This window comes from Demequina sp. TMPB413, from assembly GCF_020447105.2.
Taxonomy (GTDB): Bacteria; Actinomycetota; Actinomycetes; order Actinomycetales; family Demequinaceae; genus Demequina.
On the sequence record NZ_CP096184.1, the window covers coordinates 111,478 to 226,820 of the forward strand.

General features: G+C 66.4%; 99 protein-coding genes and 1 tRNA gene (1 of these 100 running past the window's edge). 60 read left to right on the forward strand and 40 right to left on the reverse strand.

What is annotated here, in order from left to right; genetic code table 11:
- The first annotated feature begins 8 nt into the window (after window positions 1-8).
- Window positions 9-569, forward strand: coding sequence for a helix-turn-helix domain-containing protein (locus LGT36_RS00570; protein WP_226095130.1), 561 nt, complete (start codon window positions 9-11; stop codon window positions 567-569).
- A 214-nt stretch (window positions 570-783) separates the two neighbouring features.
- Here the strand turns inward: LGT36_RS00570 and LGT36_RS00575 are convergent, their stop codons facing one another.
- Window positions 784-3,258, reverse strand: a complete 2,475-nt coding sequence (locus LGT36_RS00575; protein WP_370634272.1) for a phosphoketolase — start codon at window positions 3,256-3,258, stop codon at window positions 784-786.
- A 145-nt stretch (window positions 3,259-3,403) separates the two neighbouring features.
- Window positions 3,404-5,245: an ABC-F family ATP-binding cassette domain-containing protein gene (locus LGT36_RS00580; protein WP_226264497.1), complete on the reverse strand. Its 1,842-nt coding sequence runs from the start codon at window positions 5,243-5,245 to the stop codon at window positions 3,404-3,406.
- 90 nt (window positions 5,246-5,335) lie between these two features.
- On the opposite strand from LGT36_RS00580, the gene LGT36_RS00585 reads away from it, so the two are divergent.
- On the forward strand, window positions 5,336-6,040 hold the full coding sequence (locus LGT36_RS00585; protein WP_226095286.1) for a glutamine amidotransferase: 705 nt from the start codon (window positions 5,336-5,338) through the stop codon (window positions 6,038-6,040).
- Here the strand turns inward: LGT36_RS00585 and LGT36_RS00590 are convergent.
- From LGT36_RS00590 to pta, 4 genes are all read right to left on the reverse strand, one after another.
- Window positions 6,006-6,806 carry a hypothetical protein gene (locus LGT36_RS00590; RefSeq protein ID WP_226095287.1) on the reverse strand — a complete coding sequence of 267 codons (801 nt, stop codon included), beginning with the start codon at window positions 6,804-6,806 and terminating at the stop codon, window positions 6,006-6,008. The two genes, LGT36_RS00585 and LGT36_RS00590, sit on opposite strands and share 35 nt — an antisense overlap.
- A 64-nt stretch (window positions 6,807-6,870) precedes the next feature.
- Window positions 6,871-7,608, reverse strand: a complete 738-nt coding sequence (locus LGT36_RS00595; protein ID WP_226095288.1) for a hypothetical protein — start codon at window positions 7,606-7,608, stop codon at window positions 6,871-6,873.
- A gap of 220 nt (window positions 7,609-7,828) precedes the next feature.
- Window positions 7,829-8,959, reverse strand: coding sequence for an acetate/propionate family kinase (locus tag LGT36_RS00600; RefSeq protein ID WP_370634273.1), 1,131 nt, complete (start codon window positions 8,957-8,959; stop codon window positions 7,829-7,831).
- A gap of 10 nt (window positions 8,960-8,969) precedes the next feature.
- A complete protein-coding gene (gene pta, locus LGT36_RS00605) occupies window positions 8,970-11,051 on the reverse strand; it encodes a phosphate acetyltransferase (protein WP_226095289.1) in 2,082 nt (693 codons plus the stop codon).
- Between the two features lie 123 nt (window positions 11,052-11,174).
- Here pta and LGT36_RS00610 point away from each other — a divergent pair, with 123 nt between their 5' ends.
- The 4 genes from LGT36_RS00610 to guaA are packed head-to-tail and all read left to right on the forward strand — an operon-like array spanning window position 11,175 to window position 15,028.
- On the forward strand, window positions 11,175-12,377 hold the full coding sequence (locus LGT36_RS00610; RefSeq protein ID WP_226095290.1) for a GGDEF domain-containing protein: 1,203 nt from the start codon (window positions 11,175-11,177) through the stop codon (window positions 12,375-12,377).
- A 34-nt stretch (window positions 12,378-12,411) separates the two neighbouring features.
- Window positions 12,412-13,125, forward strand: coding sequence for an SURF1 family protein (locus tag LGT36_RS00615; RefSeq protein ID WP_248642133.1), 714 nt, complete (start codon window positions 12,412-12,414; stop codon window positions 13,123-13,125).
- Window positions 13,122-13,466: a DUF3817 domain-containing protein gene (locus LGT36_RS00620; protein WP_226096102.1), complete on the forward strand. Its 345-nt coding sequence runs from the start codon at window positions 13,122-13,124 to the stop codon at window positions 13,464-13,466. Before LGT36_RS00615 ends, LGT36_RS00620 begins: the two co-directional genes overlap by 4 nt.
- Window positions 13,463-15,028, forward strand: a complete 1,566-nt coding sequence (gene guaA / locus LGT36_RS00625) for a glutamine-hydrolyzing GMP synthase (RefSeq protein ID WP_226096100.1) — start codon at window positions 13,463-13,465, stop codon at window positions 15,026-15,028. Before LGT36_RS00620 ends, guaA begins: the two co-directional genes overlap by 4 nt.
- Window positions 15,029-15,062: 34 nt before the next feature.
- Here the strand turns inward: guaA and LGT36_RS00630 are convergent, their stop codons facing one another.
- Window positions 15,063-15,275: a hypothetical protein gene (locus LGT36_RS00630; protein ID WP_226096097.1), complete on the reverse strand. Its 213-nt coding sequence runs from the start codon at window positions 15,273-15,275 to the stop codon at window positions 15,063-15,065.
- Window positions 15,272-16,774: a PspC domain-containing protein gene (locus LGT36_RS00635; protein ID WP_226096096.1), complete on the reverse strand. Its 1,503-nt coding sequence runs from the start codon at window positions 16,772-16,774 to the stop codon at window positions 15,272-15,274. The genes LGT36_RS00630 and LGT36_RS00635 overlap by 4 nt, the downstream gene beginning before the upstream one ends.
- Before the next feature lie 162 nt (window positions 16,775-16,936).
- On the opposite strand from LGT36_RS00635, the gene LGT36_RS00640 reads away from it, so the two are divergent.
- The 5 genes from LGT36_RS00640 to LGT36_RS00660 all read left to right on the forward strand — a co-directional run bounded on the left by LGT36_RS00640 (window position 16,937) and on the right by LGT36_RS00660 (window position 23,476).
- Window positions 16,937-17,953: a sensor histidine kinase gene (locus LGT36_RS00640; protein WP_226096095.1), complete on the forward strand. Its 1,017-nt coding sequence runs from the start codon at window positions 16,937-16,939 to the stop codon at window positions 17,951-17,953.
- Window positions 17,950-18,600: a response regulator transcription factor gene (locus tag LGT36_RS00645; RefSeq protein WP_226096094.1), complete on the forward strand. Its 651-nt coding sequence runs from the start codon at window positions 17,950-17,952 to the stop codon at window positions 18,598-18,600. Before LGT36_RS00640 ends, LGT36_RS00645 begins: the two co-directional genes overlap by 4 nt.
- Before the next feature lie 175 nt (window positions 18,601-18,775).
- Window positions 18,776-20,020: a GGDEF domain-containing protein gene (locus LGT36_RS00650; protein WP_226096093.1), complete on the forward strand. Its 1,245-nt coding sequence runs from the start codon at window positions 18,776-18,778 to the stop codon at window positions 20,018-20,020.
- 54 nt (window positions 20,021-20,074) lie between these two features.
- On the forward strand, window positions 20,075-22,438 hold the full coding sequence (gene pcrA / locus LGT36_RS00655) for a DNA helicase PcrA (RefSeq protein WP_226096092.1): 2,364 nt from the start codon (window positions 20,075-20,077) through the stop codon (window positions 22,436-22,438).
- An 81-nt stretch (window positions 22,439-22,519) separates the two neighbouring features.
- On the forward strand, window positions 22,520-23,476 hold the full coding sequence (locus LGT36_RS00660) for an L-lactate dehydrogenase (RefSeq protein ID WP_226096091.1): 957 nt from the start codon (window positions 22,520-22,522) through the stop codon (window positions 23,474-23,476).
- Window positions 23,477-23,538: 62 nt separating this feature from the next.
- On the opposite strand, the gene LGT36_RS00665 is transcribed toward LGT36_RS00660, so the two are convergent.
- The gene (locus LGT36_RS00665) at window positions 23,539-25,731 is read right to left on the reverse strand and encodes an MMPL family transporter (protein WP_226264527.1); all 2,193 of its coding nucleotides are present in this window, start codon (window positions 25,729-25,731) and stop codon (window positions 23,539-23,541) included.
- A 242-nt stretch (window positions 25,732-25,973) separates the two neighbouring features.
- Here LGT36_RS00665 and LGT36_RS00670 point away from each other — a divergent pair, with 242 nt between their 5' ends.
- The 5 genes from LGT36_RS00670 to LGT36_RS00690 all read left to right on the forward strand — a co-directional run bounded on the left by LGT36_RS00670 (window position 25,974) and on the right by LGT36_RS00690 (window position 31,506).
- The gene (locus tag LGT36_RS00670) at window positions 25,974-27,353 is read left to right on the forward strand and encodes a sensor domain-containing protein (protein ID WP_226096087.1); all 1,380 of its coding nucleotides are present in this window, start codon (window positions 25,974-25,976) and stop codon (window positions 27,351-27,353) included.
- The gene (locus tag LGT36_RS00675) at window positions 27,350-28,009 is read left to right on the forward strand and encodes a response regulator transcription factor (RefSeq protein WP_226096085.1); all 660 of its coding nucleotides are present in this window, start codon (window positions 27,350-27,352) and stop codon (window positions 28,007-28,009) included. Before LGT36_RS00670 ends, LGT36_RS00675 begins: the two co-directional genes overlap by 4 nt.
- Window positions 28,010-28,119: 110 nt before the next feature.
- On the forward strand, window positions 28,120-29,286 hold the full coding sequence (gene sucC, locus LGT36_RS00680) for an ADP-forming succinate--CoA ligase subunit beta (RefSeq protein ID WP_226264528.1): 1,167 nt from the start codon (window positions 28,120-28,122) through the stop codon (window positions 29,284-29,286).
- A gap of 9 nt (window positions 29,287-29,295) precedes the next feature.
- Window positions 29,296-30,186 (forward strand): succinate--CoA ligase subunit alpha, encoded by an 891-nt coding sequence (sucD, locus tag LGT36_RS00685; RefSeq protein WP_226095276.1) that lies wholly within the window; start codon window positions 29,296-29,298, stop codon window positions 30,184-30,186.
- A 48-nt stretch (window positions 30,187-30,234) separates the two neighbouring features.
- Window positions 30,235-31,506: a DUF6350 family protein gene (locus tag LGT36_RS00690; protein ID WP_226095277.1), complete on the forward strand. Its 1,272-nt coding sequence runs from the start codon at window positions 30,235-30,237 to the stop codon at window positions 31,504-31,506.
- Here the strand turns inward: LGT36_RS00690 and LGT36_RS00695 are convergent.
- Window positions 31,427-31,831, reverse strand: coding sequence for a hypothetical protein (locus LGT36_RS00695; protein ID WP_226095278.1), 405 nt, complete (start codon window positions 31,829-31,831; stop codon window positions 31,427-31,429). The two genes, LGT36_RS00690 and LGT36_RS00695, sit on opposite strands and share 80 nt — an antisense overlap.
- A gap of 48 nt (window positions 31,832-31,879) precedes the next feature.
- Between LGT36_RS00695 and purN the strand changes: the two genes are divergently transcribed.
- The 5 genes from purN to LGT36_RS00720 all read left to right on the forward strand — a co-directional run bounded on the left by purN (window position 31,880) and on the right by LGT36_RS00720 (window position 35,978).
- Entirely contained in the window at window positions 31,880-32,518 is a 639-nt protein-coding gene (purN, locus tag LGT36_RS00700) for a phosphoribosylglycinamide formyltransferase (protein ID WP_226095279.1), read from the forward strand.
- The gene (gene purH / locus LGT36_RS00705; protein WP_226095280.1) at window positions 32,515-34,074 is read left to right on the forward strand and encodes a bifunctional phosphoribosylaminoimidazolecarboxamide formyltransferase/IMP cyclohydrolase; all 1,560 of its coding nucleotides are present in this window, start codon (window positions 32,515-32,517) and stop codon (window positions 34,072-34,074) included. Before purN ends, purH begins: the two co-directional genes overlap by 4 nt.
- A gap of 5 nt (window positions 34,075-34,079) precedes the next feature.
- Window positions 34,080-34,343 carry a hypothetical protein gene (locus LGT36_RS00710; RefSeq protein WP_226095281.1) on the forward strand — a complete coding sequence of 88 codons (264 nt, stop codon included), beginning with the start codon at window positions 34,080-34,082 and terminating at the stop codon, window positions 34,341-34,343.
- 172 nt (window positions 34,344-34,515) lie between these two features.
- The gene (locus tag LGT36_RS00715; RefSeq protein ID WP_226095282.1) at window positions 34,516-35,193 is read left to right on the forward strand and encodes an MFS transporter; all 678 of its coding nucleotides are present in this window, start codon (window positions 34,516-34,518) and stop codon (window positions 35,191-35,193) included.
- An 86-nt stretch (window positions 35,194-35,279) separates the two neighbouring features.
- On the forward strand, window positions 35,280-35,978 hold the full coding sequence (locus LGT36_RS00720; protein ID WP_248642135.1) for an MFS transporter: 699 nt from the start codon (window positions 35,280-35,282) through the stop codon (window positions 35,976-35,978).
- 64 nt (window positions 35,979-36,042) lie between these two features.
- Here the strand turns inward: LGT36_RS00720 and LGT36_RS00725 are convergent, their stop codons facing one another.
- The gene (locus LGT36_RS00725; RefSeq protein WP_226264529.1) at window positions 36,043-36,876 is read right to left on the reverse strand and encodes an MIP/aquaporin family protein; all 834 of its coding nucleotides are present in this window, start codon (window positions 36,874-36,876) and stop codon (window positions 36,043-36,045) included.
- 146 nt (window positions 36,877-37,022) lie between these two features.
- Here LGT36_RS00725 and LGT36_RS00730 point away from each other — a divergent pair, with 146 nt between their 5' ends.
- From LGT36_RS00730 to nagA, 10 genes are all read left to right on the forward strand, one after another.
- Window positions 37,023-38,240, forward strand: coding sequence for an NADP-dependent isocitrate dehydrogenase (locus LGT36_RS00730; protein WP_226095297.1), 1,218 nt, complete (start codon window positions 37,023-37,025; stop codon window positions 38,238-38,240).
- Between the two features lie 49 nt (window positions 38,241-38,289).
- Entirely contained in the window at window positions 38,290-39,276 is a 987-nt protein-coding gene (locus LGT36_RS00735) for a malate dehydrogenase (RefSeq protein WP_226095298.1), read from the forward strand.
- A gap of 132 nt (window positions 39,277-39,408) precedes the next feature.
- The gene (locus LGT36_RS00740; RefSeq protein WP_226095299.1) at window positions 39,409-40,602 is read left to right on the forward strand and encodes an ROK family transcriptional regulator; all 1,194 of its coding nucleotides are present in this window, start codon (window positions 39,409-39,411) and stop codon (window positions 40,600-40,602) included.
- Window positions 40,603-40,658: 56 nt separating this feature from the next.
- On the forward strand, window positions 40,659-41,972 hold the full coding sequence (locus LGT36_RS00745) for an extracellular solute-binding protein (RefSeq protein WP_226095300.1): 1,314 nt from the start codon (window positions 40,659-40,661) through the stop codon (window positions 41,970-41,972).
- A 130-nt stretch (window positions 41,973-42,102) separates the two neighbouring features.
- Window positions 42,103-43,062: a carbohydrate ABC transporter permease gene (locus tag LGT36_RS00750; RefSeq protein ID WP_226095301.1), complete on the forward strand. Its 960-nt coding sequence runs from the start codon at window positions 42,103-42,105 to the stop codon at window positions 43,060-43,062.
- Complete coding sequence (locus LGT36_RS00755) at window positions 43,059-43,901, forward strand: carbohydrate ABC transporter permease (RefSeq protein ID WP_226095302.1); 843 nt, start codon at window positions 43,059-43,061, stop codon at window positions 43,899-43,901. Before LGT36_RS00750 ends, LGT36_RS00755 begins: the two co-directional genes overlap by 4 nt.
- Window positions 43,898-45,340, forward strand: a complete 1,443-nt coding sequence (locus LGT36_RS00760) for a glycoside hydrolase family 3 protein (RefSeq protein ID WP_226264449.1) — start codon at window positions 43,898-43,900, stop codon at window positions 45,338-45,340. The genes LGT36_RS00755 and LGT36_RS00760 overlap by 4 nt, the downstream gene beginning before the upstream one ends.
- A gap of 2 nt (window positions 45,341-45,342) precedes the next feature.
- Complete coding sequence (locus LGT36_RS00765; RefSeq protein WP_226095140.1) at window positions 45,343-46,230, forward strand: ROK family protein; 888 nt, start codon at window positions 45,343-45,345, stop codon at window positions 46,228-46,230.
- Complete coding sequence (gene nagB, locus LGT36_RS00770; protein WP_226095141.1) at window positions 46,223-47,005, forward strand: glucosamine-6-phosphate deaminase; 783 nt, start codon at window positions 46,223-46,225, stop codon at window positions 47,003-47,005. Before LGT36_RS00765 ends, nagB begins: the two co-directional genes overlap by 8 nt.
- A 1-nt stretch (window position 47,006) precedes the next feature.
- Window positions 47,007-47,879, forward strand: coding sequence for an N-acetylglucosamine-6-phosphate deacetylase (gene nagA, locus LGT36_RS00775; RefSeq protein WP_226095142.1), 873 nt, complete (start codon window positions 47,007-47,009; stop codon window positions 47,877-47,879).
- 22 nt (window positions 47,880-47,901) lie between these two features.
- On the opposite strand, the gene purU is transcribed toward nagA, so the two are convergent.
- Window positions 47,902-48,756 carry a formyltetrahydrofolate deformylase gene (gene purU / locus LGT36_RS00780; protein ID WP_226095143.1) on the reverse strand — a complete coding sequence of 285 codons (855 nt, stop codon included), beginning with the start codon at window positions 48,754-48,756 and terminating at the stop codon, window positions 47,902-47,904.
- Between the two features lie 49 nt (window positions 48,757-48,805).
- On the opposite strand from purU, the gene LGT36_RS00785 reads away from it, so the two are divergent.
- Window positions 48,806-49,309 (forward strand): GNAT family N-acetyltransferase, encoded by a 504-nt coding sequence (locus LGT36_RS00785; RefSeq protein ID WP_226095144.1) that lies wholly within the window; start codon window positions 48,806-48,808, stop codon window positions 49,307-49,309.
- Between the two features lie 8 nt (window positions 49,310-49,317).
- On the opposite strand, the gene LGT36_RS00790 is transcribed toward LGT36_RS00785, so the two are convergent.
- Window positions 49,318-51,171: a methyl-accepting chemotaxis protein gene (locus LGT36_RS00790; protein ID WP_226095145.1), complete on the reverse strand. Its 1,854-nt coding sequence runs from the start codon at window positions 51,169-51,171 to the stop codon at window positions 49,318-49,320.
- A gap of 332 nt (window positions 51,172-51,503) precedes the next feature.
- On the opposite strand from LGT36_RS00790, the gene glyA reads away from it, so the two are divergent.
- The 3 genes from glyA to LGT36_RS00805 all read left to right on the forward strand — a co-directional run bounded on the left by glyA (window position 51,504) and on the right by LGT36_RS00805 (window position 54,583).
- Window positions 51,504-52,802 (forward strand): serine hydroxymethyltransferase, encoded by a 1,299-nt coding sequence (gene glyA, locus LGT36_RS00795; protein WP_304515555.1) that lies wholly within the window; start codon window positions 51,504-51,506, stop codon window positions 52,800-52,802.
- The gene (locus tag LGT36_RS00800) at window positions 52,803-53,678 is read left to right on the forward strand and encodes a bifunctional methylenetetrahydrofolate dehydrogenase/methenyltetrahydrofolate cyclohydrolase (protein WP_226096981.1); all 876 of its coding nucleotides are present in this window, start codon (window positions 52,803-52,805) and stop codon (window positions 53,676-53,678) included.
- A gap of 95 nt (window positions 53,679-53,773) precedes the next feature.
- Window positions 53,774-54,583: an exodeoxyribonuclease III gene (locus tag LGT36_RS00805; RefSeq protein WP_226096980.1), complete on the forward strand. Its 810-nt coding sequence runs from the start codon at window positions 53,774-53,776 to the stop codon at window positions 54,581-54,583.
- Window positions 54,584-54,593: 10 nt separating this feature from the next.
- Here the strand turns inward: LGT36_RS00805 and LGT36_RS00810 are convergent, their stop codons facing one another.
- Window positions 54,594-55,826: a galactokinase family protein gene (locus LGT36_RS00810; protein ID WP_226096979.1), complete on the reverse strand. Its 1,233-nt coding sequence runs from the start codon at window positions 55,824-55,826 to the stop codon at window positions 54,594-54,596.
- A 91-nt stretch (window positions 55,827-55,917) separates the two neighbouring features.
- Between LGT36_RS00810 and LGT36_RS00815 the strand changes: the two genes are divergently transcribed.
- Window positions 55,918-56,487 (forward strand): hypothetical protein, encoded by a 570-nt coding sequence (locus tag LGT36_RS00815; protein WP_226096978.1) that lies wholly within the window; start codon window positions 55,918-55,920, stop codon window positions 56,485-56,487.
- A 12-nt stretch (window positions 56,488-56,499) separates the two neighbouring features.
- Here the strand turns inward: LGT36_RS00815 and LGT36_RS00820 are convergent, their stop codons facing one another.
- Complete coding sequence (locus LGT36_RS00820; protein ID WP_226096977.1) at window positions 56,500-57,621, reverse strand: Mrp/NBP35 family ATP-binding protein; 1,122 nt, start codon at window positions 57,619-57,621, stop codon at window positions 56,500-56,502.
- A gap of 86 nt (window positions 57,622-57,707) precedes the next feature.
- On the opposite strand from LGT36_RS00820, the gene LGT36_RS00825 reads away from it, so the two are divergent.
- Complete coding sequence (locus tag LGT36_RS00825; RefSeq protein WP_226096976.1) at window positions 57,708-58,298, forward strand: hypothetical protein; 591 nt, start codon at window positions 57,708-57,710, stop codon at window positions 58,296-58,298.
- Window positions 58,299-58,318: 20 nt separating this feature from the next.
- Here LGT36_RS00825 and LGT36_RS00830 read toward each other — a convergent pair whose 3' ends face one another.
- The 4 genes from LGT36_RS00830 to LGT36_RS00845 form a co-directional block, all read right to left on the reverse strand.
- The gene (locus LGT36_RS00830; RefSeq protein ID WP_226096975.1) at window positions 58,319-58,846 is read right to left on the reverse strand and encodes a DUF1003 domain-containing protein; all 528 of its coding nucleotides are present in this window, start codon (window positions 58,844-58,846) and stop codon (window positions 58,319-58,321) included.
- On the reverse strand, window positions 58,839-60,137 hold the full coding sequence (locus LGT36_RS00835; protein ID WP_226096974.1) for a magnesium transporter MgtE N-terminal domain-containing protein: 1,299 nt from the start codon (window positions 60,135-60,137) through the stop codon (window positions 58,839-58,841). Before LGT36_RS00835 ends, LGT36_RS00830 begins: the two co-directional genes overlap by 8 nt.
- A 41-nt stretch (window positions 60,138-60,178) precedes the next feature.
- Window positions 60,179-61,069, reverse strand: coding sequence for a phosphotransferase (locus LGT36_RS00840; protein ID WP_226096973.1), 891 nt, complete (start codon window positions 61,067-61,069; stop codon window positions 60,179-60,181).
- 146 nt (window positions 61,070-61,215) lie between these two features.
- Window positions 61,216-62,658, reverse strand: a complete 1,443-nt coding sequence (locus tag LGT36_RS00845) for a pyridoxal-dependent decarboxylase (protein WP_226096972.1) — start codon at window positions 62,656-62,658, stop codon at window positions 61,216-61,218.
- A 97-nt stretch (window positions 62,659-62,755) separates the two neighbouring features.
- Between LGT36_RS00845 and LGT36_RS00850 the strand changes: the two genes are divergently transcribed.
- Window positions 62,756-64,156: a PLP-dependent aminotransferase family protein gene (locus tag LGT36_RS00850; RefSeq protein ID WP_226096971.1), complete on the forward strand. Its 1,401-nt coding sequence runs from the start codon at window positions 62,756-62,758 to the stop codon at window positions 64,154-64,156.
- 258 nt (window positions 64,157-64,414) lie between these two features.
- Here LGT36_RS00850 and LGT36_RS00855 read toward each other — a convergent pair whose 3' ends face one another.
- Together LGT36_RS00855 and LGT36_RS00860 are read right to left on the reverse strand one after the other, a co-directional pair.
- A complete protein-coding gene (locus LGT36_RS00855) occupies window positions 64,415-65,794 on the reverse strand; it encodes a hypothetical protein (RefSeq protein ID WP_226096970.1) in 1,380 nt (459 codons plus the stop codon).
- 121 nt (window positions 65,795-65,915) lie between these two features.
- Window positions 65,916-66,941 (reverse strand): LLM class flavin-dependent oxidoreductase, encoded by a 1,026-nt coding sequence (locus LGT36_RS00860; protein ID WP_226096969.1) that lies wholly within the window; start codon window positions 66,939-66,941, stop codon window positions 65,916-65,918.
- Between the two features lie 118 nt (window positions 66,942-67,059).
- Between LGT36_RS00860 and LGT36_RS00865 the strand changes: the two genes are divergently transcribed.
- The gene (locus LGT36_RS00865; RefSeq protein WP_226096968.1) at window positions 67,060-67,443 is read left to right on the forward strand and encodes a DUF1304 domain-containing protein; all 384 of its coding nucleotides are present in this window, start codon (window positions 67,060-67,062) and stop codon (window positions 67,441-67,443) included.
- Window positions 67,444-67,756: 313 nt separating this feature from the next.
- Here LGT36_RS00865 and LGT36_RS00870 read toward each other — a convergent pair whose 3' ends face one another.
- From LGT36_RS00870 to LGT36_RS00880, 3 genes are read right to left on the reverse strand one after another with little or no spacing between them, the layout of a single operon-like run.
- Window positions 67,757-67,963 carry a hypothetical protein gene (locus LGT36_RS00870; protein ID WP_226096967.1) on the reverse strand — a complete coding sequence of 69 codons (207 nt, stop codon included), beginning with the start codon at window positions 67,961-67,963 and terminating at the stop codon, window positions 67,757-67,759.
- Window positions 67,964-67,972: 9 nt separating this feature from the next.
- Window positions 67,973-69,373: an aminopeptidase P family protein gene (locus LGT36_RS00875; RefSeq protein ID WP_226096966.1), complete on the reverse strand. Its 1,401-nt coding sequence runs from the start codon at window positions 69,371-69,373 to the stop codon at window positions 67,973-67,975.
- A gap of 4 nt (window positions 69,374-69,377) precedes the next feature.
- Complete coding sequence (locus LGT36_RS00880) at window positions 69,378-69,983, reverse strand: GNAT family N-acetyltransferase (protein ID WP_226096965.1); 606 nt, start codon at window positions 69,981-69,983, stop codon at window positions 69,378-69,380.
- On the opposite strand from LGT36_RS00880, the gene LGT36_RS00885 reads away from it, so the two are divergent.
- Window positions 69,976-70,800 (forward strand): PHP domain-containing protein, encoded by an 825-nt coding sequence (locus LGT36_RS00885; RefSeq protein ID WP_226096964.1) that lies wholly within the window; start codon window positions 69,976-69,978, stop codon window positions 70,798-70,800. The genes LGT36_RS00880 and LGT36_RS00885 overlap by 8 nt on opposite strands.
- Window positions 70,801-70,829: 29 nt before the next feature.
- Here the strand turns inward: LGT36_RS00885 and LGT36_RS00890 are convergent, their stop codons facing one another.
- On the reverse strand, window positions 70,830-72,440 hold the full coding sequence (locus tag LGT36_RS00890; RefSeq protein WP_226096963.1) for a DEAD/DEAH box helicase: 1,611 nt from the start codon (window positions 72,438-72,440) through the stop codon (window positions 70,830-70,832).
- A 185-nt stretch (window positions 72,441-72,625) separates the two neighbouring features.
- Between LGT36_RS00890 and LGT36_RS00895 the strand changes: the two genes are divergently transcribed.
- On the forward strand, window positions 72,626-73,129 hold the full coding sequence (locus LGT36_RS00895; RefSeq protein ID WP_226096962.1) for a gluconokinase: 504 nt from the start codon (window positions 72,626-72,628) through the stop codon (window positions 73,127-73,129).
- Between the two features lie 15 nt (window positions 73,130-73,144).
- On the opposite strand, the gene LGT36_RS00900 is transcribed toward LGT36_RS00895, so the two are convergent.
- Complete coding sequence (locus LGT36_RS00900) at window positions 73,145-73,363, reverse strand: DUF3107 domain-containing protein (RefSeq protein ID WP_226096961.1); 219 nt, start codon at window positions 73,361-73,363, stop codon at window positions 73,145-73,147.
- Window positions 73,364-73,412: 49 nt separating this feature from the next.
- On the opposite strand from LGT36_RS00900, the gene LGT36_RS00905 reads away from it, so the two are divergent.
- The 4 genes from LGT36_RS00905 to LGT36_RS00920 all read left to right on the forward strand — a co-directional run bounded on the left by LGT36_RS00905 (window position 73,413) and on the right by LGT36_RS00920 (window position 82,627).
- A complete protein-coding gene (locus tag LGT36_RS00905; protein ID WP_226096960.1) occupies window positions 73,413-74,399 on the forward strand; it encodes a DUF3152 domain-containing protein in 987 nt (328 codons plus the stop codon).
- A gap of 72 nt (window positions 74,400-74,471) precedes the next feature.
- Entirely contained in the window at window positions 74,472-77,681 is a 3,210-nt protein-coding gene (locus tag LGT36_RS00910; protein WP_226096959.1) for a UrvD/REP family ATP-dependent DNA helicase, read from the forward strand.
- Window positions 77,681-80,941: an ATP-dependent DNA helicase gene (locus tag LGT36_RS00915; protein WP_226264507.1), complete on the forward strand. Its 3,261-nt coding sequence runs from the start codon at window positions 77,681-77,683 to the stop codon at window positions 80,939-80,941. The genes LGT36_RS00910 and LGT36_RS00915 overlap by 1 nt, the downstream gene beginning before the upstream one ends.
- Window positions 80,942-81,055: 114 nt before the next feature.
- Window positions 81,056-82,627 (forward strand): diguanylate cyclase, encoded by a 1,572-nt coding sequence (locus LGT36_RS00920; protein WP_226095267.1) that lies wholly within the window; start codon window positions 81,056-81,058, stop codon window positions 82,625-82,627.
- On the opposite strand, the gene LGT36_RS00925 is transcribed toward LGT36_RS00920, so the two are convergent.
- Window positions 82,606-83,550, reverse strand: coding sequence for a phosphotransferase (locus tag LGT36_RS00925; RefSeq protein WP_226095268.1), 945 nt, complete (start codon window positions 83,548-83,550; stop codon window positions 82,606-82,608). The genes LGT36_RS00920 and LGT36_RS00925 overlap by 22 nt on opposite strands.
- A 139-nt stretch (window positions 83,551-83,689) precedes the next feature.
- Here LGT36_RS00925 and nudC point away from each other — a divergent pair, with 139 nt between their 5' ends.
- Together nudC and LGT36_RS00935 are read left to right on the forward strand one after the other, a co-directional pair.
- Entirely contained in the window at window positions 83,690-84,610 is a 921-nt protein-coding gene (nudC, locus tag LGT36_RS00930; protein ID WP_226095269.1) for an NAD(+) diphosphatase, read from the forward strand.
- 57 nt (window positions 84,611-84,667) lie between these two features.
- The gene (locus LGT36_RS00935) at window positions 84,668-86,659 is read left to right on the forward strand and encodes an ATP-dependent helicase (RefSeq protein WP_226095270.1); all 1,992 of its coding nucleotides are present in this window, start codon (window positions 84,668-84,670) and stop codon (window positions 86,657-86,659) included.
- 26 nt (window positions 86,660-86,685) lie between these two features.
- Here the strand turns inward: LGT36_RS00935 and LGT36_RS00940 are convergent, their stop codons facing one another.
- The 3 genes from LGT36_RS00940 to LGT36_RS00950 all read right to left on the reverse strand — a co-directional run bounded on the left by LGT36_RS00940 (window position 86,686) and on the right by LGT36_RS00950 (window position 89,449).
- Entirely contained in the window at window positions 86,686-87,675 is a 990-nt protein-coding gene (locus tag LGT36_RS00940) for a hypothetical protein (protein WP_226264505.1), read from the reverse strand.
- Between the two features lie 140 nt (window positions 87,676-87,815).
- Window positions 87,816-87,974 carry a DUF5679 domain-containing protein gene (locus LGT36_RS00945; protein ID WP_226094589.1) on the reverse strand — a complete coding sequence of 53 codons (159 nt, stop codon included), beginning with the start codon at window positions 87,972-87,974 and terminating at the stop codon, window positions 87,816-87,818.
- A gap of 98 nt (window positions 87,975-88,072) precedes the next feature.
- Window positions 88,073-89,449 (reverse strand): zinc-dependent metalloprotease, encoded by a 1,377-nt coding sequence (locus LGT36_RS00950; RefSeq protein WP_226264506.1) that lies wholly within the window; start codon window positions 89,447-89,449, stop codon window positions 88,073-88,075.
- Between the two features lie 94 nt (window positions 89,450-89,543).
- On the opposite strand from LGT36_RS00950, the gene LGT36_RS00955 reads away from it, so the two are divergent.
- Both LGT36_RS00955 and LGT36_RS00960 read left to right on the forward strand, forming a co-directional pair.
- Complete coding sequence (locus tag LGT36_RS00955) at window positions 89,544-90,650, forward strand: PDZ domain-containing protein (RefSeq protein ID WP_226096791.1); 1,107 nt, start codon at window positions 89,544-89,546, stop codon at window positions 90,648-90,650.
- Window positions 90,651-90,728: 78 nt separating this feature from the next.
- On the forward strand, window positions 90,729-93,668 hold the full coding sequence (locus LGT36_RS00960) for a UPF0182 family protein (RefSeq protein WP_226096811.1): 2,940 nt from the start codon (window positions 90,729-90,731) through the stop codon (window positions 93,666-93,668).
- A gap of 64 nt (window positions 93,669-93,732) precedes the next feature.
- Here the strand turns inward: LGT36_RS00960 and LGT36_RS00965 are convergent, their stop codons facing one another.
- Window positions 93,733-94,491, reverse strand: coding sequence for a DUF4328 domain-containing protein (locus LGT36_RS00965; RefSeq protein WP_226096792.1), 759 nt, complete (start codon window positions 94,489-94,491; stop codon window positions 93,733-93,735).
- A gap of 144 nt (window positions 94,492-94,635) precedes the next feature.
- Between LGT36_RS00965 and LGT36_RS00970 the strand changes: the two genes are divergently transcribed.
- From LGT36_RS00970 to LGT36_RS00990, 5 genes are all read left to right on the forward strand, one after another.
- Window positions 94,636-94,709 (forward strand) — tRNA-Met (locus LGT36_RS00970).
- 154 nt (window positions 94,710-94,863) lie between these two features.
- A complete protein-coding gene (locus LGT36_RS00975; protein WP_226096793.1) occupies window positions 94,864-96,000 on the forward strand; it encodes an FIST signal transduction protein in 1,137 nt (378 codons plus the stop codon).
- A 3-nt stretch (window positions 96,001-96,003) separates the two neighbouring features.
- Window positions 96,004-98,166 (forward strand): bifunctional diguanylate cyclase/phosphodiesterase, encoded by a 2,163-nt coding sequence (locus LGT36_RS00980; RefSeq protein ID WP_226096794.1) that lies wholly within the window; start codon window positions 96,004-96,006, stop codon window positions 98,164-98,166.
- 67 nt (window positions 98,167-98,233) lie between these two features.
- Window positions 98,234-99,703: an amino acid permease gene (locus LGT36_RS00985; RefSeq protein ID WP_226096795.1), complete on the forward strand. Its 1,470-nt coding sequence runs from the start codon at window positions 98,234-98,236 to the stop codon at window positions 99,701-99,703.
- 9 nt (window positions 99,704-99,712) lie between these two features.
- Window positions 99,713-100,963: an APC family permease gene (locus tag LGT36_RS00990; RefSeq protein WP_226096796.1), complete on the forward strand. Its 1,251-nt coding sequence runs from the start codon at window positions 99,713-99,715 to the stop codon at window positions 100,961-100,963.
- Here the strand turns inward: LGT36_RS00990 and LGT36_RS00995 are convergent.
- The 3 genes from LGT36_RS00995 to LGT36_RS01005 are packed head-to-tail and all read right to left on the reverse strand — an operon-like array spanning window position 100,956 to window position 102,264.
- Complete coding sequence (locus tag LGT36_RS00995) at window positions 100,956-101,327, reverse strand: CrcB family protein (RefSeq protein ID WP_226096797.1); 372 nt, start codon at window positions 101,325-101,327, stop codon at window positions 100,956-100,958. The two genes, LGT36_RS00990 and LGT36_RS00995, sit on opposite strands and share 8 nt — an antisense overlap.
- The gene (locus tag LGT36_RS01000; RefSeq protein ID WP_226096798.1) at window positions 101,324-101,764 is read right to left on the reverse strand and encodes a CrcB family protein; all 441 of its coding nucleotides are present in this window, start codon (window positions 101,762-101,764) and stop codon (window positions 101,324-101,326) included. Before LGT36_RS01000 ends, LGT36_RS00995 begins: the two co-directional genes overlap by 4 nt.
- Window positions 101,761-102,264: a DUF2505 domain-containing protein gene (locus LGT36_RS01005; protein ID WP_226096799.1), complete on the reverse strand. Its 504-nt coding sequence runs from the start codon at window positions 102,262-102,264 to the stop codon at window positions 101,761-101,763. Before LGT36_RS01005 ends, LGT36_RS01000 begins: the two co-directional genes overlap by 4 nt.
- Window positions 102,265-102,333: 69 nt before the next feature.
- Between LGT36_RS01005 and LGT36_RS01010 the strand changes: the two genes are divergently transcribed.
- A complete protein-coding gene (locus tag LGT36_RS01010; protein ID WP_226096800.1) occupies window positions 102,334-103,779 on the forward strand; it encodes a sensor histidine kinase in 1,446 nt (481 codons plus the stop codon).
- A gap of 18 nt (window positions 103,780-103,797) precedes the next feature.
- Here the strand turns inward: LGT36_RS01010 and LGT36_RS01015 are convergent, their stop codons facing one another.
- On the reverse strand, window positions 103,798-104,052 hold the full coding sequence (locus tag LGT36_RS01015; protein WP_226096801.1) for a WhiB family transcriptional regulator: 255 nt from the start codon (window positions 104,050-104,052) through the stop codon (window positions 103,798-103,800).
- A gap of 158 nt (window positions 104,053-104,210) precedes the next feature.
- Between LGT36_RS01015 and LGT36_RS01020 the strand changes: the two genes are divergently transcribed.
- Window positions 104,211-104,606: a hypothetical protein gene (locus LGT36_RS01020; RefSeq protein ID WP_226096802.1), complete on the forward strand. Its 396-nt coding sequence runs from the start codon at window positions 104,211-104,213 to the stop codon at window positions 104,604-104,606.
- Here LGT36_RS01020 and LGT36_RS01025 read toward each other — a convergent pair.
- Together LGT36_RS01025 and LGT36_RS01030 are read right to left on the reverse strand one after the other, a co-directional pair.
- Window positions 104,573-106,453 (reverse strand): FtsK/SpoIIIE domain-containing protein, encoded by a 1,881-nt coding sequence (locus LGT36_RS01025; protein ID WP_226096803.1) that lies wholly within the window; start codon window positions 106,451-106,453, stop codon window positions 104,573-104,575. The genes LGT36_RS01020 and LGT36_RS01025 overlap by 34 nt on opposite strands.
- A 66-nt stretch (window positions 106,454-106,519) precedes the next feature.
- On the reverse strand, window positions 106,520-108,637 hold the full coding sequence (locus LGT36_RS01030; protein ID WP_226096804.1) for a glycosyltransferase family 39 protein: 2,118 nt from the start codon (window positions 108,635-108,637) through the stop codon (window positions 106,520-106,522).
- An 81-nt stretch (window positions 108,638-108,718) separates the two neighbouring features.
- On the opposite strand from LGT36_RS01030, the gene LGT36_RS01035 reads away from it, so the two are divergent.
- Together LGT36_RS01035 and LGT36_RS01040 are read left to right on the forward strand one after the other, a co-directional pair.
- Window positions 108,719-109,393, forward strand: coding sequence for a response regulator transcription factor (locus LGT36_RS01035; RefSeq protein WP_226096805.1), 675 nt, complete (start codon window positions 108,719-108,721; stop codon window positions 109,391-109,393).
- A gap of 39 nt (window positions 109,394-109,432) precedes the next feature.
- The gene (locus LGT36_RS01040; protein ID WP_371922742.1) at window positions 109,433-110,719 is read left to right on the forward strand and encodes an ATP-binding protein; all 1,287 of its coding nucleotides are present in this window, start codon (window positions 109,433-109,435) and stop codon (window positions 110,717-110,719) included.
- Here the strand turns inward: LGT36_RS01040 and LGT36_RS01045 are convergent.
- Window positions 110,716-111,228 (reverse strand): GtrA family protein, encoded by a 513-nt coding sequence (locus tag LGT36_RS01045; RefSeq protein WP_226096807.1) that lies wholly within the window; start codon window positions 111,226-111,228, stop codon window positions 110,716-110,718. The two genes, LGT36_RS01040 and LGT36_RS01045, sit on opposite strands and share 4 nt — an antisense overlap.
- A gap of 34 nt (window positions 111,229-111,262) precedes the next feature.
- Between LGT36_RS01045 and LGT36_RS01050 the strand changes: the two genes are divergently transcribed.
- Window positions 111,263-112,402 (forward strand): 5-(carboxyamino)imidazole ribonucleotide synthase, encoded by a 1,140-nt coding sequence (locus tag LGT36_RS01050; protein WP_226096808.1) that lies wholly within the window; start codon window positions 111,263-111,265, stop codon window positions 112,400-112,402.
- 20 nt (window positions 112,403-112,422) lie between these two features.
- Entirely contained in the window at window positions 112,423-112,899 is a 477-nt protein-coding gene (gene purE / locus LGT36_RS01055; RefSeq protein WP_226096812.1) for a 5-(carboxyamino)imidazole ribonucleotide mutase, read from the forward strand.
- A 35-nt stretch (window positions 112,900-112,934) separates the two neighbouring features.
- Here purE and LGT36_RS01060 read toward each other — a convergent pair whose 3' ends face one another.
- Both LGT36_RS01060 and LGT36_RS01065 read right to left on the reverse strand, forming a co-directional pair.
- A complete protein-coding gene (locus tag LGT36_RS01060; protein WP_226096809.1) occupies window positions 112,935-114,155 on the reverse strand; it encodes an LCP family protein in 1,221 nt (406 codons plus the stop codon).
- Window positions 114,156-114,165: 10 nt separating this feature from the next.
- On the reverse strand, window positions 114,166-115,343 hold the 3' portion of the coding sequence (locus LGT36_RS01065) for an LCP family protein (protein WP_226096810.1). 40 nt of this gene lie beyond the right edge of the window; 1,178 of the gene's 1,218 nt are visible here — the last part of the coding sequence; its start codon lies beyond the right edge, outside the window; its stop codon occupies window positions 114,166-114,168.

Here is a 115,343-nt window from a genome sequence, read left to right on the forward strand (position 1 = left end):
GAGAGGTGATGAGGAACGTCGTCTCGCAGGTAGGCCCACGGCTCAGGGCGCTGCGCCACGAGCGTGGTTGGACCCTTGAGGAGCTCGCCGAACGCGCCGAACTCTCGCCAAGTACCCTGTCTCGCTTGGAGTCGGGCAAGCGACAAGCGACTCTGGAGTTGCTGATCCCGCTCACCAGGCACCTGGGTGTGCGCATTGATGACCTCTTGCCGGATACGGATGTCGATCCGAGAGTGCGCAGGCCCGTCATCAGGCGCGACGGGTTGGTCATCGTGCCGCTCGCGCCTGAGAGCGCTGCCCATGAGACCTACAAAATCACCTACCCTCCCGCTGGTGAGGAGCCGTCTCTCAGGGTGCACGACGGATACGAATGGCTCTACGTGTTGAGCGGACGCTTGAGGCTGCGGTTGGGTGAGCAGGAGTTCGTGCTCGAAGAGGGAGAGGCGGCGGAGTTCGACACGCGCACGCCGCACGCCATCACCTCGGCCGGCAGGCGACCCGCCCAAGTGATCTCCATCTTTGGCGAGGATGGCGCTCGCGTCCACACGAGGGTCGGCGCGACGCCCTGAACGGCGGGCGCGCGGTACGAATCAAGCCATTTGCGGCGGGGGGCCAGCGTGGCGCGGTACGAATCAAGCCATTTGCGGCGGGGGGCCAGCGTGGCGCGGTACGAATCAAGCCATTTGGCGCGGAGGGGTGGGGGAGTGGCGGCGGGGTGGGGGAGACATGACGAAGCCCCCGGTCGCTGCACAACCAGGGGCTTCGTCGCGGAGGAAGGGATATCTAGTCGTTGTCTCCGCCGGTCGAGGATGCGGCCTCGGCCTTGGCTTGTGGATCGATCAGGTCGCGTGCATCGCTCCAGACCCATTCGCGCACCTCGGGGATGTCTTCCCCCGTCTCGCGCGCATAGCGACGGGCTGCCAGGCGCTTGTCGAACAGCTTCTGGCGCAGCGACGCTGCACGTGAGCCGAGGTGCGGTACCTGGTCGATCACGTCCATGACCAAGTGATAGCGGTCAATGTCGTTGAGCATCGCCATGTCGAAGGGGGACGTGGTGGTGCCCTCTTCTTTGTAGCCGCGCACGTGCAGGTTCGAGTGACCCGTACGGCGATAGGTGAGGCGGTGGATCAGCCAGGGGTAGCCGTGGTAGTTGAAGATGATCGGCTTGTCCGTGGTGAACATGTGGTCGAAGTCCCTGTCGGGCATCCCGTGTGGGTGCTCCTTCTCGGGCTGCAATCTCATGAGGTCAACCACGTTGATCATGCGCACCTTGAGGTCAGGAAGCTCCTCGCGGATGATGTCGATCGCTGCCATGACCTCAAGCGTTGGCACGTCTCCGGCGGAAGCCAGCACCACGTCGGGATCCTCGCCCAGCGGCACATTGGACGCGAAGTCCCAGATGCCGATGCCGCGCGTGCAGTGATCGATCGCCTGGTCCATCGTGAGCCACTGAGCCTGGGGCTGCTTGCCAGCCACCACCACGTTCACGTAGTCGCGCGAGCGCAAGACGTGGTGATAGGTCGACAACAACGTGTTGGCGTCCGGCGGCAGGTACACCCTCACCACTTCGGCCTTCTTGTTGACCACGTGGTCGATGAAGCCAGGATCCTGGTGGCTGAAGCCATTGTGGTCCTGGCGCCACACGTGGCTCGACAGCAAATAGTTCAGCGAAGCGACCGGGCGGCGCCACGGCAGTTCGTTTGCGGTCTTGAGCCACTTGGCGTGCTGGTTGAACATCGAGTCGATGATGTGGATGAACGCCTCGTAAGACGTCAGCAGACCGTGACGACCGGTGAGCAGATAGCCCTCGAGCCAGCCCTGGCACTGGTGCTCAGAGAGCATCTCGATGACGCGGCCTTCAGGGCTCATGTTGTCGTCATCGAACTCGGAACGGGCGTTCCACACCTTGTCCGTGACCTCAAGCACCGCCTGGATGCGGTTGGACGCGAGCTCGTCAGGAGCGAAGATGCGGAAGTTGTTCGGATTGGCCGCCATGACGTCCCTGAGCCACGCGCCGAGTGCCTTGGTGGCCTCGCCTGGTCCCGCACCTGGTGCGGGGACGTCGAGCGCGTACTTGCGGAAGTCGGGCAGTCGCAGGTCCTTGAGGAGCAGACCGCCGTTTGCCTGTGGCGCACCGGACATGCGCAGTTCGCCCTCTGGCGCGAGCGCCGTGGTGGAAGGCAGCGGCGCGCCGGCGTCGTCGAACAACTCCTCAGGCTTGTAGGACTTGAGCCAGTCCTCGAGCGTGCGCAAGTGCTCCTCGGTGTCGCGCGCGTTGGACAGCGGCACCTGGTGCGAGCGCCAAGAACCTTCTGTGATCTTGCCGTCGATCTTCGCGGGACACGTCCAGCCCTTTGGCGTGCGCATGATGATCATGGGCCACTGCGGACGCGGCATGTCGGGGTTGCGCTTCGCCTCAGCCTTGATGTCGGCGATCTCGTCCATCACGGTGTCCATGAGTTCGGAGAAGCGCCGGTGAATGGACTCGGCCGGTTCGTCATCGAAGCCGCCGACGAAGGTGTGTGGCTTGTGACCGTAGCCGCGCATGAGCTGGTCGAGCTCTTCTTCAGGGATGCGCGCAAGCAGAGTCGGATTGGCGATCTTGTACCCGTTGAGGTGCAGGATCGGGAGGACGACGCCGTCGGTGGCAGGGTTAATGAACTTGTTCGAGTGCCACGACGTCGCGAGCGGGCCGGTCTCTGCTTCGCCATCGCCCACCACGGCGGCCACGAGCAGGTCTGGGTTATCGAAGGCCGCGCCATAGGCGTGGCTCAGCGCGTAGCCGAGCTCGCCGCCCTCGTGGATCGAGCCTGGCGTCTCGGGGGCCACGTGGGAAGGGATACCGCCAGGGAACGAGAAGCGCTTGAACATGCGCTGCAAGCCGGCCTCGTCGTACGTGATCTCTGGGTAGGTCTCGGTGTACGTGCCGTCGAGGAAGCTGCAAGCGACCAAGCCAGGGCCGCCGTGCCCGGGGCCGATGATGTACATCGAGGGCTGCTGGCGCGCCTTGATCATGCGGTTGAGGTGCGCGTAGATGAAGTTCAGGCCTGGCGTGGTGCCCCAGTGGCCAACGAGTCGCGCCTTGACGTGGTCACGGTGCAAGGGCTCGCGGAGCAAGGGGTTGTCGAGCAGGTAGATCTGGCCGACGCTCATGTAGTTGGTGGCACGCCACCAACGGTCGATTCCCGAGATTTCTTCTGACGTCGCTGATTCTGCGGAGCGATGCGCCCAGGGGTGGGACAACACGGTGTTCTCCATTCGTATGGGGTTCTTTCAGCATGACACGCAGCACCAGTCTTCGTCAGGTAATTGGTCCCTGACAAGGGCTTGTTGGTCATGCGGAGCGCAGGCAAATGCCGTCGCTGATGGCTCGTCAAGGCCCTAGGTCACGGGCGACGTCGCGTCAGTGGCCCAGTTGCTCGCTCAGTTCGAGCCACCGCTCCTCGAGCTGGGACGCCTCGGCGTCGAGTACCGGTAGCCGTGCGGCGAGCGCCGCGAGGCCCGGGTAGTCCGTCGGGTCGTGGGCCGTCATCTTCGCGTTCAGTTCGGCCTTTTGCTGGAGCACCTTCTTGAGCCGACGCTCGACCGCGGCGATCTCCTTCTGCGTGGCTCGCAGGTCCGCCCCGCCAAGTCCTTGACCCTCACCAGCCGACGATGGTGACCCTGCCGACGTCGTGGCGCCAGCGTTGGCCGCCTCCGGCCCAAATGTCCCAACTCCACCGCCACTGCGAGAGACGTTCTGAGCGAGCGCGATGTACTCGTCGACGCCGCCAGGCAGGTGCCGCAGCCCTCCGTCCATGACGGCGTACTGCTGGTCGGTGATCCGCTCCATGAGGTAGCGATCGTGGCTCACGACGATGAGGGTGCCAGGCCACGAGTCGAGCAAGTCCTCCAGCGCGGCAAGCATGTCGGTGTCGAGGTCGTTGGTGGGTTCGTCGAGCACCAAGACGTTCGGTTGGCTGAGGAGGACCACCAGGATTTGCAGGCGCCGACGCTGGCCGCCAGACAAGGCGCTGACCTGAGTCTTCAGTTGTGCCGGGTTGAAGCCGACGCGTTCGAGCAGCTGGCCAGGCGTGACCTCGGTACCGTCGGCCAACTTGATCGACGCGTACTGCTTGAGCACGGTGGCCACTCGCTGATCGGCCCATTCCTCGAGTTCCGCGAGGTGTTGCGACAACGCGGCGACTCTCACGGTGGTGCCGCGCTTGACGTGGCCCTTTGTTGCCTCCAGCTCGCCGGTGATGAGCTTCAGCAGGGTCGACTTTCCTGCGCCATTCGGGCCCAGAATGCCCGTCCGTTCGCCGGGCCCGATGAGCCACGTGACATCGCGGAGCACCTCGCGAGGGGGCGTGCCGGGGTAGGTGACGTGAGCGTTGACGAGGCTCACCACTTCCTTGCCGAGGCGCGAAGCCGCCATGCGCTGAAGCTTGATGGGGTCGCGTACTTCGGGGACATCGGCGATCAGCTCATTGGCCGCGTCAATGCGGAACTTGGGCTTGCTGGTGCGGGCGGGCGCGCCGCGGCGCAGCCACGCGAGTTCCTTGCGCAAGAGGTTCTGACGGCGCTGCTCGGTGACGGCGCTGATGCGATTGCGTTCCACCCTTTGGAGCACGTAGGCGGCGTAGCCTCCCTCGTACTGCTCGACGCCAGCATCGACCACCTCCCACGTGTTGGTGGTCACCTCGTCGAGGAACCACCTGTCGTGGGTGACGACCACGAGAGCGCCCTTGCCTGCGGCCCAGCGTCGTTTGATGTGCTCTGCCAGCCAAGCCACTCCGTCGATGTCCAAGTGGTTGGTCGGCTCGTCGAGCACCAGCACGTCGTCGTCGGCCACGAGAGTGCGAGCGAGCGCTACCCGCCGCCGCTGGCCGCCAGACAGTTCGCCCACCAAGGCATCGGCGTCGAGGTCAGGAACGAGACCCGACATCACGTCGCGCACGCGCGGGTCGCCCGCCCACTCATGCGTCGCGGCGTCGCCAACGATCGCATCGAGCACGGTGGCGCCAGGCGTGAAGGCATCGCCCTGGTCGACGACGCCGACGCGCACTCCCGTCGCGCGGGTGACGCGGCCGGTGTGGGCGGGGGAGAGGCCCGCCAGGATGGAGATGAGGGTCGATTTGCCTGCACCGTTCGCGCCGACGACGCCGATGCGGTCGCCGTCCTCGAGACCGAGGGTGACGCCGTCGAGAACAGGCCCGGTGCCGAAATCGACGCCGAGACCCTCTGCGCCAATCAGATGTGCCACCCGCCAAGGGTAGACGGCCTGGCGGCCAGGTCTCGACCGTTCGCCGTTCGTGCAGACCGTGCCGATGTCACTGGCGGATAGCCTGTCGCCATGCGATGCGACGTGGTGAGATTCGTGGCCTTCGAAGACTTGGGCGTGTGGGAGGACGAACTCACCTCGCACGGCTTCACGGTGCGCTACCTCGACGTCGGGGTTGACGACATCGCGGCGGCCGCCGACGCCCCGCTTGCGATTGTCTTGGGCGCACCGATCGATGCGGACGACGACGAGCGCTATCCGGTGTTGTCAGAGGTGCGGTCTGTGCTGGAGGCGCGATCGGTAGCCGACCTGCCCACCATCGGCATTTGTCTTGGCGCACAGCTCATGGCGATGGCGCTCGGAGGTGGCGTCGGGCGCGGCCAGCGCGAGGTCGGTTGGGCCCGCCTGACGCCGTCTGCCGCAGCGGCGGGGACGCCGTGGGAGGCGCTCTGTGGTGCGCAAGTCCTGCATTGGCACGCAGACGAGGTCCACCTGCCCGCAGGCGCCGTCAGCCTTGCATCAACCGTCGCCACTGCCCATCAGGTGTTCGTTCACGGCAAGCAAGTGGGTTTCCAGTGCCATCCGGAGGCGGACCCTGAAGCGATCGAGCGTTGGCTTATCGGCCACACGGCAGAACTCACGGCGTGGGGGATTGACCTTGAGCAGCTCCGTGCTCAGGCCAGGGGCGAGGCGGAAGAGGCGGTCGCCGCAAGCATCCGTTCTCTGCGGGCGTGGCTTGACGCTAGTGGGTACTCGTCACCGGGATCTCGCCAGTAACCGCAGTCGCGCCGTGGTCCCTTCTCCATGCAGGAGACGTGCGAATCACCACGGCTGGCCACAAAGGTGCGCTCATCAGGATGCGCGCGGCCGCGTCGGCTTTGATGCCTGCCACCTCGTCGAAGACATCCTCGAGCAGACCTGCGAGGTGGCGGTGCATCGCACGGTCGTCCTCCGTGCCATCGAGGTCAATGGTGTAGGCGGCATAGCCTGCGGCGCGGAACAGGTCCTCCCGCGCCATGGCGTCGTCCGTTGACTCAGGGGCATCGAGCGGCACGTGAATGATGGCGAGCGCGACGCCGTCTCGCAGAGGGTCAACAAGTGAAGCGCGATGCAGGTCGAAGTGGTCGGGATCGTCGAACTCGGCTTCCGTAGCGAGCGCTACCGCGAGAGTGGACTCGGCTCCCTTGACCATTGCGATGGCGTGACCGATCGCGGACTCTGGCTCCGAGTGAACGACGCGTAGCGGTTGTGGTCCGTAGGCATCGTCGCGGACGATCGCGCTCATGGGCGTGCTGCCGTGGTCCTCGAGCGTGAGACCGCACGGCGTCTTGCACACGAACGTTGCTTGGTGGCGGCGCTTGTGCGCGGCCCTGTCGACGTGAACGAGAACCAGGGAGTGGAGCGCGCTTCCGTGCCAGCGACACATCGCCTCTGGGCCTCTCGTGCCGCGCGCGTCTTGCCACCAGGAGTCCATCTCGCGGATCACGATGTCGGCCGGTTCCCTCCCGGCATGTGTGACCCAACTCGAGACGGGGGCGTTCATTCACTGTCTCCTTCTGCTCTAGCGTTCCACCCAGGCGGCGGCGTCGTGGACTGCACCCTAACGCCTAGATGACGCTCGCGCGCATCTCGACCAACGGCCACAGTGGCGGCAGGCTCAACACCCTGGCCTCGGCGTCGGCTTTGATTTGGACAATCTCGTCGAGGACGTCTTCCATGAGGAGTGCAAGCCGAGTGTGGTCTTCGAGGGAGAAGTCTTCCCAATCACATTCGAAGGTGTAGCTCGTGAAGCCCGCGGCGCGTACGACGGCCTCGCGATCCTCTGCCTCCTGGGCAGAGTGGCCCGACGGGACGATCATGAACGGAATGATGACCCCGCTGTCGCGGGGGCTGAGAAGGCGCGAGTTGTGCAGGTGGAAGAGATCGGCATCCATGAACTCGGCCTCAGTGAAGACCGGGACCAGGACGGATCTTTCGATACCCGACGCCCTCGCAATGGCTTCTGCCAGTGTCGAGGTGCCGCCGGTGTGCTCGACTTGGAGCTCCTCAGGTCCGTACTCGTCGTGATTGATCACGTCGCACATCGGCCTGAGCCCGTGGGCGGCAAGCGCGTGCAGACCGCACCGCTGCGAGGACAAGAACGTGGGTCGTTGACGACGCTTGTGGAGGGCCCTGTCGGTGTGGGCGACGATGCCTGCGAACACGGCATCGGCGAGGAAGGGACAGGATCCAGGGGTGGCAGCTGCCAGGCGCACGGAATCATCGATCCACTCGTGCAAAGCGTTGATCATCGCGGCGTTTGGCTCACGCGATGCGTGCGCTACCCAACTGGACGTGGTCGCCATGATGTCCTCTCGCGTCCCTCAATGCCGCGTACGGCCTTAGCCGCCCGCGACCCGCCTTCGTGTCACCGTCCCTATCGGCCCTGACCAACTGACGATGAGGGATGTGGCAAAGATGGCTCGACGGAGGCTGCCCGTCATGACGAGTCTTGAAGTCCCTCGTATGCCCGTCAAGCCCCTTGTTCTGGTGGCGCCAATTGAGGGGGCAGAAGGCGAGCGTCCGCTAGGAGACCGCGGCGATCGACTGGAGCGCGATCTCGCGCTCCTCGTTCGTCGGTACGACCCACACCTGGATGGGTGACTCGTCGGCGCTAATAAGCGTGGCCTGCTTCTTGCGTCCCGCGTTGCGCTCAGGGTCGATGATGATGCCGAGCTCACTGAGCCCCACGAGAGATTGAAGCCTCACCACGTCGGAGTTTTCGCCGACGCCCGCGGTGAAGACGATCGCGTCGAGGTGGCCGAGTTGCGCGTAGTACTGGCCCACGTATCCCCTGATCCGCCTGCAATAGATCTCGAGGCCAAGCTGGGCGTCGCGCGAGCCATCCTCGGCGGCTTGCTCGACGTCACGCATGTCGTTGTAGCCCGTGAGGCCCAGCATTCCTGACTGGCTGTTGAACAAGTGATCGATCTCGTCGATCGTCATCCCCGCAGACCTGCCGAGGTGGAACACAACGGCTGGGTCGATGTCGCCCGTACGTGAGCCCATCACGAGCCCTGCGAGGGGCGTGAGGCCCATCGACGTGTCGATTGCCCTGCCGGCACGCATCGCACACACGGATGCGCCGTTTCCCAGGTGGAGGGCGATGATGTTGACTTCCTCCGGACGCTTGCCCATGGCGCGTGGGGCCTCGTGCGAGAGGTAGGCATAGCTGGTGCCGTGGAATCCGTACTTGCGGATGGAGTGCTCGGCTGCGATGTTCTTGTCGATCGCGTACGTGTATGCGGCCTCTGACATGGTCTGGAAGAACGCGGTGTCGAAGATCGCGACGTGGGGGATGTTGGGGAACGCCTTGCGCGCCGCGCTGATGCCAGCGACGTGGCCCGGATTGTGGAGGGGGGCGAGGTTCGACAGCAGTGCGATTCTGCGTTCCACGTCGTCGTCAATGATGGTCGGCGCGGAGAACTCCTCGCCTCCTTGAACGACTCGGTGGCCCACCGCTGTGATCTTCGTGAGATCGACGCCGGAATCGGGTGCGCCTAGGCGATCAATGACTTCGCCGATCGCGAGCGCGTGGTCGCTGACCCTTTCGACGATCCCTGCGGCGAGCGGCGCGTCGACGGTCGTGTCAACGACCTGGTACTTGACGGAGCTCGAGCCGCAGTTGAGGACGAGCGCCATTCCGATGTAGTTCACGGCCACGTGTCTATCCCTCCGCCGCGTCGTTCGCGGTGATTTGCTGTGCCTGGATGGCCGTGATGGCCACCGTGTTGACGATGTCTTGGACTAGTGCACCACGGCTGAGGTCGTTCACCGGCTTGCGGAGCCCCTGGAGCACGGGGCCAACCGCGACGGCGCCGGCGCTGCGTTGGACTGCCTTGTACGTGTTGTTGCCGGTGTTCAGGTCGGGGAAGATCAAGACGGTGGCACGACCCGCGACAGGCGAGTTGGGTGCCTTCGACTTGGCGACGGACGGTTCGACGGCCGCGTCGTACTGAATCGGGCCGTCGACGAGGAGGTCTGGCCGGCGCTCACGCACCAGTCGCGTCGCTTCCCGCACCTTGTCGACGTCGGATCCCGTGCCCGATTCGCCGGTGGAGTACGAGAGCATCGCGACCCGCGGCTCGATGTTGAACTGCCGTGCTGTCTCGGCGGAAGAGATTGCGATGTCGGCGAGCTGTTCTGCCGTCGGGTCGGGGTTGACCGCGCAGTCACCGTAGACGAGCACGCGATCGGCCAGACACATCAGAAAGACGGAGGACACGACAGAGACGCCTGGGGTCGTCTTGATGATCTGGAACGAGGGGACGATCGTGTGAGCGGTCGTGTGCGCCGCCCCGGACACCATTCCGTCCGCCAAGCCCAACTCGACCATCATCGTGCCGAAGTAGCTGACGTCCTGCACGCGGTCGCGCGCTGCTTCCGGCGTCATGCCCTTGTGCTTGCGCATTTCGTAGTACTCGGCAGCGAAGCGATCGACATATTCGGGGTCGGACGGAGAGATGAGCTGGGCTGCGGACAAGTCAATGCCGAGCTCTCCTGCCCTGGTGGTGATGGCCGCTGGGTCGCCAAGGATGGTCAGATCGACCACGTTGCGCGTGAGCAGCGTGCCAGCGGCGCGGAGAATACGATCGTCCTCGCCCTCTGGCAAGACGATGCGCTGGCGGTCAGTGCGAGCCCTGTCGAGGAGTGCGTATTCAAACATCAGGGGGGTGACTACATCGGTGTCGGCCAGGTTGAGACGGTCGATCAACTGACCTCCGTCGACGTTGTTCTCAAACATGCTGAGTGCCATGTCGACCTTGAGCACCGACTCGCGCGACAAGCGACCACGCGTATTCCAGCAGCGCTGCGCGGTCGCAAAGGTGCCAAGGTCTGTCGCGATGATGGGCAACGTGGGGCCCAAGCCGTCAATCAGGCGCTGAACCGAGGCGGGCGGGCGGAAACCACCGTTCACCACGATGCCGGCGAGCGCGGGGAAGCCCGACGCCGAGTGAGCGGTGAGCGCGGCGAGCAGCGTGTCGGCCCTGTCACCAGGAGCGATGATGAGTGCGCCCTCTTCAAGCCTGTCGAGCAAGTGCTCCACCGTCATCGCCGCGATCGAAATGGTGCGGACCTCGCGCGACAACAGAGCTTCGTCTCCAGCGATCATCTCGCCCTTGATCGCGTCGCACAGCGCGCTGAGCGTTGGCGCGTACAGGAGAGGCTCTTCTGGAATCGCTGCCACGCCGATGTCTTCTGGCAGTGCAGCTTTGATGGCGTCGAGGTCGGCAGGATCGCAGCGGTTGGCGAACGCGGCGACAACCTTCGCGTGGTTGTCGTCCATCTGGGCGCGGGCCTGCTCGATCATCTCGGCGATGTCGGAGGGGGAGCGGTCGGCCCCGCGCACCACCAGCGCGACGGGTGCGCCGAGGTTGGCAGCGACCTTCGCGTTCAGTTCAAACTCGGCTGGGCCCGCCACATCGGTGTAGTCGGTGCCGACGATGACGACGACATCGCACTTGCGGGCTACTTCGTGGTAGCGAGTGACGATGCGGGACAGCGCCGCTTCCGGGTCCGCGTGGATGTCCTCATAGGTCACGCCAACGCACTCGTCGTAGTCGAGATCGACGCCGTCGTGTCCCAAAAGCAGGCTCAAGACATAGTCGGAACCGGTGGAGACTCTCGTGACCGGTCTAAAGATGCCGACCTTGGTGACGTTGCGCGCGAGCAGAGCAGTGATGCCCAGCGCGATCGTTGACTTTCCCGTATCGCCCTCTACGGAGGCAATGTAGATGCTACGTGTCACGACTCCAGCATTCCACGCTTTGACCGGGACCTTGTGACCGGGTCGAACTCCTCTGGAAAAGACCGTGGCCAACCGCCCCCTTGTGCCACTACCGTGAGGCGGCAGGGGAAAGGTGAGTCGATCGTGGTGTCACGCGGTGATGGCCAGGGCCGGCGTTCGCGCAGCGTCGTCGGTGCTGCCTTCGCGCGCCTAGCAGAGACTCGCACTGGCTCCCGTCATAGCGAGGCGGCTCAGGCACGCTGGACCGCCCATGACTTCGCCATGTTCGCTGCGGTGCTTACCGCCGGTTACCTGGTCTTCTACGCGACGTACGACTCGGTGTGGTCGCCGCCGCTCGTGGTCATCACGGCCGCGGGCGTCACCGCCCACATCACGGCGGTGATCCTCGCTCGCCGCGGCAGCCAACTCGTCACGGCGCTCATTAGCCTCACCACAGCGATCCTGCAGATCGTGGCAGGCATCTCGGTGGTCGGCTGGGAGTCGGGACTTCACCTCTATCTCATCGCCACAGGGGTGCTTGTTTTCGTGGCATTCACTGACGCCCAAGCCCCATGGCGGTGGATCTTCATCGTGCTCGCCGCGGGGGCGTTCATCACGTGCCAGACGATTCTTGTTCCATCGACGGCTGGCGAGGTGTCAGCGACCACTCTGGCCACCCTCTTCTCCTTCAATGCGGTGCTCACCGTCCTGCTGGTGTTTGCCCTCGCTGCTCTCGCGCACTACAGGGCCCAGCAGGCACGCGTCGAATCTGCTCTGTTGGCGTCGCAGGCCGCGCACTTGGCCAACACTGATGCGCTCACGGGGCTATCGAACCGGCGGCCGGTGGGAGAGGTCCTCGACGCGATCAGCGCTCCCGGAAGGGCCGGGTACTCGGTCGCAATCGCGGATCTCGATCACTTCAAGACTCTCAACGACACCTACGGCCACCAGTGCGGCGACATGATCCTCGCTCACCTCGCCGACCTCCTGAAGGCACGCGTGCGCACCGTCGACACCGTCGGCAGATGGGGCGGCGAGGAGTTCATCGTGGTGTTGCCCAACACGATGCTTGAACACGCCGTGCGCCTCATGGAGCGCCTGCGCGTCGCGGTCGAGAGCCAGCACTTTCAGTGCGGAGACCACGACCACTCCGTCACCATTTCCATTGGCGTCGCCGATGGAGTCGCCGACGGCCTTCCGCATCACGTGGTGAAGCGGGCAGACGATGCGCTCTACGATGCGAAGGCGGAGGGTCGCAACGCGGTGCGCTCGCGGCCATTCGAGTCCAGCCCAGCCGACGTCCCCGTCAAGGAGCCTCTCCGTGCACACCGCCGTGAGCCGGCCTAGCGTCCCGCCGAGCCACGATCGCTCGACCCGTTGGGTGAGCGTCATTGTCGCGGGTCTCCTGGGCGCGACGGCGCTCACCGTGGGTGGCCTCCTCGGCGCGTGGCAGTGGGACCGCGCCCACCAACAGTCGTCCGCCGTCGAGCCGGATCCCGCGGCGCCGATAGCCGAGGTGATGCAGCCCGGGCAGCCAGGGCGGGGCGAAGGCCGACTCGTCACCGTCGAGGGCTCGTGGGCGGCCGTCGATGTCGCACTTGTGGCGGGAAAGCAGGTCGACGGCGTGGATGCGGTCTTGCTGGTGATGCCTCTCGAGGTTCCCGCGTCGGCCACCGGCACTGGAACGGCCGCCACCCTGCCCGTCCTGGTGGGGTGGAAGCCGGCAGACGACGTCGGCGACATTCCCCGCACAGGCGGGACGGTCGCAGTCGAGGGCTACGTGCGAGGGGGCGAAGGCTCGGCGCCTGCTCCGCAGCGAGAAGACATCGATGGGGCGACGTGGGTCGGCTCGATGTCGACGGCGGCGCTTGCTCAGGAGTGGCCGACCCCCGTCTACACCTACTTGGTGGTGGCCGAGACCCCTGCCCCTGGTTGGCGAGCCATGCCAGAGCCGCCAGCGCAGAGCAGCTTTGACATTCGCTCGCTGACCTACGCCGCCGAGTGGTGGCTGTTCGGCGTCTTCGGCGCGGCCCTTGCCTTGCGGTGGATACGGGACAATGGTCGTGCATCGCCGAGTCAAGAGGAGAGCACGTGACCGCAGTAGCCCCCGTCGATGGCACTCTCAGCCGCTATCGCATCATGGCGTTCATTACCGGCTCTTTCCTGCTCTTGCTTACCGCCGTCACCCTCATCAAGTACATCGGCCTGGCTTTCGATTGGGAGCACGAAGGCTTTTGGGGTTTCGCCACCATGATCGGCATCGTTCACGGCTGGATCTTCATCGTCTACGTCGCTGCGTGCGCGTTCCTGTGGATGCGGATGAAGTGGCCCTTCGGGCGGCTGGTCACCATGGTGCTCGGCGGCGTCGTCCCGGGCATGTCCTTCGTGATGGAGCGCCGCGTGTCTCGCGAAGTCGCCGCTAGCCTTAACCCGTGACTACCGCGCATCGTCCCGTCCTCGTCGTCGACTGCGGCGCCCAGTACGCCCAGCTGATCGCCCGTCGCGTTCGCGAGGCGAACCTCTACTCCGAGATCGTGCCGCACGCCATGAGCGCGGCGCAGATGCTCGCCAAGGACCCTGCGGCGATCATCCTGTCAGGCGGCCCGTCGTCGGTGTACGAGGAGGGCGCTCCCACGGTCGATCCCGCGATTTACGACTCCGGCGTGCCCGTGATGGGGATCTGCTACGGATTCCAGCTGATGGCTCAAGCCCTTGGCGGCACGGTCGCCAAGACGGGGCTGCGGGAGTACGGACGCACCGTTGCCTCCGTGTCCGACGTGGGGATGACGCTGTCGGGAAGCCCCACCGAGCAGACGGTATGGATGAGTCACGGCGACTCGGTGCAAGCGGCACCAGCGGGATTCACGGTCCTCGCGTCGACCGAGGGCGCGCCCGTCGCCGCCTTCGAGCACACGGGCAGGCGACTTGCTGGGGTGCAGTGGCACCCCGAGGTCAAGCATTCGCCCCTGGGCCAGGCAGCGCTCGAGAACTTCCTGTATCGCGTCGCCGGCCTGACACCCGACTGGACCAGTTCAAGCGTCATCGATGAGCAAGTGGATCGCATCCGTGCCCAGGTGGGCTCGGGCCATGTGATTTGCGGCCTATCAGGGGGAGTGGACTCGGCCGTGGCCGCGGCGATCGTGCAGAAGGCTGTCGGCGATCAGTTGACGTGCGTCTTCGTGGACCACGGACTTCTGCGCGAGGGCGAGGCCGAGCAGGTCGAGCGCGACTTCGTGGCCGCGACCGGCGTCCGTCTCGTGGTCGCGGACGAGCGTGACAGGTTCCTCGACGCTCTCGCGGGCGTGGTCGACCCCGAGACCAAGCGCAAGATCATCGGCCGCGAGTTCATTCGCGCTTTTGAGGCCGAGGCGCGCAAGCTCGTGCACGACGCTGGCCTTGGTGAAGAGGTCAGATTCCTGGTGCAGGGCACTCTCTACCCTGACGTGGTCGAGTCAGGCGGCGGCGAAGGCGCGGCCAATATCAAGAGCCACCACAACGTCGGCGGCTTGCCAGACGACCTCAAGTTTGATCTGGTCGAGCCGCTACGCGCGTTGTTCAAGGACGAGGTGCGTGCCGTCGGCGCCGAACTCGGCCTCCCCGACGAGATCGTGTGGCGCCAGCCGTTCCCAGGCCCAGGGCTAGGAATTCGCATCATCGGCGAGGTCACTGGTCCACGACTGGAGATACTGCGCGCCGCCGACGCGATTGCCAGGGAGGAACTGTCGAAGGCTGGTCTTGATCGCGAGATCTGGCAGTGCCCTGTGGTGCTGCTCGCCGACGTTCGCTCGGTGGGCGTTCAGGGCGACGGGAGGACGTACGGACATCCCGTGGTGCTGCGTCCCGTGTCGTCGGAGGACGCCATGACGGCCGATTGGACGCGCCTTCCCTACGAGGTTCTGGCCCACATTTCCAACCGCATCACCAACGAGGTGGCCGAGGTCAACAGGGTGGTGCTCGACGTCACCAGCAAGCCGCCTGGCACGATCGAGTGGGAGTAATCCCGCTGGTCGGTCTCGAGAACTCGGTCCGTGTCTAGAACTCGGTGGGCTCGTGGTTGCTGCGGATGCCCGCCATCACGGCAGTGAGCAGCAGCCAGCCCCCGACGGCGCCGAGCCCGATGATCCATACGAGCTCCACATCGATCTTCTCGCCCGACAGCACGGCGATGGTGATGCCGCCGAATGCTGCGACGATTGCGCCGATGAGCATGGACGTGAGGCGCTGAACTGGTCGGCGGCGAATCATGAGTAGACCTCCGTGATGACGATGGTGTTGGCGAATTCGTCGTCATAGACGACGAGGTCAAGAACGGGGCCAGTGTTGTTGGCCAGCGTGAGGTGTTGCCCACCAGCGCCCCAGAAGTCGCACGTCAGGTCGCGATCGGGCCACACCACGTGCGCCTGAGCGTCGCCCTGTCCCACTACGTTGAGGTCGGTGCCCACTGGGATGGACACGTAGGTCACACGGGTCACGACATCGACGGACGTGTCTTCGTCGAGCGATGTGAACGACAGGCGTGCAGTGCTCGAGGGATCGCTAGGTATTGAGGAGTCTTGGCGGCAGTCCCCGTTGAGGACGACCTCGCGGTACTGATACGCGAAGTCCTCCGTGGCGTCGTACGTATCGACTTGCTCGACCCCGTCGCCAAAGTCGACGTCAAAGTGCAGCAGGCTGCCATCCTCCGCATAGGTCTCTCGCAACTCGTCGGCACCGGCGGCGACGACGGGCAGCGGGAGAGCCAACATGATCGTCATGAAGCCAAGGAAGCCGAGCTTGCGGCCGGCGAGGCTCACCGCCATGAGGATGACCCCGAGTCCAGTCACCATCATCACGAACCACGCGGCCGCGGGGTGGACAGCCAGTTCGTTGCCGCGCTCCATGGCGACGGCGATCGCTGCGGAGAGCATGATCCACGCGAGCGAAGCCAAGTAGAAGCCCCTGCCAGGTCCCGGAACCCGGGGCAGTGCCGGCGGAGCAGGGGGCGCTGGCTGGAAAGAGGAGGGCTCGACGGGCGTGGAGAGTGAAGGCGGCACCGACGCGGATGCATTGCGCTGCGGCATGGCCGCGTACACAGGGGTGTTCGTGGAGCGGGGTGCGGCAGGGGACGCGGCGGTTGCTTCGGCGTCTGGTGACGCAGCGTCGGCGTTCTCCGCGTCAGGCGAAGAGCCGTCACCCGTGGCAGTGTCCGCCACCGGCGCTGAGTTGGCTTGAGTCCCTGGTGGTGGCGCGGCGGGAGTGGCGCCTGGATAGGGGGAAGCGTTTTGCGAACGCTTCACCATCGCGATGATGAACCACACCACTCCACCCACGAAGGCGATGGGCACGAGAATCCCCAGAATGACGCTCAAGACGGCCCAGGGGGTGGAGTCGGAGAAGGGGAAGCCGGAGATGTTGAAGGGCACGGGGCTGTCGAGCTCGCTGAGCCCGATCAGCGTGAAGATCGCGATGCCGATGAGCGCGCCCACATTGGGGATGCCGCGGCCAAAGTTCTGGATGATGATGTTGCCGCGCCTGTCGGGGAGCAGCGCCCACGCAGCGGCATAGGCGAGCAGCACGATTCCGTTGAGCACCACTGCAGCCACCGCAACGATGATGCGGGCCGGGACCGTCGCCATTCCGACACGCTGTGCCACGCCATCGACGACGCCGCCCAAGAAGCCGTTGTCGCCGCGGGTGAGCCCCCACTCGCGGATGGCTCGAAAGAAGCCTGCCTCGCGGGGTTGTTGCTCGGGTGGGGTGGTCATGAAGTCCTCCTGTGATCGTGTCTCCATGCTCGCCGCTGCAGCACGCGGAGCGCTATGAGGGAAGCCCCTGATTTCTCCCCTGATCTGTCGAGGCTCGCGTCCGGTGAGGTATCGGCCGCATGGGGGAGGCCCCAGCAGGGGGCCGTGTGTGACGATAGCGACGTGAGCCAGTCCACGAGGATCGCGCGGCCGTTGCGCCGCGAGCCGCAACCCGCATCGTGGTGGCGTGCGCTCTTGGGCCTCGTGATGGTGACGATGGCTGGGGGACTCATGTCTCGCCGCTATGGCGCCGACGAGTTGGCGCCGTGGGCTTTGCCTGCGATCCTCTTCATCGCGGCGCTGGTCTTGGTATGGAGCCCGCTCGACGGCGCCGTGCAATCCGACCCTCGCCGTCCCGACGTCGTCAGCCTGTTCTCTCGCGACGCATGGGCACGCGTGGTGGTGGGCGTGGCGCTCGCCATCGGCGCGGTCGGCTGGTTTGCCCAGTGGGATTTCGGTGACAGGCCGCTATTGCGCGCGATCCTGGTGCCCGTTGCCGCGGTCGGCGCAGCGGCCCTGGTGCTCGCACCGTGGTGGATGCGACTGATTCGCCAGGTGTCGGTGGAGCGCGAGCAGCGAGTGCGCGAGTTCGAGCGCGCAGAGATTGCTGCTCACTTGCACGACTCCGTGCTACAAACCCTCACCCTGATCCGCGCGAAGGCGCACGAGCCGGAGGCGGTCGCGAGGCTTGCCCGCGCTCAAGAGCGCGACCTGCGGGCCTACCTGTACCAGGAGCGACGATCAGAGGCCGACTCGGTAGCCACGGCGCTCACGACCGCCATGTCGGAGGTCGAGGACGCGCACGGCGTGGCCATCGACACCGTGCACGTGGGCGACGCCCCCACGTCCGACTCTTTGCGGGCGGTGGTGCGCGCTGCGCGTGAGGCGGCGACGAACGCCGCCCGGCACGGTAGCGAGCCCATCAGCGTGTACGCCGAACTCACGTCCGGCGCGTACGAGGTGTTTGTGCGCGATGCGGGGCCAGGCTTCGATCCTGAGAAGGTTGACCCCGACAGGGCGGGCATCCGACATTCGATCATGGGGCGCGTAGCGCGTCACGGGGGGACGGCTGCGGTGCACTCCGCGCCGAGGTCTCGCACAGAAGTGTCCATCTGGATGCCGAGGAAGGAACAGCGATGAGCGTTCGAGTGGTGATTGTCGATGACCACGACGTGATCAGGGTGGGCGTGAGGGAGTCCCTCGACGCCGACATCGAGGTGGTGGGTGAGGGCCGTGACGTCGAGTCCGCGATCGCTGCGGTCACCACGCACCTGCCCGAGGTGGTGATCCTCGACGTCCACTTGCCCGGCGGGACCGGTGGAGGAGCCCTCGACGTGCTCGCGGAGATTCTGGGAAGGCCAGAGTCGCCCAAGGTGCTGGCGCTGTCGGTATCCGACGCTGCCGACGATGTGGTGGCGACGGTGCGTGCAGGCGCTCGCGGCTACGTCACCAAATCAATATCGGGCCCGGAACTGTCCGACGCTGTCAGACGAGTCCATTCGGGAGACGCGGTCTTCTCGCCACGGCTCGCTGGCTTCGTGCTCGACGCCTTCAACGCTGCTGGCGGCGAGGTCGCGCAGGCCGACGAGGACTTGGACAAGCTCACTGAGCGTGAGCAGGAGGTCATGCGACTTATTGCTCGCGGCTACACCTACCGCGAAGTGGCGGAAAAGCTCTTCATCTCCATCAAGACCGTCGAAACTCACGTGGGCAAAGTGCTCCACAAGCTGCAGTTGTCGAATCGCCATGAGCTCGCGAGATGGGCAGCCCAACGACGCATCGTCTGACGACGAGCGCCCGTGTGTGACATATTGCATAGCGGACGGACGTGTGATCTCCTCCACAGGGTAAGCGTGCGCGGGCGGTCGCCAGGGCATTGAGTGCCGCCGCCCCCCGTTCTGGGGGCACGAACGCCTGACTCGCGCGCGTCGGCTGCCGATTACCCTGGTGAAGAGCGTAAGGATGCGGTCAGCGAAGGTGTTTCCAGGAGGCATCGAGATGAATCTCTGGAAGAAGAGGCGCCACGTGAGTGGTTCCGATGTCGCGCCGTTGACCCCCGCGCAGGTCCAGGTACTGCGCGACCGCCAAGAACACCTGGGCAGGCGAGCGGTGCGCTCCTTTGTGGTGGTGTGTTTCATCGGGGCGGTCTCCCATGTCGCGCTGTTCGCCAGTTTTGGTTCCGTCGAGTACCGCAGCATCATGTTGATTTCCGTCGTGGATGCGGTGCTGCTCGCTATCGCGTTTCTCATCATCCTCGAGGGCCACGAGACCCGAGGTGCCGTCATGGCGCTCATCGTGGCGACCCTTCACATGTTGTGGGTCGTCATGCACATCTCTGCCGCCGCCAGCGTCGAATCGATCTTGTTTCCTCTTGCCCTCGCGCCCTTCGTCATGATCCGAAAAGAGCTTCCTGCCCTCCGGCTGGCGCTTGCGACTTTTGCCATAGCCACGTACCTCGTGTGCGAGATTGTCTTTCCTTCCGGTTCCGCTCCTCACCAGCTTGACGGAGAGGTTGCGGACGCCTTCGCTCGCGGCAACAGGATCTCGGCGGGCGTGGCCGTGTTGGCGCTTGTCACGCTCTTCCAGTTGAGCCTGTCGTCGATGAGGCGCGTCCTCGAGGGCGCCGCGAGGTACGGCGAACTCCGTGCCACGACAGACGAACTCACCGGTGTCTATAACAGGCGGCCCATCATTGCGCAGTTGAGTCAATGGGCCGAGCGAGGGCGCGGCAATTACGCCATCGCGCTGATCGACCTTGATCATTTCAAGACCATCAACGACGAATTCGGGCACGACTGCGGAGACACCGTGATCCAGGCAGTCGCCCTCACGCTGCGCAGCCACTTCCGCGAATCAGACATGGTGAGCCGATGGGGAGGCGACGAGTTCTTGGTGCTCATGCCCGGCGTGAGGCACGCCGACCTCTTGCCCGTCCTCGATCGACTCAGGCATGCCATCAATCTCATCGAGAAGCGGTGCAACGATCACGTCCACCATGTCACGGTGTCGATCGGGGCCTCGATGGGTGCCATGGGTCAGAGCCCTGACGAATGCATCGCCGCAGCGGACCACGCCCTGTACCGCGCCAAGGAGGAGGGCCGGAACAAAGTCGTGGCCGTGGGGGTCAGCGAGCCGACCCACGCCCTCGGTAGGCCGTCTCCTGACGAGCCGGTGACGCCTCCTGCCGGGTTGACGCACCACCGCTAGCAACTGCTCCCGGCGTGCGCCGTTGTCGGATGCGACGCCTAGACTGGTGCCGCCATGGATGCACTCTTCGACATCGCGTCCGCCGGTTCCTCCCCGCTGGTTGAGGGCCTCAACCCAGAGCAGGCCAAGGCCGTCGTGTACGACGGCCGGGCCCTGCTGATCTTCGCGGGCGCTGGATCCGGTAAGACTCGCGTACTGACCCACCGGATCGCCCACCTGCTGGAATCCGGCAGGGCGCGACCGCACGAAGTGCTCGCCATCACCTTCACCAACAAGGCCGCCGGAGAGATGCGCGAGCGCGTCCAGGCCCTCGTGGGTCCCGAAGCGCGGCAGATGTGGGTGTCTACTTTCCACTCTGCGTGCGTGCGCATGCTTCGCCGCGACTATGAACTCGCAGGCCTCAAGTCGACGTTCTCGATCTACGACACCACGGACTCTGTCGCCGTCATGAAGCTCGTCATGAAAGAGCTTGACCTTGACCCCAAGAAGTTCACCCCCAAGTCGCTGTTGGGAAGGATCGGCACCTTCAAGGATGAGCTGATTGACCCTGAGATGGCGGCCGCCGCTGGGGAGGCCGCCTCGCGCTACTCCATCGATCACGCCGCCGGAAAGGCCTACGGCGCGTACCAGCGTCGGCTTGAGGCGGCCAATGCGGTGGACTTTGACGACATCATCGTCAAGACGGTCCGCCTGGTCCAGAACCACCCAGAGGTCGCGGAGCGCTATCGCGCTCAGTTCCGGCACGTGCTCGTCGACGAGTACCAAGACACCAACCACGCTCAGTACGTGTTGGTGCGCGAGCTGGTCGGGGACACTGGTCGTCTCACCGTCGTCGGTGACGCTGACCAGTCCATCTACGCCTTCAGAGGCGCGACGATTCGCAACATTCTTGAGTTCGAGAAGGACTACCCGGAAGCGGAGGTCATCAGGCTCGAGCGCAACTATCGCTCGACCCAGAACATCCTCACCGCTGCCAATGCAGTGATCGCGAACAACGTCGGCAGGCCGGTCAAGAACCTCTGGACTGACGCGGGCGCAGGCGAGCGCATCGTCGGCTACGCGGGTGACACGGAGCAGGACGAGGCGCTGTTCATCGCCGACGAGATCAAGCGGCTCACCGCATCCGCGAACGTGGCGCCAGCCGATATCGCGATCATGTATCGGGCCAACGCGCAATCTCGCGCCATCGAGGAGCGCTTCATTCGCGCCGAGATCCCGTACAAGGTGGTGGGCGGGACGCGCTTCTATGAGCGTCGCGAGATCAAAGACATGCTCGCCTACCTCGCTGCTGTGGTCAACGAAGACGACGACGTGGCGACTAGGCGTGTCATCAACACCCCCAAACGTGGCATCGGCGACACAACCGTAGAGGCGATCGAACAACTGCGTCGCACCCTGTCACTGGAGGAAGAGCGCGCGGGGAGGCCGGGCGTGAGCTTCGGTTCGGCGTTGCGGCGTGCGGAAGACCTCGACCTCGCGGCCCGCTCGGCACGGCCAGTGGCTGAGTTCGTATCACTCATGGACGATTTGCGGTCCCTCGCGGCCGACAACGGACCGGCAGGCGTGCTCGATGCCATCGCCGATCGATCAGGAATGCTGCGCCAGATGCGCGCGAGCGAGGATCCTCAAGACGCCAGCCGCATCGAGAACATCATGGAGCTTGTGGCCGTGGGGCGCGAGTTCACGGAAGAGAATCCCGACGGCACGCTGGCTGACTTCCTGGAGAAAGTCGCGCTTGTCGCCGACGCCGACCAGATTCCCGACGCTGACGGCTCCGGTGGGGTGGTCACACTCATGACACTGCACACCGCCAAGGGGCTCGAGTTTCCTGTCGTCTTTGTGGTCGGTCTCGAAGATGGGACTTTCCCCCACATGCGCTCCATCGAGTCGGGCGATGTGAAGGACCTCGAGGAGGAGCGCAGGCTCGCCTACGTCGGTCTGACCAGGGCGCGGGAGCGGTTGTACTTGACGCGCGCCGAGGTGCGCTCCGCATGGGGTGCGCCTCAGTACCTCCCCGTCTCGCGTTTTGCGGAAGAGATTCCTGCCGACCTCGTGGAGTGGAAGCGCTCAGAGACGTCGATGTCCTCCTTGAGGGCAAGAACGGAGCGCCGCGGCTCCGGCGGCTGGTCGAGCACGTACGGTGGCGGCGCCTACGGAGGCAGCCAGGATCGCGACGACGGCAACACCTACGCGAAGGCAGGCGCCGTCACGAGCAGGCGCATCCCGCCGAGCCCGCCAGGCACGGCTGAAGGAGACGCTGGCTTCGAGGTCGGCGATCGGGTCACCCACGACGGTTTCGGCATGGGCAAGGTGGTTGGCACGGAAGGTGCTGGTCGCCACGCGGTGGTGAAGGTGGACTTCGGTGCGACCGGAGTCAAGCGCTTGGCGCTGCGGTTCAACGCGCTTACCAAGTTGTAGCACTAGGCGTTGGATCCTGCGGCGGCGCTCACAGACGGCCCGCCGGTAGTCTTGAGGGCACTCCCCACGAAAGGATCCCCGGTGGAAAGCAGGACCTCGAAGGTATCGATCATTGGCGCCGGCGCGGTGGGCTCGACCCTCGCGTACGCGGGACTGATGCGCGGATTCGCGCGCACCGTCGCGCTCTTTGACATCAACAAGGCCAAGGTCGAAGCGGAGGCGCTCGACTTGTCCCAGGGCATTCAGTTCATGCCAGAAGCGAACGTCATCGGCTCCAACGACATCTCGGTCTGTGCAGACTCCGACGTGGTGGTCATCACCGCTGGCGCGAAGCAACAGCCGGGCCAGTCGCGACTCGAGTTAGCTGAGGCGACCATCGGCCTGATGGACAAGATCATCCCGCCGCTCATTGATGTCTCGCCGAACGCCATCTACATCCTGGTCACCAACCCTGTCGATGTCGTGACGTATGCGGCGCTCAAGGCCTCAGGTATGAGTCCCACCCAGATGTTCGGGTCCGGAACGGTGCTCGACTCGTCACGGTTGCGGCATCAGATCGCCCGAGAGTGCGGCGTCGCCGTGGGTAACGTGCACGCCTACATCGCTGGCGAGCACGGTGATTCGGAGGTCGCGTTGTGGTCCTCCGCGAGCATCGGCGGAGTGCCCCTGGTGGAATGGCATGACGCAGAAGGCAGGGTCATCATGACGCCTGAAACGTGCGAGCGGATCCACCGCGACGTGACCCGCTCGGCCTACCAAATCATCGAGGGCAAGGGCGCGACCAACTATGCGATCGGTATCGCTGGGGCACGCATTGTCGAGGCGGTGTTGGGAGATCAGAACCGGGTACTGCCCATCTCGACGCTGGTGGACTATCCGGGAGTCGGCGAGGTCTGCATGTCGCTGCCTGCCGTCGTGGGACGCAGTGGCGTCAGGCACCGCGTTGACGTCCGCATGAACGAGGAGGAGCGGGCAGGGCTTGAAGCCTCCGCCCGCTCGATCCGCGAGGTTGCAGTGAGATTTGGCGCGGCCCGCTAGCGCTCGCGGCCAACGCGAAGGTGGGGCGGCGTCACCCTGACGCCACCCCACCGCTCGGTTGGTTACCTCACGCGCGCTGGCACGAGCGCGACGTCGGGCTCCCGATCGAGGTACTGCGTCGAGTCGCCCTCCACCTGGAGTTGGGGCAGCCACTGCAGCCACCTCGGCAGGTACCAGTTGGCGTCGCCCAACAGAGCCATGACGGCGGGCACGAGGAGCGACCTCACCACGGTCGCATCGAGAATGACGGCTACCGCTAGCCCAAGACCCATCTGGTTGAACTCGGCCAAGTCGCCGATAGCGAAGCCGGCGAAGACAGCCACCATGATGAGCGCCGCTCCCGTGATGAGGGAACCGGTGCGCGAGAGCCCGAAGGCGATCGCGTCGCGAGTGTCTCCTGTGGCGCTGTGCCGCTCCTTGATCCGGCTCAAAAGGAACACGTGATAGTCCATCGACAGCCCGAAGAGGACCGCGAACAAGAACAGCGGAATCCACGGCGCGATGCCTCCTACGACAGGCATGCCGAGAGCGTCGGCCGCCCAACCGAACTGGAACACCGCGACGAGCACGCCGTATGCGGCAGCGGTGGACAGCACGTTGAGCACGATGGCGGTGCCAGCGATGGTCACCGACCGGAAGGTCACGAGCAACATGATGAGCGACGCCCCCAACACGATGAGCGCAACCCATGGCGCCGCGTCGGTGATGAGCTTGGTGAAGTCGATCGTGTCGGCCTGCTCCCCGGTGACATAGGCGCGCGCGCCGGTGCCCTCCAGGTACTCCGGAATCGTCTCGGAACGCAAGTCCTTCACCGCCTGCTCCGCCTTGATGTCGGCCGAGTCGTAAACGTCCTTGGTCTCGATGAACGCGACGTCGCCCTCCCAGGAAAGGGACGTCTCGGCGAAGGCTTCCGACGCCTCGACGGCCGACGCAAGGGCCTCGACTTCGGCGCGGGCGTTGCCAGCGTCGTCAATCACGATGAGCGAGGAGGCCTGGCCGAAACCGAAGTCCTCCGTCAACACCTCGGTCGCTTGCTTGAACGGCACGTGGTCGGGAAGAGCATCGGTCCCGGGGAACGTGAGTCGCATCGAGAGCGCTGGCAGCGCGAGCGCGGCGAGCACGCCGAGCCCAGCAACCGCAGCCACCGCCGGGCGCTTCAAGACGCCCCTCGCGAGGGCAGACCAGGCGCGAGGTTCCGCACCAGGGTGTGAGATGGGCAGGGATCCCTTGTTGACTCGTTGCCCCAGCAGACGCAACACGGCTGGGAGCAACGTGAGCGCACTGATGACGGAGAAGACGGCCACGATCATGGCACCCGATCCGAGGCTGACCATGATGGTCGAGGGAACAACGAGCAGACCTGCGAGTGAGATGAGCACCGTGATGCCCGAGATGAGAACCGCCCTGCTCGCCGTGTTGCCCGCAATGGCCACGGCATCGGTCACGCTGCGGCCGTGCGCGAGTTCCTCCCTGAAGCGTTGGACGATCACGAGCGAGTAGTCGATGCCGAGCGCCAGCCCCATCATCGTGATCATGTTGAGAATGAAGAACGACAGGTCGAAAGCGCGCCCGACGATCGCGGTCGCACCTACTGCCGACACGATCGACACGAGCGCAACCATGAGCGGCAAACCGGCCGCCATGAGCGCGCCGAAGACCACCAGCAGGATGACGATGGCAGCGCCGATGCCGATGAGTTCGCCACGCACGAGGCTCTCGGTTCCCAGTTTGTCGAACGCCGCGTAGGCGCTGTCCTCTCCGTAGGTGTAGACGGAGAAGCCCTCGAGGTCCATTCCTGCCGTGGCGTCATTGAGCGCCGTGCCGAGATCCTCGGGGTGGTCGAGGGACAGCGTCGCGGTCAGGAGTGCCGTTGACTGGTCTGCCGACACGGGAGCGGAGTTGGCGACGGTCGGCACCTCAACGCTCTCGATGCCTTCGAGAGAAGCGATCGTAGTGCGGGTGGCTTCGATCGCCGCCAGGAAGCTTGAGTCGGGGAAAGTGAAGGTGTCGGACTCGACGATGATGGTCTCGGTGACCACCTCAGCCGCGTCTCCGCGCAGCGCCTCGTCGAGGTCGTTCGCCGTTCCCGATTCCGTCTCGATGAGCGCCTTGTCGTCTTGAACGAGCGCGTCGCCAAGTGAGCCTGCAGCCGCGAGCGCGGCCACGAGTCCGATGATCCACGCGACGATGATGAGCCACGGCCGCGCGGCAGAAGCCCTCGCGACGCGACCAGTGAAGCCAAGTTTCATGATCATTCTCTCCTTGAAGGGGGTGACGGCTGCCTGCCAACCGCCGAGCGCATATGCCTCTCAGTGAGGACGCTACGGATGGAGGTAGTTCCTGGTCTGCCCGCTTCAGAGGGGTCTTCTCGCCCCCCTCGGGGGGTTTGTTGCTCGCGCGTACGAGGGACCCGCCGCGGCCGTTCACCCGAGCGAGGGAAGGGGATTTCCGGCTCGCGAGTGTGGTGCCGCGTCTCGGGGACGGGCACGATGAGGTCATGACTGAACGCAACGCGTACGTGGCGATCCTTTTCCAGGCCCGCTTCTGGCGAGAGGCCGCCTACTTGCTGCTAGGCCTGCCCCTCGGGATCCTGTGGGGCGTGTACGCAGTCACGATGTACGCGGTTGGAGTGTCGCTCGTCATCGTGTGGGTAGGAGTCCCGCTGCTCGTGTTCACGCACGTGTCCATGAGGTGGATCGGCGCCTCGGAACGGCTGCTCGCAAACTCCATGATCGACGCGCGCATCGCGGCGCCGCCGGCGAGGAGGTCAGCACGACGAGATCGACCTGACGGGCGGGAGCAAGCAGGCACGTGGTCGTCGCTCGGGCGGTGGGCCCAGGACGTGATGTTCGATGCGCACGCGTGGCGCGTGGCGCTGTGGTGCTTTGTCAGGATCACTCTTGGCGCCGTTGGCTTTTCCTTCGCACTTCTTGCGGTCGTGTTGCCGATCACAGCGGTCTCGGCGCTTGTGCAGGCCGCCGTCTACCGCTTGGGGCTCGCCAACTGGTACGGCGACCCCGGAAACGTCAACGACATCGTGTCGTTCTGGGTTCTCGTGGGTGCCCCCGTCGTCTTGCTTCTCATTCCGGCCTTCGCGTGGCCGGTGCGAGCGCTCGCGCTGCTCCACGCATCGTTTGGCCGCTGGGCGCTTGGCGCCAGCCCCAGCGAGGACGTGAAGGCGGCGACGGAACGCGCCGAACTCGCGGAAGAGCAGGTGAGGATCGACCAGGAACTGCACGACTCGATCGGTCACATGATCACCATGAACATCATCCAGGCAGGCGCAGGTGCGCACGTGTTCGACACCGACCCCGAGTTCGCGCGTCAGGCGCTGAGGAACATCGAGGAGCGAGGACGTGCGGCGATGGGCGAGTTGGACCGCATCATCTCCGCCATTCGCGGGGACCAGCCGGAGGCGAGAACGCCCTTGCCAGGGATCGACGACATCGCCCGCCTGATCGAGGAGTCGCGCACCGCGGGTATGGAGGTGTCGTATGACGCCCAGTACCCCAAGGCGCCAGCCGCGGTGGGCAGGGCGGCCTTCACTGTGGTGCGAGAGGCGCTCACCAACGCGGCGCGGCACGCCCCTGGCGCTCCCGTCGCCGTCAGGATTGCCCACGACGCCGACGCCCTTGGCATCGAAGTCATCAACGGCAAGCCAACAGAGGCGAGCGCGCAACGCCCTCACGCAGGGGGAGGAAGAGGATTGTCGGGTATCCGCGACCGCGTGACGCTCCTTGGCGGACGTTCATCGGCCGGTCCGGAGGCCAACGGCTTTGTAGTGCGCGCCTTGCTTCCCCTTGAGGCGACGTTGTCGGAGACCGTCGCCGACGCATCCTCGCCCTGGGCGTCATTGCGTGAGAAGGTGTCGGCGTGAGAATCGCGATTGTTGACGACGACCCTCTGGTGAGGATGGGCCTGCGAGCCATCGTCGGCTCGGAACCCGATTGGGAGGTCGTGGCAGAGGCAGGCGACGGGAGAGCGGCGCTAGACGTCGTCGCCACCCACAACCCAGACCTGGTCCTCATGGACATTCGCATGCCCCACATGGACGGACTGGAGGCGACGAGGGCCATCACATCCGGCCCCTCCGGCGCGAAGGTGATCGTCCTGACCACGTTCGAGGTCGACGAGTACGTTTTCGAAGCCATGCGGGCGGGGGCTTCAGGATTCGTGCTCAAGCGGGTTCCGCCAGCAGAGCTGATCGAGGCCGTCAGGGTGGTCGCCTCTGGTGAATCGATGCTCTTTCCCGCGTCCACGCGGCGCGTCATCGAGCGCTTCGCGGCGCCGCCCAGTGCGGTGGGCATGCCCGATCTGACGGAGCGCGAGGGAGATGTGCTCCGCCTCCTTGCACGGGGGCTATCCAACGGCGAGATCGCCGCCGACCTGTTCGTCTCCGTCGAGACCGTGAAGTCTCACGTCGCGTCCATTCTCATGAAACTGGGAGTGCGCGACCGCACTCAAGCGGTGATCGCCGCGTACGAGACCGGCTACGTGACGCCCGGACTCGCGGAGGAGCCGGACGCGCGCTAAGCCTGAGGCCTGCTGACACACCGCACAGGCATGCCCGACGCTCGGGCTAGGCTGGGTCCATCGTCCCCCACAAGGCTGCGAGACCCGCGCCCCAAGCGTCAAGGAATCCGATGGACCTCTTCGAATACCAAGCGCGTGACATGTTTGAGAAGCACGCCGTACCCGTGCTGCCAGGCATCGTCGCTTCCACTCCCGCCGAGGCAAGGGCCGCGGCCGAGAGCCTCGGAGGCGGCACCGTCGTCGTCAAAGCCCAGGTCAAGACGGGCGGTCGCGGCAAGGCTGGCGGCGTCAAGGTCGTCCACAACCCGGCCGACGCTGAGGCAGCCGCAGAGGCCATTCTTGGCATGGACATCAAGGGCCACACGGTCCATAAAGTGATGATCGCCGCCGGTGCGAAGATCGCGCAGGAGTTCTACTTCTCCATCCTGTTAGACCGCTCGGAGCGCCAATACCTTGCCATGTGCTCCGTCGAGGGCGGCGTGGAGATCGAGGTGCTCGCGGTCGAGCGGCCAGAGGCGCTCGCGAAGGTAGGGGTCGACCCACTCGTGGGCGTGGATGCGGCGAAGGCTGCCGAGATCGTGGCCACCGCTGGCTTCCCGTCCGAGCTCGCCGGGCCCGTTGCCGACGTGATCGAGAAGCTGTGGGCCGTGTACCTGGAAGAGGACGCGACGCTCGTCGAGGTCAACCCGCTGGTGCTCACAGAAGACGGCAAGGTCATCGCGCTCGACGGCAAGGTCACGATCGATGAGAACGCGGCGTTCCGCCAAGAGGGCCACGCAGCGCTTGAGGACAAGGACGCGGCCGACCCCCTCGAGGCGAAGGCCAAGGCGCTTGACCTCAACTACGTCAAGCTCGACGGCGCCGTCGGCATCATCGGCAACGGAGCCGGTCTCGTCATGTCGACGCTCGACGTGGTCGCCTATGCAGGCGAGCAGTTCGGCGGGGTGAAGCCAGCCAACTTCCTCGACATCGGCGGAGGCGCTTCAGCGGCCGTCATGGCCAACGGGCTCGACGTCATTCTCGGCGACCCCCAGGTCAAGTCAGTCTTCGTCAACGTATTCGGCGGCATCACCTCGTGCATCGAGGTGGCGAACGGAATCGTCGGGGCGCTCGAGACGCTCGGCGACGCGGCTACCAAGCCCCTCGTCGTCCGCCTTGACGGCAACTCCGTTGAAGAGGGCCGCGCCATCCTGGCAGCGGCCAACCACCCCCTCGTGACCATTGTCGAGACCATGGACGGCGCCGCGGCCAAGGCCGCCGAGCTGGCCGCCGCTTAAGGAGACACCATGGCAATCTTTCTCACCGCGCAGTCAAAGGTCATCGTCCAGGGCATGACCGGCTCTGAGGGCATGAAGCACACCGCCCGCATGCTCGCCTCTGGCACGCAGATCGTCGGCGGAGTGAACCCTCGCAAAGCCGGCACCAGCGTCGACTTCGAGATCGACGGCGCCACGCGCTCGATTCCCGTTTACGGCTCGGTAGCGGAGGCGATGTCCGCCACTGGCGCCGACGTGTCCGTGCTCTTTGTGCCGCCAGCGTTCACCAAGGGCGCCGTCATGGAGGCCGTCGACGCGGGGATGCCGCTTGCCGTGATCATCACCGAAGGCGTGCCGGTCAAGGACACCGCGGAGTTCTTCACGTATGCGCAGGCAAAGGGCACGCGCCTCATCGGCCCCAACTGCCCTGGCCTCATCACTCCTGGCCAGTCCAACGTCGGCATCACCCCCGCCACCATTACTGGCCCCGGCAAGATCGGGCTTGTGTCAAAGTCGGGCACCCTGACGTACCAAATGCTGTTCGAGTTGCGCGACATCGGTTTCACCACCGCGGTCGGCATCGGCGGTGACCCCATCGTCGGCACCACGCACATCGATTGCCTCGAGGCGTTCCAGAACGACCCTGACACCGCCGCCATCGTCATGATCGGAGAAATCGGTGGCGACGCTGAGGAACGCGCGGCCGCCTACATCAAGGACCACGTGACCAAGCCAGTGGTGGGCTACGTCGCAGGCTTCGAGGCGCCGGAGGGCAAGACGATGGGCCACGCAGGGGCGATCGTGTCTGGCTCCGCTGGCACCGCCCAGGCCAAGAAGGAGGCCCTCGAGGCGGCAGGCGTCAAGGTGGGAAAGACTCCATCGGAAACCGCGCAACTGATGAGGGACATCCTCACGCCTTAGCGCGCGCCGCTCCCGGCGAAGGAGTCGGGGCCGGGTGACCATGGCGTCATGACTTCTCCGGCCACGTCGCTAGGGCGCGCCACGACCGCGACCGCCCATGCGGTGACCGAGTCGGTGGCACGCGTGCGCGCCGCCGCGCCAGGATGGGTCGGGGGAGCTCTTGCCGGGATTCAAGCGGCGTTGTTCTCCTTCGCGCTCGTACTCATCCCCGTATGGGTGGCGGCGGCAGCTGCAAGCGACGCGACGGTGTCATGGGGTGAGTCGAGCGGCGCCGCAGCGCGCATGTGGCTCATGACATTCGGCGCTCCGTGGGCCGTCAATGGCGTGCCGGTGACGCTTGTGCCACTCGGGGTCCTGGCCCTGACCGTGATGATGACCGTGCAACTGGCACGGCGCTTCGCGGCAGCCACCTGGTTCGCTGGACTAGCGACCGTCGCAGCCTTTGCCGCGACGGTGGGAGTGACCACATCGATCGCATGGTCGGGCGTCGAAGACACGACGGGTCGCGTCGTCGGCGCCGTCACGTGGGCGGTGCTGCTCGCCGCGCCCGCCGTCGCTTGGGGGCTCATCAGGCAACGGGGCGCCACCATGGCGTGGCTAGATCGGATTCCCGCTTCCGTGCGAGGTGGTGCGCTGATGGGGCTCGCGATGACGTCGGGCGCAGTCGTCATGGCCTCGCTTGTGTTGATGGTGTCCGCCTTCCAGGCACGCCAGCAGCAAGCCGACGCCGTGACCGCCTTAGGAGTCGACTCGGCCGGCGGACTCGCCTTTGCGTTTCTCGAGACGGCCTACGCGCCCACGCTGGTGGTGTGGACGGTGTCGTGGCTGAGCGGGGCGGGCTACTCGCTTGGAGGGGTGATGGTGACGTCGGCGCAGCCTTTGCCTGATGATCTTCCCGCCGTACCGATCTTGTGGTCACTACCGCATGCGTCTGGGGGGCTCCTCGCCTGGAGCCCCGTTCTGTTCGTCGTCCTTGGCGCGTTCGCGCTCGTGGCGCTGCGATCACGTCTTGGCTCCGGTTGGCAGCCCCTTGTCGCTATCGGCGTCGGGGGAGCGGTCACTGCGGCGATTGTCGGCGCCGCGTCTGCCTTGGCGCACGGCGCGATCGGGCCAGGCACGCTGGCCTCCGTGGGCCCGCAACCAGCTGTCTCCGCGGCGCTGTTGGCCTCCCAACTCGCGCTGGGGGCAGTGATGGCGTGGGCGATCTTGCGACTGTTCGCCCCGCGATCGCTGCCAGCCGCTACGGCAACTTCACCCCGTAATTCTCCTCCAGCGCCTCCCGATACTCCTCCTCGCACTGAAGACGACCCTGATGAGTGAGTGCTGAGCGCAGGCACCTGTCGTGCTCAGCCGATTCCTCGGCAAAGACCACCCATGCGAACCCGGCGATGGACAACATGATCGCGAAGACTCCTCCCATGGACAGCAGCACGCGCAACATGGCGACGCGAGGCACCCCCATGGTCGCGACGAGCGCGAGCGTCACCAGGATTCCGCAAGCGATACCCAGGGGAAGCACTGCGAAGCGGTAGGGAAACGGCATCGCTGTCGCGATCCACGACAAGAGCAGACAGCCGACCAGCCACAAGGAGTAACGCCTCAGGCTGGCGGGCAGCGTCGGAGTGCTCTTCGCTGGTTCTGTCACGCGGTGTTCCGTTCCATCACGGTTCCAGCATGCCGATAGGGTCTGTCTGTGACAAACCGGCCGGCGCGCCTTGTGGTGCTGATCTCGGGGGCAGGCTCCATCATGTCAGCCCTGATGGCGGCGGCGCGCGAGGACTCCTTTGGTGCGACTGTGGCGGCGGTCATCTCTGACAGGGCAGACGCGGGCGGCCTTGAGGTCGCCGCGAGCGCGGGCATCCCCACCGCCGTCGTGGCGCTCGCCGATTTCCCTGACCGCGCCACGTGGGACCGCGCACTCACTCGCACCATCGCGGCATTCGATCCCGAGCTCGTGATCTGCGCAGGGTTTATGAAACTTCTCGGCGAGCCGACTCTGGCAGCCTACGGAGGCCGCATCGTCAACACGCATCCGGCGCTCTTGCCAGCGTTTCCCGGCGCGAAAGCCGTCGATGATGCTCTTGCGGCGGGAGTGAAGGTCACCGGTTGCACGGTCATGCTCGTGGACGAAGGAGTCGATACCGGCCCTATCCTGGCTCAGGCGGCCGTCGAGGTGCGGGACGATGATACGAACGCCGGTCTGCACGAACGGATCAAGGATGCCGAGCGAGAGCTCGTGGTTTCCACTGTTGGCACCATGGTGCGTGAGGGGTGGACGGTCGACGGCCGTCTGACGAGGCTTGGACAGGACCTGGAAAGGGACAACGAATGAGCGAGCGGCAGCCTGTACGGCGCGCCCTGGTATCCGTGTACGACAAGACGGGAATCGAGGCCCTCGCGAAGGGACTCGCCGCCGCTGGAGTGCAGATCGTGTCGACGGGTTCGACCGCCACGCGGATTGCTGAGGCGGGTGTGCCCGTCACCTTTGTCGAGGAAGTGACGGACTTTCCCGAGTGCCTTGATGGCAGGGTGAAGACGTTGCACCCGCGCGTGCACGCAGGCATCTTGGCCGACAGGCGGCTCGAGTCGCACCGCGCGCAATTGGCGGAACTGGGCATCGAGCCCTTCGACCTCGTCGTCGTCAACCTGTATCCGTTCGCGGCAACCGTCGCGAGCGGGGCGTCAGAGGGAGAGATCGTCGAGCAGATCGATATCGGCGGCCCGTCGATGGTGAGGGCGGCCGCAAAGAACCACCCGTCCGTCGCCGTCGTGGTGGATCCCGCAGGATACGACGCCGCGCTGGACGCTGTGAGAGAGGGCGGCTTCACTCTTGAGCAGCGGCGAGCGTTGGCCGCCAAGGCCTTCCGCCACACGGCCGACTACGACATTCACGTCGCGTCGTGGATGGGCAACGTCATGGCGCCTGACGACGCAGTCAACGGCCTTCCCGGCTGGATGGCGGCCTCTTATGAGCGCATCGGCACGTTGCGATACGGCGAGAACCCTCACCAGGCGGCGGCCGTCTATGGCGATCCGCTGGCACCAGGGGGGCTCGCCCACGCGCGACAGTTGCATGGCAAAGAGATGAGCTACAACAACTACGTCGACGCCGACGCTGCGGTCAGGGCCGCTTACGACCACACAGGCACGGCGGTGGCAGTCATCAAGCACGCGAATCCTTGTGGCATCGCGGTGGCAGGCAACGTCGCTGAAGCGCACAGGAAGGCTCACGCGACCGATCCCGTGTCCGCCTACGGTGGAGTGATCGCGACGAACAGCACGGTGACGGCCGAGGCCGCTCGTCAGATCGCGGAGATCTTCACAGAGGTCGTCGCCGCCCCTGCATTCGAGCCTGCGGCTGTCGACATCTTGAAGACCAAGAAGAACCTGCGCATCCTCGAGGTTGACCACCTGACGCTCGGCGCCGAGTCGCGTCGGATCTCTGGCGGATTGCTCGTGCAAGCGGCCGATGCTCTTGATGCTCCAGGTGACGCGTCAGGGACGTGGGTGCAGGTTGCAGGCGCCCCCGTCGACGCGGCCACGCGGGCAGACCTTGAATTCGCATGGAGAGCATGCAGATCGGTCAAATCAAACGCCATCCTGCTGGCAAAGGACGGGGCCGCTGTTGGCATCGGAATGGGGCAGGTGAACAGGGTCGACTCCTGCAAGTTGGCCGTCGAGCGCGCCGGGGCCGAGCGGACGGCGGGCGCGGTGGGCGCCTCCGACGCATTCTTCCCCTTCGCCGACGGTCTCCAGGTGCTGATCGATGCCGGCGTGAAGGCAGTCGTGTCGCCAGGAGGATCGGTGCGCGACCGCGAGGTCATCGACGCCGCCAACGCCGCTGGGATTGCTCTGTTCCACACCGGCACTCGGCACTTCTTCCACTAAGCATCATGAGCGACCCACACCTGACTCCGCGACGCGTAGCGCTTGGCGCGCTCGTCGCCGTGTGGGTGCTGGTGGCGCTTGCCTTCTTCGCCTCTCCTGGTGTGGCGGTTCTCGCTCTTGCCGCGTTCGCGTTTGCGGGGGCGGTGGCTCGCGTGCGTACGCCGCTACGGCGTTCCTTTATGGTGCGTCGGCGCGCCATCGACGTGATCGTGCTTGCCGCATTCGGAGTGGCCCTTGCCTACCTTGGCCTGACAGCGAACCTGGGGTAGGCCGTTCCCTTTTCGAGAGCGGGCTCGCGGGGTGCCAACTGTCGGGCCCGCGCCGTGATCAGACCTGTACCGCTGTCAGACCCGCGAGGTACTCTCGTTCGCGGTGCCATCGCCTGTTCCCCGTGGCACGCGAACTGCCATGTGGCTCGCAACCTGCGTGAAAGGCAACCCCATGTCCGTCCCCACGGCCACGACCCCGGCCGCTGACGTCGCCGAGACCGCTCGCAACAACCTCGTCATTCGACTCCTGATCGTCGCGGCCTTTACCGTCATCCTGAACGAGACGATCATGGGGGTGGCGATCCCGCACCTCATGGAGGACCTGGGCATCACCGCGGTGGCGGCGCAGTGGCTCACCACTGCCTTTCTCTTGACGATGGCAGTCGTGATCCCGATCACGGGCTTTTTGCTCCAGCGGCTCACCACGCGAGCGGTGTTCATGACTGCCATGGCGCTGTTCGCGACGGGCACGCTGCTCGGCGCGCTCGCGCCAGGGTTCTCGGTGCTCGTGCTCGCGCGCGTGATTCAAGCCAGTGGCACCGCGATCATGTTGCCGCTGCTCATGACCACGGTGATGAACCTGGTCCCCGCCGCCGAGCGCGGCCGCCGCATGGGCAACATCACCGTCGTCATCGCGGTCGCTCCCGCCATTGGCCCCGCGATCTCAGGGGCGATTCTGAGCGTTCTCGGTTGGCGCTACTTGTTCCTGTTTGTGCTTCCGGTGGCGCTCACGGTGCTCGCCCTTGGCTACGCGCGCATGGTCAACGTGGGCGAGGTGGTGCGCTCTCGGCTCGACATCCCTTCGATCCCCTTGGCGGCCGTGGGTTTGGTGGGGTCGTCTTCGGGCTGAGTCGCTTCGGCGAAGCCCCTGAGGACCGCGACCTCACCGCGATCGGCGTCACCCTTGCGCTTGGCGTCGTCGCTCTGGGCCTGTTCGTGTGGCGCCAGCTTCACCTGCAGCGCGCTGATCGCGCCTTGCTCGACTTGCGCACGTTCCGCACGCCGGCGTTCACCCTGTCGGTCTTGATGTTCGTGGTGAGCATGATGGGGCTGTTTGGCACCATCATCCTGCTACCTCTGTACACCCAGAATGTGTTGGGTATGAGCGTGCTGGCTACCGGACTGCTGCTGCTTCCCGGTGGGCTCACGCTGGGCCTGCTCGGCCCCGTCGTCGGTCGCGCATACGACCGCGTGGGGCCGAGACCCTTGCTTGTCCCCGGTTCGATTCTTGTGGCGTCCTCCATGTGGGCGCTCGCCCTCGCCACGGGGGAGAGCACACCGTGGGCCGTGCTGCTGGGTTGCCACATCGTGTTCAGCGCGGGCCTGTGCATGCTGTTCACACCGCTGTTCACGTCGAGCCTTGGCTCACTGCCGCGCCACCTCTATTCGCACGGCTCAGCCACCTTGTCGACCATGCAGCAAGTGGGCGGCGCCGCAGGAACCGCCGCGTTCGTCTCCGTCATGGCGGCCGTGGCGGCCTCACGTATTGCAGGCGGTGCAAGCGAGATCGCAGGCACGGCCGCTGGCGTCCGGTCGGCATTCTTCTTGAGCGCGGTGATCAGCACCGTCGCGATCGCCATCGCGTTCTTTGTACCGAAGCCGTCGGAACCGCTTGAGAGGGTTGGCGGCCACTGATTTCGTAGACGCCCAGCGCTCTCAGGCGCTTCAGCGTTGGCGGCGGTGCGGTGAGACCCGGCCGCTAGGCGTCAGCCGGTTCGAGCGCTGGTTCCGTGTCCGCCACCGGTCCATAGATCCTGAAGAGCAGGCCCACGATCGCGCCGCCAAGAATCGGAGCAAGCCACCACAGCCACAGCTGTCCAAGCGCCCACTCATCGGCGAACAATGCGGTGGCCGTCGCCTTTGCCGGATTGAGCGCACCGTTGGTGAACGGGATGGTCCACAACATCAGGGCGGCGAAGGTCAGCCCTGTGGCGAACGGCGCGATCGCGCGGGTGATCCTCTTTGCGGCGACGGCGAGGACCACGAGGGTCAGGAGTCCGGCCGCAATCATCTCGACGGCGAGCGCGACTGGGATTCCAAAGTTGAGTCCTGAACTTGCCAGTGGTGCGCGATCGTCGAAGCCTGGCGCCACGGCGCCCATCAGTCCCATCGCGGCCTCCCCGTTGACAGCCTCGAGCGATCCCATGCCGAGTCGCACGACTCCGGCGCCTGCGATGCCGCCGACGACCTGCGCGAGGATGTAGGGCACGACGTCGATTCCGGGTAGACGTCCCGCCAGCCACGCGCCCACGCTGACCGCTGGGTTGAAGTGGGCGCCAGAGACGGCGCTGAACACCACGGTTCCGATCATCAGGGCGAGGCCGAAGGCCAGCGCGGTGTCGAGCGGGCCCCTTCCCTGAACCGCCACCATCGCGGCGGTGCCCACGCCGAGCAACACGAGCACGAAGGTGCCAAGAGCCTCGGCGCCGAGGCGGGCTGGCAGCGACGGCAAGGCGAGTTCGCCCGACCAGGTGTCGGCGACGAGGTCGTCGGTGAACTCGTCGGATTCTGTTGGCGTCGTCTCGTCTGCCATGACTGTCTCCTCGTGTCTGCGGTGCTGGTCCCTCTGGACGCATCCTTGCATGTACGTCGGTAAACGTCTCTGCGGAACGTAGGGGTGTCGTCGGTGGACTAGCCTGGTTCCTGCACCCACGCCGCGTTGTTGAGGAGAGCCGCCGCATGGCAAAGATCAAGGTAGAAGGCACCGTCGTCGAACTCGATGGTGACGAGATGACGAGAATCATCTGGCACTTCATCAAGGAGCGCCTGATTCATCCCTACCTCGACATCGACCTTGAGTACTACGACCTCAGCATCGAAAACCGCGACGCGACGGACGACCAGGTGACGCACGATGCCGCCCACGCCATCAAGAAGCACGGCGTCGGCGTGAAGTGCGCGACCATCACCCCTGACGAGGCGCGCGTCGAAGAGTTCGGGCTCAAGAAGATGTGGGTCAGCCCTAACGGCACGATCCGCAACATCCTCGGTGGCGTCGTGTTCCGCGAGCCGATCATCATTTCCAACATCCCGCGGCTGGTCCCTGGCTGGACCAAGCCGATCGTCATCGGCCGTCACGCCCACGGCGACCAGTACAAGGCCACCAACGTGAAGGTCCCGGGTGCTGGCACCGTGACGCTAACCTTCGCACCGGCCGATGGCTCCGACCCCGTTCAGTTTGAGGTTGTCAAGATGCCTCAAGACGGCGGCGTCATCATGGGCATGTACAACTTCAACAAGTCCATCGAAGACTTCGCGCGCGCGTCGTTCGCCTACGGCCTTCAGCGCGGCTACCCCGTGTATCTGTCCACCAAGAACACGATCCTGAAGCAGTACGACGGAGCCTTCAAGGACATCTTCCAGGACGTGTTCGACCGCGACTTCAAGGCGCAGTTCGACGCCGCTGGCCTCACGTACGAGCACCGCCTCATCGACGACATGGTGGCCTCCGCCATGAAGTGGGAGGGCGGCTACGTGTGGGCATGCAAGAACTACGACGGCGACGTCCAGTCCGACACTGTCGCTCAGGGCTTCGGTTCGCTTGGTCTCATGACGAGCGTGCTCATGACGCCAGACGGCCAGACGGTCGAGGCGGAAGCCGCCCACGGAACGGTGACCCGTCACTACCGCCAGCACCAGGCAGGCAAGCCCACCTCCACCAACCCGATCGCGTCCATCTTCGCGTGGACCGGCGGGCTCAAGCACCGCGGCAAGCTCGACGGCACGCCAGAGGTGACGGGCTTCGCCGAGACCCTTGAGGACGTCGTCATCAAGACCGTTGAATCGGGCAAGATGACCAAGGACCTCGCCTTGTTGGTTGGCCCCGATCAGGAATGGCTCACCACGGAAGGCTTCCTCGAGGCGCTCGACCAGAACCTCAGCGCGCGCCTCGGCTAGCACCACCACCACCACCCCAGGGCATCGTCGCCCAAGGAAGGCAACGACCATGACTGTCCCCGTCAATGTCACCGTCACAGGAGCCGCAGGTCAGATTGGCTACGCCCTGCTGTTCAGGGTGGCCTCCGGTCAACTGCTCGGCCCCGACGTGCCCGTGAGGCTGCGCCTGCTGGAGATCCCTCAAGCGGTGCGCGCCGCAGAGGGCACCGCCATGGAGCTCGAGGATTGCGCCTTCCCGCTGCTGGCAGGGATCGACATCTTCGACGATGCCAAGGCGGCTTTCGACGGCACCAATGTGGGACTCCTGGTGGGAGCGCGCCCGCGCAGCGCTGGGATGGAACGCGGCGACCTGTTGGCGGCGAACGGCGGCATCTTCGGTCCGCAGGGCGAGGCGATCAACGCTGGCGCCGCCGACGACGTGCGCATCTTGGTAGTGGGGAACCCTGCCAACACCAATGCGCTGATCGCTTCTGCTCACGCGCCCGACGTGCCCGCCGAGCGTTTCAATGCGATGACCCGTCTTGACCACAACCGCGCGCTCGCCCAGTTGGCCGCCAAGACGGGCGTGCCGGTGCGCGACATCGACAACGTGATCATTTGGGGCAACCACTCCGCCAAGCAGTACCCCGACATTGCTCACGCTGTGGTGGCGGGCAAGCCAGCGCCCCAGGTCGTGGGCGACGACGCTTGGGTTCGCGACGCCTTCGTGCCCACCGTCGCGAAGCGGGGGGCGGCGATCATCGAGGCGCGCGGAGCGTCGTCGGCCGCCTCCGCTGCGAACGCCGCGATGGAGCACGTGAACGACTGGGTCAACGGGACGGCCGAGGGAGTGTGGACGTCTGTGGCGTTGCCTTCCGATGGCTCGTACGGGGTCCCGCAAGGCCTCGTGTCGTCGTTCCCCGCCGTGTCGAGGGACGGCGCGTGGGAGATCGTGCAGGGACTTGAGATTGACGCCCACGCGCGCGAGATGATCGACATCTCGGTGGCCGAATTGGTCGAGGAGCGCGACGCGGTCACTGAACTGGGCCTGCTGTAGTCAACCGGTTCAATAGCTCGAAGGCCCGTTGCCGAGGTGACGGGCCTTCGTTGATTACGGAACGGTAACAATCGCAGAGTTTTCTCAATCTGGCTCTTGCCAATAGTTTGTTCGTAACCTTTACTAACAAACATGAGCCCAGTGCAGAGCACGCCCACCGAACCCGAGTCGCGGGCCGGAAATGCCCCGACCAGGAGGCGTGCCTTGGCTGCCACCGTGCGCGCAGGGGCGCGCCTCACCCCCGAGCACGCGCGTCGCCACAACAGGGCGCTCGTGTTGCAGGCGCTCTACAGGGGAGAGGGACTGAGCCGCGCTGATCTCGCCAGAGAGGTCGGCTTGACGCGCGTCACCATCTCTGACCTCGTCGCAGACCTCATTGCCGAAGGAATCGTGGTCGAACTCGGCGTTCGAGCAGACTCGCGCCCGGGAAAGCCAGCGACCGTCCTCGACCTCGATAGGCGCGGCTTCAACGTCATCGCCATTGACCTCTCCAAGGACGCCATGTTCCGCGGCGCGGTCACCGACCTCGACGGCACGGTCCTCCACCGCCACGAAGTGGATGTCATGGGACTGACCGGCAGCGCCGCTGTCGATGCCGTCATCGAGGTGTTGGACGCCCTCGCCGCCGCCACCTCAGTACCCGTGCTCGGCGTCGGCGTCGGTTCGCCAGGCATCGTCGACGCCAAGGGCGTGGTGCTCCAGGCACCCAACTTGGGTTGGGCGGACGTCCCGCTCCAGGAACTGCTCACCCAGCACACGGGGCTCGCGGTGCTCGTCGCGAATGACGCGAACGCCGCCGCCCTGGCCGAGCGCACGTTCGGCACCGGCGAAGACGACATGATGCTCGTGCGCATCGGTCGCGGCGTTGGCGCTGGCCTTGTCGTCGGCGGGACGCTGGTCCAAGGGGCGAACTCCGCCGCCGGCGAGATTGGCCACGTCGTCGTCGGCACCGACGGCGGCGACACGTGTGCATGCGGCAAGGAGGGCTGCCTCGAGACCTGGCTGGCCATCCCTCGCCTCACCGAACGCCTCGCTCAGGCGGGCAGCCCGCAGGAGCGGGACGCCATCCTCGCCGCCGCTGGCGAGCGTCTCGGCATCGCCATCGCGCCCGTGGTCGGCGCCCTCAATCTTCGCGACGTGATCCTCTCAGGACCCGTCGAAATCCTTGACGGAGTGCTGCTGGACAGCGCCGTCGCCACACTTCGCGGGCGCACCCTGCCCGAGATACACGGTGGATCAGAACTGCGCGTCACTGCGCTGGGCAGAGACATCGTCGTGCTGGGTGCTGCCGTGATGGTCCTTATGGGCCAGTTAGGGGTCTCGTGACCCCGCCCCGGGCGCCGTTCGGGCCCGGATACCATCCCCGAGACAAGGAAAAGGCAATGAAGAAGAAGACACTCGCGGCCGTTGCTATGGCAACTGCCGGAGTCCTCGCACTCGCAGCCTGCGGGTCCTCCAATGAGCCTGAGGCGACCACCTCGGGGACGAGCGAGCCGGTAGCGGCCGCCGAGGACATCACGCTGTGGCTGATGGGCACCGACACCCCTGACGCACTCATCGACTACCTGAAGACGACCTACGCGGATGTCAATGGCGGAGAGCTCACCGTCGAGCAGATCGGCTGGGGAGACGCCATCTCAAGCCTCACCACTGCGCTTCCCGACGCGTCGAACACGCCTGACGTCACCGAGGTGGGCAACACCCAGGCCGCCACCTTCACCACCGTCGGCGCCTTCATGGACATCTCTGACATGTACGACGAGCTCGGCGGCGACTCCCTGCTGCAGGGATTTGTTGAGGCTGGCTCTGTGGGAGACGCCAAGTTTGCGCTGCCGTACTACTTCGGCTCTCGCATGGTGTGGTACCGCGCGGACCTCTACGAGGCCGCAGGCGTTGAGGTGCCCACGACCCTCGCCGAGTACACCGAGGTCAACAAGGCCATGAAGGACGCGGGCATTGCTGGCTCCTACACGGCCGGCCAGGACTGGCGTTCAGGCATCTCCTGGATCTTCGCCAATGGCGGCGACATCGCGTCCTACGACGGTTCGGAGTGGACGGCGACCCTGTCCTCACCAGAGGCGATCGAGGGCATGGAGCAGTGGCAGGAGCTCTACACAGAGACCTCTGTTGCCCAGCCGACGGACAACGACACGACCACCTACCAGTCCATCAACGATGACTTCCTGGCAGGTATCCCCGCAGCATCGACGATGGCTCCCAACTGGGCCTACTGGTCGCTCGGCGATCTCTCCGAGAACGACGAGGGCGAGACCGTTGCCACGTGGAACGACGAGAAGTTCGGCGCCTACGCCCTTCCGGGCGTGAACGGCGGCATCGCGCCGGTGTTCGCAGGTGGCTCCAACATCGCCGTCTCTGCCGCGACGCAGCACGAGGCTGGCGCGAAGGACCTGATGCGCATCATCTTCTCTGAGGAGTATCAGACGATGCTCGCAGAGAATGGTCTTGGCCCGGCCAACCTTGACTACGCCGACGCTTACGTCGAGGTCGCGGCCATGGGCGAGATCGGCCTGGCAGCCGCAGAGGCCGCCAAGCTCACCCCTGCTGCACCCGGTTGGGCCGCCGTCGAGGAAGCCGCTCTCATGGAGCAGTACTTCCAGGCTGTGGCAGAGGGCGGCGACGTTGCCGCACTCGCCGCCGAGTACGACGAGAAGATCAACGCTCTCATCAACGGCTAGTCGCTACCACGACGCAAGCCGAGAGCAGTAGTTCCCGCTGACCGGCCCGGGTACCGCGAGGTGCCCGGGCCGGGCGGGGGGAGCGTAGCCTCCCCTCACATTTCTACTCTTCACCGAGAGGTCAACGACCATGACTGCCACTGCGCCGGTGCCAGTGCCGGATACCGTTGCGAACCAGCCGCCACCGCGCCGGCCGCGCAAGACTCGCTTCGCATCGCTGCCTTACTGGCTGTCGGTTCCAGCGATCCTGACACTCCTGGTCGGCATGGGGTACCCCCTCGTGTGGCAGGTGTTCAACTCCTTCAGGGAGTACGGGCTGGCGCAACAGTTCGGTCAGGCGCCCACCTTTGTTGGCCTCGACAACTACACCCAGCTCCTCACCGACGGCGAGTTCTGGGCTGTGCTGCTCAAGTCGATCGCCTTCATGGCGGTCACCGCCAGCGCGACGATGATCGCTGGCATCGGCCTTGCGGTGCTCATGAAGAGCATTCCCTCGTGGTCGCGCATCGCGTTGCAAGTCGCCCTCCTCCTCGCCTGGGCCATGCCGATCGTGGCGCAGATGACCGTCTGGAACTGGCTCATTGATGACCGCAACGGCGTGCTCAACTACGTGCTCACCCTGTTGCCAGGTCTCGACATGACGGGCCACAACTGGCTGGTGAACCCATGGAGCTTCTTCGGGGTCGCCTCCCTCATCATCACGTGGGCGTCCGTACCGTTCGTGGCGCTGTCCGTCTACGCGGGCCTGACTCAGGTGTCTGACGAGGTCAAGGAGGCCGCCCAACTCGATGGCGCAGGCGAATTCAGCATGCTTCGCCGCATCACCCTTCCGATCCTGAGGCCCATCCTGGTCATCTTGCTGCTGTTGCAGTTCATTTGGGACCTGCGGGTGTACGCCCAGATCGAGCTCTTGCAGGGCTTCGGTGCCCGCGGTGGCAAGTACGACCTGCTCGGTACGTACATCTACGGCCTCGGGGTTGGCCAAGGCCACTTCGGCGTGGCCGCCGCCGCCGCCATGCTCGTCATGCTCTTCACCATTGCGCTCAGTTGGTTCTACGTGCGCGAATTGCTCAAGGAGGACGGACAATGACCCGCAAGCGATCGCCGCTGCGCTACCTTGGCGCCGCGCTCGCCGTCGTCCTCGCCCTGGCGTGGGCCTTCCCCGTCTACTGGATGGTCAGCAGTTCTTTCCTGTCGGCCGCGACCATCTCGCGCCTCACGCCCACGTTTGTGCCCTTCGACGGAACGCTGAGCAACTACCGCGCCGTCCTCACGGACTCTGGCTTTGTGGCCGCGCTGCAGATGTCGCTCGTGGTGGTGGGGATCGCACTCGCCGTCTGCATCAGTTTCGCCTTTCTTGGGGCCCTCGCCATCTCAAGGTTCCGCTTCCGCGGGCGCAAGGCGCTCGTCCTCGCCGTCATCCTCGTCCAGATGCTGCCTGCAGAGGCGATGTTCATCGCCCAGTACAAGATGATCTCCGGCTTCGGACTGCTCAACTCCATCGCGGGCGTCTCGATCATCTACATCGCCATGGTGGTGCCGTTCACCATGTGGATGCTCCGCGGTTTCGTGGCCGGGGTCCCCGCTGATCTCGAAGAGGCGGCGATGATTGACGGGTGCACCAGGATGGGAGCGTTCATGCGCGTGACCTTCCCGCTCCTCGCGCCGGGCCTCGTCGCCTCCGGAGTATTCGCCTTCTTGCAGGTGTGGAACGAGTTCGCGCTCGCGTCGATCCTGTTGACCTCGGACGCCAGCCAGACGTTGCCGCTATGGCTGCGCGACTTCGCCCAGCCGTCGAGCCTCGCCATGATTGAGTGGGGCCAGGTCATGGCCGCCTCGACGCTCGTGGCAGTGCCGGTCATTATCTTCTTCCTCGTGGTGCAGAACAGGATGACCGCGGGCCTCGTGGGCGGGGCGGTGAAGGGATGAATCCCCTCGCCTTCCTCATGCCCGGTTTTGAGGGCACCACGTTGCCCGGGTGGGTCGACCAGAGCCTCCGTGACGGCATGGGAGGGGTCTGCCTTTTCGCCACCAACGTCGGCTCGCCAGGCCAATTGCGAGAACTCACCGGCGCGATCTACGCAGCCAACCCCCACGCCGTCGTCGCCATCGACGAGGAGGGCGGCGATGTCACGCGGCTGTACCAGGCCGTCGGCTCGCCCTTTCCAGGCAACGCCATCCTCGGCAGGCTTGACGACGAGGCACTGACGGAGGCTGTGGGCACTCAGGTCGGCAGGGAGCTGGCCGCCGTCGGCGTCGGTATGACGTTCGCGCCCGACGCGGACGTCAACAGCACCGCCCTCAATCCCATCATCGGGGTGCGTAGCTTCAGCGCCGACCCCGCAGCGGCCTCCCGCCACACGGCAGCGTGGGTCCGTGGACTCGAGTCCACGGGTGTCGCCTCGTGCGCGAAGCACTTCCCTGGCCACGGAAGCACCGTTCAGGACTCGCACCACTCGTTGCCGACCATCGACGTCGACGAGAAGACGCTCGAGGGCCGCGAGCTGCCTCCGTTTGCGGCCGCGATTGCGGCGGGCGGCCGCGCCATCATGAGCTCACACATCATGGTGCCCACGCTCGATGTCGACCTGCCTGCAACGTTCTCGCGCACCATTTTGCGCGACACCCTCCGCGACCGCATGGGTTTCGCCGGCGTGGTGGTCTCCGACGCTCTGGACATGGCGGGCGCGAGCGCTGGCAGAGGTATTCCCGCGGCGGCGGTCGCGGCGCTGCGCGGCGGCTGCGATCTGCTGTGCATCGGCACCGCCAACACCGAGGAGCAGATGCGCGAGATCGCGGCTGCCATCGCCGACGCCGTCGATGCTGGGGAACTCGACCGCGCGGAAGTCGCAGTGGCGCAGCGGCGGGTCGAGGGGCTGGGTCGCGAGCTTGCCGACGCTCGGGTTGCCTCCCAGCAACATGCCTTCACGCCCGGCGAGGTCCCCGGCCTCACGCCTCGGACCGTGGCGGGCGCCTTCGCGGTGACGAATGACGCCCGCAGCCTCCTCGCGCAAGAGCGGCCCCGGGTTCTCGTACGCATTGAGACGGCACCGTCGATGGCCGTCGGGCCATCTCCTTGGGGACCCTTCGCGACCTACGGGGTTGAAGCGGTGGCAACCGTCACGCCGCAGAGCGACCTGGCCAGCGCGGTCGAGGAGGTGCCAGCCGACTCGCTCGTCGTCGTCATCGGCCGTGACAATCACCGTCACGGACTCGCGGCGCCCGCCGTCGACGCGTTGAGGCGCACTCACGACGTCGTCACTGTCGATATGGGGTGGCCCGAGCCCGACGCTGGCTTGGCCGACATTGCTACGTACGGAGCTTCCCGCCTCGCGGGCACCGCGCTCCTCGATCTGCTGGGATGGTGACCGTGAGACTCGGGGTAGACATCGGCGGTACCAAGACCGATGCGGTGGTAGTTGACGACGATGGTCGGGTGCTACATCGCCACGTGTGTCTCAGCGGTTCTGGGGCAGCGGCCGTGTTAGCAAACGTCACCGACGCCGTCGATCAGGTATGCGCGCAAGCCGGGATCAGCCCGAACGCGCTGGAGTCCATCGGCGTTGGTGCGCCAGGATCGGTGGTAGACGGGGTCGTCACGTATGCCCAGAACCTCGACATCGCACGCCTCGACCTCGCTCAGGAGCTGGAGAAGGCTTGGGGTGTGCGGCCGACGGTCGACAACGACGTGAATGCGGCAGCCGTCGGTGCCTGGGTGACCGCTGGCGGTGGCAAGGACTCCATTGCGCTGCTCAACCTGGGCACTGGCCTCGCCGCAGGCGTCATTCTGGACGGCAGGCTGTGGCGAGGGGCTCGCGGTTCCGTCGGAGAGATCGGGATGATCTCTTTCGACCCCGCAGGGCCGGAGGGTCCTGACGGGCTGCGGGGAGGGCTCGAGACCTGCGCCTCTGGAAGTGGCATCGCTTGGCAGGCGGGCGGGGAGCCTGCCGAGTCGGTGTTGGCAAGGGCCGACAACGACGCCGACGCCGCCCAGATTCGCGACCGATTCTTCGAGGCGGTGGCGACGGCGGTGCGGGTGTTGATTCTGACGTTCGATGTCGAGGAGGTGCTGGTGGGGGGAGGACTGACCCGCATGGGCCCGACGCTCATGGAGGGCGCGAGGCGCGTGATGCGAGACTGGGAGAGGCGGAGCGATTTCATGCGGTCCCTCGACCTGACGGCGCGCACGCGCGTGCTGGATCCCGATGTGCCGCTTGCGGCCATCGGCGCCGCAATGAGAGGAGCAGGCCGTGGCTGAAGTCATCATTGTCGATAGCGCGGAGGCGGCCGGCAGGCTGGTGTCTGACCACATTGCTGAGCAGGTGCAGATTTCGCCCCAGTTTGTGCTCGGTGTCGCCACGGGCTCGACTCCGCTGCCGGTGTACCGCGCTCTTGCCGCTCGTAGGGAGCGAGGGGTGGACTTCTCTGAGGCCTTTGCCTTCGCCCTTGACGAGTATGTCGGCTTGCCGGAGGACCACCCGCAGAGCTACCGAGCCGTGATCGATCGCGAGGTCACTCAGCCGCTCGGGCTCGATCCCACCCGCGTCAACGTGCCCGATGGTCGCGCCGAGGGCATCGAGACAACGGGCGAACGCTACGAGGCCGCGCTGAACGCCAGCGGCGGCATCGACCTGCAATTGCTCGGCATCGGCACCACGGGACACATCGGCTTCAACGAGCCAGGATCGAGCTTCGGTTCGCTCACGCGCGTCAAGACGCTAACCGAGCAGACGCGCGCGGACAACGCACGCTTCTTCTCTTCGCTCGACGAGGTCCCCATTCACTGTGTCACGCAGGGGCTCGGCACGATTCTGCGCGCGAGGCACTTGGTGCTGCTCGCCTTCGGTGAGGTGAAGGCGAAGGCAGTCGCCGCCTCCGTCGAGGGGCCCGTGACCGCTTCGCTTCCAGGCTCGGCCATCCAACTCCACGAACACGTCACGGTGGTGGTTGACGAGGCGGCGGCCTCGCGCCTGAAGCACGGCGACTACTACCGCTGGGCTCAAGCGAACAAGCCCGCTTGGCAAGGGCTCTAGCGTGTACACGGATATCCACTGCCACGGCGGTGGTGGACACGCCTTCGGTGACTCCGTCGAGGGGACCCTTGCCGCTCTTGCCGCCCATCGCGCCCACCGCACCGCCCGCGTGGTCGCCTCTCTGGTCTCGGAGCCGCTCGAGCGGACCGCGGCGGCGATGAACGTGATTCGCAAGGCCATGGCAATGGATCGAGGACTCCTCGGGGTGCACCTCGAGGGGCCGTTCCTCGCGCCAGAGCGCAAGGGCGCCCACGACCCTTCATCGCTTGCCATCCCTACCCCCGACGCCGTGACGGCACTCCTCGAGGCCGCCGACGGGATCGTCCGCCAGATCACGATGGCTCCTGAACTGCCACACGCTCTCGACGCCATCGAGCGGTTTGTGGAAGCAGGCGTTGTCGTGGCGGTCGGTCACACCACGGCCGACGCTGACACGGCGAGGGCCGCCTTCGATCGCGGCGCCACGCTGGTCACTCACGCGTTCAACGCGATGCCGGGCCTGACCGGTCGCGCGCCAGGGCCGGTAGGTGCCGCGCTGGTCGACTCTCGCGTCACGGTGGAGGTGATCGCCGACGGCATCCACGTCGACCCCGTGCTGGTCGCGATGCTCTTTGCGGCCGCTCCCGGCAGGGTCGCCCTCGTGACCGACGCCATGGCCGCGGCTGCTGCGGCACCTGGCCGCTACGTGCTCGGTGGACTCGATGTCGATGTGGTGGATGGCAAGGCAGTGATCGCTGGCACCGACACTCTCGCAGGGTCGACCCTCACGATGGACAGGGCCGTAGAGGTGTGCGTCGCGGCAGGCGTCTCACGCGACGAGGCCGTGGCCGCGGCGTCGACGGTACCGGCGAGAGTGCTCGGACTCGCGGCGTAGCGCTTGCCTCTGCGGCGAGCCGCTAACGGAACACGATGGTGCGATGCCCATCGAGAAGCACGCGATGCTCGGCGTGCCACCTGACTGCACGGGCTAGCGCACGGCGTTCGACGTCGGCTCCAATGGCCGTGAGCGTCTCTGGCGTGTGGGTGTGGTCCACTCTCTCCACGTCTTGCTCGATGATGGGGCCCTCGTCAAGATCGGCGGTCACGTAGTGAGCTGTCGCTCCGATCAACTTCACTCCGCGGTCGTGCGCTTGGAAGTAGGGGCGCGCTCCCTTGAAGCTCGGCAAGAACGAGTGGTGGATGTTGATGGCGCGCCCGTGCAGCGCCCTCGAGAGCTCCGGCGACAGGATCTGCATGTAGCGCGCCAGCACCACCAACTCGACATTCGCGTCGTCCGCTAGCGCGAGCAACGCGGCCTCGGCGTCGGCCTTGGTGTCTACTGTGACGGGGATGTGCACAAAGCGCTTGCCATAGAACTCGGCCAGGTCACGCAGGGTTTCGTGATTGCCAACGACGGCGACGATGTCGATCGGCAGGGTGCCCGCGCGCTCGCGGAAGAGCAAGTCATTGACGCAGTGTGCCGCCTTGGACACCATCACGATCGTGCGCATCCTGCGGCCAGCGACGTCGAGGCTCCAGGTCATCTCGAAGCGCTCGGCGAGAGCCCCAATCGCGACTTCGAGTTCGGCGCGCGGCGCTGGCGCGGCAACCTCTACGCGCATGAAGAACAAGCCGGTGTCGGGGTCCCCAAACTGCTGCGACTCCGTGATGTTCCCACCGTGCTCAGCGAGCAGGCCAGACACCGCATGCACGATGCCGGGGCGGTCGGGGCAGGACAGGGACAACACCCAGGCGGTCGGTTCGTTGGACACGGCCTCAAGGCTAGTCGTGTTTGTGGGCAAATCCTGACACGATAGGCACATGAGCGACGACCTCGACGTGCGTATTGACCGTATCGGCCACGACCACGCCGGCGAGTTGCTCACCGTGCGTCGGGCGGCCTTTGTGGTCGAGGCCCAGTTGTACAACGACCCGCACATCCCCGCACTGACGCAGACACTTGAGCAACTGGAAGAGGATCTTGCGAGCGAGGACGTGGTCACGCTCGGTGCTTGGTACGGACCGCGCCTGGTCGGCTCGATCCGCGTGGGGTTGGAAGGCGACAAGGCCACGATTGGCCGCTTGGCCGTCGTGCCAGACATGCAAGCCCGGGGCATCGGCACCAAGCTGCTCTTCGCGGTGCTGGCCTATCTGCCGGACACCACGACGGAGGTCTGGGTCTTCACTGGACAGAACTCGAAGCACAACATCGCGTTGTACAACAAGGCCGGTTATGAGCACCAGTTCGACGAGGTGTCGGGCGACCTCACCTACGCCTACCTGCGCAAGATCCTCGAAGCAGGGAACATCGTCGACGACGCCTGAGTGGTGGCCTAGTACTTGAACTGTCCTACTTGATCGCTGAGGCTGCGCGCGATCCCGTCGAGTTCCTCGGCCGCCGCCCTCAAGTCATCCATCGTGTGAGCCGTGCCGCCAGCCTCGAGCGCGACCTTGGCGGCCTGCTCGGTGATCCGGTTGGTCGCCTGGACGGTGCCGGTGATGGAGTCGTTGATCGCGACAATGGATCCTCGCTGTTGAGTCGCGGCGACCGTCACGCTCTCGTGTGCGCGCGCGGCGTCAGACACCGCCGCTTGAGCGCGGCTGAGGGCGTCAAGCACCGTCTCGATATCGTCGTGTTGCTCGGCGGCAACCCTTCCAATCGCGGCCGATGCCTCGCGCGACTGGCTGGCGAGAGTCTCGACCTCGCCTGCGACCACGGCAAAGCCCTTGCCCGCCTCGCCTGCCCGCGCGGCCTCGATGGAGGCGTTGAGCGCCAGCAAGCGAGTCTGTGAAGCGATCGCGGTGATGGCCTCGACCGATTGAGCGATGCCCTGGCTTGAGCGCCCGAGCGAGCCCGCGAGGTCGGCCGCGCGTGCGATCTCTTCAAAGACGTGCTGAGACGACGTGTTGACGAGGTCAATCCCTTGGGCCACCTCGTGCGTGGCCGAATCGAGGCTTTCTCCCGATGCGGACACTTCTCCCAGCAGTTTCTCGACCCCCACCACTTCCGATTCTGTCTGGCGAGTCAGCTCGAGCGTGTCCCTGGCGGCGCTGTCGACCACGTTGGTCGTGGCGCTGACCTGTGCAGAAGCCCCTGCGACACGTTCCGTCTGTTCCGCAAGCGTGCGGAAAGCCTGGGCGAGGTCGATGCGAGCCGTCTCCAACTCGCGCCCGATGCGACCGAACTCGTCGCGGCCGTGAGGAACAGGGGAGGGGGTCAGGTCCCTGGAGGAAAGCCGGGACATCGCCCTCACGAGTTCGCCGACGTTCTTGCGGGTGAGCAGGAGGACGGCCCCTGCCCAAGCGAGAGCCACCACGAGGCTGACGACGATGAGGGTGATGGCGAAGCGGGTTCCCTCGCTCAGGGCGTCAGTGCGCTCGCCAATAATCCGGTCGAGACCGGCGAAGACCGGCGGGACGGCGGTCGAGATTCTGGTCGCGGCGTTGGTGGGGTCGATCGCCGCTGGGTAGGCCAGGGAGCCGCTCATGTACACAGCGGTGGCCTGGAGGTCGTTTGATACCGATGCGAGGCCAGCCATCTCGTCCTCGATGAGGGGGTCTGCGGTGAGCTCGGCTACCTCGGCGCGGTAGTCGGTGATGCGGTGCGCCGAGTCGCCAAGCTGCGCGGCGAGAATGGCGTACGTACTGGTCTGGGCCGAATCCGTGCCCGTCGGCTCCAGGCTCGCATCGGCGAGAGCGACGAGGGCCTTGGGAATTTCCTCGATCACAATCGCAATGACGTAGTGGGAGTCAAGCTCGGAATCGAGGGCGAGATTCGACTCGTCAGCAACCGTCTCAATGAACTTGGCGAGGCGATGAGCGAGCGCGTTGCGCGAGGCGGGATCTGCGGTGCCACTGGTACCGGTGACGACGGCACCCCAGGCGCTATTCACTCCCAACTCTTGCCGATCTGCCACCGCACGGGAGACGGCGTCGAGGTCTGGCTCTCCTCCTGCCGTCGTGACCGCAAGGGCCTCGATCGCGGGGGTGAGCACCTCGATTCCTGCGTGCTCAAGGGAGTTGAAATGCTGTTGTTGCTGAGTGAGGGAAATGTAGAAGAGGCCAGCGACCGCGGTCGGGATGACGAGCAGCACCACCAGCAGGCTCAGTCTCAACCACAGCGCGACGGACGACATGAGTCGCTCGCCTGCCTTGAGCGGCGATCGCGTTGCCGCCAGTGGGGGCACTTTTCGCGGACGCATGCTACGGCCGACGCGCGTCATCGCAGCGCCGGCGCCGAAAAACTTCCTCGCGCCGAGTCTCATGGGAGCCCCATCGGCAGCAAGCGCGCAATGTTCAGGTTCCCATGCCCCGGGAAACGTGGCTCCCTTGGTGGCGACAGGGCACATCCGATAGAGTGGCGGTGTCGCGACTGGCGCACGCGGTTCACCGCGAGGAAGCGACATGGTGGACGGGACGGCACGTGTTCCCTCTGCCGACCACGGTCGTTCCGCCTGGGCCACGGTCGCCGAACACTCACCTCGGCGCCGCGCGCGCCGACTGACGCGAAGGAACCGCGATGACCGAAGCCGCGACTGACTCTGCCACGCAGTCGATCATGAACTCCACACTGTCCGAGCTCGACCCCGACATCGCTCAGGTCCTCGACCGCGAGTTGGGACGCCAGCGCGACTACCTTGAGATGATCGCTTCGGAGAACTTTGTGCCGCGCGCCGTGCTGCAGGCCCAGGGCTCCGTGCTGACCAATAAGTACGCTGAGGGCTACCCTGGCAGGCGTTACTACGGTGGCTGTGAAGAAGTCGATGTCGCTGAGAATATCGCCATTGAGCGCGCCAAGAGCCTCTTTGGGGCCGAGTACGCGAACGTGCAGCCTCACTCGGGAGCAACGGCGAACGCCGCCGTGCTTCACGCCTTGATCAACCCCGGCCAGAAGATCATGGGCCTGTCCCTCGCGCATGGCGGTCACCTGACCCACGGCATGAAGCTCAACTTCTCCGGCAAGTTGTACGAGGTCGCGGCCTACGGGCTCGACGAGCAGTCCCACCGCATCGAGATGGAGCAGGTGCGCGAGCAGGCGCTCGCAGAGCGGCCCGACGTCATCATCGCCGGTTGGTCCGCGTACCCCCGCCACCTCGACTTTGCCGCCTTCAGGGATATTGCCGACGAGGTGGGCGCCAAGCTGTGGACGGACATGGCGCACTTCGCTGGACTGGTGGCCGCAGGCCTGCACCCCAGCCCGGTGCCTCACTCTGACGTGGTCTCCACGACCGTTCACAAGACGCTTGGCGGTCCGCGTTCGGGACTCATCGTGTCTCGCGACACCGAACTTGCGAAGAAGCTCAACTCCGCCGTGTTCCCCGGTCAGCAGGGCGGTCCGCTGATGCACGTGATCGCGGCCAAGGCGACCGCGCTCAAGATCGCGGCCGGGGCAGAATTCAAGGAGCGTCAGGAACGTGTGCTCGAGGGTGCCCGCATCCTCGCCGAGCGTCTCACGGCGCCCGATGCCATCGAAGCCGGCATCAACGTCGTCACCGGCGGCACCGACGTCCACCTGGTGCTCGTGGACTTGCGCAATTCGCCGATCGACGGCCAGCAGGCTCAGGACCTCCTCCACGAAGTGGGCATTACCGTCAACCGCAACGCCGTGCCGTTCGACCCCCGTCCGCCGATGGTGACCTCGGGTGTGCGCATTGGCACCCCGGCGCTCGCGACGCGCGGCTTTGGCGCGACGGAGTTCACCGAGGTGGCCGACATCATCGCGACCGCGCTCAAGGGCGACGCCGACATTCCCGCACTGCGGGCCCGTGTGGCGAAGCTCGCCGACAGCTTCCCGCTCTACCCGGGACTCGCTCAGTAAATGGCGGGCATTCTCGACGGCAAGGCGACCGCCGCGACCATCAAGGCCGAACTGGCCGAGAGGGTCGCGGCACTCGCCGAGCGCGGCATCGTTCCCGGCCTGGGCACCCTGCTCGTGGGAAGCGACCCGGGCTCCACGTGGTACGTCAATGGCAAACACGCCGATTGTGCTCAGGTGGGCATCACCTCGATCAGGGAGGACCTCCCCGAGACGGCCACGCAGCAGGACATCGAAGCCGCAGTGCGCCGTCTCAACGACAATCCCGCGTGTACGGGGTTCATCGTCCAACTCCCGCTGCCGGCAGGCATCGACACCAACAAGGTGCTCGAACTCATCGACCCTGACAAGGACGCTGACGGCTTGCACCCCACCAACCTCGGCCGCTTGGTGCTGAGGGTCGGTGAAGACGTGACAAGCCCCCTGCCGTGTACGCCAAAGGGAATCATTGAGCTGCTCGAGCGACACGGGGTGTCGCTCGCGGGCAAGCACATCGTGGTGGTCGGCCGCGGCACCACGGTGGGCCGCAGCATCGGATTGTTGCTCACCCGCAAGGCGGTCAATGCGACGGTCACGTTGTGCCACACCGGCACCGTCGACCTCGCTTCGCACACGCGCCAGGCCGACGTGATCGTCGCCGCAGCCGGGGTGCCCGGCATCATCGGAGCCGACATGGTCAAGGAGGGCGTCGTGCTGATTGACGTCGGCGTGTCACGGGTGACCGACGAGGCGACGGGCAAGTCCGTCGTGGCAGGCGACGTGGCTTCAGGAGCGATTGACAAGGCATCGTGGTACTCGCCAAACCCTGGAGGCGTCGGGCCGATGACGCGGGCAATGCTGCTGGACAACGTGGTCGAATCGAGCGAGAGGACCGCGTGACGGCAGCGTGGGTGGGGAGCGCTGCGTCGGCGTTGTCTGGGGAAGCGGCTAGCGTGGCCTGAGGCCAACCAGAACCCAACGCGAGGAACACACTGATGCGCATCGTCACTGTCAACGTCAACGGGGTGAGGGCTGCCCTCCGCAAGGGTATGCAGGAGTGGCTCGACGCCGTCGAGGCCGACGTGGTCTGCCTCCAAGAGGTGAGGGCGCCTGACGAGGTGGTGGACGAAGCCTTCGCGGCTGGCTGGAACGTGGTGCACGATGCTTGCGAGATCAAGGGTCGAGCAGGCGTGGCCATTTTGTCGCGCGAGCCGCTTGGGGACGTGCAGGCCGGGGCCGCGGCACTTGGCGAGGCTGCGGCCGTCCCTGCGCATACCGGCCGGTGGATCGAGGCGACGGTGCCCTCCGTTGCAGGACCAGTACGGGTGGTATCCGTCTACGTGCATTCAGGCGAGGCGGGCACCCCCAAGATGGACTCCAAGTACGAGTTCTTGGATCTCATGACGGAGCGGATGGCTGCGCTCGCTTCTGCCTACGACCGAGTAGTGGTCATGGGCGACATCAACACCGCGCATACGGAGCACGACATCAAGAACTGGAAGGGCAACCTGAAGTCCGCAGGGTTCTTGCCTGAAGAGCGCGCCTACCTTGACAGGTGGATCGCCGCCGGCTGGGTGGACGTGCACCGCACGCTCGTGGGCGAGAAAGACGGCCCCTACACGTGGTGGTCCATGCGAGGTAAGGCCTTTGACACCGACACTGGCTGGCGCATTGACTACCAGTACGCGACCCCCTCACTGGCGGCGGTCGCCGCGCACGTGCGCGTAGATCGGGCCGCCGCGTGGGATGCCCGGTGGTCCGATCACGCACCGCTCGTGGTGGACTACGCCCTCGCTGCTGGGTAGTGCCGGCTGCCTAGAAGAAGCTGAACGCTGGGCGAGGCAGTCCCTGCCGAGCGAACGCAGCGTCGATGAACTGCGCTGCCTTGTTCGCTTGGGCTCGGCGCATCAGTGCTACGGCGGATCCGCCGCGGCCGGATCCAGTGAGTCTGGCCCCCAACGCACCCGCCTTGAAGGCCTCGTCGACCGCGAGGTTGAGTTCTTCGCAACTCACGTCGAAGTCGGTCTCTAGCGAGGCGTGTGAGCGGAACATTGCCTTGCCTACCGCGACAAAGCGCTCGTGTGCCGGCGCCGTGCCCGTCAACTCGTCCCTGACCACTTCGACGCGCTCATTCTCGGTGAAGACGTGTCTTGCCCGACGGCGCAAGAGCTGATCCTCCAAAGCTTCGATCCGGGCCAAGGCGCGTGGCACGCTACGCAGGGCACCGATGCTCTCCACCCCGAGTGCGGCTGCGGCGCTGGCGATCTGTGCCATCCGTTCCCTCACCATCTCGTTCTGATCGGGGTGTGGCACGCCTACGTCGATGATGAGCAGGCCGAGGCCGTACTCGGCGAACGTCAGCGGGCAGGCCGACGCGAACGGAGGTGTGGCGGCGAAGTCGAGGTAGAGGGCCTGGCCTGGGACACCGCGCATGATCGCGTGTTGAGCGAGACCCGCAGTGGCGCCTCCTGCGATCTCGTTCTCAGCGTCGATGCAGACGTCAGCCAGTTCAACGGCGTCGATGCCCGTCTTGAGGGCGAGACCCCACACCGCGTTTGCCGCCAGAGCCGTGGCGCCCGTCAACGAACTGGACGCGCTGAGGCCCGCCGAGAGAGGGACACACGAGGCGAACGCCATGTCGATCCCTGTGCTCGCGTATCCGCGCTCGAGCAGGGCCCACAGCACACCGGCAGGGTAGGCCATCCAGCGATCCTGTCCCACGAGGTTCTGGAGGGAATCAAGGTCGCCCTCCCAGACGGGGTCGTCGTCGCCGATCGCCTCTGGTCGATCGGTGCTGAACCGCACCACCCTGTCCTCACGACGCACTGCCGCGACGTACGTGCGGTGGGGGATTGCGGTCGGCAGGGAGACGCCTTGGCTGATGTCGGTGTATTCGCCGACGAGGTTGATGCGGCCGGGCGCCGACCACACGCGACTTGCCTCGGCGCCAAACACCTGGCGCAACCTTTCCCTCGCCCGTCGCTCACCCTCATCGAGCGACCACGCGTTCATCCACCGCGGTTCGGCGAGATCAGACGAAAGGCCCATGTGGCCCATCATGCCAAAGGCTGACCTGCTCGCGAGCCCCTGAGCGTGCCATGATGAGGGAGGAAACGCAGCCTACTCAAGGAGCAATCTCATGGCCGCCCGTAAGACGCCCTCCTCCGCCACTCCGGAACCGGAGCCAACGCCTCAGCCAACGCCTCCTCCCGCGCCTCCAGCGCAGCATTCTGAATCGGTACTTGGGCGCCTGCGAGGCAACCGGATGGGGGCCGTGCTCGGCGGGCTTGTGGTCGCACTAGTTGTCGGCGCATTGCTGTCGGTGCTCGTGCCCGACTCGCAGTTGCTGCTGGCCCTCGCGCTCCTAGGTCTTGGAGAGGCAGCGGCGGTCGGATACACGGTGCGCTACCTCAGCACGTACAGGGGACTCGCGACGCAAGTGACCGCCTTCGTGGCGACGGTGATCGGCGTCCACGTGCTCGCCACCACCGGCATCGTCAACCAACAGATCGGCGAGATCGGCGATTTCGCAGGCGTGCTCGGCGGCGGAATGGGAGGCGGTCTTGGCTGGGACGACGCCCTCATGGGCGCCCTCGCGACTCCGGCGGCCTCGACCGGCGCCGTCGTGTGTGGGCTGATCGCGGCCATCATCGCTGGGTGGGGTCCGCGCAGTGACGTCGAGATTCACGTCACTGACGGCCCCGCATAGGCCGCTAGTCGACTAGACGGGCGAGACCCCGAGGGAGCGTCCGGCCAGTCCGCGCTGGCGTGCGCCGAGGGCGCGAGCCATGTCGCGCAGCGCCACTGCCGAGGCCGATTCTGGGTCGGCGATCACCACGGGGGTGCCTACGTCGCCGCCCTCGCGTGCGCGCACGTCGAGAGGGATCTGGCCGAGCAGCGGCACCTTCGTGCCAAGGGTCTCGCTCAGGCGGTCCGCCACACGCTGGCCGCCGCCCTCGCCGAAGAGGTGCAGGCGGCTGCCATCCGGTTGGTCGAGCCATGCCATGTTCTCAATCACGCCCACCACTGACTGGGACGTCTGGGTGGCGATCGAACCCGCCCGCTCAGCCACGCCTGCGGCAGCAACCTGAGGCGTGGTGACGACTACAAGTTCGGCGTGTGGCAGCAACTGCGCGACGGAGATCGCGATGTCGCCTGTCCCTGGCGGCAGGTCGAGGAGCAGCACATCGAGGTCGCCCCAGAACACGTCCGCCAAGAACTGCTCGAGAGCGCGGTGCAGCATCGGGCCGCGCCATACGACGGGCTGGCCCTCGGGAACGAACATCCCGATGCTCACGGCCTTCACCTCATGCGCGATCGGCGGGAGCAGCATGTCATCGAGGCGGGTTGGCTGAGCGGTGATGCCCAGCATGCCAGGGATGGAGAAGCCAAAGATGTCAGCGTCTAGCACGCCGACCTTCAGGCCATCGGCCGCCATCGCTGCGGCGAGGTTCGCGGTCACCGTCGACTTGCCCACGCCGCCCTTGCCAGAAGCGATCGCGTAGACCCTCGTCATGTTCCCTGGCTGGGTGAAGGGAATCACGGGCTCCGGCTTGCCGCCGCGCAAGGCGGACTTGAGACCTTGGCGCTGTTCATCCGTCATCACGCCCAGCTCGACGCGGACGTCGGTGACGCCGTCGACTGACATTCCAGCGGCCGTCACGTCGCCGGTGATGCGATCCTGCATCGGACAACCAGCGATCGTCAGGTCGATGCCGATGACGGCGAGACCGTTGTCGGCGACCTCAATGCTGCGGACCATGCCGATCTCAGTGATCGGCCTCCTGATCTCTGGGTCAATGACCTTGGACAGTGCAGTGCGGAGCGCTTCAACCGTTGGCATGCCACCATCGTAGGCACCCTTGCGCCGCCTTCAGTTCTTCCGCTACTGTCCGAGCACGCACAGCCGCATCGAGGCGAGGGGGAGTCATGACAGAGTTCACGCCGGAACAGCACGGATCGACGCCGTATCAGGGGCAGCCGCCCGTTGCGCCTCCTGCTTACCAGGCGCCGACGCCGGCGCCGGCTTTCCAGAGCCAGCCTCCGCTCATGCCTCCTGTCACCACTCAGTACGCGCCAAGTGCTCCCGGAATCGAAGAGACGGGGGTCGCAGGGTCGTGGCTGCTCGCCACCGGCGCGGCGATAGCCGTAGGAGCGATTGCAGCCTTTGCCTACGCAGCGATCTCCTTCGCCATTCAACGCGAGTTCCTCATGCTCGTCATCGGCTTCGGCGTGCTGATCGGGCTGACCGTCGCCTTCGTGGCGAAGCGCACGGGGCCAGTGACAGGCCTTCTTGCTGCGCTCATCACGGCCGTCTCGGTGCTCGCGGCAGACGCCCTCATGGTCGTCTTCTTCGCTGCGGGCTCGATTGGTACGGGAATGTCGCGACTGGCCGACGTCGACCTCGGTACCGTCATCTCGGCTTACTTCGACGATCCGCTTGGCTACCTGTGGTTGGGCGTGGCGCTGTTCGCCGCTTTCAGCACGGCGTCAGGCAAGGGCGCCAAGAACGAGTCCTAGCGGCCCGCTAGGGCGCCTGGTTACCCGGCGCCTGCCGAGTCGTCGCGGTCCCGCTCCCTTTCGTCCTGGCGCAGCTCTTCAAGGAGCGATCTCAGTTCCGACCGCACGAAGTCGCGTGTCGCGGTCTCGTTGAGAGCCTGACGAAGCGCGGCCACCTCTCTCGCGAGATACGCCGTGTCTTCAAGGGAGCGCTCCGCGCGTTGGCGGTCCTGTTCGGCGCTCACCCTGTCGCGGTCGTCTTGGCGGTTCTGCGCGAGCAGAATCAGCGGCGCAGCGTAGGAAGCCTGGAGCGACAGCACCAACGTGAGGGCGGTGAAGTACAGCGCAGGGGAGTCGAAGCGCCACCCCCGCTCGGCCGTGAAGGGGAGCACGTTCCACGTCAACCATGCCGCCACGAAGATCGTGAGATACACGAGGAACCGCGGCGTCCCGATGAAGCGAGCGATGCCCTCTGACACGCGTCCAAAGCGGTCCGAGTTGCGCGACGACGCGGGTCGTGAGCCAAAGAGCCGACGCTCGCCCTTGGGGCGGTCAAGACGTTCAGCCACGCTTGCCCCCTTGAGCCTGACGCTCCGGTGCGTGTGGGTCCCCAGCGTCGTGCTCGCGCCAGTCGCGCGGCAGCAAGTGGTCGAGCACGTCATCGATCGAGATGGCGCCCAACAGGCGGTTGTCGTCGTCAACGACCGGCAGCGCGAGGATGTCGTACGCGGCCATGCGACGAGACACCTCCGACAAGGTGTCGGTCGGTGCGAGCGTCGAAATGGCGGGGTCCACAAAATTGCCGACGGAGTCGTGGGGGGCTTCTCGCAACAGTCGCTGAATATGGACGAGGCCCACGTAGCGCCCGGTGGGAGTCTCCAACGGGGGTCGCACGACGAACACCATCGAGGCGAGCGCAGGGGGAAGGGAATCGCGTCGCACCAAGGCAAGGCAGGTGGCCACGGTCGTCTCTGGGCCGACGATCACGGGCTCCGTGGTCATCAGACCACCGGCGCTGTCGTCCTCGTAGCCCAGCAGTTGTCGCACCTGGTTGGCGTCGTCAGGCTCCATGAGTTCCAGCAAGGCCGCCGCGTCCTTCTCAGGAAGGTCACCCAGCAAGTCGGCCGCGTCGTCGCGCTCCATCGCCTCGAGGACGTCCGCCGCGCGTTCGGGATCGAGGGTGCGCATGAGGAAGATCTGATCGTGCTCTGGCATCTCCTCCAGCACGTCGGCAAGGCGTTCGTCGTCAAGAGCGGCCGCGATCTCGGCGGTCCGCGTGGGGCTCATCTCCATGAGCGCTGCCGCCAAGTCGGCGGGCTTGTAGTCTGCGAAGGACTGGATCACGAGTGCGGCGCCTTGGAGTTTGTCTCGCGTGGCGAGTCCCGTCACCGCATCGATGTCGACGACGCTCGACGCGCCGCGACGCGAGAAGCCAAGCACCCCTCGTCGGCGTTCTCCGTTGCGCACATACAACTTGGTGACCTGCCACAGACGCGCTCGCGTCTGCTCGATCGCGATGTCCTCGATGTAGGCGGTCGACTTGTCGCTGCGCAGCGTCACCGAGCGGTCGAACAATTCGCCGATCGCGAGAGTCTCAGAGGCGCGGGCCTGGAAGCGCCTGAGGTTGACGACGCCTGTGCAAATCACTTGGCCAGGAACGATCGACGTGACGCGCGTCAGCGGCATGAACACACGGCGTCTGCCAGGCACTTCAACCACCAGACCCACGGCAGTGGGCGCGCCGGTACGGCGAACCAACAACACCACGTCCCGCACCCGACCCACTGCATCGCCGATCGGGTCGAAGACCGTCGTGCCTGCGAGGCGCGCCACGTAGACGCGTTCGGTGCCGGTGCTCATGAGGATTAGCCTACTGTCGCAGTTGGGCGTCCCAGCGGAGGCTAGCGCGAGCGGTGCGCGACCCCGAGGGCCTCAAGTCCGGCCCACCCAGCCGTAGCGCGCGCGCCAGTTCCCTCGGCCGCGAACGCGAGCGCGTAGAAGACGCCCTCAGCCCTGGCTCGCGCAAACGTCCGTGCGTCGATGGGGCCATAGCCAATGGTGAGTGCATCCCAACCGTCCTGACCCACCAAAACGAGCGCCTGACCCAAGTCGGCGGCAGGGTCCCCGGCGGCCGACTCGCTCCAGTCGACGATGCCAGCCAGCTCCCCGTCATCAGTGAGGACATTGCCAGGGTGGAGGTCGAGATGCGTCCACGCGGCGGCTGGCCGCGGGGTGGTGGCGCCTTGTTGGAAGACCCTTGCGGCAGCTCGGGCGTCCAGACGCCAGGGAGAGCCGACTGGCGTTGCTGCGAGCGCGTTGATCTTGTCCGCCACCCTGTCGGAACGCTGCAACAGAGCCAGGGAGCGCAGCGGGTGGCGAGGAGCGTCGGCAGGAGCGGGAGTGTGCAAGGCGCGAAGAGCCGCACCCAACTGCGCCACTCCCAGACGGTCGAGAGGCTCCACGTGCGCCGGGGTGCCCTTGAGCCACGGCACGACCGTCCATGCCCAAGGAAAGTCTGCCGATGGCTTTCCGACGCGCACGGGCACGGGGGCGGCGAAGGGCCACGACCTCCCGACGGTCGGTAGCCACACCGTCTCGGTGGTCTGCTTTGCCGCCGCTCGCTCGTGGAGTGGCAAGCGGATTGCCCATTGCTCGCCGAGACGCCACACGATCGAGTCTCGTCCCTCGCAATGCGCGCCAATCGCCAGGCTGTGCGCCTCGGGGAACTGCGAGTCGAGCAAGCGCCGCACGAGCGCCGCGTCGATGGCAAGCCCCGTGCGGGGCGTTAGCACACTATTGACCACCCCTTGACGGTAACGGTCCCAAACCGTGGCGCATATGGCACTTTGTCACAACTCGTCATGCCCCCCATTGTGGGGGCACGCTGACACAAATGGGACGTACCTCGCAGGGGCCAGATTTCCACGGTGCATTCGACTCAGGAGGCGCCGAGGACCGAGTGCCAGCAACGCAGGATCGCGTCAACTGACGCGTGTACGTCGTCTGGCGTGGTCGCGGCGTCTGACACCGACAGCCGCAGAATCGTGCGACCGTGCCACACGCTTCCGCCCGCCCACAGGGTGCCCTCGCGGCCGATCGCGCTGATGACTGCTGAGGTCACGTCATCGTCGCCTCGCGCGCCAGCCGTGCGTCCAAAGGCCACTGGCACCTGGTTGAGAGTGGGCTCAACGAGCACCTCCGCACCCGCCGCACGAAGGAGCCGCGCAAACAGCGCGGCCATGGAGCACGAGTGGTCAAGGAGCTCCGCAATCCCGGAGCGTCCGCGAGCGGCGAGCAAGGCCCATGTCTCCACGCCGCGAGCGCGTTGAGACATGTGAGGGCTCAAGTGCATGAGCGGGCGCGCGTCCGTGCTCGTCAGATATGGCGCGTGCATCGCCATGGCACGGTAGAGATCGTCGTGGTGGCGCACGATCACCAACCCCGAGTCGTAAGGGGCGTTGAGCCACTTGTGCGCATCGGTTGCCCACGAGTCAGCGAGTTCGACGCCTGCGACCTGCTCTGCCAACGTGGGGGAGGCGGCAGCCCACAGTCCGAATGCGCCGTCGACGTGTACCCATCCTCCGCGCTCGCGGACGCCGGGAATGATCCGCGCGAACGGATCGCTCGCTCCGGTAGTGACGTTCCCTGCCTGCAAGAGCACCAAGGTGAGTTCGTCGGTGTCGGTGGGGAAGGCGTCGGCGTCTATTGCGCCGCGCTCGTCGACGGGAACCCGCTCGACGAGGCCAGGCGCAAGGCCCGCCAGGCGCAGAGACTTGAGCGCCGAGATGTGCACCTCGTCGCCGACGATGACGCGTAGTCGTGGTGCGCCAGCAAGCCCCAACTCATTGACATCCCAACCCGCGCGAGCAAGCAGCGCATCCCTCGCGGTCACGATGCCCGTGAAGTTCGCCAGGGTGGCACCCGTCGTGAACGTCGCTACCGCATCGCGCGGCAGCCCGAGCAGGTCCACTATCCAGGCGGCCGCGACCTCGTCGAGCACAGTGGCGGCCGGTGATTGTGCCGGGAGTGCCGCGTTCTGATCCCATGCGCCAGCCAGAATGGAGGCAGCGGCCGCGGCAGGCTCGACGCCCCCGTTGACGTAGCCGAAGTAGCGTCCCATTGCTTGCACCACCGTGGCGGGAGAGCCCACCTCGTCGAGTTCTCGCAACACGTCGTTCGCGGCGCGCGGTTCGTCCTGAAGCGGCCGCCGGAAGGATTCAAGCCTGGCCACAGCGTCGGCCGTGGGGGCGATTGGCCGATGAGGCGCCGCCGCGAGGTAGCCGCCGGCCCTGCGCGCGGCCTCCGTGGTCACGGCAATCCTTTCGCGCAAGCGTGCGAGAGAGCGTGGATGGGTGTGCACTGCAGTCAGTTCGGCGGTCATGGGCTCATGCTTGCGCGACTGGCCCCCTCGATCCAGTGCCGCTTGAAATGCCACTGGCACTATGCAAGAGGGTCCAGTTTGCGGGATGCTGGCCCGCATGCGCACCACCGCCGAACAACTCTCCGATGTGCTTGATCACTGGCAGACGGGCACGGGTCCCCTGTACGTGCAACTCGCCAATGCGATTGTGTCCTTGGGCGAGTCCGGTTCACTCGAGCACGGCTCGCGCATGCCCTCCGAACGCGCGCTCGCCGACCACCTCCACTTGTCGCGCAACACGGTGACGGCGGCCTACCAACGGTTGCGAGACTCCGGCTGGCTCGAGGTCAGGCCGGGCGCAGCGCCGACGCTCGGGGTGAGCTCGCGTGGCGTCCTTGGGCTGAGTCCCCAGGAGCGCTTCGCCCAGATCCTCACGGGAGAGAGCGAGCCGATTGTCGCCTTCAACACGGCCTCGCCGCCGCCTGCACCCATCGTTACCAGAGCGCTCGGCGACTTGTCAGGCTTCCTGGGCGGTTCGCCCGCAGTGGGCAACGGGTACGCAGCGCTGGGGTCGAGGGATTTGGTGCTGGCCGTCACCGAGCACCTGCGAGGGCAAGGGGTGCCTGCGCGGCCGGAGGAGATTGTCATCACCTCGGGTGCGCAACAGGCAATCTGGCTGGTTGTCACCATGCTGGCGACCTCGCGCCGGCCGGTCGCGCTCGAATCGGTCACCTACCCTGGCGTGTTTGACGCTGTCCAGGCCTCCGGCTCACGCCCGCTTGCTTTGCCGATGGGCCCCGACGGGCTCGACGTGCCCGGCTCGATCAAGCTGTTGCGCGCCGCGCGCCCTGACCTCGCCTACACCACCACCTTCCACAACCCCACCGGCACCGCGATCGGCGAGGACGACGCGCGACTGCTGCTTGAAGCGTCGGCCGCGTTGGCCACCACGGTGATCGACGACCGCACCATCGGCGACCTCGCGCTCGACGGCAGCACCCGCACGCCCTTTGCGGCGATGGGGACGGACGCCTCCGTGATCACGATCGGCGGCATGTCCAAGGTGTTTTGGGGAGGGCTGCGCATCGGCTGGCTCCACACCAACGCGACGCTTGCAGCGCAATTGCGGCACCGCCGCGCCGCCATGGACCTCGGATCGCCTGCGCTGTTCCAGCGGGTCGCGGCTCGGCTGCTCGCTGATCACTACCAGGAGACGCTGCGCTGGCGCGTGGCGACGATGCTCGAGTCCCTTGACGCCGTCGACGAGGCAGTCGCCGAGCACGGTCTCGACTGGGAGTACTTGCGGCCCGTCGGCGGCCCGGCCCTCTGGGTGAGGCTTCCTGACGGCGGTGCGACGCGTTTTGCCGCCCGTGCGGCGGAGGCTGGAGCTCCTGTCGCCTCCGGAACCGCGTTCGAGGTGCTTCCGGGGACGGGCGCCGATCGATTCCGGTTGCCGTTCTACCTGCCGCCTGAAGAGATGCGACTCGGCATCAAGGTGCTGGCGGATCGGGCGGCTTAGCAGCGCCTGGCGCGGCGCGGCGCTTGAGGCCCCGCCCCTCGTGCCGTACCGTCCCTGACACAGCCTGAGCCCCTGGCCCGGCGCGTCGCGCCGACACGCCGAGCGGCACGCCTGCCGAGTGTCAGGGACGGTACGGGGTGGCGGCACGAGGGCGTGGAGGTACGAGGTGGCAGCACGAGGGCGTCAGCGCATGAAGGCGCCGAGTCGCTGCGGCACTGAGCCGCCGTGGTGGCTCGGTGTGGGAGCCGTGGCCGAGCCCTATTCCACTGAGTCGGAACTGCCGCTCGCCCGGGCTTCCACCCGTTCTTGGCGAGCCCCCTTGACCCGCTCCGTCACCGCGTGGATCGCCGCTGCCAGCGCGAACGCACCGGCGAACAGCGCGAGCGCGGCAATCGGGTTCTCCATCAAGGCAGGGTCGATTACCATGACCGCAGCGAGCACCAGCATCGTGACGCCGGCAAACAGCTTGAGCAGCTCGCCGTGCTTCTCCTGCATCTTCATGGCTCGCATGGTCCAGATGGCGACCGCCAGCACCAAGAACTCGTCCAGCAAGAACGGCACCATGTAGGCGACGAACAGCCCAGCGGTCTCGAGCGCGCCCACCCCATTTGCCTGGAGCATGCCCGTCCACAGCACGGGGAAGCCAGCGGTACAGGGAGTCTCGAGAAGCGACACGGCCACAGCGAGCGCCACGGTGGCTGCGAGCGCCGGAATGAGTGCCCGCTGACCGGCGGCCGCGCGCATGCGCTGGTAGATGCCAGGTTTGGCGGAGTCGCTGATGGTGAAGGACAGGCCCTTCTTGAACGCGAAGTAGTCCTTGACGCTCACGGCACCAAATACGCCGGCCACGACCGCCACTGCAATCTGAATAGCGCCGATGAAGCCCACGACGGCCAGCGCCGAGTAGATCGCCCCCATGTACAGGGCGTACATGCCCGCCGTCACCACCAGGAACGTCGAACCGATGGCGACCACGCGGCGGCGTGATCCGGTGCGCAGCACGATGGTGAGCAGCACCGAGATTGCCCACAGCGAGCACGGGTTGATCCCGTCGACGAAGCCGATGATCACCGTCGACACGAAGAGCGAACGGTCGCCGAGCGACACTTCGCCAACGATCGGAACCTCGATCAGCTGACCGTCTTCTTCGACGGTGCAGATGGCGTCCTCTTCCGAGCACGTGCCAGCACCGGCCGTGCCGTAGACGCCCGCTCGCGGTTCCTCACCTCGAGAGACCTGGTCAATGGCGCCAGCCATGTCCTGCCGGATCTGATCCGTCCAACCGATCCACACTCGCTCGCCCACGATCGTGGTGGGCACAGATCCTGCCGTGAAGTCGAGCCGCTCGGCCTCTGCGGCGAAAAGGTCGCGGTTGTCCGCGTCGTTCCACACCTCGTACTGCGCGATCTTGAGGTCGGGGTACTGGTCCTTGACCTCGTCCAGCCACTCCCGCTCCTTCTCACAGTTCGGGCAACCGTCGCCCCAAAACAGAACCAGGTCCGCTTCGGGGTCGACTCCCGGCGTGACGGTGGCAGAAGCGGGGCTCGTCGAGCCGAGCACGCTCAGCGCCAGGGCGGCAAAGGCCAGGATGACGAGTCGCGCCAAGACGGTACGGCGGGAGACGGAGGTAGCGGGCATGGTGGGGATCCTACCGACGGGACGACGCTGTGGACCGTCAGTGTAGGCAGAGCTGAGCGCCGTCGCGTAGGCACTTGGTCTGGCGAGGATTCGACGTGTGCCCTCGCGGTGTGCCCCTGCGCTAAGCGCCGTCCCATCCAGCGGGTGGTTCGGGCGCGGCGAGACGCAACGACCTCTCCCTGTCCTCTGACGCGAGGGCGCCGTGGACGGTGATCGACTCGTCGGCGTGCGCCTCGTCGGCAAACGTCTCGAGATACTCCCGCACGTCGCTGGCCGTGCCCACGGCCGTATAGCGAGCCATCTGGGCGAGCTGTGCGCCCCGGGGGCTCGCGAGAAAGGCGTCCACCTCGTCGTCGCTGTACTCCTTCACGGCAGGCCCGCGCGGGATAAGCGCCCTCACCCTGAACCTGCGTGAAGCGGCAAACTGCGCCGCAGCGTCGTCCGCATTCTCCGCCGCGAAGACGCTCACCCCCGCGATGACGTACGGCTCAGCCAAGGCGTCGGACGGGCGGAAGGTGTCCCGGTAGACGCGCACCGCCTCGTGGAGGGCGGCGGGAGCGAAGTGCGACGCGAACGCGTAGGGCAGGCCGAGCGCGGCTGCCAACTGGGCCCCGAAGAGGGAGGAGCCGAGGATGTACAGCGGCACAGCGTCGGCCGGTGACGTCGCGGCGGGGACCGATTGCACGCCAGGAACGCGCGAGGCGCCAGCGAGGTAGTCGCGGAGTTCGGCGACGTCGTCGGGGAAGCGATCGGAGTCGGTGGGGGAGCGGCGCAGCGCAGCGAACACCGCGCGGTCCCCGCCGGGGGCGCGGCCGGGGGCGCGGCCGAGGCCGAGGTCGATGCGGCCTGGATGCAGTGCTCCCAGGGTGCCGAACTGCTCGGCGATGGTCAGGGGCGAGTGGTTGGGCAGCATGATGCCGCCCGCGCCAACCCTGATGCGCTCCGTGTGCGCGGCCACATGCGCGATGAGCACGCTCGTGGCGCTGGACGCGATGGTGGGCATGTTGTGGTGCTCGGCGTACCAGACGCGCTGGTAACCCGCCTGGTCCGCGGCTTGGGCCATGCGGGCGGTGGTGGCGAGGGCGGACGACGCCGTTTCGCCTGGCGCGATCGGGGCAAGGTCCAGTACGGATAGGGGTAGGGGCATGGTGTGGTCAACCGCCGCGGGTGCCCGTCGCTTCCCGGGCTTCCCGCGCTGCCCAACGGGCCAGATGAGACAGGTGGGAAGATGGCTTGCCCGTCCCCACCGCTTCTTGGAGGCACTCATGGTGCTTGTCGCCCTCGTCCTGGCCGGTCTCGCGGCCGCGCTGCACGTCTACATCTGGGCCATGGAGTCCCTGTGGTGGACCACACCGCGGGTGCGCGCCACGTTTGGCACCACTGTTGAGCAAGCCGAAGCGACCCGCGGACTGGCCTTCAACCAGGGGTTTTACAACCTGTTCCTGGCCGCGGTGACGGTCGTGGGAATCGCCGGATACGCCCGGGGTTCCGACGCGGTGGGAGCCGCACTGGTGGTCGCCGGCGCCGGATCGATGGCCGCGGCAGCTCTCGTGTTGGTCCTTTCTGACCGGACCAAGGCGTCGGCCGCGGTCAAGCAAGGGGCGCTGCCGCTGCTGGCGCTGGTGCTCCTCGCGATCGCGCAGCTCTAGTTCCCAGCGTTGCTTCACACCCACACACTGCGCGGCCGAACAATTCTGACCGCCGAGCGCCGCGACACGCGCTGTCGGGCGCGTTGCCCCGGCGTGTCGCGCCAAGCCGCGGTCAGAACTTGCCGCTGGAGGTCCCTCAACGCAGATGGCTAGAGCTCTCACGCCCCACCGCGCCGGGGCTACGCCGACACTCCGAACCGATACCGGCGGCGACACACCGCGCTCCGTGCACGTCGTGACCGATCCGCGGCGTGTCGTCGGCGAGATTGGTTCGCACTGTCGGCGAGTGCGGGCGCGCGTCGATGGCCGGACGCTAGGGCGCCGGGTAGCTGATCGGGAGGATCAGACCCAGCAGCGGCGCGTACGACGTCGTGCACTGGTTATCGCCCGTCACAGACGACGCCGCATCCGCGCAGCTTCCTTGCTGCCCCAAAGGTGCGAACAGCACGCCAACGATCAGCGCCGCCCACCCCCAACGCCACACGCGACGCCGACGCTCGGACCAGTCCCGCATCGCCATCCAGCCACGCTACAACGAGCCCTGCAGCCGCGCCATCCAGGCTTCGACGGCGTCGGGATCGCGGGGGAGTGCCGCCGACAGGTTCTCGCAGCCGTCCTCGGTGACCAGCACGTCGTCTTCGATCCGGATACCAATGCCGCGCAGCTCTGCCGGGGCGATCAAATCGTCGGCCTTGAAGTACAGGCCTGGCTCGATCGTGAAGACCATGCCCGGCTCCAGCACGCCCTCCATGTAGAGCTCGCGCTTGGCAGCCGCGCAGTCGTGGACGTCGAGCCCCAAGTGGTGGGACGTTGGGTGCACCATCCAGCGGCGGTACAGCTTCGCCTCCGGGTCCTTCGCGTCCGGCACGATACCCCATTCGGTCAGGCGCTTTTCGATGACCTCCATGGCGGCCATGTGGACGTCAAGGAACCTCGCGCCAGGGCGCGCGACCGCGAAACCAGCGTCGGCCGCCTCCAGCACCACCTCGTAAACCTTGCGCTGGACGGGGGTGAACTGGCCTTCGACGGGCAGCGTGCGCGTGATGTCGGCCGTGTAGAGGCTCTCGACCTCGACGCCGGCGTCCAGCAAGAGGAGGTCCCCGCGGCGCACCTGACCGTCGTTGCTGATCCAGTGCAGCGTGGTCGCGTGGGCGCCAGAAGCGGCGATCGTCTCGTAGCCGACGGCGTTGCCCTCCTCGCGTGCGTGGCCATCAAACGCGGCCTCGACCACACGCTCTCCGCGCTTGTGCTCGATCGCCCGAGGCAACTGGCTCACCGCGCGGGCGAAACCATCGATCGTGGCGTCGACAGCATCGCGCAACTGCTGGATCTCGTAGGCGTCCTTCACAAAGCGCATCTCGCTGAGCGCCCTGTGGATGGCCTTGCTCGGCTGCGTGCTGAGGCGGAGGCCCTTCGGCAGGTCGGCGAGGGGCGCCGTCGCGATCCCCGTCATCGCCTCGAACTCGGCTAGGCCAGGGCGTCGGCCGATCCAGAACTCACCCGAACGGGGGTCGGCATAGAAACCCTCGTCGTCGTGCCCGGCAGGCGGGATCAGGTAGAGCGTCGCGTCGTGCCCTGGCTGCGGGACTTCGGAAGTGCCGCGCGGTTCCATCACCAAGACGGCACTCGGCTCGTTGTCCGCTCCAAGACCGGTCAAGTATGCGAAGTCGCTACTGGGGCGGAAGCGGTAGTCGGTGTCGTTGGCCCGCACCTTGAGTTCGCCTGCGGGGACGACGATGCGCTTGCCTGGGAACATCGCGCTGAGGCGCTCGCGGCGCACCGCAGCGAAGGGTGCGGCAGCGGAGCGAGTGGTGCGTGCATCGTCTGGCTCCGCCCAGCCGGTCGCGAGGAAGTCCTTGAACTCCTGTGAGGTGGGCCTCGTCGCACGGGCCTTGTTCGTGTCTTCAGTCTGCTTGTCGCCGTCGTTCACCCGGCTATGTTCCCACGCCGAGGTCGAGGGCCCAGACGTTGACGGTGAGCGTTGCCGCGCGAAAATCGAGCGATTCGACAGCGCGCCAGGTGAATCCAGCCGCCGCGCACAGTCGATTGGACGGCACATTGTTAACCGAGGGGAACGCGGTCAGGCGCGGCAATCTCCCTCGGGCGCGCACGTCCTCCACGAGCAACCGCAGAGCTTGCCGTGCATAACCCTTGCCTTGGTGCTCCTGACGGGTGAACCATCCGGTCTCGTGGACGGGTTCATCCGCCCACGTAGTGTCCCACCAGCCGATGCTTCCCACTGGTTCGCCGCCCGCGACGACGACGAACATGCGCGCCTCGCCTGAAGCCACGATCCGCAAGTACTTCTCGTGGCGGGCGCGAACCTTCGACTCGGTCTCGGGTCCTCCCTGATGAGTCGTCATCTCCGGCGTGTTCGCGGCGTGGAGCAGCCACATGTCGTCGGCTGACCACAGCCGGAGCTCGACCTCTGTTGCTGCATCCACTGCTCCATGATGCCGCGCACCGACGCTCCCTGCCCTCCGGGCGGCGGCCGCGGCGGGACCCTGGACGCGAGCCACGTAGGCTGGCAACGTGCGCATCGACCTCCATACTCACTCCCATGTGTCGGATGGCACCGAGTCTCCATCCGAGGTCATGAGGGCGGCACAAGAGGCTGGACTCGACGTCGTCGCGCTCACCGATCACGATTCGATGGCCGGTCTCGAAGAGGCCGCAGACATGGCGGGGGCGCTCGGCCTCAACTTTGTCCCTGGCATCGAGGTGTCTTGCACCCACCACGGCGTCTCGATTCACCTGCTCGCGTACTGGCCAGACCCTTCGCACCGCGACATCATCGCGATGCTCGAACGCACCCGCATCGCGCGCATTGCAAGGGCTCAAGACATGGTTCGGCTGATTGCCGCCGTCTACCCGCTCACCTGGGACGACGTGGTCGAGCACGCCGGTAGCGCCGACACGGTGGGTAGGCCGCACATCGCCGACGCTTTGGTCGCCAGGGGTGCGTTTGCCACCAGGGACGACGCCTTCGCCGAGGTTCTTGCCGGCAATTCGGCCTTCTACGTGCCCCACTATGCGCCCGACGTTCTCGACGCCATCCGCACGTTGCGCGGCACGGGAGCAGTGCCGGTGTTCGCTCATCCGGGTGCGGACGGCAGGGGGCAAGTGGTGCCCACGACCGTCATCGAGCAGATGACCCGGGCCGGCCTAGCGGGCCTCGAGGTGGAGCACAGGGACCACTCGGAGGTGCAGCGCGGTCGCCTCGCGCGCATCGCCCAGCGGCTGGACCTCGTGCATACCGGCGCGTCCGACTACCACGGCACCGGCAAACTCAACCGGCTAGGTGAGAACGTCACCTCACAGGCGGCCTACGAGGCGCTGCAAACCTTGAGGGGTTAGCAACCCGGTGCGCTAGAGCGCGCCGCGCCCTACTCCGCTGCTGGAGCGGAAGACGATCCCTGGCTGCCGCCAGAGCGACGACGCTTGCGGTTGCGATTGCGCTTGGGTGCGCCTTCGCGTGCAGGAGAGTCTGCCGCTGCGCTTGCGCCTGCGCCTTCGCGTGGTACGCGTGCTTCGCCTGCTGGAGCCTCTCGTCGACCGCGGCCCTCACCTGAACCGCGAGGTCCGTCGCCGCCGCGTCGTCCCTGACCGCGTCCGCCGCCAGCACCGCGACCCCCACGGTCTCCACCGCGTCCGCCGCCAGCACCGCGACCCCCACGGTCGTCTCCGTGGGCGCCGCCTGGGCCTCCGCGCTTGCCCGTCTCGCCAAGGTCCTCGACCTTCTCGGCATCGAGGCCCTCGCGCACGCGTGAGGCGCTGGGCAGCGTGCCCTTGACTCCCGTCGGGATGCTGAGCTCTTCGTACAAGTGTGGGGAGTTCGAGTAGGTCTCTTCCGGCTCCGGGTATCCCAAGTCGAGCGAGCGGTCGATCATGCCCCAGCGAGGCAGGTCGTCCCAGTCGACAAAAGTGACGGCCACGCCGGTCTTGCCTGCGCGACCCGTGCGGCCGATGCGGTGGACGTAGGTCTTCTCGTCTTCTGGGCACTGGTAGTTGATGACGTGGGTGACGTCCTCGACGTCGATGCCGCGCGCGGCGACATCGGTAGCCACCAACACGTCGATCTTTCCTGACCTGAAGGCTCGCAGCGCCTGCTCGCGGGCCCCTTGGCCGAGGTCGCCGTGAATGGCGCCCGCCGCGAAGCCGCGCTCGCGGAGCTCATCGCTTACCTTGGCGCACGTGCGCTTGGTGCGCGCGAACACGATCGTGAGGCCGCGGTCCTTCGCCTGGAGAATGCGCGCGAGCACCTCGATCTTGTCGAGAGCGTGGGCGCGGTACACGAACTGGGCGGTGGCCTTGACGGTCGCACCGGTGTCGTCTGGCTCTGACGCACGGATGTGGGTTGGTTGCGTCATGTAGCGGCGAGCCAAGGCAACAACGGGCCCAGGCATCGTCGCCGAGAACAGCATGGTGTGGCGGCCGGCAGGCGTCGACGCCAGCAGCTTCTCCACGTCGCCAAGGAAGCCAAGGTCGAGCATTTCGTCGGCCTCGTCGAGCACCACAGTGCGCACGAACCTCAAGTCAAGATGACCTTGGTTCATCAGATCGATCAGGCGACCGGGGGTGCCGACCACGACCTCGACGCCCTTGCGGAGCGCGTCGATCTGCGGTTCGTATGCGCGGCCGCCGTAGATCTGCAGGATCCGGGTTGAACGCTTCTTGGAGGCCATCTCAAGGTCGCCGCCCACCTGGACCGCGAGTTCGCGCGTCGGAGCGAGGACGAGTGCCTGCGGCTTTCCGGTGGCGTCGCCCATCTCGTCGAATCCCGGCTCGCCAGGGGACACCGCGCGGTGCAACAGCGGGATGCCGAAGCCGAGCGTCTTGCCCGTGCCAGTCTTCGCCTGGCCGATGATGTCGTGGCCAGACAGAGCCACTGGCAATGTCATCGACTGAATGGGGAAAGGAGTGGTGATCTTGTGGTCGGCGAGTGCCTCAACGATGAGGGGGTTCACGCCAAAATCGGCAAAAGTCTCGGTAGTCATGTGGTCCTTCAAATGCGGGGCGACGATGAGTCGCTGGCGGGTAGCCGATCGCGCATTATCCGTAAGAATGCGGCGTCACGCCGCGCATCACATGCGACCGGTCAACCATGTGGTCGGGCCCAGTCTAGCGGCTGCGGTCGCGCGCGCCCCCAGGCGAGCGGGCCGCGCGCGTCTAGGCTGGCCTCATGCGAGTGGTGGTGATGGGCGTCACGGGTTGCGGAAAGTCGTCGGTGGGCAGCGCGCTTGCGACCGCGTTGGGCTATCCCTTTGCCGATGCTGACGACTTTCACTCGCCAGCGAACGTGGCCTTGATGAAGCAGGGCATACCGCTGAGTGACGACGATAGGTGGCCCTGGCTTGACGCCGTCGGCGCTTGGATGGCACCGCGCGAAGACGTCGTCGTCGCGTGCTCGGCCCTGCGCCGCGCCTACCGTGATCGGCTTCGCAGCGCTGGCGGTCCGATGCTGTTCCTGCACCTTGCCGCACCCCGGTCGGTGATCGAGGAGCGGGTGCAGTTGCGGTCCGAGCGGGAGGGGCACTTTGCGGGAGTGGAACTCGTCGCCACGCAGTACGCCGTCTTGGAGCCACTCGGTTTTGACGAGGCTGGCGGATCGATTGACGTGTCCCACCTGAGCATTGCCCAGATCGTGTCAGAGGCCGCCGACATGGTCGCCCTCCAGGACGACTAGGCCTAGGCGGCGGCGCTAACCGCCGAAACCGACGCGGCGCTTTTCCTCTTCGCCGATGTCGATGTAGCCGAGTGAACCGGCTGGCACGATGACGCGTCGGCCCTTGGCATCAGTGATGTCAAAAGTCCCGCCCTTGAGGGCGTCGGACACCAAGACGGCGACCTCGTCAGACGTCTTGTCCGTCTCCACCATCAACTCGCGGCTGACGTTCTGAATGCCGATGCGGATCTCCAACGTGACCTCCGTGAACGCGATGTGCCCCTGTGGGAACTATCGTAGGGGGGTGATTTCGCGGTTGACGTCGGTGTTCGCGGGCAGGGGAATCTCTTTGCCCGGTCTAGCGGTGACCGCCGGGGTCGTTCTCGGTGCCTTCGCTCTCGGCCTGGCCGCAGGCTGGATCACCGACGGCCTGCCGCAGCGTCTGCGTGCGGAGGACACCCCGACGGCGTCTCCCAGCCCCACCCCCGACGCTGGTCCCACCATCGAACCATCGCTGCCACCGCTCGAACCGATCACCCGTCAGCTTGATGATGCTGATCGGGAAGCAGGCGTCGTCACGACGTCCTACGTGGTGCAAGGCGAGGGGACCTTCACTGTGGTGCCTGGCACGGATACGCCCGACGCGGATGGCGGCGACGTCCGGTGGGTCTCAGTCGCGGTCGAGGACGGCGTCTCAGCCGACGACGAGGCCTTCCGCGACTACGTGCTCGACGTGCTGAACGACAACCGTGCGTGGGGTACCGACGGCAGCCTCCAGTTTGTCGCGACCGATGGCGTCGCTGACTACCGGGTGCTCCTTGCGAGTCCGTACACGACAGCCGCTGTGTGCCCAGACCCCCACATTGCGGTGACGGTTGGGCCCGTCACCAATGCGAGCCCCACTCCCTCACCAGATGCAGAGGCGGATGTCGCGCCTGGCGCCTCTGGCGAGGCGGTGAACGGCGTGGATGGCCCCACGCCGGATGCCGAGACCGATCGCTTGTGTGCCGAAGACGGCGTGATTGTCCTATCGATGTATGACTGGACGGCGGGCCTGCCCGCCTACGGCGACGACTTCACCGGAGCGAGGAACTACCTGCTCTTGCACCGGCTCGGTCACCTCATGGGTCGTGAGGACACCGCGTGCGCTACCGGGCGCGCCACGACGATGGACCTTCAGCGAGACGACTTCCCGGAGGGCTGCGAGGTGAACCCGTGGCCGTATCCCGATGCGCCAGCCACGTTGCCAACACCCTCGCCGAGCCCCACGGCGGCAAAGGTCAGCCCTTAGCGTCGTGCAGACGGTTCTGCCAGGCATGGCGGGTTCGCGGCTGATGTCTGGTGTTCGTGGTGGGATAGGCCCATGACCGCGCTGACTTTGGTGCCTCCTCGCTCGCGTGCAGCGGAGCCGAAGGCATCGCGGTCGCAGCGCGCGGCGCTCGACCTGCTCGGCAACAGTGCAGGGCACCTGGTGGTGACAGGGGGCGCGGGAACAGGGAAGACAACACTCGCGGTGATGGCGGCCGCACAGCAAGTGTCGCGAGGAATGGACGTCGACAGATTGTTGGTCCTCGCGCCGACGCGCACGGCCGCAGCGCGCATGCGGGACAGAGTGTCGTTGGCGATCGGCGTCCCCACGTCTACCCCTGTCGCACGAACGGTTGCATCGGCTGCCTTCGCCGTCCTGTCGGCCGAGGCGCACCTACTCGATGACCCGCCCCCCAGCCTCGTGTCAGGCGCCGAGCAAGACGTGGTGTTGCGCGAGTTGCTCGAGGGGCACGTCACGGGTAGGGCGAAGCCGCTCGCGTGGGGAGGGGCGCTGCCCGACGAGGCGACCTTGCTGCCAGGCTTCCGCGAGGAGCTCCGCAATCTGTTGATGAGGGCCGCAGAGGCAGACCTTTCTGCCGCTGACCTTGCGGAGCTCGGGCGGCAGCATGGTCGTGAGGAGTGGGTCGCCGCAGCGGAGTTGTACGCGGAGTACGAAGGCGTGATGGCGCTGCGAAGCTCACCAGCAGACCAAGGGGGGCGCTACGACCCCGCGACGATCGTGGCGCGAGCGGCCGACGCGCTCGCGGCATGGCCAGAGGACGCGTCTGTCCCCTCGTGGGGGCTCGTCATCGTGGACGACTATCAGGACGTCACGGCGGCCGGCGCCGCATTGCTGGGGCAGTTCGCGGCACAGGGCGCGCGACTGATGGTTCTCGGCAACGCCGACGAATCGGTCCAGGGCTATCGGGGCGCGCTCCCGCAGGGACTTGACGAGGCGGTCACGAGGTGGGGCGCCGCCCACCTGGAACTCGACCAAGACATGAGGCAGTCTGGAGCGCTCGCGGCCGTCAGTGCGGCGGTGGCGGGACGCATCGGGGTCAAAGGCCTGGGAAGTGCCAGGCGATCCTCGCGTCCGGTGGCCGAGCCCTCGTCGGCCGTTGGTGTGACTGGCGCGCTGGAAGGGGAGCCAGGCACTCTGCGGGGCACTGACGCACCCGCAAGCGGCCCAGGCGCCGCTGAGCGGGGCACTGACGCATCAGTGGTGGTCCTCACGGCGCCCCATGCGTATGCGCAATCGCGGGCCATCGCCGCCGAGTTGCGCCGTGCGCGCCACGGTCTCGATGGCGAGCCGATCGCATGGGGGCGGATGGCCGTCGTGGCCCGCTCCGCGGCACTACTGCGCCAGATCAGGTCCGACCTCTTGGCCGCCGACATCCCTTGCGCCTCGGGAGGTGAGGGCACCGCACTGCACAAGGAGAGCGCCGTCGCCCCCTTGATCAGCATCCTTCGTGTAGCACTGGGCGAGCAGTGGACAGAAGACGACGCGATCGAGGTGCTCACATCCCGACTCGTCGGTCTCGACCCGGTTGGCATCCGTCGCTTGCGCCGCCAACTGGTCAAGGAGGAACGTGTCGCAGGCGGGAGCAGAACCTCAGGGGATCTGTTGGTTGACGCCATGGCGGACCCTGCACGGTGGGCCTCGGTGGCAGGCCAAGAGGCTACGGCCGCTTCCAAGGCAGCGCTGGCCGTCGCGGCGGCGCGTCAGAGGGCGGGGGAGAAAGGCGCGACACCCGGTGCGGTGATCTGGGCGGCGTGGAAGGCGCTCGATGTGGCCGACGCGTGGCGCACGGCGGCACTCGCAGGCTCACTGCGTGACGACGCCGACCTCGACGCCGTCATTGCGTTGTTGCGCGCCGCCCAAACCTTCTCCGAGCGGCTCCCAGAGGCGCGCACCACATCCTTTATCGACTACCTCGAGGGTCAGGATTTCGCGGCCGACACGCTCGGCGCGCGGGCGCTCTCTCGAGACGTGGTGGCTTTCGCGACGCCCGCGTCCGCGGCCGGCGAGGAATGGGATCTTGTGGTGGTGGCAGGCGTCGAGGAGGGGGTCTGGCCCAATCTGAAGTTGCGCGACTCCGTACTCGGAGCCCAACATTTGGCCGATCTCACGGCAGGGATCGCGGCGTCAACACCCGGGCAAGCGGCCGCACGGGCGGCAAGGGCCGCAGTGCTTGACGACGAGATGAGGGGCTTCCTCGTCGCGGTGTCGCGGGCACGCTCGCGACTCGTGGTGACCGCGGTTGATGATGGCGAGTCGCGGCCGTCGCGGTTGGTGTCGCTCGTGGAGTCGAGCGCTGGGGTGAAACGGGGCGATGCCGCGCTGACCCGCACCGTGTCGGACTTGCGCTCGGCTGTCGCTGCCGTCCGCGCAGGTGCGAGCGCTGCCGCGGACCCTTCCCCGCACGTCCGCATGTTGGCCCTCCTGGCGGAGGCTGGCGTCCAGGGCGCTGATCCCGCTCAATGGCATGGCGCGGCCGAAGTCTCGACCGAGGAGGGATTCTGGGATGAGGAGGCGGCCGTCAGGGTGTCGCCCTCGAAAGTCGAGTGGGTCGAGAAGTGCGCGCTGAGATGGGCGCTCGAGTCGACGGGAGGCACCCGCGAGTCGACAGACGCTCAAGAGGTTGGCACGCTCATTCACGCGCTGGCTGAGGCCCATCCCCACGGTGGCCGAGACGCGATTCTGGCCGACTTCGAGGAACGCTGGGCCGGGGCTTTCGGAATGACTACGTGGCCCGAGCGCGTCGCCTACGAGCGGGCGCGCGAGAAGGTCACTCGATTGGCCGCCTACCTCGACTCCAGGTCCGACAGAGAGGTTCTCACGGAGCACGCCTTCACCCTCGAGGTCGGACGCGCCGTGCTAGCCGGTTCCGCCGACCGCGTCGAACTGCGGGAGGAGGCGGCGTATGTGGTCGACCTGAAGACCGGCCAACAGATCCCGAGCGTGGCCGACGCCGCACAAAACGGGCAGTTGGCGATGTATCAGCTGGCGGTGGTGGAAGGGGCAGTGCCGGGAGTGACGACGTCCGCCGGCGCGGAACTTGCGTACGTATCCTCCGGCAAGGCAGGAGCGGTGAGGAGCCAAGACCCCATCGATCCTGAGGCGGCGCGCGAACGGCTCGCCGGCGTCGTGTCGACGATGGCAAGCCGCGCCTTCCTCGCCACCGTCAACGAGTCTTGCGGCTCCTGTCCCGTGCGGAGAGCATGTCCCGCTCACGCCGAGGGAGCTCAGGTGAGCGAATCGTGATGGACGCACGTGGGGCTCTGCACGAGGGCTTGATCGAGGGCCTCGGACGCGGCGTGGCCGAACTCGCCGGAGCCGTCGACCCTGATCGCACCGTCACCGCGGAGCAAGCGGCGATTGTCGAGGCGGGCCTCGGCCCCGCCTTGGTGGTTGCTGGAGCAGGCTCCGGCAAGACCGAAACGCTTTCGCTACGCATCTTGTACCTGCTTGACAACGCGAAGCGCCTCTTCGGCAGAGACATCGGGCCCGACGAGATCCTGTGTCTCACGTTCACGCGCAAGGCCGCAGCGGAAATTGCCGAGCGCGCGACCCGCCGCATCGGCACCGTCTTTGGCCCGGATCCCGCTCGGCCAGCGGTGAGCGTGTCGACGTATAACGGCTACGCCGCAGCCTTGGCGCAGGAGCACGGCCTCAGGGTGGCCGTCGACCCCGGCGCAACGGTGCTGACAGGAGCGGCGCTGTGGCAACTCGCGCAGTCGGTGGTCGAATCGTGGGATCGATCGGTTGACACCGACGCTGCGGTGAGCACGGTGACGGCCGCGATTCCGCGGCTCGCGTCGCAGGCTCGCGACCATGGGCTGAGTCCTGAGCGGCTCCGCGAGTGGTGTGCGAAGGCGCTGGACTTTATGGAGGCCTTGCCGAAGAGGGCCACGGAGGGCACGCCAGGCACCTTCACTCAAGATCTCGCGCGGCACGTCGGAAAGGTGCGCTCCCTGGCCGCGCTCGCCGACCTTGTCGACGAATACGACGCGCGCAAGCGCGAGGGATCCTTTCTCGACTTCTCTGACCAGGTCGATGTCGCGGTGCGGCTCGCACAACTGGCTCCCGTTCAAGAACTCGAACGCTCCCGCTACGTCGCGGTCTTGCTCGACGAGTTCCAAGACACGTCACCGCCTCAGCTTGACCTTTTTGCGCGCATGTTCGGCCCCACGCACCCCGTGATGGCGGTGGGCGACCCGAACCAAGCGATCTACGGCTTCCGTGGCGCATCGGCTGACGCCTTGAGGCAATTCATCGAACGCTTCGGAGGAAGCGCCGTGGCGCGGCACACGCTCTCAGTCAGTTGGCGCAACGAGGCGACGATTCTGCAGGCGGCCAACGCGGCCGTGGCCCCGCTCGCCGCCGGACCCGTCGCAGGGGTGCCGCTGCGATCGCGGGCCGAGGAGTTGGGACGTGAGGAGTCGCCACGGGCCGCCCCAGGCGTCATCGCGACGCGCCACGTCACGGCCGACGACGAGGCGCGCGCTGTCGTGGGATTCATCCGCGCCAGACGTGAAGAGTTGGGACACAGCGCGGCGACGCCCATCACGGCGGCGGTGCTGTGCCGCAGGCGCGCTCAGTACGACGCCATCACCGACGCCTGTGCGGCGGCGGGACTCGACTATGAGGTGGTCGGTCTCGGCGGCCTGCTCGATGTTCCCGACGTCGCTGACCTCTTGGCTTTGCTTCACGTGGCCCACGACCCGTCGAGAGGCGACTCCCTCATGCGGTTGCTCGCTGGCGAGCGCGTGGCCCTCGGCCCACGCGACCTCGCTGCCCTGCACGACCACGCCGAGCACCTCGCTGGCCCTCGCGCTGAGCGTGAGGGAAGCGCCAGCATCGTCGATGCCCTGGCGTCGCTTCCGCCAGCCGACTGGGTATCTGAACGCGGACGTTCCCTCACCTCGGTTGGTCTTGCGAGGCTGCGCGCCCTTGCACACGTGATCGACGCGATCAGGAGACACACCTACTTGCCGTTGGCCGAACTGGTGGCTTTTGCCGAGCGCTCGTGGGGCCTCGACATCGAGACTGGGGTCGCGAGCCACGCCACCCGTGCAAGGCGTTCAGTTGACGCCTTCATTGACGCCGCACGCACGTTCCAAGCGGGCGCCGAACGGGCGACTCTTGGAGCCTTTCTTGCGTGGCTCGAGGCTGCGCGGGCGGAAGAGAACGGCCTGGACGCCCCTGTGCGCGAGCCTGATCCCGCCGCCGTGCAGATCCTCACCGTTCACGGCGCGAAGGGCCTTGAGTGGGACGTGGTCGCGGTACCAGGGCTCAACGATGGCCAGTTCCCTTCGGTCGGCGTGCCGTCGGCGAGCAACCCTGACTACACCGACAGTGGCTGGCTCGACGGAGTCGGCAACGTCCCGTTCGAGTTGCGCCTTGACAGGGACCAGTTGCCTCAGTGGCGCTTCCACTCCGCCCGCGACCATCAAGAGTTAGCCGAGTCCCTCGCCGACTTCAAGCGTGAGGCCGGTCAGTACAGGCTTGAGGAGGAGCGACGGCTGTTCTACGTGGCGCTCACGAGGGCCCGATCCCATGTGTTGCTGAGCGGGTCCTGGTACTCAGGCGGTAAGCGGCCACGCGACCCATCTGGCTACGTGATGGAGCTGCTCAAGGACGCTCGCGCGGACGCAGGCCAGTGGGAGGATCTGCCCGCCGACGACGAGGCGCCGGATCCCGTGGAGCGCCCGCCAGCCCTGTGGCCGCGGCCTGTGACGCGCCGGCAGGCCGCTTTGCGGGAGTTGGCGGCTGCGGTGAGGAGCTCGATGGCGCCGCTTGGCGAGAGCGGCCCTCCCTCCACAGCGCCGATGGCGGCAATCGGCGATCAAGGCTTGCCGTTGTCGCGCGAGATTTCGGCGATGCTGGCCGAGCGGGCCGACAGAGGACGGGGAAGCGATCAGATCGAGCTTCCATGGCACGTGTCGACATCTGCGCTCGTGGCGATGAGTCGCGATCGCGCCGCCTTCGCAGCTCAACTGCGCAGGCCCATACCCGTCGAGCCGACACGGGCAGCGCAGCAGGGCTCCGCGCTTCACGCGTGGATCGAAGCGCGCTATGGTCACGTACCGCTGTGGGAGGACGAAGACTCAGACGACGCCGCGGCCGCGGAACTCGACGCCTTGAAGGAGACCTTCCTCGCGTCGGAGTGGGCCTCACGCACACCTACCCACGTCGAGGCCGACGTGGAACTGCCCGTTGGCAACGTGACGGTGCGCTCGCGCATCGATGCGGTATTCGCGCCAGGGGCAGGGCTTGATCGGGTGACCGTGGTCGATTGGAAGTCAGGACGGCCGCCTCGAGACGACTCTGAGCGCTCTGCGAGGGAGGTCCAGCTTGCCATGTACCGGCTGGCGTGGTCCGCGCGCACCGGTATCCCCGTCGAACAGATCGACGCGGCCTTCTACTACGTCGCTGCCGACCTCACGGTGCGGCCAGAACACCTGTGGGGGCGCAAGGAGATCGAGGAACTGCTCGCCGGGTCGGCACGCAACAGCTCTTGAGGGGGCGGGCAAGCCAGGACCTTTTCCAGGCACTCTGATGTCCCTACACTTGTTTGACGGCGGCATCACCCCGCCGTCGGCCAAGGCGGCTAGCGCGACTCTCGAGAGGCAGTGATGACGCTCCTCCTGTCTGTCGCGTACCTGGCGTCAATGGCGGTCGCCGCCGGCGTCGGTGTGTACGTGTTGCGCGGCAGCAGGCTCACGCTTTCTGGACTGGCGGTTGGCACCGTACTGGTGGCCACCATCATCTGGTCCGTCATTGCGTTTGTGGGCACCCACGAGGAATTCACCGCCGGCAGCGATGCGCCTGTCAGGGCGCTGTTCTGGAGCGCGGTGCTCGTGGCGGGGATTCGGAGCCTCGCAAGGGTACTTGAGGAGCCATCCTGGTCGCCGCGGCCTGCTGACATCGTCAATCTCATCGCGCACCCCTGGGCTCTGGGCCTGATCGCGGCCTTCCCTGTCTTTCATCAATTCGTGGTGGTTGCCGACGACGACGGAACCCTGTCGTACACCTATGGGTTTTGGATTCATTCAGGCGTTGGTCTCCTGTTGTCTCTGGGGCCGCTCGCAGCGTTGATCAGTGCGCGCAGCAGGATTTCTCAGGTCGCGCGGAACACGCGGTTGCTGATGGTCGCCGCGTGGTTGCTGCCGGCCGCCGGCTACGTGTTCTCTGCGCTCGTGTGGGGGCCGAGCGGACCGAACCTGGCGCCGGCCCTCATGGTGCTTCCGGTCATCATGATCGGCTCCGCCGTGGTCAGGGACGGCCTCATCGACAAGGTCCCGCTCGCACGTGGTGAGATCTTCGAAAGCCTCGCAGGCGCCGTCTTTGTGACGGACAACTGGGGGCGAGTGATCGACGTCAACGCCGCCGCGCGAGCCTTTGTCAAGGAGGTGGACGGCGCGGAGGACGTTGTCGGTTCACCTCTCGACGAGACCTGCCCGCGTACGGCGCAGATCCTCGATCAGGCAGGCGAAGTCGACGTGCAGGGGCTTGGCCAAGCGCGAGTAGTCAACTTGGTCAAGACCGCTGTGAGCGACGGCAGGGGAACCACGGTCGGTCGGTGCGTGATTGTCCGAGACGTGACCGAGTCGGTGCTGCAGCGGCGCGAACTTGAGAGGACGCGCGATGCGCTGTCGCGGCAAGTCGAGGTGAGCGAGAAGTTGCGCGTCGAACTGAGTGATCAGGTGATTCGAGACTCCGCCACAGGGCTCTACAACAGGCGTTTCCTCGCAGAGGCACTGCCGGTGATCGTGGCGGCCTGCCTGGACAAGGAGGCTCCACTCAGCGTCGCGGTGATCGACATTGACGACTTCAAGGCTGTTAACGACTCCTGGGGACACGCGGTCGGAGACAGAGTCATCGAGGCCGTGGCGGAAGCGCTCGCCGCGAATGCTCCTGGGGCGCGTGCCGTGAGGTACGGGGGCGATGAGTTCCTCGTGCTCTTGCCGGAACTGGCGGCAGCCGAGGCGTTGGCGGCCGCAGAGAGCCTGCGGCTCGCGTGCTCCGCCGTGGTGGTAGATACGCGCGACGGACCCGTGCAGGTGACCGTCAGCGCGGGAGTGGCGACGCTCAGAGCAGAAGAGATTGACGCTCAAGAACTCCTTGAGGTAGCCGACCTCGCCCTTTATCGTGCCAAGAATGCGGGCCGGAACAGGACGTGGAGTCAGGCGGACGGCGCGGCTTGACTGTCGTCGAAGAGCAGCGCCTCGAGGTCCGCAAGCATCCCGCGGCCGTCGGCGATGACGTTGTCATTGTCCGTCCGTACCCCGTACATGAGCCACCGGAGGAGAGCCAACTCTGAGGCAAGCCTGGCGCGATCGGTGAGATGAGGGTCGCGTGTCTCACGGCGCGTCACGACATACGCCTCCATGATCGACTCGTACACGTCTTCCGGCGCCGCCGCGGCGAGCCACGCGAGGTCGTCGGCCGGATCGGCCACCCGGGCATCCATCCAGTCGACGATGCCTGCGACGGCGCCCTCCCTCACCAGGATCTGCTGCTCGCCAAGGTCGCCGTGCGTCACGGTCGGTTCGAACCGCCACCACGCCACGTTCTCCATCTGCCGCTCCCACCGGTCCGCGAGCCGGGGAGGCACGAGGCCGGTCTGGACGCCGGCGTCGAGCTCAGCCAGGCGGCGCAGGCGGTACTCGTCGGCGCTGTAGGTGGGCAGACCCTGATCCTCCACGAGCGTGGGTGGAAGTTCATGGATTTGGGCGATGGCGCGACCGACCGATGCGGCGAGCCCAGGGCCCGGCTCAATGGCGGCCAAGTCGAGCGGCGCGCCCCTCACTTCGGTGTAGACGACGGCGCGGCCGCCTTCCTCGCCCGCCATCGTGGCGGCGCCCTTGGGGCGGGGTACATCAAACTCGATCAATCCGGCGTCGTGCGCGCGAGCGAGGGCCTGGAGCAGCCCCATCTCTGCCTCGAGCGCCGCACCAGCCGCCGCTCGCCGCGGTGCGCGCACTACCCAGCGTTTGCCGGTCGCGTCCTTGATGATCACGACGTCAAAGTCTGCGTCAGAGTGTGGGCTGCGCAGCACGTCGTACACGTCAAGGCCAGGAACGGCCACCGAAGCGAGGGCCGCGAGCGCGAGAGGTGAGCGAGGCACGGAGTAACCGTACGGCGAAAACGGTGATCCGCGCGCGTTCCACGCCGCTTGCCAGGTGACACGGCTCGCGATCGCGGTCAGTGGCGGCCGCATCAACGAGGTGCCGACGCCTTCCGGCGGCTGCCGGTAGCGTGGGGCTGTGACTACGTGGGCGCTTGGCGAGCCATTGCTCGTGGACCGCGCGGCCGAACGCCGCGAGCGGGTGGATCTCGACACGCTCGACGCGGTGGTGGTGCGGGACAGCTCCGTACTCGCCATGGACGGGCGATTGACGATTCTCGAGCCTTCCGAGCAGCCGCAGGCCCTGCTACGCGTCTACCTCGGCGTCGACGCAGGGCGGGAGCTCGCGGCCCTCGTCCCGGCGGAGTCGTCCTTTGGAACCGAGACGGACGGCATCGGTGGGGAGGCGATGACGCCCCTGCGCGAGCTGCTGGGTCAGCTCGCGGCGCGTGGAGCGGAAGGGCACCGCGATCGCGAACTCGCCGCGACAGCAGTCGCTGTGACCACGTGGCACGCCAATCATCCGCGTTGCGCAGTGTGCGGTGAAGAGACTAAGCCCATCAAGGGTGGCTGGGTGCGCTATTGCGAGCGTGACCAGAAAGAGCACTATCCGCGGACGGATCCGGCGGTCATTGTCGCCATCACCGATTCAGAGGATCGACTGCTTCTTGCACACGCTTCGTACTGGTCGCCTCGCAGGTTCTCCCACCTCGCGGGCTATGTGGAGCCGGGGGAGAGCCTCGAGCAGGCGGTTCACCGCGAGGTGTTCGAGGAGTCGCAGTTGGTGCTTCAGGACCTGAGGTACGTGGGATCCCAATCGTGGCCCTTCCCGACATCGATCATGGTCGGGTTCACGGCCACCGCGACGTCCGCCGACTTCGTGCTTGACCAGGACGAGATCAGTGAGGCGATGTTCGTTGCCAGGGAGGAGTTGCCAGGACTTGTCAGGGACGGGACGATCATCCTCGCGCCGCACGGCTCGATCGCTCGCCGCATGCTCGAAGACTGGTACGGCGGACCGCTCGCTGATGCCCAGCGCGCTGCCAAGGCCGACATCTAGCCCCGTCGCCTGGGGATAGCGACGTCCGCGTCCGTCCCGCCTGACACAATGGCGCCAATGTCCGCCGACCAGATTCTCGAAGCACTCGATCCCGAGCAACGCGAAGTCGCCACCGCCCTCCACGGTCCCGTGTGCGTCCTTGCGGGCGCTGGCACGGGCAAGACCCGCGCCATCACTCATCGCATGGCTTATGGGGTGCGTGTGGGGGCCTTCAACCCCCAATCAGTGTTGGCCGTGACGTTCACGGCTCGAGCGGCGGGAGAGATGCGGCAGCGGCTTCGTTCCCTCGGAGCCGACGGCATCCAGGCGCGCACTTTTCACGCGGCGGCCTTGAGACAACTGAGCTACTTCTGGCCGCAAGTGGTCGGCGGACAATTGCCACAGTTGGTGGACCAGAAGGCGCCGCTGGTGGGGCGGGCTGCGCGTGCCGCTGGGCTCAGTCCTGACCGGCTGACGGTGCGCGATCTCGCCTCAGAGATTGAATGGGCCAAGGTCTCGCTCGTGGCGGCAGAGGATTACGCAGCGGTGATCAAGGCCAAGCGGAGGCCAGCGCCAGCCGGCATCGACGCCATGCAGGTCGCCGATGTGATGCGCTCCTACGAAGAGGCGAAGACGGATGCGGTGGTGCTCGACTTCGAGGACATCCTGTTACTGCTCGCCGACATCATCGGTCGCCATGCCGAAGTGGGCGATCAGATCAGGCGCCAATACCGACACTTTGTTGTCGACGAGTATCAAGACGTCTCGCCTTTGCAGCAATACGTTCTCGACCAATGGCTCGGAGGTCGGCGGGAGTTGTGCGTGGTGGGTGACCCCGCCCAGACCATCTACTCGTTTGCGGGGGCATCTCCCGAGCACCTGCTCGGCTTCACTGGTCGCTACGAAGACGCCGCCGTCGTCAGGCTCGTCCGCGACTACCGCTCCACTCCGCAAGTGGTCAACCTCGCCAATGGGCTCATGGCGCATCGGGGCAATTCGACGGCAGGACTTGAACTCGTATCGCAGCGACCGTCGGGCCCTGGGGTCGGCTTTCACGCGTATGCCGACGACGTCGCCGAGGCCGCCGCGGTGGCCGACAGGATCGAGGCGCTCGTGTCGTCAGGAGTGGCGGCCAGGGAGATCGCCGTCCTCTATCGCACGAACAGTCAGTCGGAAGAGATCGAAGATGCGCTGGCTCACAGGGGGATCGGATATTTAGTGCGGGGAGGCCAGCGATTCTTCGCCCGCGAGGAAGTGCGCAAGGCGCTCGTGCTGTTGCGTGGCGCGGCCGTCGCCGCATCGGATGACCCGCTCGGCGCGCAAGTGCGCGAAGCCATCACTGACGCTGGCTGGTCCGAGCAGCCGCCGGCCGCGCGGGGCGCCGTGCGGGAACGCTGGGACGCGCTCCAAGCGCTCGTCGAACTCGCCGACAACTTCGATGTCGACGCGGTAGCAGGCACCGGCGAGCCAGCCACTTTGCGGGACTTCGTGGAGCACTTGGCCGATCGTGCCTCCGCTCAGCATGCACCTTCCGTTGACGGCGTGACGTTGACCACGATCCACGCCGCGAAGGGACTCGAATGGGATGCCGTGTTCTTGGTGGGGATGTCCGAGGGGCTCTTGCCGATCTCGATGGCTGAGACCGATGAGGCGATCGAGGAGGAACGGCGGCTCTTGTACGTGGGGATCACCCGAGCAAGGGAGCACCTGCACGTGAGTTTTGCGCGTTCGCGCAAGGAGGGCGGGCGGGCTACCCGCAAGCGCACCCGCTTCTTGGAGAAGTGGTGGCCGGATGCGGGTGCGAGTGCGCAGCGGCGGGTCCCTCGCGCTGCCGCACACGATCTCGATGCCGATGAGGCGAAGCTGTTTGAGGCGCTCAAGGCCTGGCGCTTGGAGCTTGCGCAGGCCACGTCCAAGCCCGCGTTTACCGTGCTGGTCGACTCCTCACTCGTTGCCATCGCGAGAAACCGGCCTCAGACGCTGGGCGAACTCGCGAAGGTGCACGGCGTTGGTGCCTCCAAGCTCGAGCGCTACGGCGCCGACATCTTGAGACTCGTCGCGGCCCACTGACGGCCCGGCACACGGAGCGTTCGGCGTCACGACGCGCCGTGCATCCTGGCCCTCCTGGCAGCCAACTCGTCGCCGACGGGGCCCGTTGCACCGCAACCACAATCGGGCTGGGCGGGGGCAGGCGTGGGCACGGGTGGCCGACCGCTGTCGATCGTCCACACTGTGTTCAGCCACTCAGCGGCTGGCGCCGCTTCGCCACCAGCAAGCAACGAGGGTCCGAGCGCGTCGGCTCCGGCGTCGGGGTCGCGTGTCGAACGCCACCACTCCAGTGCGGCCACGGAGAGCGCGACGATCTGCGCCGTTGCGTCCGCTGCGCACTGGGGGCGCGTGCGACGTGCGGTGAGTTGGAGCGCGAGTTCCGGCCACAGGGGATCAGCGGCCGAACGCGCGAGCCCTACGCACGTCCCGCACGCGCCCTTGCCTGGGATGACGAGGGGGCCGATCCTCGCGCCGTGTTCGTCGGTCGTGACATAGAGGTGCGGGATGTCCCCTGCCATGAGCGGCACGGCGGCTTCGATGAGAGGGGCGCCATGCGCCACGATCACCGCGACGTCGAAGTGCGACGGCCCGGAATGCACGTCGGAATGGGGCAGCAGGCGCCTGATCGTGTCCGCTGCGGCTGCCTGCCTGGTGGCGGCAAGCGAACCAGGATCATAGGTTCCCCGCGGCGTCTCGACCGCCCTGCCAACGTCGTTCACCGTGACGGACCAGCCCGCTCGCGCAAGGTTCAGGCCGATGCCGCAGCCGATCGGGCCGCCATCGTTGAGAGTCGCCCTGGGAGGCTCCTTCGCTCCGTGCGCGGAGTGCTGATCGAGCAAACCTGCCGCCGCGAGTCGCTCGATAAGTGGGGCGCATCGCGCGCGTTCGAGCGGGGTGGTCGCCGCCGCACTGTCGAGTCGTTCGAGGAACCTGCGTTCATGGACAGTGGGGTCGATCACCACGAGCGGGTCTCGTGATCCCACCTGGATCGAGTGTTCTCCCCGAGTAAGCACGTGTGCGCCCGGGATCAGTCTCATGGTGCGAGGGTCTCACCGTGGCCCACCAAAGCGGGCGCTATCCACAGGCTTGACGACGTGGCACTCCGAGAACCGTGGCCGGGTACGACGAAGGCCGGGCGTCCGCGAGGACACCCGGCCTTGACGTCAGTTGGCGCGAGCTACGCCTTGCCGAGGATGCGGTTCAGCTTGGTTCCGCACTCGGGGCAGGTGGCCTTGGCCATGCGGCGCCCGTTCTCGGAAACGACCACGTCGCCCTCGGTGGTGCGCTTGGCCTTGCACTTCACGCAGTAGAACTCGCCCTGGTACTTGTCGGCCATGAGCCTTCTCCTTCTTGCTGGTGTGCGGCGTGTGCCGCTGGCCCCCAGTCGGGGGCTCCGGTTGCGTCAAGCGTAGACGCGGTAGCCGACAATACCCGCTAAGCACCGCTCGCCGTGTCGGATTTCCCTTCGTCGCCCTCGTCTGGGCCCTCCCAGGTCCCGCTCAGCAGCGCCTCGATCTCCTTGTCGAAGTCGTCCGAGCGCTCCTCGCTCGTCGCCTGTTCAACCCATGCCCGCCAGTCGGCGAGAGCCTCTGCCTCTGGAAGCAAGTCAGGGTGGCGCCACAACGCGTCGCGCGCCGACGTCCCCAGTCGGTTCGTCAGCGCCGACCACATGTCGGCCGCGTCGCGCAAGCGTCGCGGCCGCAGCGTCAGGCCGAGCAAGGCGGAGAAGGTGTCTTCCGCTGGTCCGCCAGCCGCGCGCCTGCGCCGCATCATTTCCCTTAACTGCCCCAACGCTGGCAAGTGCGGTGCGGCGGCGCGCGCCGTGACTTCGTCAACCCACCCTTCGATGAGTGCCAGCCAGGTCTCAATCGACTCGAGCGTCGTCGCCTGCTCTGCGGTCGGAGTGGGAGCGAAGATTCCCGTGGTGAGCGCCTTCTGCAAGGCGGCAGGATCGCCCATGCCAGCCTCGCGCACGGCATTGTCGAGCGCGTCGATGTCGACGGTCACTCCGCGCGCATAGCGTTCAATAGCGGCGTGAAGCTGCCCTGGCAACCAGGGTGCCGACGCGAAGAGACGCACGTGCGCCGCCTCCCTCAAGGCGAGGAAGAGCCTCACATCGGCGAGCTCGATGTCGAGGCCCTCGGCGAATTGCTCGACCTGTTGAGGGACGAGCGCCACCCGCGGCTCAGCGAGGAGCGGAATCCCAAGGTCGGTGGCACCAAAGGCCTCGCGGGCCATCGCGCCCGCCGCTTGGCCCATGTGCATTCCGCACACTGTCGGGCTCACCGACCCGAGGAGGCCTTGGGCCTGAGGTCCGTCGAGTATTCCAGAGTCATCGCGCAACACTCCGCCGAGCGCAAGAGAGACAGAAGAAGCGACGGGCCCCGCGAGGAATCGCCAGGTGGGCAACGTCGCCTCGACCCACTCGGCGCGGCTCCACACCGCTGGCTGCGCTCGCGAAGGATCGAAATCGGTCGCGGCGTCCAGCCACAACTCGGCCTGGCTCACGGTCGAGCGGTACTCCCGCGCTTGAGCCGCTGTCACCACAGGGTCGCCGCCTTGAGCCGCCACGCCGCGTGCCACGTCATGCGCGAGAGTCCAATTGACGTCTTCGCCTTGCGACTGGCTCATGAGCGCGCGGATCTGCCCCAGCATGTGGTCCATCATTCCCGGGGCATTGGCCATGCCAGAGGCTTGAGCGAGGGCAGAAGGATCCATGCCCATCTGACGCATCTGGTCGAGAGCCTCTTCGGCGTCGTCCCCAAAGAGCTCCCTGAGCAGCTTCATCCACTGCTCTTCTGCGTCCGCCATCTCGTCTCCTCGCATCGGCGCCCCCGCTGTTCACCACGGTAACGAACGGGAAGGCCGATTGGGGCATCCGTTCGCTATGGGCAATGATGGTCTTGTGGTTGAGCCGACAAATGACGTATACCTCTCGCTGTCAGAACAGCCCCCGTCGCGGCGCGCGAACGTCATGGCGGCGACAGGTCTGACCGCGTCGCTGCTGATTGCCGTCCTGACGGTGGTCCCCGCTCAGTACGCGATCGAGGGCCCCGGCCCCACTTTTGACACCCTTGCCACGGTCGACGACGTGCCTCTCGTGCAGATCGTGGGCGCTGAGACGTACGACGCCACGGGCCAGTTGCGCTTGACCACGGTCTCCGTGTCGAACGCGAGCAATCAACGCTTCACGATGGGCGCCGTCATCCAGGCCTACTTCTCGTCTCAGAAGTCGGTCCAGCCGGTCGAGGCAGTGCTGGGAACGCCAGAGGATCAAGAGCAGCAAGACGAGCGCAGCGCCCAGCAGTGGATCACGTCCCAGGAGTCGGCGACCGTCTCGGCGCTATCGGCGCTAGGGAACGAGGTTCCGGCCACGATCACCGTCGTGGAGGTTCTCGAAGAGTCGAACGCGAACGGTGCGCTGGAAGTAGGCGACCAGTTGATCGCTGGAGGCGACGAAGAGTTCGTGACCTACACAGACCTCTCCGACTACATCGAAGACCGTGAGCCTGGCGATCCTGTGACCATCACCGTGCTGCGCGACGGTCAGGAACAGACCGAGACGTTCGAACTGATCGAGGTGGATGGGCAGCCGCGCCTGGGGATCACCGTCGATCCTCAGTTCTCGCCGTCGATCGACGTGACTGTCGCGATCGACAGGGTGGGTGGCCCGAGTGCAGGCCTGATGTTCGCGCTCGCGATCATGGACCAACTCACCGAAGTCGATGAGCTCGACGGGGCACGAGTCGCGGGCACAGGCGTGATCGATGTGGACGGCCAGGTGTACCCGATCGGCGGCATTACCCACAAGATGTACGGTGCCCGCGCGGCCGGAGCCGACTACTTCTTGGCTCCGGTGGAAAATTGCCAGGAGGTCGTGGGGCACATTCCGGCGGGTCTTGACGTTTACGCCGTAGACACCCTGGACGACGCCTATGCCGCGATCGTGGCGATCGGCCAGGATGACACTTCGACGCTGCAGCAGTGCAGCACTGACAACACCAACGAATGAGGATCTCCCGTGAGTTTTGACGAGGACCGCCCCACCCCGCGCAACCGGCCAGTTGCTGTTCCCAGGCGTCGCTCGCCGATGGCGATCGCCATCGGCGCGATGGCGGTGCTCGCCGTGCTGACGGTCGCGCTCGCCAATGTCTGGACAGAGGCGGCCTGGTACGACCAGGTGGGCTACTTCGGCGTGTGGCGCACCCAGTGGATCGCGCGCATTGTGCTCTTCGCGGGCGCGGCGATCGTTGCGGGGGCCGCGGTGTGGGGCTCCTTGCGGTGGGCCAAGTCGGTGCGGCCGGCGCTGACGGCGGCACGCAACACGCCGCTTGATCAGTACCGGGAGCAGATCCGCCCGATCGAGCGCGTCGTGACCCTGGTGTTGCCACTGTTGGTGGGGCTCATCGCCGGTGGCGCCGTCGCCTCCAGGTGGGACCAGGTGCTGGCATTCCTGAACCGGTCGTCGTTCGGCTACGACGACCCCCAGTTCGGCCTCGACGCGTCGTTCTACGTGTTCACGCTTCCTGTGTTGCGACTCGTCGTCGGCTTTGTGCTCGCGATCGTGATCGTGTGCACCATCCTCGCGGCGTTCGTGCACCTGCTGTACGGCGGCATTTCCGGCGGCGGGCGCATGTTCGTCGCGAGCAAGGGAGCCCGCACCCAGTTGGGCATCCTCGGCTTCATCGTCATGCTCGCCATCGCCGCCAACTACGTGCTTGACCGCTTCTCCTTGGTGCTGAACCAGGGCGAACGTTTCTCCGGCGCGAGCTACACGGACGTCAACGCCATCTTGCCCGCAAGGTCGATCCTTGCCGGTATCGCGGTGCTGGTGGCGGTGATGTTCCTGCTGGTGATCTGGCGAGGCGACTGGCGTATCCCCGCCACCGGCGTCGGCCTCATGGCCCTGTCTGCCATTGTCATCGGCGGCGTGTACCCCGCGATCGTGCAGAACTTCCAGGTGGACCCGAACGCGCAGGAGTACGAGGCGCCCTATATCCAGCGCGATATCGATGCGACGCTCTACGCGTATGGCCTCGACGACGTGGACGTCACGCAATACGAGGCGCAGACAGAGGCCGATGCCGATGCGTTGCGCGCCGACGCCGACACGACCGCCCAGATCCGCCTGCTCGACCCCAACGTGGTGGCCCCCACGTTCCAGCAACTGCAGCAGAACAAGCAGTACTACTCGTTCCCCGAGACGCTCACTGTCGATCGCTACCGCGTGGGCGACGAGATTCGCGACACCGTCATCGCGGTCCGCCAACTCAACCTCGATGGCTTGAGTCAAGAGAACCGCTCGTGGGTCAACGACACCACGGTGTTCACGCACGGATTCGGCGTGGTGGCCGCTTATGGCAACAAGGTCACCACCGACGGCCGCCCGCAGTTCTACCAGTCGGGTATCCCCTCCGTTGGCGAGCTCGGCACCTATGAGCCGCGCATCTACTTTGGTACTTCCGTTCCCACGTACTCGATCGTGGGCGCTCCAGAGGGCAGCGATCCATGGGAGCTTGACTTCCCTGACGACGACGCTGGGGGCCAGGTCAACAACACGTACGACGGCGATGGCGGGCCAAGCATCGGCAATACCTTCGCCAAGTTGATGTACGCCCTCAAGTTTGGTGAGCAGCAGATTCTGTTCTCCGACCGCGTGACCGAGGAGTCGCAGATTCTGTACTACCGCGACCCGATCGAGCGCGTCGCACGCGTTGCTCCCTACCTTGACCTCGACAGCACCACCTATCCCGCTGTGGTGGATGGGCGGGTCGTGTGGATCGTGGATGGTTACACGTCAACCAACGACTTCCCGTACGCGGCGAGCATCTCGTCGACCGACGTCTTTGCGGGCACGGACCCCCTCAATCCCGCGGTGCTGAACTACGTGCGCAACTCCGTCAAGGCGACGGTTGATGCGTACGACGGCACCGTCACCTTGTATGCCTGGGACCCTGAAGACCCGCTCTTGAAGACGTGGCAAAAGGTGTTCCCGTCCACGCTCGTGCCGTACTCGGAGATGAGTGCCGACCTCATGAGCCACATGCGCTATCCCGAGGACCTGTTCTCGATCCAGCGCTACCAGCTCACCCGGTATCACGTGTCGGATGCGGCGGAGTTCTACTCCGGACAGGACTTCTGGGCGAACCCTGCCGACCCCACGGCGGAGACGCGATTGCAGCCTCCCTACTACCTCACCCTGCAAATGCCAGGGCAGGACGATCCCGCGTTCTCCTTGACGTCGACGTTCATCCCTGGAGGTAACTCCGATCGTCAGGTGCTGACCGGCTTCGTTGCCGTCAACTCCGAGACGGGTGATCAGCCAGGTGTGAAACACCCGGACTACGGACAATTCCGCCTGCTGGAGTTGCCGCGCGACGCGACGGTTTCCGGTCCTGGCCAAGTCCAGAACCAGTTCCGCTCGGACCCAGAGGCACAGAACGTCCTGAACCTGCTGCGCCAGGGTGAGACTGACGTGATCAACGGCAACCTGCTGACGTTGCCGGTGGGTGGCGGACTCCTGTACGTGCAGCCGGTGTACGTGCGTTCGTCTCAGGGAACCCAGTTCCCCCTGTTGCAGAAGGTGTTCGTGTCCTTCGGCGATGAGGTGGGCTTCGCTGACACGCTCTCGGGCGCGCTTGACCAGGTCTTCGGCTCCGGCGCCACCGACGACATCCCCGACCCGACGGATCCGGTCGATGGTCAGGACCCTGACGAGCCGGCAGAGCCTGACGAGCCCACCGAGCCAGCGGAGCCAGTGGACCCCGACGCGAGCGCCGCGAGGGCCGACTTGCGCACCGCGCTCGCCGATGCTCAGCAGGCACTTCTTGACGGTCAGGATGCCCTCACGGAAGGCGACTTTGCCGCCTACGGCGAGGCTCAAGCGGCGCTGGCAGAGGCTCTTGGTCGTGCGGCCCAGGCGGAGGCGGCCCTCGACGCGGCAACCGAGGCCGACGCTGGGGTACCGGCGGACGGCGAGTCGGACGCTTCGGCGAGCCCGTCTCCGTCGGCCTCTGACGAGACCAACTAGTACGCAGACACGACAGCGGGCCACGGGTTCACCCGTGGCCCGCTGTCGTGCGCGTGATGGATGTCTAGAGCGTTGATCCGGCGCCGTAGGTGTTGTTGGTCGCGATCGCGTCTTCTGCCGCCGTGGTCTGGCGGATGACGAGAGCGAGGAAGACCCACGACACGGCAAGAGTGATGGCTCCGGCCCACGTGAGCGGCACGATCGCGTCGAGGTTCTCCGGGTGGGTGAGTTCGCCGGTCGAGTAGTCGACAGCGGTCATGCTGGGGATGATGGATGCGTAGGACAGGACCCAGTACAGGCAGAACGTGAGCCACCAGCCCAGGACAATTCCGAGGCCTGCCTTGCGGCGGGTGATGGCACGCATCCCGAGGTAGGGCAGCACGAAGTTGGCGAGCGGCACAAACCAGCCCCACCACTCGACGGCCGGAGGGCCGCCAGGAACCTCGCCTCTGCCCACCATCGCTGAACGCACCCGTGACATCCACAGCGCGAGCACCACGAAGCTGGCGATCCACAGTGGTGCTGAGAGCAAGTCCAAGGGGTTCTGGCCAGCAAAGGGAGAGGCGCCGTCGGGGTCCGCGAGCACCGACTTCAGTTCATCAACGGCGTCCGCAGCGGTGAACGCACCTATCAAGGCGAGGACGGTGACGGCGCCGGTCAGAATCGTTGCCCACAGCGCCAGCTTTGTCGGACCAGACGACTGGCTCACGACGATGTGCGGCGGTGGGGCGTAGGCGGGTGGCTGCTGAGGCGACTGCGCCTGGGGAGGCAGCGGCGCTTGTGGAGTGGAGAACGGGTCCTGAGGTTCTTGTGGTGTTGTCATGAGATGACCGTATCCACTCGGGCGCGCGCCCGCATCCTCCGCCGGAACGATGGCCGAACCGTCCGCGAGGAGGAGCGATCACGTGGCCAACGGAGCGCGATTTGGACGCCGCGGCGAACCCAGGTAGGCTAGGACACCTACTGACGCGGGGTGGAGCAGTTCGGTAGCTCGCCGGGCTCATAACCCGGAGGTCGCAGGTTCAAATCCTGTCCCCGCTACGAGAAGAACCCCCAGCCATGAGGCTGGGGGTTTCTCGTTTCTTCAGGATGCTCGACTGCAACGGGCCGCTACCAGCGGTTTTGCCGCAAATCCTCAACTCTGCGCGCTTCGTGACGATGCTGAAGCGTGAACGCTTCAGGGTTGCAGCGATGGATGTCGGTCGGCACATCCGCCGACGCGCGCCCCGACGTGGCAGCCAGGGACGCCGTCACACAAGCGCTCGCCGGCAGGCAGGCATCCCTGGTGATGCTCTTCGTGTCGCCCACCTACAACATGCATGCCATCGCCTCTGCGGCCGCGCATGCAGCCCAGGATGCCCCCGTCGTGGGCTGTTCGACGTCGGGAGAAATCGCCGACGGCCGGGGCGGTTCCGGTCGGGTGGTGGCGGTAGCTCTGGGCGGCGATGGCTTGGAGGCACGCACGTCGATGGGCCTCCTTGCCGACGGCGCGACCGCAGCGGGCAGCGCGGCGGCCGAGGGACTGCGTGCCCTCACTCGCCCTCACCGCGCGCTCATCTTGTTGCCCGACGGCCTCGCCGGCCACCACGCGTCAGTGGTGCGAGGGGCCTACGCCGTTGGTGGCGCCACCGTGCAACTGGTAGGCGGCTGCGCCGGCGACGAGTTGGCGATGGGCACCACGTGGCAGATCTTTGGTGACCGCGCATACACGGGCGTGATCGTGGGCGCGGCGATTGGGTCCGACGGGCCCATCGGCATCGGTGTGGGGCACGGCTGGCGGCGAACCGGCGATCCCTTGGTCGTGACGTCGAGCGACGGCTCGCAGATCTTCACGATCGACGATCAACCGGCCCTTGACGCCTATTTGGCCGCCACGGACGCGCCGGCAGCGGCATCCTCGGATCAAGAGGCCTGGCAGCGACACGCGCTCGAGCGCCCATTCGGGCTTCCGCGACCAGGTGGAGACGAAGTGCGCGCCGTGTTGAGCGCCGATTTTGACAACCGATCGCTGTTTTGCGGCGATATTCCGCAGGGATCAATGATCTGGCCCATGGAGGGTGACGCTGACTCGGTGATGCGCGGGACCGACACGGCGATGGACGAGGCAATCGGAGCCCTTCAAGGGGTCCCAGCCGTCGGCTTCATCGCTTTCGACTGTGCGGCGCGCCGCAACATTCTTGGCGAGGAAGGTGTGGCGACGGAAACCTCGCGCCTGGCTCAGCGCGCAGGGGAGGCTCCCGTGGCAGGCTTCTACACCTACGGCGAAGTGGCTCGCCGCACCGGTTCGCGGGGCGTCCACAGCGCCACGCTCGTCTTGCTAGCACTGGGATAGGCCATGACGGACCTCTCCGCGGTTTCCCCTCAACGGCTCGTGGTGTTCCTCACGGAGCTTGGCCGGTGCGCGACGTCCGTGGAACTGACGCACCTGGCGACGGAACTGATCGCGGAAGAGTTCGACGGGGAATTGGGGCTCGTCCTGTCAGCAAACGAGGTGATCTCCGCTGTGGGATTTGGAAGTTCCGATCCACCAGCAGAACTCCTCCTTTCCATCCCCTCCGGCGTCTCGGTAGTGGAGATTCCCGGCATCGGTCCGTGCCACACGATGACGGCGACGTGCTCCGCTTTTCCAGGGGGGCGCATCGTCGCTGGTCGGGTGGGAGCGCCGTATACGAGCGGCGACCGGGATCTCTTCTTGGGGATGGCCCGCGTTTTTGACTTGACCACAAGTTCGATACGCGCGTTGGAGAGGGAGCGCGCGCGGCACCGGGCGCTCGAGGTATTGCTCGCTCTGCAACGCTCGATCTCGCACAGGGTACCGCTGGCAAAGATCCTCCTGTCCGTGACGGAGGGTGCGTCCAGCGTGCTGCGGGGGTGTCCGGTGGCACTCGTGCTCGATGATGCGCTCGACCCTGGCGAGCCGGTGCACGTGGGTGCGGACCTGGAACGTGTTGAGGACGCGGTCTCGATACCGGTCCACGTTCAAGGCGCCATCGCAGGCAGGTTGCTTGCGGGCGCATCCGAGGGAACCCGGCTCACCGATGAGGACCGTGCCTTGCTTTCGACCTTTGCCGAGCACGCGAGCCTGGCACTGACCGACGCCCGCACGGTTGAGGCGATGCGGGAGGCCTTCCACGACCCGCTCACAGGGCTTCCGAACCGCCCGCTCTTTCTTGACCGGCTGACAGCTGCGCTCGACAAACGCGATGCGGGACCACTTGCCGTGCTCTTCGTCGACCTTGATCGCTTCAAGGCGGTCAACGACACGATGGGACACGCCGCTGGTGATGAACTGCTGTTGCAGGTGGCCGAGCGCATTCGCTCGACCACCAGGACCGAGTCCTCCGCCGCACGATTTGGTGGCGATGAGTTTGCCCTCATGGTCGAGTGCCACGCGGAGCCGGGGATTGCTATCCACGTCGCCCAACGAGTCATCGCCGCGCTCGCCGAGCCCTTCACGGTGAGGGGCAATACCGTCTTAATCGGAGCAACCGTAGGCATTGCGTTTAGCGGAAACGGCCGCGACGCAGCGGAGCTTCTCGCCGACGCCGATCTGGCTATGTATCGCGCTAAGCGCGCAGGAGGCGGGAGGAGCGCGACCTTTGAGTCGAAGATGCGGGACGAACTGGCGTCGCAGTTGAGTCTCGCGTCCGATCTCACCGGCGCGCTCGGCAGGAAAGAACTCTCCGTCCACTTCCAGCCGATCTTTGACCTCGACTCCGGCAGGCCTGTGGCTGTCGAGGCCCTGCTTCGCTGGCAGCACCCCACGCGCGGCACCGTCTCGCCGACGGAGTTCATTCCCGTGGCCGAGTCGACAGGTTTGATCGTGCCGATAGGCCGATGGGTGCTGGGTCAAGCGTGCGGGTGGGCGAGCAAGTGGCGCTCTTCCCTCGCCGCGCTCAAGGTGACTGTCAACGTGTCAGTGCACCAGTTGCGCGAGCCGGGCTTTGCTACCGAGGTCATCGATACGGTCGCGGGAGCAGGACTCCCGCCGAACGCTCTCATCGTGGAAGTGACGGAGAGCGCCCTCATCGCAGACCATGACGGCACCATCGACTCTCTGGAACATCTCGAGCGGGCGGGCATCACCATCGCGCTCGACGACTTCGGCACGGGCTACTCGGCGCTGAGTTATCTTCACAAGCTGCCGCTAGACGTCTTGAAGATCGACCGCAGTTTCGTCTCTGGAGCGCAAGGAACCCAGGGTGACCAATTGGTCCGCACCATCATCGACCTTGGTCAGGTGTACGGGCTGGAAGTCGTGGCAGAGGGCATCGAGGACGAAGCTCAACTTGACCGCCTCCTCACCACCGGCTGCAGGTTTGGTCAGGGCTACTTCTTGGCAAGGCCCGCCGCACCAGAGGGGCTCATCGAGAAACTCGAACACTTGGATCAAGGTCACGGCCTGTTGACAGAGTTGGCGCGCCGCGCGGGACCCCGCCGCGGCAGTTTCCGGTCAAGGATCGACGCGACAGCGTGGGAGGAACGGCCCGGTTACTAGGGGCCTGGCCGCGAGTAATGTGGCTCCTCGTGTGCGCCGAGACAGGCGCATCGCAACCGGAGGCTTCATGACAAGCACGGCCATCCACGAGCCGGGTTCCACGCGCACCGGCTGGTGGCACGGGCGAACCGTCCTCTTGATTGCTTTCGCGTTCTCGGTCATGGCAGACCCGGTGTCTTCCGTCGCCTACGCCATCGAGGCGGCGCTTCGCGCTCTCGACGGGCGTCTGAGCCTCTTGCTTCCCGCCATGTTCCTGGTCGTCCTCATCGTGGGTCTGGTGGTGGCCTCCTATCACCAGCTCGTGGCGCGGTTCCCAGAAGGCGGCGGCGCGGCCGCGGCTACTGGCAAGGCTTTCGGCGAGGGCTTGGCGTTCGTTCCGATGGGTGCGCTCGTGGTCGATTTCGTCCTGACGATTGCCATCTCGGTTTCCGCCGGTTCCTCGGCGATCATTTCTTATGTGCCTTCACTGTCCCCCTACCGCCTGTGGCTAGCCCTGGGGTTGCTGACGCTCGTGGCCGGACTCATGCGTTTCGGTCACTTGGGAAGGGCGGTCTTCGCGCTCCTGACGATCGCGTTTGTCATCACCGCCGTGGTCGTGCTCGTCACAAGTGCGGGTCAAAACGCGGTGACGACGGTCATCGAGCCGTCTTTGACATCGTCCGCGCCGCTCACGGTCGCGCTGGCGTTCCCCGTGGCGATGGCGCTCGCAACTGGCGTGGAGGCTCCATCGTCCGCGATCGCGCAGTTGGCGCAGTTGGACGACGCCGGGCGTCGCTCGTTCGGGCGGTGGGCGCTGTGGCTCACGCTTGGCATCGTGTCCGTCCTCACGATGGGGCTCGCTGCGGTGGCGGTGCACCTCGGTATTGGTGTGCCAGGAAATGACACCACTTTGGTGGCGGAACTGGCCCGGTCGGGGAGTTCTCACGCGGTGTTCACCATGTTCCAAGGCACGACCGCCTTGCTGTTGCTGTCCGCCGCCAGCTCTTCCTTTCAGGCGGGCCCTGGACTGCTGAAGGCGCTCGCGCGCAGCAAGGGTGCTGGCCGCTCCCGGCACGGAGTACTCCCCTCCGTGCTAGGCACCACGAACGTTCATCACGTTCCGGTGATGGGCGTGGCCGTGTTCTACGGGGCATCTGTGCTCGTGGTGATTGCCGCGGGCGCGCGGGACCAGCGACTCGTGTTGTTCTACGCCGTCGCCGTCTTTGTGAGCTTCCTGATGGGCTTGCTCGCCATGGCAACCTTCGCCTGGCGGGAGCGTCGGGTGGGATGGGTCGTGCTCAACGCGGTGGCGGCTGCGGCAGTCGGCTTCACCCTGGTGGCCAACGCGCTCCGTCCCGCCGCTGTCGGTTCACTCGCGGCCACAGCCCTGGTGGGCGGCGGGCTGTACATCGCGTGGGTCAAGGCGGGGCGCCCACGAGGCGCCTCCCATGCGGTAGCGGAGGCGGAGGCTGAGGTGGAGCCAGACGCAGACCTTGAGGGTGAGGCAGAGGCAGACGGCGAGTCCGCCGTCACTGGAATCGACGCGACGGGACGCTAGCATTCACGCGTGAGCTCTCCTCCCGTGTCGACACGGCAATTGGGTCTTGGCGGCGCTGTTGGCGTGGGGGTCGGATCCATGTTGGGCGCCGGCGTCTTCGTGGTCTGGGGACCGGCGGCCGACGCCGCGGGTGAGTGGCTGTTGGCGGCCATCGGGCTGGCGGCCGCTGTGGCGATCATCAATGCGAGGTCGGTCTCGCTCTTGGCCGCGCGCCATCCCGTGGCGGGAGGCGCGTACACGTTCGGCAGGCGTGAGCTCGGCGCGGTGTGGGGGTTCGTTGCTGGAATCGGCTTCGTGGTGGGCAAGACGGCCTCGGTAGCGGCTATGGCACTGGCGATCGGCACGTACGTCTTGCCTGGGTACGCGCCTCTCGTGGGAACGGTCGCGATTGGGGCCGTGTGGGCGGTGAACGCCATGGGGGTCAAGCGCACTGCGGCGGCCACCACGGTGATGGCGGTGCTGGTGCTCGTCGGGTTGGCGACAGTGATCGCCACGTCCCTGATGGGGGAGAAGGGAGTGACGACGCAGGCATCGTCGGAAACCGTGTCTGCGGCATCTGTCGCTTCCGCCGCCGCGCTGATCTTCTTCGCCTTCGCCGGTTACGCCAGGCTCGCCACGTTGGGAGAGGAGGTGCGCGACCCTGGCCGCACCATTCCCCGCGCCATTGCCCTTGCCATCGGAGTGGTCGTGGTGACCTACCTCGCGCTCGGTGCGACGCTGATCAGGAGCCCCGGCCTCGAGGCGCTGCGCAGCGCGAGCGCGCCATTGTCGCTTGCTGTCCCGCAGGGACGCCTTGCCACCGTTGCCCTCGCCGCGCTTGCCGCGGTCGCCGCCACCGGCGCGATGGTCGCCCTCATGGCAGGTATTGGCCGCACCGCGATGGCCATGGCGCGCGAGTCAGACCTGCCGCAGGCCCTCGCCAGGGTCGGTCATGCAGGTGTTCCTCAACGCGCAGAGGCAGTCGCGGCGCTCGGCGCGGTGGGCCTGGTGTGGTGGGGTGATCTCGCCTTTGCACTCGCGATGTCGAGCGTCGCGGTGCTGGTGTACTACGCCGTAGCCAACGCTGCGGCCTTCGCCGCCGGACGTGGCGCCTCCGAGGTGCCCATGATGCGGTGGCGCGTCGGGGCGGCGACCGGCATGGCGCTGTGCGTGATCCTCGCGCTGTCTCTCGACTTTGCACCGATTCTTGCTGCCGCTGGCTGCTTGGCTCTCGCCGTGGTGCTGCGGGCCGTGCTGCGGCGAGGGGCTCGAATCAGTTGACGGCCGCTGCGGCGACGGCCCAGCCCAGTGCGCCTGAGGCAACACCGACGGCTCCTGTGACGGCAAGATAGAGCACGGCCTTGCTCGGGGAGGCACGCCACAGCACCACGGCGTCGACCGCAAGCGTGGAGAACGTCGTGAGGCCGCCAGCGAGGCCTGAGCCGATCACGAAGGCGGACGTCGCGCTCAGCTGGCCCTCTTCGAGCAACGCCGCGGCCGCCCCCAGCACGAGAGTGCCGAGTGCGTTTGCCGCAAGGGTCGGCCACGGGAGGTGATGTTCCCTACGCCACGTGCCGATCGCATAGCGCACCACCGCGCCCACGCCGCAACCGAGGATCGCGGCGACGTAAGCCCATGCGCTCATGGTGCGACCTCATCGTGCCGGTAGCCCTCGACCTCGGCCTCGATTCTGTCGGCGTCAACGTCGCGCTCGCGCGCTCCGAGTCTCACCGCCAAGGTGTCTGCACACCACCAGCCAGCGCCGGCGCTCAATGCGGCCAGCGCCAAGGTCGAGCCCAGCAAGACGAGGGCGGGCAGGGGAGCGCCTGGGTGAGGTGCAGCCATGGCGGAGAACGTGGTGAAGCCGCCCAGCAGCCCAGGGCCGAGACCTGGAACCCACCACGGTGCGGCATGTGCGCTATACCAACCCATGAGCGCCCCCAGCAGCGCCGAGCCGAGAACGTTGATCACAACGATGTCCCACGCCCAGCGTTCTGCTGTGAAGAGTTCATCGATGGCCAGGCGCGCCGCACCGCCGACGACGGCGCCAGCAAAGACGACGCCGTAGATCTTGGCGGTCACGCGGAGGCGAGCCACACGTCGGCCGCTGCCAACTCCTGCGGTAGTGCCTGGTCGATCGCGGAAGCGATGGCGCGTTCCACCATGGGGCCAACGAGCGGCACGGAAGCCTGCACCTCGCCGTTCACTTCGAAGTCGGTGCCCTCACCCCGTGGAGTCAAGACGACGCTTCCGCGTGCGTGACCGGGAGTGCCAGGAATCTCCATCGCGAAGGTGCCCTCGCGTACGCCGTCTTCGCGAGCGTCGGGCGCCTCCCACGCTTCGGTGTAGCGGACGTGAATCTCTGAACCGACAAAGGCCCTGAACTCGGCGGGAATGGTGTTGGCCGGCAAGGTTCGACGGATGACGACGGTGAACGATCCGTCTTCCTCGACGTCCACCAAGACGTCGCTACCCGCCGCACCACTGGCGCGTGCCCGCTGAGCAGCGAAGTCTTCGTTGCTGAACATGGCGACCACGTCCTCGATCGACGCAGTGAAGTGATGTTCGTGCGTGATGTCCATGACGCCTCCTCCCGATGGCTTTAGGGTATCGCGGTGCCGCGCGACCGCGACGCCTCTTAGGCTTGGGGCGTGGCTACCTTGTCGGAGATCGCTCAGCAATACGGACCCATGCCCCAAGACGAGTCCGACTGGCTGTCAGAGGTGGTGGCCGATTGGCAGATCATCGCCGACCTCTCGTTCGCCGACCTCGTGTTGTGGCGCAAGGTGGACGAGGGCTTTGTCGCGATCGGTCACTGCAGGCCCTCGACGGGCCCGACCGTTCACCAAGAAGAGGTCGTGGGTATGAGAGCCGCGGCGGGCCGCATCGGCCACCTCGAGACAGCCTTCGAGGAGCGCCAGATCGTTGTGTCGCGAGAACCGCGCTGGGACGAAACATACGCAGTGCGAGAAGAGGCGCTGCCGGTGGTCATGCGGGGCCGCGTGATTGCGGTCCTCACGCGCGAGGCGTCGATGGCGGCACTCAGGTCCTCCAGCCGCCTCGAGATCAACTACAAGGGCGCAGCGGATGACCTTTTGCGCATGATCACCAGGGGTGAGTTCCCCATGCGCACCTCGGTGACCGGCCCCAAGCGGGGAGCGCCGCGTGTGGGAGACGGTGTCATGAGGCTCGACGCCCAGGGGATCGTCACGTACGCCAGTCCAAACGCCCTATCGTGCTTCCACCGCTTGGGAGTGACGGGCTCACTCATGCACAGGGCTCTTCCGCGCGTGGTGACGGCGATGGTCTCCGACAGGGGCCAGGTCGATGAGACTCTCGCCATGGTGACGGCTGGCCGTGCCGCGTGGCGCACCGATGTCGAGGCGAATGGAGCCGCGCTCTCGCTACGGGCTATTCCCGTGACGGACAATGGCAACCGCATCGGCGCCGTCCTGTTGTGCCGAGACGTCAGCGATTTGCGTCGCCGTGAGCGCGAGCTCATCACCAAGGATGCGACGATCAGAGAGATCCATCACCGGGTCAAGAACAACCTTCAGACTGTGGCGGCTTTGCTGAGGCTGCAGTCCCGCAGGGTCGAGGCGCCGGAGGCGAAGGAGGCGCTATCTGAGGCCATGCGGCGCGTCGCCACGATTGCGATGGTGCACGAGACGCTGTCAGGCACGCTCGACGAGCTCGTTCACTTTGACGACCTCGTGGCGCGTGCGTCGCGGATGGCCGTCGACGTCGCCTCGCCCGGCGTTCAGGTCAAGATCGTGCGCGAGGGCGACTTTGGGATGATCCCCGCACAGTATGCGTCGTCGCTCGCTCTCATCCTGACCGAATTGGTGACGAACGCCGTCGAGCACGGTTTCGAAGGGCGCGAGCACGGCTCCATCACGATCTATGCGGAGAGGGAGGGGCCCCTCCTTCACGCAAGGATCGCCGACGACGGCAAGGGTATCGCCGCCGATCCCTCCGGTTTGGGATCACAAATCGTCAGGACGCTCGTCACGAATGAACTTCACGGCGAGATTGCCTGGCATTCCATGCCGGGGGGATCCAGCGTCGACCTGACGGTCACCGTTGACGGTGACTAAGGGAAACGCCGGTGGGGACTACTTCGCTGCGCGGCGAGCGCGGGCTGCGCGGCGCTTGAGGGAGCGGCGTTCGTCTTCCGAAAGCCCGCCCCACACGCCAGAGTCTTGGTTGTGCTCCATGGCCCACTGCAGGCACATGTCGCGGACAGTGCACGTGTTGCACACTGCCTTCGCCTTCTCGATCTGGACGAGCGCAGGTCCCGTGTTGCCGACAGGGAAGAACAGCTCTGGGTCGTCAACTTCGAGACACGCTGCGCGGTCGCGCCAATTCATGGGGACTCCTCACAAAGAAAAAGGCGGCGACCTACGCTGGGGGTAGATTCGCCGCGCCGTCGCGGATCACTGGGATCCATGTTCGCATTGTTAACAACAGATGACAAGGGGTTTAACCTGTAACGTCGGTCACAATTCCGTGGGTGAGGTTGGATGCCGTGAACAAAAACGAGCGCGTTTCGTCGGTGCTCGACCTGGTCGCACGCGTACTGCTCGTCGTCGAGACCCTCATTGCGGCATTCATGGCGGTCGGCTACGCGCTATATGCGCTGCTAGATGCGGACGACCGGGCGTTGTCCGCTGCTCTGGCTGGCGTCATGGCCGTCTTCGCCGCAGGCCTGGCCGCGTTTGCCTGGGGCTACGCCAAGCGGCGCAGGTTCGCTCTTAGCGGAGCCCTCGCATGGCAGCTGATGCAGGCGAGCGTGGGTGTCTGGCTGCTTTCCGTGTGGCCAGCCGTCGGCGGGGCGCTTTTGGTGCTCGCCGCGATAGTGACGCTGGCAGTGATCAGGAGACTCGCGGCCTACGGCGCGTCGGAAGCCGCCCAGGTCTCCTGACGAGCATCCGCTATGAGCACCTCGGCCAGGTGGCGGGGCACGGCGTCCGCACGGTCAAGGCGCCGCACGAGCGGAGAAGGGTCGGCGGCTGGTAGGGCGACCTGAACGACTGCCCGCTTCCCGGCCGACCGGGCAATCCCACGACCAGCGGGCTGTCCCGGCGAGGCCGCGTCAGGAACGCCGACGAGCCCCATCGAGTCCGATGCGGTCGTGGTGCGCAGTGCGACCGCGTGGGCGCAAGCGGCCCTCAGCGTGGGCGTGATGGCGCCAGCTGGGCGGTGGGTCGCCATCGCAAGATGGACGCCGACTGACGGCGCGAGGCCGGCTAGCCGATCGAGGGCGAGAGCCGCTGAGCGGGAGCGGCCCGTGATCTCGTCAAAGTCGTCGACGACGACCAGGAGTTTCGTGGGCACAGTGTCGAGCGACGTCGTATCGGTCCACGATGCGTCGCCCGCGTCGCCCGCGTCGCCTGCGGTACCCCGGGTATCGCGTCGGCGGAGGGCGGAGGCGGCGACGGCTTCCAGCGCGGCCGCGGCCTCGGCTCCGCCCACGTCGGCAACGATTCGCTTCACGTGTGGGAGCCGCGCGCAAGCGGAAAGCGGGCTCCCGGTGCCAGCGCCGATGAGCACTACGGAAAGCTGCGACGGGTGGTGGTGGGCGCATAGCCCCGCGACCAAGGTTGCGAGCAACGTCGAGGTGCCGCTCCCATGCGCACCGGCCACAAGCAGGTGAGGAGCGTCGTCGTCGAACCTGATCCTCCACGGCTCGAGCGTCTCGTCGCACACGACTCCGAGCGTCGCGGTGAGCGCCCCATCGATCGCGCGAGGTGCGTCCCGATGTGCAAGGTCAGCCCATCGCACACTCGTGGGCCACGGCGCTGGCGCGGTGCTCGCGACGGCCCTGGCGAGCGCATCGGCCCTGACAGCCGAGACACCGAGCGGCAGCCGTGCCTGGCGAGTCGTTGCGTCCGCGAGCGTCGACATGGTGGCGTGCGCCTCGAAGGTTGTCTCGGGTCGCGGCGGCCCATCCGGCTCACACGTGATGGGCCCGTCTCCTGGCAGCGCTTCCGGGAGCCATGAGAGCCACTGCTCGTCAAGGGGCATCGGGGCAGGTGGACGCCTGCCGCGCGCGAGAACCAGCGCGCGAGCAGCGGCCTGTGCGCGGGGACCGGAAAGGATAGCTGGCCCGCTCCAATCGCCGACGGTGGTCGGATCGGGGAGCCCGTCCCAGGCGGGCGTGGGCACCCACGGCAGGCGCGAGAGCCATCTCGTCAGACGCCGAGAGGGTGCCCAGAGACTGTCGGGCGCCGGCGAAGAACTGCCGCTCCTCACCTGCAGCGCGGTACACCCCACGGTCAGCACGTCGCCCTCGCGCGCGGTGATGCGCCGCCGGTGCCCTCGCCACGACCACCCTTGCCCGTCCCAACGCCACCAACCGGTGCCGTTCGTGGACGACTGGTCGAGGCACAGCAACGAGCCTCGCGCGCCACGCTCGACCATCACATGGCAAGCGTCCACTGCGTCGTCGTCCAGCCGATGGCGCCCCGGCGCCGAACCGATGGTCACCTGACCGTCCACCTCGATCACTGCGCCGGCGTCTGGCCCCGCAATCGCCGCGAGGTGGAGACCCTCAAGAGGCGAGGTGGGTGCGCCCGGTCCATCGCGAAGGCGCGCACCTTGGAGCAAGGGCCGCAACCCGGCCGGATGAGAAGGGTCGAGGAGGGTCGCCCCGCACCACGCCCGCTTGCGCGTCACGCCATCGAGAACCTGCGCCAGGGTCGCACCGGCAATCACCTCAAGCTCGACATCCTTCGTGTCGGTGAGGGAGCGATCGATCGTGAAACGCACACGGGAACCGTGTCACAACGGAGACTTCCTGACGACGTCGTGCCACTGATCTGTGGATAACCGCGTCTACGGCGCTGGCGAACCGTCAGGCGCAAGCGCGGTGAGCGTGCCGTCTGGGTTCACGACCGCCGCGAACCACGAGTAGTCCCGAGTCGACACGATGCGCGGCATGTGCTGCAGGGCGTACTCGCCTTGCGCTGTGGTCGAGGTGACCACAGGCTCGGGAGGGTTTCCCTGGAACAGGCCCGTCTCCCGCGTGAGTACGACGGGGGACTCGCCCCACAATGCGCTCGCTTGCCGCAGCATCTCCGGCGTCGGCTGCTCGAGAGCGAGCACCACGGGCACGTCACATATCACCCGCAAGGAGCCGTAGTGAGACGACGTACCCTCCAGAATGATGGGTCGCCCGTCGGCGACCCTGCACAGCGCGTCGATCTGTTCCCGTGCCCCGTGTTGCTCTCGCAAGTAGGCGTACGTGGCGATGGTGACGGGATAGTCGTCGCCAAGGCGGATGCTGACGTAGGTGGTGACGGGAGCCGCCACCAAGACGATCGCCGCTGTGGCGAAGATGCGCTGGCCCACGTGTGGCCACCGCTCGGCGAGGCGACGGGCGAGCCACCACGCGCCCACGCCAGCAGCGATCGCAAGGCCAGGCAAGGTCGCGGGCTCGAACCGGCGAATCGCCCACAACTGATCGGGGACGATTTGCGGTCGCGCGAGATACAAGACGCTCGGGACGAGCACCGCGCCGAGGAGCACCCACGCCTCGTGGCGGGCGCGGATCGCCCTGGACACGATGACGCCCAGGCCGATGGCCGCCAGCGCGAGCACCGGCCATGTCAGGTAGTAGCTCAGCCACGTCACCGTGTGCTCGGCGTAGGTGCGCGTCGGCTCGATCACGTAACCCTCGTCTTGCTGGAACGCGGCGACCACCTTGTTGGTGAACTCGTCGGTCTCGGACGTGGTGCCACGATGAACGGTCATCCACAACGGCCTTGAGGCGAGAACGAGGCTCGCGCCGACGACGAGGGTGGCGGAGGCGGATGCCAGCCCGTGACGTCGGGCATTGATCGCGTCACGCAGGTATGCGGCCGCTCGGCTAGACCACGTGGCCGCCCAGATGATCAGGAGCGCCGCGAACACGGCGTAGACGGCTCCCAAAAGACGAGCCTCGTCTCCGAGGCGCTCAAGGTACGCGGCACTCCAGCGTGCCAACGACAGGTAGCCGGCGCCCACCATGGCTCCTTGAGCGACGGTGAAGGCGATAAACCCTGTGCGGGCCTTTGGCCCAGCGAAGGCCGCAGCGATCGCGACGCCGATGAGCACCCCGAGCGCGTACGCGCCGCCGTCGATGCGCACCAGCGCCGTGGCGCCCGAGGCAATCCCCGCAGCAACGAGCGCGCCGGTGCGCCCGTGCTCGAGGCCGCGCCACGCCCAGTGAACCGCTGCCATGAGGAGCAGCAGTGTGAGCGGCTCCGAGTAGGCGGAGCGCGACAGCCCGAGGTGCGCGACGCTGAGTGCCAGCGTCGCCGCAGGCGCGAGCGCCGCCATGGGGCTCAGGAAGCGGCGGGCGATGGAGAACACCGCGAGCACGCCGACGCCCCCCACCACCACGTTGGCTGCGAGCACGCCAGGCACTCCTGCCAGCCAGCCGCCAACAGAGATGAGCGCAGGCAGCGCCTTGGCGCCTTGAGGCTGCACGACGTCGCCATCGAGATTCCACGCTTGCCAGGCATCGGCAAGCACGTTTGCCTGGAGATCGGCCACGGGAATGGCGCCGAGCGTCGGGATGTCCGTCGAGGCATGGTCAACGAGCCATAGCCCCGACAGCGTCAGGAATCCCGGGTCGCGGCTGACGATGACGTACTCGGCCGACAGCGCGATGCCCACAACGATCCAGGCGCCGATGCCGATGAGGGCCCACTTGCCTGCTCGGCTGGCGTCGGGCTCCTGGGAAGTCTTGCCCGGTCCGACCGCGCGCCACAGCGCCCACGTGACGAGGGCTGCCAACGGCAGGGTCGTGTAAGGGCGGTGGACGCCAAAAGACGCCGTCGTCGCTGCGGCGAGCGCAAGCCCCACCAGGGCGGCGACCGCGAACTCTGGACCACTACTCCAGCCCAGGCGAGTCACAGGTGCGACGAGGCGCCTCGCCGTCAGCGGCACGGTGCGGAGCCGAGTGTTCACGTGCGGACACTACCAATCGGCGCCTCCAAGTCACGCACTGTTCGGCGTTGCAAAGTCCGCCGGCGCGGGTAATGTTGCCTCATGGCGAGAATTGTCTTGGTCGAAGATGACCCGACCATTTCAGAACCCTTGACCCGGGCTTTGGGACGCGAGGGCTATGACGTGGAGTGGCACGGCACCGGTCAGGGGGGCGTGGGGGCGGCCCATAACGCGGATCTGGTGATTCTCGACCTCGGCCTTCCTGACATCGACGGCGTGGACGTCGCGCGCCGCGTACGGGATCAAGGGCTCACCGTGCCCATCCTCATGCTGACGGCTCGCGCCGACGAGGTCGACCTGGTGGTGGGCCTCGACGCGGGCGCCGACGACTACGTCACCAAGCCGTTCAGGCTCGCGGAACTTCTTGCCCGCGTGCGCGCGCTCTTGCGCCGCGGAGCCGACGCCGAGTTCGCTGGCGAGCTCGCTGCTGGCGGCGTGCGGGTCGACGTGGCCGGCCACCGCGCGTACTTGGATGACAAAGAACTGCAGTTGAGCGGTAAAGAGTTCGACTTGCTCCAGGTGCTCGTCGCGCACGCAGGCTCCGTCGTCTCGCGCGATCAACTCATGAGGGAAGTGTGGGACGCCGATCCCCACGCGCCGTCGAAGACGCTCGACATGCATGTGTCGTGGTTGCGCCGCAAGCTTGGCGACGACGCGGCCAAGCCACGCTTCATCACCACGGTGCGGGGTATGGGTTTCCGTTTCGAGAACGACTGAGCGGTGCGTCGCCGCGTCCTAGGGGCCACTCTGTCCGCCGTGGCAGTGGCCATGGTGTTGCTCGGTATCCCCCTGGGAGTCTTTGCCTTCCAGTTGGTGAGAGACGACGCTCTGCGTGACCTGGACTCCAGGACGGCCACCGCTGCGCGAGCCATCGAGGCGCGCTATACGTCCGGTGAAACGCTTGACGAGGCGATCCTCGAGAACTTCCTGAGTAGCGCGTCAGGAGCGCCTCGCCACATCGCCGTCCGCCTTCCGGATGGCACCGAGATCACGGCGGGGGAGGAACCGCAGCCGTCCTTCAGGGGCAGCGAGGTGACCGATTCCGACGTCGTGGTGTTGTTGTCCATTTCCAGACAGGACGTGTTCTGGGAGGCGGCCCGCGCAGATCTCTTGGTGCTCATTGTGGGAGCCGTTGCCGTGATGGCGGGCACCGCCATGGCGTCGTGGCAAGCGAATCGCTTGGCGGCGCCCCTCGTGTACCTCGCGGCGTCCGCCGAACAAATTGGCTCTGGCCAGACGAGGCCTCGCCTTGAGAGAAGCGGAGTCGAAGAGATTGACCTGGTCGCTGAGGAGTTGGTGCGCAGCGCCGATCGCATGGCAGCCAGATTGTCAGCGGAGCGCCAGTTTGCCGCAGACGCTTCGCATCAGTTGCGCACGCCGCTGACGGCACTGACCATGCGGCTCGAGGAGATCTCCGCGTCGACCACCCAAGATGAGGTCCGCGCAGAGGCCGAGGCCTCGCTTGAGCAGATCGACAGGCTCGTGGGGGTTGTTGACGAGCTGCTGGGCCGTACGCGCAGGGCTCTCGGCTCCGGAACGGAGTTGGTCAGGCTCGAGGACGTGCTTGAGCAGCAGCGAGCCGAGTGGGAGCCAGCCTTCGCGAAGGCAGGCAGACGCCTCGTGATCTCCCCGACCGAGGGAACGGTCTTCGCGACCCCTGGCGGTCTGTCACAAGTGCTCGCGACACTCATCGAGAACTCTTTGCACCACGGCGGTGGGACCACGGCGGTGGTCGCGCGTGAGTCAGGCCCGAATCACGCGATTGTGCTCGAGGTGCGTGACGAGGGGCAGGGCGTGCCAGAAGACCTCGCGCCGCGCATCTTCGAACGCTCAGTGACGTCCGGCAAGGGCACGGGACTCGGCCTCGCGCTCGCGCGCGACCTGGTGACAGCCGACGGCGGACGCCTTGAGCTGTCGCAACGCTCGCCAGCGGTCTTCTCCGTCTTTTTGCAAGGGGTGCCGCGCATGGTCGACCTCGACACGGTCGTTCCTCACCGGCGTTCGCGCGCGAAGCGCAAGAGGCGAGGCCGCCGCGACTCCTAGGCCCCAGCGTCGTCCGTTGTTGTCGGAGGGCGTGGAGCGGCGGGACTGCTGGCGGGGAAGACCACCACGGTGAAGCCGATGTATCGAATGACCGTGCCGATCCCGATTCCGATGAGCGATGCGAGGTTGTCGGCGAGCAAGGAGGTCCAGCCGAAGCCGTGGTGCGTGAGCGCCACGAGGCCTGCCTCCGCGACGATCGCCACGGCGTTGACGCTCCCAAAGAGCAAGAACTCCTTGAGCGCCGCGTGGTGCCGCTGACCCTTGAAGGTCCACCCGCGGTGGGCGATCCACGCAAAGAGGATGGACACGACGGTGGCGATGACTTTGGCGGTGACAACGCGGTCCTCGTTGCCTGCCACTGTCACGTCGGGACCGAGTGGTCCGAGGCGTAGCGCGTTGAAGACGCCGAGGTTCACGGCGATGCCTGCCACACCCACCACACCGAAGCGAGCGAGCACTCCCGAGCGTTGGCGCAACCACGCCACGATTGATCCTGTGCTGACGCTCATGAGCCACGAGCGTAGTGGCCGGTAGGTTAGTCGCATGACGCGCGTGGCAGTAGTGGGAGGCGGCCAACTGGCCAGGATGATGGCTCCGGCCGCAACGGCGATGGGCGTGACGCTCAGGGTGCTCGTCGAATCGCCGGAGGCATCGGCGGCCCTCGCCGCACACGAGACCGTCGTGGGCCTTCCCGGCGACGCCGACGCCGTGCGCAGGCTACTCGCCGACCCGGCCCCTGACGTGGTGACGTGGGAACACGAGCACATCCCTGATGAGGTGTTCGCGCTCGCCGTCGAACGCGGTGTCCCCACGCGGCCAGGCCGCGAAGCGCTGCTCTTCGCCCGCGACAAGATCGAGATGCGCAAGCGCCTGGGAGCGCTCGGCTTGCCGATGCCGGCATGGCGGGAAGTCGAGACCGAGGCTGACGTCGAGGACTTCCTCGCGGTGCACGGTGGGATCGGCGTCCTGAAGACGGCACGCGGAGGTTACGACGGGAAGGGCGTGCGTATCGTTCGCAGGCCCGCAGACGCCGACGAGTGGCTCACCGCTGCCGCAGACGGCGGGCCGCCACTACTGATTGAGGAAAAGGTGCCGTACGCGCGCGAGCTCGCCATTCAGGTGGCGCGCAGGCCCTCTGGCGAGGTGAGGTCCTGGCCGCTCGTGGAGTCGATTCAGCGCGACGGAGTGTGCTCCGAGGTCATCGCTCCCGCACCTGGCTTGACGGCCACGGAGCAGGCAGAGGCCGAAAGCATCGCGCGCACGATCGCCGAGGCACTCGACGTCACAGGCATGCTCGCGGTCGAGTTGTTCGAGGTGGGAGGCAGGTTGCTGATCAACGAACTCGCGATGCGCCCCCACAACTCCGGCCATTGGAGCATCGAGGGTTCCGTCACGAGTCAGTTCGAACAGCACCTTCGCGCCGTGTTGGACTGGCCGTTGGGCGAGACGGCTGCGCTTGCGCCTGTCACCGTGATGGCCAACGTGCTCGGTGGTTCGAGAGTGGTCTTGGAGACCGCGTGGCCGCACGTGGCCGATGCTGGGGCCAAGGTGCACCTGTACGGCAAGGGAGTGCGTCCCGGCCGCAAGGTGGGTCACGTGACCGTGATGGGCGCGACGGCGGACGATGTCAGGAGGCGCGCCGCTCAGGTCGCCGCCGTGGTGAGGGATGGAGAGCAATCGTGAGCGTGCGTGTAGGTGTGGTCATGGGTTCGGACTCCGACTGGCCTGTGATGGGCGAGGCGGCTGCGGCGCTCGAGGAGTTCGGCATCCAGTACGAGAAGGACGTGGTCTCCGCGCATCGCATGCCGGAGCAGATGATCGAGTATGGCCGCACGGCAGAGGAGCGAGGACTCCGCGTCATTATTGCCGGGGCAGGCGGCGCCGCTCACTTGCCGGGCATGCTGGCCGCCGTCACGTCCCTGCCGGTGATCGGCGTGCCCGTGCCTTTGAAGTACCTGGACGGCATGGACTCCCTGCTCAGCATCGTCCAGATGCCAGCGGGTGTGCCCGTGGCCACCGTCTCGATCGGCGGTGCGCGGAACGCCGGGCTTCTCGCCGCGCGCATCTTGGGGGCTGGTGAGGGACCGGAAGCAGCCGCGCTGCGTGAGCGGATGAGGGCGTTCCAGGAGGACTTGCGGGCCGTTGCCGAGGCGAAAGGTGCGCGACTGCGCGAAGCGTAGCCGCGGCTCGGCACGCCGCGGGGCTGCTACCTACGTCAGCCGACCGAGCAGGCGTCCAGTATTTCTTGCTCCGTGGCCGCTTGTGACCCACCGGTGGCGTCGGGCGTCCCCGTGGTGGGCGCTGCCGGCGCCACACCGTCATCGTTGGCTGGCGAACTTGACTGGGCATCGAGTAGCGGCGCAATGGGCTGGTCGGCCCTGAGCGCATCCCACACCGCAGGCGCCTTCGACGTGAGGATCAGGCGGAAGCGATGGTCGGGGTCATCCATCACCGGCGCGGTCGCGAAAGTGATGTCCGTCGACGGATTGAGGCTTCGCAGGGAGAATGCCAAGCCCGCCATGTAGTCCAGGCCGCCCAGTTCTTCGTCGAGCGTGAGCGAGCCCGCAACCGCCTTGATGAAGTTGGTGATGTCTTGTGGGCGGTACAGCATCTCCGCGCTCAGCACCTTGCTCGCGAGGTTCTTCAGGAACTCCTGCTGGCGGTCGATGCGATCGAGATCGCCGCCGTTGGTGTTCAGGCCCTTGCGCATGCGGACGTAGTTCACGGCCTGGCGGCCGTCGAGCTTCTGCGGCCCTGGCTGCAGGTATGTCCCGGAGTAAGGGTCCGCATACTCGACGGGGATGCACATCGGCACGCCTCCCACGGCCTCCACCATGTTGACGAACCCGACGAAGTCGATGACCGCGTAGTGGTCGAAGCGGATGTCCGTTATTCCTTCAACGGTCCGCATGGTGCATGCCGCTCCGTCTGATTCCAGGTCGGTGGTGCGCAATCCGTTCGAATAGGCCTCGTTGAACTGTCCGTAGTACGGCTTCTGGGTGGACCCGTCAGAGCGCTGGCATTCGGAGAGGTTCACCATGGTGTCGCGGGGAATGGACACGACGTCGATGCGGGATCGATCCGCCGAGATGTGCATGATGAGCGTGGTGTCGCTGCGCTTGCCATCCTCCTCGCCGCCGATCGCGGCGTTGCCGCCGCTGCGGTCATCAGAGCCGATCAGCAGAATGTTGAGGGCCCTGCCAGATGATCCGTCCGTGGGGGGTGGCGGCGGGGCGGGCCGGTCGGGCCCGAGCAGCGGGTCGATGTCCGTGGTGGTCACCGTCGAATCCCACTTGGCGCTAAAGGTCTGAGTGAAGACCAAGCCAAAACCCGCTGCGGCAGCGAGAAGCCATGTGAAACCAGTGAGGAGGCGGTGGCTGCCGCGAGACGCGGAGTGCCGAGGGGTACGTGCCTCAGCGCCGCCGCGTTCCCCCATGAGTCGGCGTCTAGCCTACGGAGCAGGCGTTGAGGATGTCCTCTTGAGAAGGAGCCTGAGACCCGCCCGGGTCCGCAGGGGCGCTCGGGTCGGTGACGGGGGCAGCGTCTGTGCCTATCGTGTCTTCGTTGGCCGGGGACGCCGATTGCGCATCGAGCAGCGGGGCGATCGGCTGATCGGTTCTGAGCGCTTCCCACATCGCAGGCGCCTTCGAACTGAAGATCACGTGATTGCGGTTGGCGGGATCGCCCGTCACGGGTGCCGTCGCGAAGGTGACGTCGGTGGACGGGTTGATGCTTCGCATCGAGAAGGCAAGCCCGATCAGGGTGTCAAGGTCACCGAAGCCGTCATCCATCGTGAGCGAACCGGCCACCTCCTTGACAAAGTTCGTGAGGTCCTGGGGGCGGTAGAGCATCTCGGCGCTCAGGATCTTGCTGGCCAGGTTCTTCAGCAGCTCCTGCTGACGGTCAATGCGGTCAAGGTCCGAGCCGCTCAGCCCGTCGCCATGGCGCATGCGGGCAAAGGCGAGGGCCTGCGTGCCGTTGAGCACCTGGGGACCCGCTGCGAGATCCGTTCCAGAGTATGCGTCGGTCACCGCGTTGGGGATGCACATAGGCACTCCGCCGACGGCGTCAACCATGTCCCTGAAGCCCACAAAGTCGACGACGACGAAGTGGTCGATGTAAATGTCGGTGAGCGACTCGACCGTCTTCTGAGTGCACGCCGCGCCGTCGGCGTTTGAGCCGTTCGCCGCGCCATTGGCGAAGGCGATGTTGAACAGGCCAGTCCACCCGCGCTGCGACGTCCCGTCCGAGCGCTGGCAGTCGGCGATCCGCACGACGGTGTCGCGGGGGATCGAGACGACCTCGACGCGCGAGCGGTCGGCGGAGATGTGCATGATCAGGGTGGTGTCGTTGCGCTTGCCAGCCTCTTTGCCACCGATCGCGCCGTTCTCGCCGCTGCGGTCGTCAGAGCCCATGAGCAGGATGTTGACGGGGACGCCTGAGGAGCCGTCGGTCGGCGGCTGTGGGGCGGAGGGTCGGTCGGGTCCGAGAAGGGGGGTGATGTCCTCAGTGACAAACTCCGCCTCGACCTTCGTCTTGTACGTTTGCACAAAGACGAGGCCAAAGCCGACCGTCGCGGCAAGCACCCAGGCGAAGGCTTGAAGCACGCGGTGACTGCGGACCG

Bases quoted from the DNA above. Each gene is read 5' to 3' on its own strand.
- LGT36_RS00980 (WP_226096794.1), top strand. From the start codon at position 96,004: ATGACGGACCTCTCCGCGGTTTCCCCTCAACGGCTCGTGGTGTTCCTC.
- LGT36_RS00950 (WP_226264506.1), bottom strand. From the start codon at position 89,449: ATGGCGGACGCAGAAGAGCAGTGGATGAAGCTGCTCAGGGAGCTCTTT.
- LGT36_RS00920 (WP_226095267.1), top strand. From the start codon at position 81,056: ATGACGCTCCTCCTGTCTGTCGCGTACCTGGCGTCAATGGCGGTCGCC.
- LGT36_RS00740 (WP_226095299.1), top strand. From the start codon at position 39,409: ATGAGCCCAGTGCAGAGCACGCCCACCGAACCCGAGTCGCGGGCCGGA.
- LGT36_RS00835 (WP_226096974.1), bottom strand. From the start codon at position 60,137: ATGAGCACCGGCACCGAACGCGTCTACGTGGCGCGCCTCGCAGGCACG.
- LGT36_RS00805 (WP_226096980.1), top strand. From the start codon at position 53,774: ATGCGCATCGTCACTGTCAACGTCAACGGGGTGAGGGCTGCCCTCCGC.
- LGT36_RS00690 (WP_226095277.1), top strand. From the start codon at position 30,235: ATGACTTCTCCGGCCACGTCGCTAGGGCGCGCCACGACCGCGACCGCC.
- LGT36_RS00910 (WP_226096959.1), top strand. From the start codon at position 74,472: ATGACCGCGCTGACTTTGGTGCCTCCTCGCTCGCGTGCAGCGGAGCCG.
- LGT36_RS00590 (WP_226095287.1), bottom strand. From the start codon at position 6,806: ATGAACGCCCCCGTCTCGAGTTGGGTCACACATGCCGGGAGGGAACCG.
- LGT36_RS00665 (WP_226264527.1), bottom strand. From the start codon at position 25,731: ATGATCATGAAACTTGGCTTCACTGGTCGCGTCGCGAGGGCTTCTGCC.
- LGT36_RS00630 (WP_226096097.1), bottom strand. From the start codon at position 15,275: ATGATTCGCCGCCGACCAGTTCAGCGCCTCACGTCCATGCTCATCGGC.
- LGT36_RS00725 (WP_226264529.1), bottom strand. From the start codon at position 36,876: ATGGCAGACGAGACGACGCCAACAGAATCCGACGAGTTCACCGACGAC.
- LGT36_RS00820 (WP_226096977.1), bottom strand. From the start codon at position 57,621: ATGCCAACGGTTGAAGCGCTCCGCACTGCACTGTCCAAGGTCATTGAC.
- LGT36_RS00575 (WP_370634272.1), bottom strand. From the start codon at position 3,258: ATGGAGAACACCGTGTTGTCCCACCCCTGGGCGCATCGCTCCGCAGAA.
- LGT36_RS00860 (WP_226096969.1), bottom strand. From the start codon at position 66,941: ATGCCCCTACCCCTATCCGTACTGGACCTTGCCCCGATCGCGCCAGGC.
- sucD (WP_226095276.1), top strand. From the start codon at position 29,296: ATGGCAATCTTTCTCACCGCGCAGTCAAAGGTCATCGTCCAGGGCATG.
- LGT36_RS00745 (WP_226095300.1), top strand. From the start codon at position 40,659: ATGAAGAAGAAGACACTCGCGGCCGTTGCTATGGCAACTGCCGGAGTC.
- LGT36_RS00945 (WP_226094589.1), bottom strand. From the start codon at position 87,974: ATGGCCGACAAGTACCAGGGCGAGTTCTACTGCGTGAAGTGCAAGGCC.
- LGT36_RS01015 (WP_226096801.1), bottom strand. From the start codon at position 104,052: ATGAATTGGCGCGACCGCGCAGCGTGTCTCGAAGTTGACGACCCAGAG.
- LGT36_RS00755 (WP_226095302.1), top strand. From the start codon at position 43,059: ATGACCCGCAAGCGATCGCCGCTGCGCTACCTTGGCGCCGCGCTCGCC.
- LGT36_RS01050 (WP_226096808.1), top strand. From the start codon at position 111,263: ATGACGCGCGTGGCAGTAGTGGGAGGCGGCCAACTGGCCAGGATGATG.
- LGT36_RS01060 (WP_226096809.1), bottom strand. From the start codon at position 114,155: ATGGGGGAACGCGGCGGCGCTGAGGCACGTACCCCTCGGCACTCCGCG.
- LGT36_RS00670 (WP_226096087.1), top strand. From the start codon at position 25,974: ATGACTGAACGCAACGCGTACGTGGCGATCCTTTTCCAGGCCCGCTTC.
- glyA (WP_304515555.1), top strand. From the start codon at position 51,504: ATGACCGAAGCCGCGACTGACTCTGCCACGCAGTCGATCATGAACTCC.
- LGT36_RS00735 (WP_226095298.1), top strand. From the start codon at position 38,290: ATGACTGTCCCCGTCAATGTCACCGTCACAGGAGCCGCAGGTCAGATT.
- LGT36_RS00635 (WP_226096096.1), bottom strand. From the start codon at position 16,774: ATGACCACCCCACCCGAGCAACAACCCCGCGAGGCAGGCTTCTTTCGA.
- LGT36_RS00935 (WP_226095270.1), top strand. From the start codon at position 84,668: ATGTCCGCCGACCAGATTCTCGAAGCACTCGATCCCGAGCAACGCGAA.
- LGT36_RS00595 (WP_226095288.1), bottom strand. From the start codon at position 7,608: ATGGCGACCACGTCCAGTTGGGTAGCGCACGCATCGCGTGAGCCAAAC.
- LGT36_RS00760 (WP_226264449.1), top strand. From the start codon at position 43,898: ATGAATCCCCTCGCCTTCCTCATGCCCGGTTTTGAGGGCACCACGTTG.
- purH (WP_226095280.1), top strand. From the start codon at position 32,515: ATGAGCGAGCGGCAGCCTGTACGGCGCGCCCTGGTATCCGTGTACGAC.
- LGT36_RS00845 (WP_226096972.1), bottom strand. From the start codon at position 62,658: ATGACCGCCGAACTGACTGCAGTGCACACCCATCCACGCTCTCTCGCA.
- LGT36_RS00585 (WP_226095286.1), top strand. From the start codon at position 5,336: ATGCGATGCGACGTGGTGAGATTCGTGGCCTTCGAAGACTTGGGCGTG.
- LGT36_RS00850 (WP_226096971.1), top strand. From the start codon at position 62,756: ATGCGCACCACCGCCGAACAACTCTCCGATGTGCTTGATCACTGGCAG.
- LGT36_RS00715 (WP_226095282.1), top strand. From the start codon at position 34,516: ATGTCCGTCCCCACGGCCACGACCCCGGCCGCTGACGTCGCCGAGACC.
- LGT36_RS00975 (WP_226096793.1), top strand. From the start codon at position 94,864: ATGTCGGTCGGCACATCCGCCGACGCGCGCCCCGACGTGGCAGCCAGG.
- LGT36_RS00880 (WP_226096965.1), bottom strand. From the start codon at position 69,983: ATGCGCACGTTGCCAGCCTACGTGGCTCGCGTCCAGGGTCCCGCCGCG.
- LGT36_RS00750 (WP_226095301.1), top strand. From the start codon at position 42,103: ATGACTGCCACTGCGCCGGTGCCAGTGCCGGATACCGTTGCGAACCAG.
- LGT36_RS01045 (WP_226096807.1), bottom strand. From the start codon at position 111,228: ATGAGCGTCAGCACAGGATCAATCGTGGCGTGGTTGCGCCAACGCTCG.
- LGT36_RS00915 (WP_226264507.1), top strand. From the start codon at position 77,681: ATGGACGCACGTGGGGCTCTGCACGAGGGCTTGATCGAGGGCCTCGGA.
- LGT36_RS00855 (WP_226096970.1), bottom strand. From the start codon at position 65,794: ATGCCCGCTACCTCCGTCTCCCGCCGTACCGTCTTGGCGCGACTCGTC.
- LGT36_RS00865 (WP_226096968.1), top strand. From the start codon at position 67,060: ATGGTGCTTGTCGCCCTCGTCCTGGCCGGTCTCGCGGCCGCGCTGCAC.
- purE (WP_226096812.1), top strand. From the start codon at position 112,423: ATGGGTTCGGACTCCGACTGGCCTGTGATGGGCGAGGCGGCTGCGGCG.
- sucC (WP_226264528.1), top strand. From the start codon at position 28,120: ATGGACCTCTTCGAATACCAAGCGCGTGACATGTTTGAGAAGCACGCC.
- LGT36_RS00890 (WP_226096963.1), bottom strand. From the start codon at position 72,440: ATGACTACCGAGACTTTTGCCGATTTTGGCGTGAACCCCCTCATCGTT.
- pcrA (WP_226096092.1), top strand. From the start codon at position 20,075: ATGGATGCACTCTTCGACATCGCGTCCGCCGGTTCCTCCCCGCTGGTT.
- LGT36_RS00940 (WP_226264505.1), bottom strand. From the start codon at position 87,675: ATGAGACTGATCCCGGGCGCACACGTGCTTACTCGGGGAGAACACTCG.
- LGT36_RS01035 (WP_226096805.1), top strand. From the start codon at position 108,719: ATGGCGAGAATTGTCTTGGTCGAAGATGACCCGACCATTTCAGAACCC.
- LGT36_RS00800 (WP_226096981.1), top strand. From the start codon at position 52,803: ATGGCGGGCATTCTCGACGGCAAGGCGACCGCCGCGACCATCAAGGCC.
- LGT36_RS00570 (WP_226095130.1), top strand. From the start codon at position 9: ATGAGGAACGTCGTCTCGCAGGTAGGCCCACGGCTCAGGGCGCTGCGC.
- LGT36_RS00965 (WP_226096792.1), bottom strand. From the start codon at position 94,491: ATGACAACACCACAAGAACCTCAGGACCCGTTCTCCACTCCACAAGCG.
- LGT36_RS00995 (WP_226096797.1), bottom strand. From the start codon at position 101,327: ATGAGCGCATGGGCTTACGTCGCCGCGATCCTCGGTTGCGGCGTGGGC.
- LGT36_RS00985 (WP_226096795.1), top strand. From the start codon at position 98,234: ATGACAAGCACGGCCATCCACGAGCCGGGTTCCACGCGCACCGGCTGG.
- LGT36_RS00710 (WP_226095281.1), top strand. From the start codon at position 34,080: ATGAGCGACCCACACCTGACTCCGCGACGCGTAGCGCTTGGCGCGCTC.
- LGT36_RS00870 (WP_226096967.1), bottom strand. From the start codon at position 67,963: ATGGCGATGCGGGACTGGTCCGAGCGTCGGCGTCGCGTGTGGCGTTGG.
- LGT36_RS00815 (WP_226096978.1), top strand. From the start codon at position 55,918: ATGGCCGCCCGTAAGACGCCCTCCTCCGCCACTCCGGAACCGGAGCCA.
- LGT36_RS00895 (WP_226096962.1), top strand. From the start codon at position 72,626: ATGCGAGTGGTGGTGATGGGCGTCACGGGTTGCGGAAAGTCGTCGGTG.
- LGT36_RS00650 (WP_226096093.1), top strand. From the start codon at position 18,776: ATGCGGTCAGCGAAGGTGTTTCCAGGAGGCATCGAGATGAATCTCTGG.
- LGT36_RS00730 (WP_226095297.1), top strand. From the start codon at position 37,023: ATGGCAAAGATCAAGGTAGAAGGCACCGTCGTCGAACTCGATGGTGAC.
- LGT36_RS00825 (WP_226096976.1), top strand. From the start codon at position 57,708: ATGACAGAGTTCACGCCGGAACAGCACGGATCGACGCCGTATCAGGGG.
- LGT36_RS00960 (WP_226096811.1), top strand. From the start codon at position 90,729: ATGGCGATCGCCATCGGCGCGATGGCGGTGCTCGCCGTGCTGACGGTC.
- LGT36_RS01005 (WP_226096799.1), bottom strand. From the start codon at position 102,264: ATGGACATCACGCACGAACATCACTTCACTGCGTCGATCGAGGACGTG.
- LGT36_RS00645 (WP_226096094.1), top strand. From the start codon at position 17,950: ATGAGCGTTCGAGTGGTGATTGTCGATGACCACGACGTGATCAGGGTG.
- LGT36_RS00785 (WP_226095144.1), top strand. From the start codon at position 48,806: ATGAGCGACGACCTCGACGTGCGTATTGACCGTATCGGCCACGACCAC.
- LGT36_RS00810 (WP_226096979.1), bottom strand. From the start codon at position 55,826: ATGGGCCTTTCGTCTGATCTCGCCGAACCGCGGTGGATGAACGCGTGG.